Source organism: Ruegeria sp. G12 (genome assembly GCF_056533565.1).
The window spans coordinates 57,672-170,163 of record NZ_JBQFOO010000006.1 but is presented as its reverse complement, the minus strand read 5'-3'; the positions used below and the strand labels follow the sequence as shown (position 1 = coordinate 170,163).

At 59.1% G+C, this 112,492-nt stretch carries 114 protein-coding genes, 3 tRNA genes and 1 other RNA gene (2 of these 118 only partly in view); 49 read left to right on the top strand and 69 right to left on the bottom strand.

Going from position 1 to position 112,492, the window contains the following annotated elements:
- The 16 genes from ACR0JN_RS14925 to ACR0JN_RS14850 all read right to left on the bottom strand — a co-directional run.
- Positions 1–264, bottom strand: partial view of an LpxI family protein gene (locus ACR0JN_RS14925; RefSeq protein WP_480886669.1) — the 5' portion only. It extends 531 nt beyond the left edge of the window; only the first 264 of its 795 coding nucleotides appear in the window; the start codon lies at positions 262–264; its stop codon lies beyond the left edge, outside the window.
- A 4-nt stretch (positions 265–268) separates the two neighbouring features.
- Positions 269–1,054 carry an acyl-ACP--UDP-N-acetylglucosamine O-acyltransferase gene (gene lpxA / locus ACR0JN_RS14920; RefSeq protein ID WP_480816922.1) on the bottom strand — a complete coding sequence of 262 codons (786 nt, stop codon included), beginning with the start codon at positions 1,052–1,054 and terminating at the stop codon, positions 269–271.
- A complete protein-coding gene (gene fabZ / locus ACR0JN_RS14915) occupies positions 1,051–1,524 on the bottom strand; it encodes a 3-hydroxyacyl-ACP dehydratase FabZ (RefSeq protein WP_480816923.1) in 474 nt (157 codons plus the stop codon). Before fabZ ends, lpxA begins: the two co-directional genes overlap by 4 nt.
- Before the next feature lie 73 nt (positions 1,525–1,597).
- On the bottom strand, positions 1,598–2,167 hold the full coding sequence (locus tag ACR0JN_RS14910; protein ID WP_480886666.1) for an OmpH/Skp family outer membrane protein: 570 nt from the start codon (positions 2,165–2,167) through the stop codon (positions 1,598–1,600).
- A gap of 21 nt (positions 2,168–2,188) precedes the next feature.
- Entirely contained in the window at positions 2,189–4,549 is a 2,361-nt protein-coding gene (gene bamA / locus ACR0JN_RS14905) for an outer membrane protein assembly factor BamA (protein ID WP_480886662.1), read from the bottom strand.
- A gap of 127 nt (positions 4,550–4,676) precedes the next feature.
- Complete coding sequence (locus ACR0JN_RS14900; RefSeq protein ID WP_480610787.1) at positions 4,677–4,805, bottom strand: hypothetical protein; 129 nt, start codon at positions 4,803–4,805, stop codon at positions 4,677–4,679.
- 80 nt (positions 4,806–4,885) lie between these two features.
- Positions 4,886–6,238, bottom strand: a complete 1,353-nt coding sequence (rseP, locus tag ACR0JN_RS14895) for an RIP metalloprotease RseP (RefSeq protein WP_480886660.1) — start codon at positions 6,236–6,238, stop codon at positions 4,886–4,888.
- 4 nt (positions 6,239–6,242) lie between these two features.
- A complete protein-coding gene (dxr, locus tag ACR0JN_RS14890; protein WP_480886658.1) occupies positions 6,243–7,415 on the bottom strand; it encodes a 1-deoxy-D-xylulose-5-phosphate reductoisomerase in 1,173 nt (390 codons plus the stop codon).
- Positions 7,415–8,197, bottom strand: coding sequence for a phosphatidate cytidylyltransferase (locus ACR0JN_RS14885; protein ID WP_480886655.1), 783 nt, complete (start codon positions 8,195–8,197; stop codon positions 7,415–7,417). Before ACR0JN_RS14885 ends, dxr begins: the two co-directional genes overlap by 1 nt.
- Complete coding sequence (locus tag ACR0JN_RS14880) at positions 8,194–8,925, bottom strand: isoprenyl transferase (protein WP_480816929.1); 732 nt, start codon at positions 8,923–8,925, stop codon at positions 8,194–8,196. The genes ACR0JN_RS14885 and ACR0JN_RS14880 overlap by 4 nt, the downstream gene beginning before the upstream one ends.
- Positions 8,926–8,934: 9 nt before the next feature.
- Positions 8,935–9,498 carry a ribosome recycling factor gene (gene frr / locus ACR0JN_RS14875; protein WP_480816930.1) on the bottom strand — a complete coding sequence of 188 codons (564 nt, stop codon included), beginning with the start codon at positions 9,496–9,498 and terminating at the stop codon, positions 8,935–8,937.
- Between the two features lie 185 nt (positions 9,499–9,683).
- Entirely contained in the window at positions 9,684–10,679 is a 996-nt protein-coding gene (gene acuI / locus ACR0JN_RS14870) for an acryloyl-CoA reductase (protein ID WP_480886653.1), read from the bottom strand.
- A gap of 102 nt (positions 10,680–10,781) precedes the next feature.
- Positions 10,782–11,885 (bottom strand): dimethylsulfoniopropionate demethylase, encoded by a 1,104-nt coding sequence (locus tag ACR0JN_RS14865; RefSeq protein ID WP_480886651.1) that lies wholly within the window; start codon positions 11,883–11,885, stop codon positions 10,782–10,784.
- Complete coding sequence (locus tag ACR0JN_RS14860; RefSeq protein ID WP_480886649.1) at positions 11,886–12,413, bottom strand: DinB family protein; 528 nt, start codon at positions 12,411–12,413, stop codon at positions 11,886–11,888.
- Positions 12,413–13,117, bottom strand: coding sequence for a DUF1326 domain-containing protein (locus ACR0JN_RS14855; RefSeq protein ID WP_480886647.1), 705 nt, complete (start codon positions 13,115–13,117; stop codon positions 12,413–12,415). The genes ACR0JN_RS14860 and ACR0JN_RS14855 overlap by 1 nt, the downstream gene beginning before the upstream one ends.
- Positions 13,118–13,121: 4 nt before the next feature.
- Positions 13,122–13,913, bottom strand: coding sequence for a DUF2182 domain-containing protein (locus ACR0JN_RS14850; RefSeq protein WP_480886645.1), 792 nt, complete (start codon positions 13,911–13,913; stop codon positions 13,122–13,124).
- Positions 13,914–14,000: 87 nt separating this feature from the next.
- On the opposite strand from ACR0JN_RS14850, the gene ACR0JN_RS14845 reads away from it, so the two are divergent.
- From ACR0JN_RS14845 to ACR0JN_RS14805, 9 genes are all read left to right on the top strand, one after another.
- Positions 14,001–14,732 (top strand): FadR/GntR family transcriptional regulator, encoded by a 732-nt coding sequence (locus tag ACR0JN_RS14845; protein WP_480886643.1) that lies wholly within the window; start codon positions 14,001–14,003, stop codon positions 14,730–14,732.
- A 129-nt stretch (positions 14,733–14,861) separates the two neighbouring features.
- Positions 14,862–16,262 (top strand): selenium-binding protein SBP56-related protein, encoded by a 1,401-nt coding sequence (locus ACR0JN_RS14840; protein WP_480886642.1) that lies wholly within the window; start codon positions 14,862–14,864, stop codon positions 16,260–16,262.
- A 13-nt stretch (positions 16,263–16,275) separates the two neighbouring features.
- The gene (locus ACR0JN_RS14835; protein ID WP_480886639.1) at positions 16,276–16,926 is read left to right on the top strand and encodes a hypothetical protein; all 651 of its coding nucleotides are present in this window, start codon (positions 16,276–16,278) and stop codon (positions 16,924–16,926) included.
- Positions 16,927–16,988: 62 nt separating this feature from the next.
- Positions 16,989–17,351, top strand: a complete 363-nt coding sequence (locus ACR0JN_RS14830; RefSeq protein WP_480886637.1) for a DUF4345 family protein — start codon at positions 16,989–16,991, stop codon at positions 17,349–17,351.
- 36 nt (positions 17,352–17,387) lie between these two features.
- Positions 17,388–17,734, top strand: a transfer-messenger RNA (tmRNA) gene (ssrA, locus tag ACR0JN_RS14825).
- A gap of 100 nt (positions 17,735–17,834) precedes the next feature.
- The gene (locus ACR0JN_RS14820) at positions 17,835–18,266 is read left to right on the top strand and encodes an ester cyclase (RefSeq protein ID WP_480816940.1); all 432 of its coding nucleotides are present in this window, start codon (positions 17,835–17,837) and stop codon (positions 18,264–18,266) included.
- A 123-nt stretch (positions 18,267–18,389) separates the two neighbouring features.
- Positions 18,390–19,205: a chromate resistance protein ChrB domain-containing protein gene (locus ACR0JN_RS14815; RefSeq protein WP_480886634.1), complete on the top strand. Its 816-nt coding sequence runs from the start codon at positions 18,390–18,392 to the stop codon at positions 19,203–19,205.
- Complete coding sequence (gene chrA, locus ACR0JN_RS14810; RefSeq protein ID WP_480886632.1) at positions 19,202–20,455, top strand: chromate efflux transporter; 1,254 nt, start codon at positions 19,202–19,204, stop codon at positions 20,453–20,455. Before ACR0JN_RS14815 ends, chrA begins: the two co-directional genes overlap by 4 nt.
- A gap of 75 nt (positions 20,456–20,530) precedes the next feature.
- Positions 20,531–20,989 carry an SspB family protein gene (locus ACR0JN_RS14805; protein ID WP_480816943.1) on the top strand — a complete coding sequence of 153 codons (459 nt, stop codon included), beginning with the start codon at positions 20,531–20,533 and terminating at the stop codon, positions 20,987–20,989.
- Between the two features lie 27 nt (positions 20,990–21,016).
- On the opposite strand, the gene ACR0JN_RS14800 is transcribed toward ACR0JN_RS14805, so the two are convergent.
- A complete protein-coding gene (locus ACR0JN_RS14800; protein WP_480817079.1) occupies positions 21,017–21,508 on the bottom strand; it encodes a hypothetical protein in 492 nt (163 codons plus the stop codon).
- A 279-nt stretch (positions 21,509–21,787) separates the two neighbouring features.
- Here ACR0JN_RS14800 and fumC point away from each other — a divergent pair, with 279 nt between their 5' ends.
- Genes fumC through ACR0JN_RS14775 form a run of 5 tightly spaced genes read left to right on the top strand, consistent with a single transcriptional unit; the run spans position 21,788 to position 24,494 of the window.
- Entirely contained in the window at positions 21,788–23,185 is a 1,398-nt protein-coding gene (fumC, locus tag ACR0JN_RS14795; RefSeq protein ID WP_480816944.1) for a class II fumarate hydratase, read from the top strand.
- Positions 23,182–23,358, top strand: coding sequence for a DUF4169 family protein (locus ACR0JN_RS14790; protein WP_480816945.1), 177 nt, complete (start codon positions 23,182–23,184; stop codon positions 23,356–23,358). Before fumC ends, ACR0JN_RS14790 begins: the two co-directional genes overlap by 4 nt.
- Positions 23,355–23,582: a ribbon-helix-helix domain-containing protein gene (locus ACR0JN_RS14785; protein WP_480816946.1), complete on the top strand. Its 228-nt coding sequence runs from the start codon at positions 23,355–23,357 to the stop codon at positions 23,580–23,582. The genes ACR0JN_RS14790 and ACR0JN_RS14785 overlap by 4 nt, the downstream gene beginning before the upstream one ends.
- 14 nt (positions 23,583–23,596) lie before the next feature.
- Complete coding sequence (locus ACR0JN_RS14780) at positions 23,597–23,884, top strand: YciI family protein (protein ID WP_480886627.1); 288 nt, start codon at positions 23,597–23,599, stop codon at positions 23,882–23,884.
- Positions 23,885–23,891: 7 nt separating this feature from the next.
- Positions 23,892–24,494, top strand: a complete 603-nt coding sequence (locus ACR0JN_RS14775) for a DNA-3-methyladenine glycosylase I (protein WP_480886626.1) — start codon at positions 23,892–23,894, stop codon at positions 24,492–24,494.
- Between the two features lie 26 nt (positions 24,495–24,520).
- On the opposite strand, the gene ACR0JN_RS14770 is transcribed toward ACR0JN_RS14775, so the two are convergent.
- From ACR0JN_RS14770 to ACR0JN_RS14755, 4 genes are all read right to left on the bottom strand, one after another.
- Positions 24,521–25,402, bottom strand: a complete 882-nt coding sequence (locus tag ACR0JN_RS14770; RefSeq protein WP_480886624.1) for a fructose bisphosphate aldolase — start codon at positions 25,400–25,402, stop codon at positions 24,521–24,523.
- Between the two features lie 73 nt (positions 25,403–25,475).
- Positions 25,476–26,825, bottom strand: a complete 1,350-nt coding sequence (locus tag ACR0JN_RS14765) for a cytochrome P450 (RefSeq protein ID WP_480886622.1) — start codon at positions 26,823–26,825, stop codon at positions 25,476–25,478.
- Positions 26,822–28,036 (bottom strand): hypothetical protein, encoded by a 1,215-nt coding sequence (locus tag ACR0JN_RS14760; RefSeq protein ID WP_480886620.1) that lies wholly within the window; start codon positions 28,034–28,036, stop codon positions 26,822–26,824. Before ACR0JN_RS14760 ends, ACR0JN_RS14765 begins: the two co-directional genes overlap by 4 nt.
- Positions 28,037–28,091: 55 nt before the next feature.
- On the bottom strand, positions 28,092–28,844 hold the full coding sequence (locus ACR0JN_RS14755) for a cytochrome c biogenesis CcdA family protein (RefSeq protein WP_480816952.1): 753 nt from the start codon (positions 28,842–28,844) through the stop codon (positions 28,092–28,094).
- 105 nt (positions 28,845–28,949) lie between these two features.
- On the opposite strand from ACR0JN_RS14755, the gene ACR0JN_RS14750 reads away from it, so the two are divergent.
- The gene (locus ACR0JN_RS14750) at positions 28,950–29,183 is read left to right on the top strand and encodes a sulfurtransferase TusA family protein (protein ID WP_480886618.1); all 234 of its coding nucleotides are present in this window, start codon (positions 28,950–28,952) and stop codon (positions 29,181–29,183) included.
- A gap of 48 nt (positions 29,184–29,231) precedes the next feature.
- On the opposite strand, the gene ACR0JN_RS14745 is transcribed toward ACR0JN_RS14750, so the two are convergent.
- The 6 genes from ACR0JN_RS14745 to purC form a co-directional block, all read right to left on the bottom strand.
- The gene (locus tag ACR0JN_RS14745; RefSeq protein ID WP_480886617.1) at positions 29,232–32,057 is read right to left on the bottom strand and encodes an Rne/Rng family ribonuclease; all 2,826 of its coding nucleotides are present in this window, start codon (positions 32,055–32,057) and stop codon (positions 29,232–29,234) included.
- Positions 32,058–32,558: 501 nt separating this feature from the next.
- A complete protein-coding gene (locus tag ACR0JN_RS14740; protein ID WP_480610699.1) occupies positions 32,559–33,893 on the bottom strand; it encodes a sigma-54-dependent transcriptional regulator in 1,335 nt (444 codons plus the stop codon).
- Between the two features lie 12 nt (positions 33,894–33,905).
- Complete coding sequence (locus ACR0JN_RS14735; RefSeq protein ID WP_480886614.1) at positions 33,906–35,684, bottom strand: sensor histidine kinase; 1,779 nt, start codon at positions 35,682–35,684, stop codon at positions 33,906–33,908.
- A gap of 36 nt (positions 35,685–35,720) precedes the next feature.
- Positions 35,721–36,389: a phosphoribosylformylglycinamidine synthase subunit PurQ gene (purQ, locus tag ACR0JN_RS14730; protein ID WP_480886612.1), complete on the bottom strand. Its 669-nt coding sequence runs from the start codon at positions 36,387–36,389 to the stop codon at positions 35,721–35,723.
- A gap of 26 nt (positions 36,390–36,415) precedes the next feature.
- The gene (gene purS / locus ACR0JN_RS14725) at positions 36,416–36,646 is read right to left on the bottom strand and encodes a phosphoribosylformylglycinamidine synthase subunit PurS (protein ID WP_480610692.1); all 231 of its coding nucleotides are present in this window, start codon (positions 36,644–36,646) and stop codon (positions 36,416–36,418) included.
- Between the two features lie 180 nt (positions 36,647–36,826).
- Positions 36,827–37,582 (bottom strand): phosphoribosylaminoimidazolesuccinocarboxamide synthase, encoded by a 756-nt coding sequence (purC, locus tag ACR0JN_RS14720; protein WP_480816957.1) that lies wholly within the window; start codon positions 37,580–37,582, stop codon positions 36,827–36,829.
- A gap of 187 nt (positions 37,583–37,769) precedes the next feature.
- On the opposite strand from purC, the gene ACR0JN_RS14715 reads away from it, so the two are divergent.
- Positions 37,770–38,090 carry a DUF1476 domain-containing protein gene (locus ACR0JN_RS14715; protein WP_480816958.1) on the top strand — a complete coding sequence of 107 codons (321 nt, stop codon included), beginning with the start codon at positions 37,770–37,772 and terminating at the stop codon, positions 38,088–38,090.
- Positions 38,091–38,214: 124 nt separating this feature from the next.
- Entirely contained in the window at positions 38,215–39,228 is a 1,014-nt protein-coding gene (gene bmt / locus ACR0JN_RS14710) for a betaine--homocysteine S-methyltransferase (protein WP_480886610.1), read from the top strand.
- A gap of 6 nt (positions 39,229–39,234) precedes the next feature.
- Here bmt and ACR0JN_RS14705 read toward each other — a convergent pair whose 3' ends face one another.
- The 10 genes from ACR0JN_RS14705 to ACR0JN_RS14660 all read right to left on the bottom strand — a co-directional run bounded on the left by ACR0JN_RS14705 (position 39,235) and on the right by ACR0JN_RS14660 (position 50,676).
- Positions 39,235–40,011, bottom strand: coding sequence for an enoyl-CoA hydratase-related protein (locus ACR0JN_RS14705; RefSeq protein WP_480886608.1), 777 nt, complete (start codon positions 40,009–40,011; stop codon positions 39,235–39,237).
- A gap of 73 nt (positions 40,012–40,084) precedes the next feature.
- Complete coding sequence (locus ACR0JN_RS14700; RefSeq protein WP_480816961.1) at positions 40,085–40,540, bottom strand: cytochrome c-type biogenesis protein; 456 nt, start codon at positions 40,538–40,540, stop codon at positions 40,085–40,087.
- Positions 40,537–42,501 (bottom strand): heme lyase CcmF/NrfE family subunit, encoded by a 1,965-nt coding sequence (locus tag ACR0JN_RS14695; protein WP_480886605.1) that lies wholly within the window; start codon positions 42,499–42,501, stop codon positions 40,537–40,539. The genes ACR0JN_RS14700 and ACR0JN_RS14695 overlap by 4 nt, the downstream gene beginning before the upstream one ends.
- A gap of 75 nt (positions 42,502–42,576) precedes the next feature.
- Positions 42,577–43,155, bottom strand: a complete 579-nt coding sequence (locus ACR0JN_RS14690) for a holin family protein (protein WP_480816963.1) — start codon at positions 43,153–43,155, stop codon at positions 42,577–42,579.
- Positions 43,146–43,757 carry a holin-associated N-acetylmuramidase gene (locus tag ACR0JN_RS14685; protein WP_480886604.1) on the bottom strand — a complete coding sequence of 204 codons (612 nt, stop codon included), beginning with the start codon at positions 43,755–43,757 and terminating at the stop codon, positions 43,146–43,148. Before ACR0JN_RS14685 ends, ACR0JN_RS14690 begins: the two co-directional genes overlap by 10 nt.
- A gap of 146 nt (positions 43,758–43,903) precedes the next feature.
- On the bottom strand, positions 43,904–44,350 hold the full coding sequence (gene ccmE, locus ACR0JN_RS14680) for a cytochrome c maturation protein CcmE (protein WP_480886601.1): 447 nt from the start codon (positions 44,348–44,350) through the stop codon (positions 43,904–43,906).
- A 7-nt stretch (positions 44,351–44,357) separates the two neighbouring features.
- Positions 44,358–45,386 (bottom strand): N-acetyl-gamma-glutamyl-phosphate reductase, encoded by a 1,029-nt coding sequence (gene argC / locus ACR0JN_RS14675; protein ID WP_480886599.1) that lies wholly within the window; start codon positions 45,384–45,386, stop codon positions 44,358–44,360.
- A gap of 94 nt (positions 45,387–45,480) precedes the next feature.
- Positions 45,481–46,290, bottom strand: a complete 810-nt coding sequence (locus ACR0JN_RS14670) for a glutamate racemase (RefSeq protein ID WP_480886598.1) — start codon at positions 46,288–46,290, stop codon at positions 45,481–45,483.
- Positions 46,291–46,298: 8 nt separating this feature from the next.
- The gene (locus ACR0JN_RS14665) at positions 46,299–47,177 is read right to left on the bottom strand and encodes a lysophospholipid acyltransferase family protein (RefSeq protein WP_480886597.1); all 879 of its coding nucleotides are present in this window, start codon (positions 47,175–47,177) and stop codon (positions 46,299–46,301) included.
- A 79-nt stretch (positions 47,178–47,256) separates the two neighbouring features.
- Positions 47,257–50,676: an indolepyruvate ferredoxin oxidoreductase family protein gene (locus ACR0JN_RS14660; RefSeq protein ID WP_480886595.1), complete on the bottom strand. Its 3,420-nt coding sequence runs from the start codon at positions 50,674–50,676 to the stop codon at positions 47,257–47,259.
- A 169-nt stretch (positions 50,677–50,845) separates the two neighbouring features.
- Here ACR0JN_RS14660 and ACR0JN_RS14655 point away from each other — a divergent pair, with 169 nt between their 5' ends.
- From ACR0JN_RS14655 to grxD, 5 genes are all read left to right on the top strand, one after another.
- Complete coding sequence (locus tag ACR0JN_RS14655; protein ID WP_480886593.1) at positions 50,846–51,754, top strand: LysR family transcriptional regulator; 909 nt, start codon at positions 50,846–50,848, stop codon at positions 51,752–51,754.
- Positions 51,755–52,026: 272 nt separating this feature from the next.
- Positions 52,027–54,279, top strand: coding sequence for a mechanosensitive ion channel family protein (locus tag ACR0JN_RS14650; RefSeq protein ID WP_480886591.1), 2,253 nt, complete (start codon positions 52,027–52,029; stop codon positions 54,277–54,279).
- Positions 54,280–54,431: 152 nt separating this feature from the next.
- Entirely contained in the window at positions 54,432–56,591 is a 2,160-nt protein-coding gene (purL, locus tag ACR0JN_RS14645) for a phosphoribosylformylglycinamidine synthase subunit PurL (protein ID WP_480886589.1), read from the top strand.
- Positions 56,592–56,736: 145 nt separating this feature from the next.
- Positions 56,737–56,973: a BolA/IbaG family iron-sulfur metabolism protein gene (locus tag ACR0JN_RS14640; protein ID WP_480816973.1), complete on the top strand. Its 237-nt coding sequence runs from the start codon at positions 56,737–56,739 to the stop codon at positions 56,971–56,973.
- Between the two features lie 249 nt (positions 56,974–57,222).
- Positions 57,223–57,585, top strand: coding sequence for a Grx4 family monothiol glutaredoxin (grxD, locus tag ACR0JN_RS14635; RefSeq protein WP_480816974.1), 363 nt, complete (start codon positions 57,223–57,225; stop codon positions 57,583–57,585).
- A gap of 7 nt (positions 57,586–57,592) precedes the next feature.
- Here the strand turns inward: grxD and ACR0JN_RS14630 are convergent, their stop codons facing one another.
- From ACR0JN_RS14630 to ACR0JN_RS14620, 3 genes are read right to left on the bottom strand one after another with little or no spacing between them, the layout of a single operon-like run.
- Positions 57,593–57,943 carry an MliC family protein gene (locus ACR0JN_RS14630; protein ID WP_480886586.1) on the bottom strand — a complete coding sequence of 117 codons (351 nt, stop codon included), beginning with the start codon at positions 57,941–57,943 and terminating at the stop codon, positions 57,593–57,595.
- On the bottom strand, positions 57,940–58,335 hold the full coding sequence (locus ACR0JN_RS14625; RefSeq protein ID WP_480886584.1) for a cell division protein ZapA: 396 nt from the start codon (positions 58,333–58,335) through the stop codon (positions 57,940–57,942). Before ACR0JN_RS14625 ends, ACR0JN_RS14630 begins: the two co-directional genes overlap by 4 nt.
- Positions 58,335–59,192 carry a hypothetical protein gene (locus tag ACR0JN_RS14620; RefSeq protein ID WP_480886581.1) on the bottom strand — a complete coding sequence of 286 codons (858 nt, stop codon included), beginning with the start codon at positions 59,190–59,192 and terminating at the stop codon, positions 58,335–58,337. The genes ACR0JN_RS14625 and ACR0JN_RS14620 overlap by 1 nt, the downstream gene beginning before the upstream one ends.
- Before the next feature lie 236 nt (positions 59,193–59,428).
- Here ACR0JN_RS14620 and tkt point away from each other — a divergent pair, with 236 nt between their 5' ends.
- Entirely contained in the window at positions 59,429–61,450 is a 2,022-nt protein-coding gene (tkt, locus tag ACR0JN_RS14615) for a transketolase (protein WP_480886579.1), read from the top strand.
- A 162-nt stretch (positions 61,451–61,612) separates the two neighbouring features.
- Positions 61,613–61,963 carry a hypothetical protein gene (locus tag ACR0JN_RS14610; protein WP_480816979.1) on the top strand — a complete coding sequence of 117 codons (351 nt, stop codon included), beginning with the start codon at positions 61,613–61,615 and terminating at the stop codon, positions 61,961–61,963.
- An 18-nt stretch (positions 61,964–61,981) separates the two neighbouring features.
- On the opposite strand, the gene ACR0JN_RS14605 is transcribed toward ACR0JN_RS14610, so the two are convergent.
- Positions 61,982–62,392: a hypothetical protein gene (locus tag ACR0JN_RS14605; protein ID WP_480886577.1), complete on the bottom strand. Its 411-nt coding sequence runs from the start codon at positions 62,390–62,392 to the stop codon at positions 61,982–61,984.
- An 11-nt stretch (positions 62,393–62,403) separates the two neighbouring features.
- Positions 62,404–63,375, bottom strand: a complete 972-nt coding sequence (locus ACR0JN_RS14600; protein WP_480816981.1) for a DUF808 domain-containing protein — start codon at positions 63,373–63,375, stop codon at positions 62,404–62,406.
- 181 nt (positions 63,376–63,556) lie between these two features.
- Here ACR0JN_RS14600 and gap (ACR0JN_RS14595) point away from each other — a divergent pair, with 181 nt between their 5' ends.
- The 3 genes from gap (ACR0JN_RS14595) to gap (ACR0JN_RS14585) all read left to right on the top strand — a co-directional run bounded on the left by gap (ACR0JN_RS14595) (position 63,557) and on the right by gap (ACR0JN_RS14585) (position 65,859).
- Entirely contained in the window at positions 63,557–64,558 is a 1,002-nt protein-coding gene (gap, locus tag ACR0JN_RS14595) for a type I glyceraldehyde-3-phosphate dehydrogenase (protein ID WP_480816982.1), read from the top strand.
- A 71-nt stretch (positions 64,559–64,629) separates the two neighbouring features.
- Positions 64,630–64,773 (top strand): hypothetical protein, encoded by a 144-nt coding sequence (locus tag ACR0JN_RS14590; RefSeq protein ID WP_480886576.1) that lies wholly within the window; start codon positions 64,630–64,632, stop codon positions 64,771–64,773.
- 81 nt (positions 64,774–64,854) lie between these two features.
- Positions 64,855–65,859, top strand: a complete 1,005-nt coding sequence (gene gap, locus ACR0JN_RS14585) for a type I glyceraldehyde-3-phosphate dehydrogenase (RefSeq protein ID WP_480886574.1) — start codon at positions 64,855–64,857, stop codon at positions 65,857–65,859.
- Here gap (ACR0JN_RS14585) and coaD read toward each other — a convergent pair.
- From coaD to ACR0JN_RS14570, 3 genes are all read right to left on the bottom strand, one after another.
- Positions 65,851–66,342 (bottom strand): pantetheine-phosphate adenylyltransferase, encoded by a 492-nt coding sequence (gene coaD / locus ACR0JN_RS14580; RefSeq protein ID WP_480816985.1) that lies wholly within the window; start codon positions 66,340–66,342, stop codon positions 65,851–65,853. The two genes, gap (ACR0JN_RS14585) and coaD, sit on opposite strands and share 9 nt — an antisense overlap.
- An 85-nt stretch (positions 66,343–66,427) precedes the next feature.
- The gene (locus tag ACR0JN_RS14575; protein WP_480816986.1) at positions 66,428–66,865 is read right to left on the bottom strand and encodes a CBS domain-containing protein; all 438 of its coding nucleotides are present in this window, start codon (positions 66,863–66,865) and stop codon (positions 66,428–66,430) included.
- Between the two features lie 64 nt (positions 66,866–66,929).
- On the bottom strand, positions 66,930–67,832 hold the full coding sequence (locus ACR0JN_RS14570; protein WP_480886573.1) for a LysR family transcriptional regulator: 903 nt from the start codon (positions 67,830–67,832) through the stop codon (positions 66,930–66,932).
- Between the two features lie 101 nt (positions 67,833–67,933).
- On the opposite strand from ACR0JN_RS14570, the gene ACR0JN_RS14565 reads away from it, so the two are divergent.
- Positions 67,934–69,433 (top strand): CoA-acylating methylmalonate-semialdehyde dehydrogenase, encoded by a 1,500-nt coding sequence (locus ACR0JN_RS14565; protein ID WP_480886571.1) that lies wholly within the window; start codon positions 67,934–67,936, stop codon positions 69,431–69,433.
- Positions 69,434–69,623: 190 nt separating this feature from the next.
- Positions 69,624–70,208 (top strand): L,D-transpeptidase, encoded by a 585-nt coding sequence (locus tag ACR0JN_RS14560; protein WP_480817080.1) that lies wholly within the window; start codon positions 69,624–69,626, stop codon positions 70,206–70,208.
- A 56-nt stretch (positions 70,209–70,264) separates the two neighbouring features.
- On the opposite strand, the gene ACR0JN_RS14555 is transcribed toward ACR0JN_RS14560, so the two are convergent.
- A complete protein-coding gene (locus ACR0JN_RS14555) occupies positions 70,265–70,741 on the bottom strand; it encodes a fasciclin domain-containing protein (protein ID WP_480817081.1) in 477 nt (158 codons plus the stop codon).
- A 71-nt stretch (positions 70,742–70,812) separates the two neighbouring features.
- Positions 70,813–71,664 (bottom strand): class I SAM-dependent methyltransferase, encoded by an 852-nt coding sequence (locus ACR0JN_RS14550; protein ID WP_480886569.1) that lies wholly within the window; start codon positions 71,662–71,664, stop codon positions 70,813–70,815.
- Positions 71,665–71,807: 143 nt separating this feature from the next.
- Between ACR0JN_RS14550 and ACR0JN_RS14545 the strand changes: the two genes are divergently transcribed.
- From ACR0JN_RS14545 to ACR0JN_RS14525, 5 genes are all read left to right on the top strand, one after another.
- Entirely contained in the window at positions 71,808–72,923 is a 1,116-nt protein-coding gene (locus tag ACR0JN_RS14545) for a carboxylate-amine ligase (protein WP_480886567.1), read from the top strand.
- Between the two features lie 121 nt (positions 72,924–73,044).
- The gene (locus ACR0JN_RS14540) at positions 73,045–74,187 is read left to right on the top strand and encodes an acyl-CoA dehydrogenase family protein (protein ID WP_480886565.1); all 1,143 of its coding nucleotides are present in this window, start codon (positions 73,045–73,047) and stop codon (positions 74,185–74,187) included.
- 7 nt (positions 74,188–74,194) lie between these two features.
- On the top strand, positions 74,195–75,235 hold the full coding sequence (locus ACR0JN_RS14535) for an enoyl-CoA hydratase/isomerase family protein (protein WP_480886563.1): 1,041 nt from the start codon (positions 74,195–74,197) through the stop codon (positions 75,233–75,235).
- Between the two features lie 3 nt (positions 75,236–75,238).
- Positions 75,239–76,111 (top strand): 3-hydroxyisobutyrate dehydrogenase, encoded by an 873-nt coding sequence (gene mmsB / locus ACR0JN_RS14530; RefSeq protein WP_480886562.1) that lies wholly within the window; start codon positions 75,239–75,241, stop codon positions 76,109–76,111.
- Between the two features lie 101 nt (positions 76,112–76,212).
- Positions 76,213–76,599 carry a hypothetical protein gene (locus tag ACR0JN_RS14525; protein ID WP_480886560.1) on the top strand — a complete coding sequence of 129 codons (387 nt, stop codon included), beginning with the start codon at positions 76,213–76,215 and terminating at the stop codon, positions 76,597–76,599.
- A 15-nt stretch (positions 76,600–76,614) separates the two neighbouring features.
- Here ACR0JN_RS14525 and uvrA read toward each other — a convergent pair whose 3' ends face one another.
- From uvrA to ACR0JN_RS14510, 3 genes are all read right to left on the bottom strand, one after another.
- Positions 76,615–79,473: an excinuclease ABC subunit UvrA gene (gene uvrA / locus ACR0JN_RS14520; protein WP_480886557.1), complete on the bottom strand. Its 2,859-nt coding sequence runs from the start codon at positions 79,471–79,473 to the stop codon at positions 76,615–76,617.
- A 166-nt stretch (positions 79,474–79,639) separates the two neighbouring features.
- A tRNA-Asp gene (locus ACR0JN_RS14515) sits at positions 79,640–79,716 on the bottom strand.
- A gap of 45 nt (positions 79,717–79,761) precedes the next feature.
- A tRNA-Asp gene (locus ACR0JN_RS14510) sits at positions 79,762–79,838 on the bottom strand.
- Between the two features lie 212 nt (positions 79,839–80,050).
- Between ACR0JN_RS14510 and ACR0JN_RS14505 the strand changes: the two genes are divergently transcribed.
- Together ACR0JN_RS14505 and ACR0JN_RS14500 are read left to right on the top strand one after the other, a co-directional pair.
- Positions 80,051–80,125: transfer RNA gene (locus ACR0JN_RS14505), tRNA-Val, on the top strand.
- 120 nt (positions 80,126–80,245) lie between these two features.
- A complete protein-coding gene (locus tag ACR0JN_RS14500) occupies positions 80,246–81,832 on the top strand; it encodes an APC family permease (protein WP_480816996.1) in 1,587 nt (528 codons plus the stop codon).
- A gap of 50 nt (positions 81,833–81,882) precedes the next feature.
- Here ACR0JN_RS14500 and lon read toward each other — a convergent pair whose 3' ends face one another.
- The 4 genes from lon to ACR0JN_RS14480 all read right to left on the bottom strand — a co-directional run bounded on the left by lon (position 81,883) and on the right by ACR0JN_RS14480 (position 87,107).
- Complete coding sequence (gene lon, locus ACR0JN_RS14495; RefSeq protein ID WP_480886555.1) at positions 81,883–84,291, bottom strand: endopeptidase La; 2,409 nt, start codon at positions 84,289–84,291, stop codon at positions 81,883–81,885.
- A gap of 212 nt (positions 84,292–84,503) precedes the next feature.
- A complete protein-coding gene (locus ACR0JN_RS14490; protein ID WP_480886553.1) occupies positions 84,504–84,911 on the bottom strand; it encodes a DUF6636 domain-containing protein in 408 nt (135 codons plus the stop codon).
- A gap of 90 nt (positions 84,912–85,001) precedes the next feature.
- A complete protein-coding gene (gene tgt, locus ACR0JN_RS14485) occupies positions 85,002–86,132 on the bottom strand; it encodes a tRNA guanosine(34) transglycosylase Tgt (protein WP_480886550.1) in 1,131 nt (376 codons plus the stop codon).
- 63 nt (positions 86,133–86,195) lie between these two features.
- The gene (locus tag ACR0JN_RS14480; RefSeq protein WP_480886547.1) at positions 86,196–87,107 is read right to left on the bottom strand and encodes a nucleoside hydrolase; all 912 of its coding nucleotides are present in this window, start codon (positions 87,105–87,107) and stop codon (positions 86,196–86,198) included.
- Between the two features lie 175 nt (positions 87,108–87,282).
- On the opposite strand from ACR0JN_RS14480, the gene ACR0JN_RS14475 reads away from it, so the two are divergent.
- The 3 genes from ACR0JN_RS14475 to ACR0JN_RS14465 all read left to right on the top strand — a co-directional run bounded on the left by ACR0JN_RS14475 (position 87,283) and on the right by ACR0JN_RS14465 (position 88,908).
- Entirely contained in the window at positions 87,283–88,173 is an 891-nt protein-coding gene (locus ACR0JN_RS14475) for an SPFH domain-containing protein (protein WP_480886545.1), read from the top strand.
- The gene (locus ACR0JN_RS14470; protein WP_480886543.1) at positions 88,173–88,451 is read left to right on the top strand and encodes an NfeD family protein; all 279 of its coding nucleotides are present in this window, start codon (positions 88,173–88,175) and stop codon (positions 88,449–88,451) included. Before ACR0JN_RS14475 ends, ACR0JN_RS14470 begins: the two co-directional genes overlap by 1 nt.
- Before the next feature lie 94 nt (positions 88,452–88,545).
- Positions 88,546–88,908, top strand: coding sequence for an SUF system Fe-S cluster assembly protein (locus ACR0JN_RS14465; RefSeq protein ID WP_480886541.1), 363 nt, complete (start codon positions 88,546–88,548; stop codon positions 88,906–88,908).
- A 157-nt stretch (positions 88,909–89,065) separates the two neighbouring features.
- Here ACR0JN_RS14465 and ACR0JN_RS14460 read toward each other — a convergent pair whose 3' ends face one another.
- Positions 89,066–89,407, bottom strand: coding sequence for a hypothetical protein (locus tag ACR0JN_RS14460; protein WP_480886540.1), 342 nt, complete (start codon positions 89,405–89,407; stop codon positions 89,066–89,068).
- 219 nt (positions 89,408–89,626) lie between these two features.
- On the opposite strand from ACR0JN_RS14460, the gene ACR0JN_RS14455 reads away from it, so the two are divergent.
- Positions 89,627–89,992, top strand: a complete 366-nt coding sequence (locus ACR0JN_RS14455) for a HesB/IscA family protein (protein ID WP_480886538.1) — start codon at positions 89,627–89,629, stop codon at positions 89,990–89,992.
- 107 nt (positions 89,993–90,099) lie between these two features.
- Entirely contained in the window at positions 90,100–90,849 is a 750-nt protein-coding gene (tpiA, locus tag ACR0JN_RS14450) for a triose-phosphate isomerase (protein WP_480886537.1), read from the top strand.
- A gap of 2 nt (positions 90,850–90,851) precedes the next feature.
- Here tpiA and ACR0JN_RS14445 read toward each other — a convergent pair whose 3' ends face one another.
- The 7 genes from ACR0JN_RS14445 to ACR0JN_RS14415 all read right to left on the bottom strand — a co-directional run bounded on the left by ACR0JN_RS14445 (position 90,852) and on the right by ACR0JN_RS14415 (position 98,320).
- On the bottom strand, positions 90,852–91,298 hold the full coding sequence (locus tag ACR0JN_RS14445; protein WP_480886535.1) for a nucleoside deaminase: 447 nt from the start codon (positions 91,296–91,298) through the stop codon (positions 90,852–90,854).
- Between the two features lie 68 nt (positions 91,299–91,366).
- Complete coding sequence (locus ACR0JN_RS14440; RefSeq protein WP_480817008.1) at positions 91,367–91,678, bottom strand: DMT family transporter; 312 nt, start codon at positions 91,676–91,678, stop codon at positions 91,367–91,369.
- Positions 91,679–91,825: 147 nt separating this feature from the next.
- Positions 91,826–93,202 (bottom strand): TRAP transporter large permease, encoded by a 1,377-nt coding sequence (locus tag ACR0JN_RS14435; RefSeq protein ID WP_480817009.1) that lies wholly within the window; start codon positions 93,200–93,202, stop codon positions 91,826–91,828.
- The gene (locus tag ACR0JN_RS14430; protein WP_480886533.1) at positions 93,202–93,879 is read right to left on the bottom strand and encodes a TRAP transporter small permease; all 678 of its coding nucleotides are present in this window, start codon (positions 93,877–93,879) and stop codon (positions 93,202–93,204) included. Before ACR0JN_RS14430 ends, ACR0JN_RS14435 begins: the two co-directional genes overlap by 1 nt.
- Before the next feature lie 115 nt (positions 93,880–93,994).
- Positions 93,995–94,996, bottom strand: a complete 1,002-nt coding sequence (locus ACR0JN_RS14425; RefSeq protein WP_480886531.1) for a DctP family TRAP transporter solute-binding subunit — start codon at positions 94,994–94,996, stop codon at positions 93,995–93,997.
- 364 nt (positions 94,997–95,360) lie between these two features.
- The gene (locus ACR0JN_RS14420; RefSeq protein ID WP_480886529.1) at positions 95,361–96,590 is read right to left on the bottom strand and encodes a sigma-54-dependent transcriptional regulator; all 1,230 of its coding nucleotides are present in this window, start codon (positions 96,588–96,590) and stop codon (positions 95,361–95,363) included.
- Positions 96,587–98,320 (bottom strand): sensor histidine kinase, encoded by a 1,734-nt coding sequence (locus ACR0JN_RS14415; protein WP_480817013.1) that lies wholly within the window; start codon positions 98,318–98,320, stop codon positions 96,587–96,589. Before ACR0JN_RS14415 ends, ACR0JN_RS14420 begins: the two co-directional genes overlap by 4 nt.
- Positions 98,321–98,367: 47 nt before the next feature.
- Between ACR0JN_RS14415 and ACR0JN_RS14410 the strand changes: the two genes are divergently transcribed.
- Complete coding sequence (locus ACR0JN_RS14410) at positions 98,368–99,549, top strand: cytochrome P450 (RefSeq protein WP_480886923.1); 1,182 nt, start codon at positions 98,368–98,370, stop codon at positions 99,547–99,549.
- 6 nt (positions 99,550–99,555) lie between these two features.
- Here the strand turns inward: ACR0JN_RS14410 and ACR0JN_RS14405 are convergent, their stop codons facing one another.
- Positions 99,556–100,035 carry an Lrp/AsnC family transcriptional regulator gene (locus ACR0JN_RS14405; RefSeq protein ID WP_480817014.1) on the bottom strand — a complete coding sequence of 160 codons (480 nt, stop codon included), beginning with the start codon at positions 100,033–100,035 and terminating at the stop codon, positions 99,556–99,558.
- Between the two features lie 176 nt (positions 100,036–100,211).
- Between ACR0JN_RS14405 and ACR0JN_RS14400 the strand changes: the two genes are divergently transcribed.
- The 6 genes from ACR0JN_RS14400 (at position 100,212) to infC (ending at position 105,057) form a co-directional block, all read left to right on the top strand.
- Positions 100,212–100,526: a DUF2849 domain-containing protein gene (locus ACR0JN_RS14400; protein ID WP_480886528.1), complete on the top strand. Its 315-nt coding sequence runs from the start codon at positions 100,212–100,214 to the stop codon at positions 100,524–100,526.
- 65 nt (positions 100,527–100,591) lie between these two features.
- The gene (locus ACR0JN_RS14395) at positions 100,592–102,256 is read left to right on the top strand and encodes a nitrite/sulfite reductase (protein WP_480886527.1); all 1,665 of its coding nucleotides are present in this window, start codon (positions 100,592–100,594) and stop codon (positions 102,254–102,256) included.
- Positions 102,246–103,007, top strand: coding sequence for a phosphoadenylyl-sulfate reductase (locus ACR0JN_RS14390; protein ID WP_480886526.1), 762 nt, complete (start codon positions 102,246–102,248; stop codon positions 103,005–103,007). Before ACR0JN_RS14395 ends, ACR0JN_RS14390 begins: the two co-directional genes overlap by 11 nt.
- A complete protein-coding gene (locus ACR0JN_RS14385) occupies positions 103,004–103,411 on the top strand; it encodes a DUF934 domain-containing protein (protein WP_480886525.1) in 408 nt (135 codons plus the stop codon). The genes ACR0JN_RS14390 and ACR0JN_RS14385 overlap by 4 nt, the downstream gene beginning before the upstream one ends.
- A 107-nt stretch (positions 103,412–103,518) precedes the next feature.
- Positions 103,519–104,352 (top strand): ferredoxin--NADP reductase, encoded by an 834-nt coding sequence (locus ACR0JN_RS14380; RefSeq protein ID WP_480817019.1) that lies wholly within the window; start codon positions 103,519–103,521, stop codon positions 104,350–104,352.
- A gap of 114 nt (positions 104,353–104,466) precedes the next feature.
- Positions 104,467–105,057 carry a translation initiation factor IF-3 gene (gene infC, locus ACR0JN_RS14375; RefSeq protein WP_480886921.1) on the top strand — a complete coding sequence of 197 codons (591 nt, stop codon included), beginning with the start codon at positions 104,467–104,469 and terminating at the stop codon, positions 105,055–105,057.
- A 51-nt stretch (positions 105,058–105,108) separates the two neighbouring features.
- On the opposite strand, the gene ACR0JN_RS14370 is transcribed toward infC, so the two are convergent.
- The 3 genes from ACR0JN_RS14370 to ACR0JN_RS14360 form a co-directional block, all read right to left on the bottom strand.
- A complete protein-coding gene (locus ACR0JN_RS14370; protein ID WP_480886524.1) occupies positions 105,109–105,495 on the bottom strand; it encodes a hypothetical protein in 387 nt (128 codons plus the stop codon).
- Positions 105,496–105,572: 77 nt separating this feature from the next.
- Positions 105,573–106,889 (bottom strand): aspartate aminotransferase family protein, encoded by a 1,317-nt coding sequence (locus tag ACR0JN_RS14365; protein WP_480886523.1) that lies wholly within the window; start codon positions 106,887–106,889, stop codon positions 105,573–105,575.
- Entirely contained in the window at positions 106,886–107,668 is a 783-nt protein-coding gene (locus ACR0JN_RS14360; RefSeq protein WP_480886520.1) for a beta-keto acid cleavage family enzyme, read from the bottom strand. Before ACR0JN_RS14360 ends, ACR0JN_RS14365 begins: the two co-directional genes overlap by 4 nt.
- Positions 107,669–107,756: 88 nt before the next feature.
- Here ACR0JN_RS14360 and ACR0JN_RS14355 point away from each other — a divergent pair, with 88 nt between their 5' ends.
- Positions 107,757–108,656: a MurR/RpiR family transcriptional regulator gene (locus ACR0JN_RS14355; RefSeq protein ID WP_480886518.1), complete on the top strand. Its 900-nt coding sequence runs from the start codon at positions 107,757–107,759 to the stop codon at positions 108,654–108,656.
- A 45-nt stretch (positions 108,657–108,701) separates the two neighbouring features.
- Here the strand turns inward: ACR0JN_RS14355 and ACR0JN_RS14350 are convergent, their stop codons facing one another.
- The 3 genes from ACR0JN_RS14350 to ACR0JN_RS14340 all read right to left on the bottom strand — a co-directional run.
- Entirely contained in the window at positions 108,702–109,493 is a 792-nt protein-coding gene (locus ACR0JN_RS14350; protein WP_480886515.1) for an FAD binding domain-containing protein, read from the bottom strand.
- 96 nt (positions 109,494–109,589) lie between these two features.
- Positions 109,590–111,950: a xanthine dehydrogenase family protein molybdopterin-binding subunit gene (locus tag ACR0JN_RS14345; protein ID WP_480886513.1), complete on the bottom strand. Its 2,361-nt coding sequence runs from the start codon at positions 111,948–111,950 to the stop codon at positions 109,590–109,592.
- Positions 111,951–112,027: 77 nt separating this feature from the next.
- Positions 112,028–112,492 carry the 3' portion of a (2Fe-2S)-binding protein gene (locus ACR0JN_RS14340; RefSeq protein ID WP_480817026.1) on the bottom strand. 21 nt of this gene lie beyond the right edge of the window, so 465 of the gene's 486 nt are visible here — the last part of the coding sequence; the start codon falls outside the window, past its right edge; it ends in the stop codon at positions 112,028–112,030.

Here is a 112,492-nt window from a genome sequence, read left to right as displayed (position 1 = left end):
GATCGGGACCAGAGGCATCGTGGCCGCGTCGATACGCGAGGGATCAATGGTCGGGCGCTGGACGGCACCGGCCATGCAAATCTCGGTCACGCCTTTGGCGCGCAGGTCAGCAATGAAACTCCCCAAATGCTCCAGCGGGAACACGATATCCGGGTTCAGGCTGTCGGGCAGAAACCCCTCCATCGCGCAGATCACGGGGCGCTCGGCCAGTTCGGCAACCACTTCGTTCGGCAAAGCGCCGGTTCCCGCAATCAGCGCAAGCATCGCGTTATTTCCCCGGTGTCAGGAAAGACCGGTCGCTATGCCCGGTCACGAAGTCGACGATCCGCCGTACATATTCGCTTTCGGTCTGATCCCCGACCCTGTGGGCGCGGTCCATGAAAGTGCCCTCGCCCTTGGACAACTCGCGGAACGCCGCGCGCAGGGCCGAGATATCCTCGCGCGAGACGCCTTTACGCTTGAGTCCAACCAGATTGAGCCCGTCCAACTCACCGCGCGGAGCCTGAACAAGGCCGTAGGGAATAACATCGTTGGGCACCATGGTCAGCGCACCGATGATGGCGCCGCGCCCGACGCGTACCCATTGATGCAAGCCGGATATACCACCGATGATCACGTCATCCTCGATAATGCAATGCCCTGCGGCCCCGGCATGGTTCACCATGATCACCCGGTTCCCGATCTGCACGTCATGCGCCACATGAACCCCGGCCATCAGCAGGCAGTCATCGCCGATCCGGGTCACGCCGCCGCCGCCATCGGTGCCGGTGTTGACCGTTACGTGTTCCCGTATCCGGTTGCGCTTGCCGATCTCAAGCCGGGTATCTTCGCCGCCGAATTTAAGATCCTGCGGGATTTCACCGATCACCGAAAAGTTGAAAATGACCGTCTCATCGCCGACCGAGGTTTCACCGGTCACGACAACATGCGATTTCAGCTCAACCCGGTCACCCAATGTGACCTGAGCGCCTACATAGCAGAACGGACCAATCACGCAGTCCTGACCGATCTGCGCTCCGTCTTCGATGATTGCGCTGGGGTGAATGCCGCTCATGCCGTCTTTTCCATCTCCCAGTCGACATAGGCCGAGAATTCGGCTTCGGCGGCAACATCCCCGTCGACCGTTGCGCGACCGCTGAACTTGAACAGCTTGCCGCCCTTTTTGCCGCGCAGGGTCTCCACGTGCATCTCCAGCACGTCACCGGGCACGACTTTGCGACGGAACTTACACTTGTCGATGCTCATGAAATAGATCAGCAACTCGGTATCGATCACATCCATGCCAACGCCCAACATCACGCCAGCGGTCTGGGCCATCGCCTCGACAATCGTGACGCCCGGCATGATCGGCGTTCCGGGGAAGTGACCCTGAAAGTGCGGCTCGTTCATCGTGACGTTTTTGATGCCCCGGGCCGAGTGGTAGTCGGTGATGTCCACAACCTTATCGACCAGCAGAAACGGATAGCGATGCGGCAATATCCGCTGGATCAGCTGAATGTCGGCGCTTTTGGGTTCCGTGGTCATAATAAAGTTGTCCCGTTTTGGATGTCTCAGTTCCCGCGTGGTTAGCAATACCGGAACGTAAGGGCAAGCAAACCTATTCGCTGTTGCCGTCCGGCAATTCGCTTCCGTCACCGATGGTGGCGTCGATCCGGGCAATCGCCGCGTCGGTCATGTCAGAGGTGTCCGAGCTGAGGAAGACATTGGATCGTTCCAGAATCATCGAGGCACCAGTTTCCCGCAACAGGTCGATCAGAATCGGGCGCGCAAGGGCGAAAAAGGTCTGGCGATCCTCCTCGCTGCGCCGGGTCAGCGCGTCCAGTTTCGCGCGCTGACTTTCCCTATGGGTCTGGACCTTCTGGTCAAAGGCCTCGGCCAAGGGCCGGAATTCTTCGGGCTGCAGTTCGGCGCGCTTTTCGGTCAGGTCTTTTTCTTCCCGGCTTAGCTCGGCGACGATGCGTTCATTCTCTTCCGCGAGCAGCGCGCCTTCCAGTTCAAAGTCCCGAAGCACCCGCTGCCCAAAGGCAGAGTCGGTAAACAGCCGGTCGCTGGAAATCGTCAGAACACCGTGCGAGGCCGCGCCCAGTTGTTGCGCGACGACCGGGGCCGCAAACCACAGGGCCAGAAATGCGCACAGGGCCCAAAGCGGGCCCTGTTTTTGTGTCAAAAACTTCGTCAGCATCGCGGATCAGAACCGGGCCTGAACAGTCAGGTCAAAGTTCTGTTCCTTGTCAAAGCTCTCTTTCTTCAACGGCTGCGAGAAGTTGAATCGCAGCGGGCCAAAGGGCGTTTCCCACAAGACCGAAATTCCGATCACGTGGCGAATAGAGCCATCGGCACCGACGATTGTGGCCCCCGTCGTATCAACATCGTCAATGTTGTAAAGGTTGCCGACGTCATAGAACAGACCGCCGCGCAGGCCCAGTTCTTCCGGCAGCCCCAACGGGAAATCCGTTTCAAACCGGGCGACCCAGTAGTAGTTGCCACCGATGGCATCGTCCTGCCCGTTTGACAGGTCGCGCGGGCCAATACCGGCCGGTTCGAAACCGCGGAAAGTGTTTGGACCCAGAACAAATCGATCAAGGGTACGGCTGAAGTCGTTTCCACGCCAATGCAGGGCACCCAGTTCCAGCGTTGCCCGAAGCACAACCTCTTCGTTCCATACACGTGTCTGTGCTATACCCCGCGCGGTGGATTTGATGAATTCGTTGTCGCCGCCCAAACCTGCAGCGTCGACACCGATTTCGAACAAAACGCCCGCATTCGGGTTCAGGCCACCGAGACGGCTGTCATAAACATAAGAAACACCCAGCGAACTGCTGACCCGTTCGCCCTGCGCAATTTCTGACGCAATAACGGCACCGTTGATCTCGTCGTCCTGCTGAGTCATCTCGCTGCGCTCCCACCCGTAGCGCAGGCGGAGTGTCGATAATTCGCCGATGGCATAGCTCAGTTGAGGACGGAAAAACAGGCTCTCGGTGTCGTAGCTTGCAAAGCTCGAGTTGGTGGTGGCCAGACCCAAGCCAAGATCAAACTGCAGCCTGCGACCCAGCAAGAAGGGTTCGGTGAAGTTCAGCGTGTATTGTTCGGAATCCTGCGCGGTCGACAGGTTCACGCCAATGGTCTGACCACGGCCCAGGAAATTTCGTTCCTGCAGACCAATTGCAATACCGAAACCATCCGTGGCCGAAAAGCTACCGCCAAGGCTCAGCGATCCGGTCGGTTGCTCTTCTACGTCCACGTCCACGATTACCTGGCTGGGCGATGATCCTTCGCGGGGTTCGACATCCGCGGTCGCAAAAAAGCCAAGGGCATTGATACGCTCGGCCGCGTTACGGATTTCACGTGGGTTGAACGGGTCACCTTCAACCGTGTCAAACTGCCGACGGATAACCCGGTCGAGCGTCGTCGTATTCCCCTCAATGTCGATCCGCTCAACGAAAATGCGCGGACCGCGCGACAGGACAAACTGCACATCCAGGGTCAGGTCGCGCGCGTTGCGGGTAACACGTGGCTCGACACGCAGGAAGTCAACGCCTTCTTTCAGGCCCAGACGTTCCATCCGCGCGATGGAGTTTTCCACCAAGGAAGGCGTATAAGTCACGCCCGGTTTGATCTTCAGTGCCGCTTGATAAGGGGCCGGATCGACACCGGGGATTTCACTGACAGTGGTGATCTGACCGAACGAGAATTTCTGGCCCTCGGTAATGTTCATCACCAGAAAGAACGCATCGCGTTCGCGGGTGAATTCGACATTGGCGCTGTTCACGCGGAAATCGACATAGCCACGCGACAGGTAGAAATCGCGGATGACCTGTTTGTCGAACTCAATGCGATCGCCGATGAACGTGTCGCTTCTGAAAAACGTCCGCAGGAAGGTCGCCTGCTTTGTCTCCAAAACGCGGCGCAGACGACGATCGGAAAAGGCGCGGTTGCCGACGAAGCTGACCCGTTCGACCTCGATGGTCGTGCCCTCGGCAACCTCAAACACCAGATCCACCCGGTTATCGCTGCGGCGAATGATGCGTGGGATGACGGTGGCGGATACGCGGCCCTGTGCCGAATAAACTTGGGCGATCAGGTCAGCGTCGGCTTCTGCGATTTGCGGCGTGAACACGCGGCGCGGTTCGGATGAGATCACATCCAGAAGCACATCGTCCTTGATACGCGCGTTCCCTTCGATGCTGATCTGGTTGATTGTCGGGTATTCCTGCACTTCGATGACCAGCGTAGTGCCACGCGGAGTCAACTCGACTGTTTCAAAAACACCACTGTCAAGCAAACGCTGATAGGCGTCATTCAATTGGCCGGAAGTGACCGTCTGCCCCGGTTCGATTCCCGTGCGTGCGATGATCGTGCCGGTTTCGATGCGCCGGTTACCCTCGACATCAAAGGAATTGATCGTGAAGCTCTGCGCCTGCGCCGCATGAGGCAAAGCCAGTAAACTCACTGCTACAAAAAGGAAAAGGAAGGTTAGTGGCTGCCACAAAATCTTGTTTGCCGGCTTTTGCCCCCCGCAGGATGTGCCTGCGCCTTGCCTGTAAGTCATTTTATGCTCTACCCAGAATTTTAGGACTTTAAAGCTGAGTAGCGGGAATAAATCCACTTGTCAAAAGGCCAAAAAACGCACCCTTATACAGGGTGCGCCGTCTGCTTTCACCGGAAGAGTGTTAGAATCACAGACCCGCGAGGTAAGCGCCGCCAGCCAAGGCCAGAGCAGTCGCGCCGAAATACAAAAGCGAGTCCCAGTTCAGGATGAACAGGAAGCTGACACTCTGATAAGATTTCCGCAGTGCTTTTGACATGACCGCCTCATTGGTAGCAAAAAGACCGTACCCCAAGATTACGGCGACAATGCGGCGTCAATAAGTGATGGGCGTCATAATCAGCAGAACAGATCGTTACTGACCGAGAACAGCATCAGCGCCAGGATTAGGCTCAGACCGACGCCCATAAAGACCCGCAGCGCCTTTTCGCTGGGCGGTCTGCCGGTGACGGCCTCATAGGCGTAGAACACCAAGTGTCCGCCATCCAATACCGGGATCGGGAACAAATTCAGCAATCCCACTGCGGTCGACAGAACGGCGATAAAAAAGATGAAATTCTGCGCGCCCTGGCTGGCCATCGCGCCCGAAGTCTCGGCGATGCCAATCGGACCCGAGATGTTGCAGGTGCTGATCGCGCCGGTCACCATATGCCACATGCCAGACAGAGACCCATCGATGATGCGCATGGTCTGACGCACGCCGCCGGACAGGGAATCCAGCAGACCTGCCGGGACGGTCGCGGGTTCAAGCATCATGCCTCCGACGATACCGATCCGCCAATGAGTGACAAAGCCACCATCCGGTTGCGGCTCATCCGTGCGACGCGGGGCCAGCGCAAACTCAAGATCGGCCCCGTCCCGCCAGACGTTCAGCAACAGAACTCGGCCGTCAGAGCTTTCGACAAACTCCTTGAGTTGTTCGAAGGCAAAGATGGGTTCGCCATTAACGGCGGTAATAACATCCCCCTGCTCAAGCTGAATGTCCATCGCGGCACTGCGCGGCGCGACCTGCCGGATCAACGGCGGGAACAGCCAAGGGGCCTGCACATCCATTGTCTCTCCGTCGCGGATGACCGTGTAGTCCAGAACCGGTTCTACAGGCAGCGCCTCGGTGAACTCGCCCCAGGTGCTTTCTTCATCAAACTCCGGCGTCGGGATGCCCGCAATCGCGATGATCTCATCCCCCACCTGCAGGCCCTGAACCGTGCCGGGCAAAGGCTGCAGCGCCCCGATTGTCAGCGGTTCCCGAGACACGCCCTGCGACCAGAAAATCAGGCCGAAGACTATAATCGACATGATAAAATTGAATATTGGCCCGGCGGCAACGGTTGCCGTGCGCGCCCACAACGGCGCGCCGTGCATTGTGCGGCGCAGCTCTTCCGGGCTTTGTTCGGCAATGTCTTCCATCGCCTCGGAATCCTTGCCCGACGCTGCGTTCGCATCGCCAAGAAACTTCACATATCCGCCAAAGGGCAACAACGCCACTTGCCATCTGGTGCCACGTTTGTCGATTCGGCTCCACAACACAGGGCCGAACCCGATCGAAAACACCTCGGCATGGATGCCGGACCAGCGTCCGACGATGTAATGGCCATATTCATGCACCGCCACGATGGCGGACAGCGCGACCACAAAGGCCACAATCGTGTACAGCAAATTGCCGAACTGGGGGATCAGTGAGAGTGCGTCCAAAATTCTATCCTGCTCTTACGATCACGGCTTCATCGACCCATTGACGTGCCAGATGGTCCGTTTGCTGCACGTTATCAAGTGTCAAAGGGGCATCAATAAGGCCATCTTTGGCATCAAACCGGTCCAGAACCTCGGCCACCGTGTCGGCCATGCTCAGAAAACCGATCCGGCGCGCGATGAAATGGTCCAGCGCCCGCTCCTTGGCCGCATTAAACACCGCCCCAGCCAGCCCGCCGCGGGCCATGACCTCGCGCGCCAGTTTCAATGCGGGATACCGCGCCTCGTCTGGATTGTGAAAGCGCAGCTGCCCCAGTTTCGCCAGATCCAGTCGTTCCACCGGCAGATCACGCCGTTCGGGCCAATGCAAAGCATAGCCAATGGCGTGGCGCATATCAGGCGCGCCCATATGAGACATCACTGCACCATCGCGGAACCCGACCATCGCATGCACGATGGATTCCGGGTGAACCAGAACCTCGATCTGATCGGGTTCGATTCCGAAATACTCTCGGGTCTCAATCACTTCCAGCGCTTTGTTAAACATCGAGGCGCTGTCAATGGTGATGCGCTGCCCCATGTTCCAGTTGGGGTGGCTTGAGGCCTGCTCGACCGTTGCCTTTGCCAAGTCGGCCAGAGGCCAATCGCGGAACGCGCCGCCGCTGGCAGTGATAATCACGCGTTCGACCGCCTGCATATCCTCGCCAACCAGCGCCTGAAACACGGCGGAATGCTCGCTGTCGACCGGCAGCAGACGCGCGCCATGCTCTCGTGCAGTTTCCAGAACCAGCGCCCCGGCACAGACCAGCGTTTCCTTGTTCGCCAGCGCCAGCGTTGCACCCTGTTTCAGCGCCTCAATCCCCGGCGCAAGGCCCGCCGCGCCAACAATGGCCGACATGACCCAATCCGCAGGCCGCGCCGCAGCCTCAACAATAGCGCGCTGCCCAGCGGCCACTTCGATTCCACTGCCCTGCAGTGCATCCTGCAGGTCCTGCAGGCGATTTTCATGCGCCGTCACGGCCAGATCCGCCCCCAAACGCCGGGCATCGGCTGCGAGTTGTTCGATATTCGCCCCGCCGGTCAGGGCCACAACATCATAAGCTGCGGGGTCGCGGGCAATCAGATCGATTGTGTTCTGACCAATCGACCCGGTCGCCCCAAAAATCGAAACTTTGCGCATTACATAGCCTCGGGCGTGTAGATCAGACCTGCAATCAGAACGAACAGCGCCGCTCCCATCATTCCGTCGAACCGGTCCAGGAACCCGCCATGTCCGGGAATCAGGTTCGAGCTGTCCTTGACCCCAAACTTCCGTTTCACGGCGCTTTCGACGATGTCTCCGGCCTGACTGGCCATGGATGCAAGCACCGACACAAGCACGAAGGCAACGCCAAACCCGCTGTAAACAGCAAACCCTGCCCCAACAACCGCTGCCGCAGCCCAACCGCCGGCAGTTCCGGACCAGGTCTTTTTCGGGCTCACTTTTGGCCAGAACTTAGGGCCACCGAAGGTTTTGCCCACAAAATACCCGGCAACATCCGTTGCCACCACAACGGCAATCAGCCAGACCATGAGGTCAAATCCCATAGTCTCGCGGATCGAGATGAACCCAAGCCCCGCCGCCGCGATCCACAACGCAAACAATGCGTAAAGCACCCGAGATCGACCGATCTGCCCGGCCCCACCCAAAGCCGGAACCAGAAGAATGAGCAGATTAAAAACCGGCGGTAAATGATAGCTCAGGATCACCGCAATGGCCGTGAGAACGCCCAATTGTGCCGCAACGCCCGACCGCTGTGGGTCGATCATCCGGACCAGTTCCCACGTCATCAGACCGCAGGCTGCCGCAATGAAGGTTTCGAACCAGAGACCTCCTAGCCAGACCTCGACCGCGCCAATGACCACCAGAACCGCTGCAGAAAGAACCCGCGCTGTCAGATCAGACCATCGGCCGTCACTCATGCCAGGACCGCTCCGAACCGCCTCTCGCGCGAGCCGAAATTGCGGCACAGTTTTTCCAACTCGGAGGCTGTAAAATCCGGCCATAGCGTGTCGATGAATTCGTATTCCGAATAGGCCGACTGCCAGAGAAGGAAATTCGAAATACGCGCCTCACCACTGGTGCGAATGACCAGATCGGGATCAGGTAAAACCCTTGTGTCCAGATATTTAGGCAGGGTTTCCTCATCCACTTCATCAGGCCGCAAACGCCCCTCGGCCACATCGCGAGCAAGCCGCTTGGTCGCGCGGGCAACCTCGTCCCGGCCGCCGTAGTTCAGCGCAACTGTCAAGTGGACAAGGTCGTTATCCTTGGTTTCCTCTTCCAGCGTGTCCATCAACTCGGTCAGCTTCGAATCCAGCCGGACGCGATCCCCGATAAACCGAACGCGAATACCGTTATCGGCCAGCGTCCGTGTTTCCTTGATGATGTAGCGGCGGAACAGATTCATCAGCCCGGCCACTTCGACCTGCGTGCGTTTCCAGTTCTCGGTCGAGAAAGCAAAGATCGTCAGGTATTTGATCCCCAGTCCCGGACAGGCCTCGACAACTTCGCGCACGCGGCGCGCGCCTGCATGGTGGCCGAATAGCCGAGGTCGGCCCCGGGCCTGGGCCCAGCGGCCATTGCCGTCCATGATGATGGCCACGTGGCGCGGGCCAACGGGTAGTTCAATGTGGGGATCTTTGGGCATTCTACCTGCTCAGACCTGCATAATCTCGGCCTGCTTGGTCTCAAGCGCGGCGTCGACGGCCTTGATCAACTCGTCGGTCAAATCCTGAACTTCGCTTTCCCAGAACTTCTGATCGTCCTCGGACATACCATCGGCCTTGGCCTTCTTGATCTGATCCATCCCGTCCCGACGGACATTGCGGATCGAAACCCGGGCGCTTTCGGCATATTGCCCGGCAACCTTGCCAAGCTCGCGGCGGCGTTCTTCGTTCAACTCAGGGATCGGCAGCATGATGATGGTACCGTTGAGCTGAGGGTTAATCCCCAACCCGCTTTCGCGGATCGCCTTCTCCACCTTACCGACCAATGACTTATCCCAGACATTCACCGTAACCATCCGCGGTTCGGGAACGTTGACGGTCCCAACCTGATTGATAGGGGTCATCGACCCGTACGCATCAACCATCACCGGCTCAAGCATCGAAGCCGAGGCGCGCCCGGTGCGCAGCGAAGCAAATTCGGTCCTGAGGTTTGCCATTGCGCCTTCCATGCGGCGTTTAAGGTCATCGGTATCCAATTCGAAGTCATCAGACATGCTGCTCACTCCCCGTATTCAAATCTGTTTGGATGGGTCTTAAGCCATCGTAAAAGGGATGTATAGCAATCATGCTGAGGAATTGTGGCAATGACCAGAGTTGTTTCGGGCATTTTTTGCGCCACGTGTTAAAAGCGAAAGCCGACCGGTTTGCGAACCCGGTCGGCTTTTTTAATTTTGACGCGTCAGGCGTTGACGTCAACAACCACGCGGCCCTTGACCTGACCTTTCAGTATATCCGCGCCCAGCTGCGGCAAATCAGACAGGTTCGCGGGGTGAACCATCGCCTCAAGCTTGTCCATCGGCAGATCGGTCGCCACACGCTGCCAGGCACGGACCCGGTTTTCATATGGCTGCATCACACTGTCGATGCCCAGAAGGTTCACGCCACGCAACAGAAACGGAATCACTGTCGCCGGCAATCCGGCACCCCCAGCAAGACCGACGGCGGAGACCGAACCGCCATACTTCATCTGACCCAGAACCCGCGCCAGCATTGCGCCACCAACGGCATCCACGCACCCGGCCCAGGTTTCGCTTTCCAGAGGACGCTTGGTGGTCTCGTTCAACTCATCCCGTGGGACAATCGTCGTCGCGCCCAGTGATTTCAGGTAGTCTCCGGTTTCCGGTCGGCCCGTGACTGCAGCCACCTCATAGCCCAGATGGCCCAGAATAGCAGTAGCGACAGAGCCAACGCCGCCAGCGGCCCCTGTAACCAGAACTGGCCCGCGATCCGGCGTCAGCCCGTGATCTTCCAACGCCATGACGGCCAGCATCGCAGTAAATCCGGCGGTCCCAACGGCCATTGCCTGACGCGCATCCAGCCCTTCGGGCAAGGGCACCAGCCAATCCGCCTTCGCGTTTGCCTTCTGCGAATAGCCGCCCCAATGCGCTTCACCCACGCGCCAGCCCGTCAAAACAACCTTGTCGCCGGGCTTATAGCGATCGTCCGAGGATGTCTCGACCGTTCCCGCATAGTCGATGCCTGGAACATGAGGATAAGACCGAACCAGCCCGCCGCCCTTGGGCGACATACACAGCCCGTCCTTGTAGTTCACGGTCGAATACTCGACCGCCACGGTGACATCACCTTGCGGAAGATCATCTGTTGAAAGCTGTTTAACCGATGGGCTCGCCAATCCGCTTTCTTCGTCTTTATCCATTACCAAAGCATTGAACATAAAAACTTCCTTTCCTCGCTTTGCGACCAGATCCGTACTTCATCTGGCCAAAAATATCCCGGGGGAGTTGCGCAGCAACGGGGGCAGAGCCCCCATCCGCCCTCACACCCAGAAACTCGCCTGCACTTTTGCCCAGCGCATCCCGTCGGGCGTTTCAACCTCGATACTCGTACCCGGGTCCCAATGGCTAAGCCGCAGCATTCCAATCGAGACGTTGGTTTCGAAATCCGGCGACCAGGCGGCTGACGTCACCTGCCCTACACGCTTTCCATCCGCGTAAACCTGCCAGGGCCTGTCGCAGGGCGGCACGGCATCGCCATCAATCGCAATCGGTCGAATCTGCTGAACCGGGCCTTCTTTCGCGACCCGCAGCAACGCATCTCTGCCAATGCAGCCTATCGCGGTATGGGTGTTGCAGAACTTGCCCAGACCACATTCATGTGGTGTGTTGTCATCGGTCATGTCGTTGCCATAAGACAGCAAGCCACCTTCAATCCGTTCGATCAGGTTTGGACATCCCGCCCGCACTTCAAGGTCTTCACCCGCCGCAAACAGGGCGTTCCAAAGGGGCATTCCGATATCGCTACCTTCCACGTAGATCTCAAACCCGCCCTGCTTCGAATAGCCCGAGCGTGCCACTGCCAGGTCCCGGCCTTCGAACTGGAACATGTCAAACTTGAAGAAACGGATATCGCGGACGCGGTCACCAAAAACGCGCGACATCAATTCGTCGGCCTTGGGACCCTGTACTGCCAAGGGCGATACGTCAGGTTCATCAACCAGAACATCCAGGCGATACCCATTAGCCAAGCCTTTGACCCAAAGCAATAAATCGCTGTCAGCAATTGAAACCCACCAGCGATCTTCGGACAGTTTCACCGCAACGGGGTCATTCAGCATTCCGCCGGTTTCATCAACAATCGGCACATAGAAACACTGTCCCGGCAGCATCCCTCGCAGATCGCGGGGCGTCAGCATTTGCATCAGACGTGTCGCATCGGGTCCGCGCAATTCAACCTGCCGTTCGCAGGCGACGTCCCAAACCTGAACGTGGCTCTTGAGGTGGCGGTAGTCCGCCTCGGCGCTTTCAAATAACGTGGGCAGCAACATCCGGTTATAAACCGTGAAAGCTTTGACGCCTGCGGCCTCAACCCCATCTGTGAACGGAGTACGGCGCAGTCGGCGGGACAGGGAAATCTGCGGCATTCAATCCTCCTGCGGCATGAAGACCAGATCACTCACTGGCGCGGCTGAGCCGGTTTCTGTCAGCATCTTATGCAATTGGCCCCGGTGGTGCGTCTGGTGGTTGAAAACATGGATCACGCATTGCGCGTAAGGCAAAGTCACATCTGCCTCCTTCGCTGCCGAGTACCATGTGAACGGACCCGACAGGATATCGTCACCCAGACCGCTTGCCCAATCCTCGATACGGGCGTCTACGGTTTCCCGAAGCGGCAGCCACTCATCAAGATTGGCGCACAGAGAGACACTTTCGTGAATACCTCCTCCGGCCTTGTGTATGTCGACGACCGGACCGGGGCCTTTGTCAAACCGGGACATCCAGATCCAGTCACCCCACAGCAAGTGGTTTGCCGTTCCCAGGATCGATCTGAAAAACGCACCGCGGTCGCGGGTCAGTTCCTCAGAAGTCAGTTCCTTCAGGAAATCGGCCAACTGAGCATTCTGCCAGCGGTTATAGCGCGCCATCTCGCGTGCATAGGCTCCGGTAATCATTACTTTGGCCCGTGCCACTCGATTGGACAAATCTCGGCCGACTTGCCGCCAAAGTCCCAAACACGACCGTAGTCACGCACTTTCGATTTGGTGCCTCGTGCAACGATAATGTCTGGCCCCATCCAGTATTTCGAGTTTGAGACCATCACGGGATGCTCAGCGTCTTTTCCCGCCACCATCTCAATCTCGCCCTGAATCTTGCGGCCAATCGAGATGCGGCGTTTGTTGCCGTCGCGCTCGATCATGACAGGTGCGCGTTCGGCACCGATGATTTCACTGACGAGCATGGTAAACAGCCCGGTGGTACCGCCCGCCTGCCCGCTGAAAATCTGGAGCAATCCGTTATAGGCCTTACCGCTGGCGCGTTCGTCCACATAGGCGGCAACCTTCCATTGCCCCTCGCCCATACGGCCAGGGATATCAACCAGCAGGCCTACATTCAGCCCCGAAAGGTCTTCGCCTTCGAAATGTCCTTCGTCGATGATGACGCCCATCCAGGCGTGGCAGTGACCCTCGGTCGGGGGGTGTGCACCCAGGGAAACCACACAGGGGCAGAACACGTCGCACGAGCAATTCAGGATCAGTTCACCCTTGATGGACCATTCGGTCGGGCTCATCTCGCGCCGCTTGGGATTGGGCATACGGCTGTCGATACGTTGACTGATCGGCAACCTGTCGGCTTCCGGTTTTCTATTCTTAGCCATAGACTTATCCTCCGTATGCAAAGTGATAGACGAACAGCGCCAGTCCGCCTGCAATCAACAGAAACCCCATTGGCCGGGTTATGACATGGCCAATCTGGGGAAGCTTTTCCAAAACCATTAACAGGGTCGCCAGACCCATCCACAACAGGCTCATGACACCGCCTACAAAACCAAGCGCCATGAATCCCCAGCAGCAGCCAACGCAAAACGCGCCGAGACCAAGGCCCATGCGCAAACCACCGGTGAAGCCGGTTTTCCAGCGACCCAGGAAATAGGTCATCGGGGCGTGACACACGCCATGGCAGACTTCTTTCGCGCGGGTGAATTGGAACGCGCCCACCGCAATCAGCAGCGTGCCTGCAAACAGAGGGGACTTAGCGATCCCCAACATGTCAACCACGCCACCGAACAAAAGCACGAGCTGGGTACCTGTGATCAAAGCAGCGAAGCCGACCCAAACCACAAAGTACCCTGCCAGAACGCCCAGCCACCCTGCCCGGGTTCCGTTGGCGCTGCGGATGAGATCGTCGTAACTGCGCAAAGTGGGCACCAGCGTCGGCAGCATCATCGCCGCCATCATGATCGCCCACATCCAGAAAAGCGGCCCGAATTCTGCCATGGGCATATACATGTCCATGCGCGGGTCCATGACCCGCATCGCCTCGCCCATGGGCCCGGGCCGACCGATCCAGTCAAGGTCCATGTCCCGGCTCATCGAGAACATGACCCACCAGGCCCACAGGATCAGGGCATAGAAACCCAGCCATAAACCGCTGCGTAGCATTGCGCGACTCATGTGATCCTCCCGACTCACCCCTTGCTTTTTCAAATGTCAGACTTTTAAATGTCAGACAAATAAAATCGTACTGGTGGTTCCAATAAGATGAAAATCGACCCGCAGAAGCCGTCTGACTTATCCGCCCAGATTGCGCAGGCCATCAGAAGCGCCATCGTGTCCGGTGAGTTGATCGTTGACGAGCGTCTGCCGTCCGAGGCCGAACTATCCGATCAGTTCCAGGTGTCACGCCCCACGGTCCGAGAAGCCCTGAAACGGCTCGCGGCACAGTCGCTGATCCGCACCCAGCGCGGGGCCACAGGCGGCGCCTTTGTGAACCGCCTCAGTTTTGAGGACGCTTATTCCCAGCAGATTACAACCTCGACCCTGTTGGTGTCCATGAACGCGGTCAGCTTCGACACCGCGTGCGAGGCGCGGTACGCGCTTGAACGCGCCTGTGCGCCATTGTCGGCGCAGCGACGGACTGCGGACCAACTGGCCACCATGCGGGCCGAGATTTTCCGGCAAGCGCAACCCGGCCTGACGGATGAAGCCTTTTGCGCGTCAGACGTCACCTTTCACCGTGCACTGGTCGATGGCGCGGGCAACCCGGTTCTGTCCTACCAGTTGGCGGGCGCTGTCGAGGCGATGCAGCCCCTGATGAACATGATCACATTCACCGCCCGCTCACGCGAGGAAATCATCGCATTTCACACAAGGATTGCCGATGCCCTTGAAGCGCAAGACGCCGAGGCGGTCGATTCAGCCCTGATCGAATTGGAAGTTTACACACGAAAACTGGCGCTGGACGTGGCGGAACAAAAACGCAGACCAGCCTGATCCCAGATCAAGATGCCACTGGCGAAAGGACGACAGAACCGAGGAAGTACGAGCGGACAGAATGACATCCGGCGGTAAGACCGGAACTCTCAAAACAGATTGAATTTCAATTACTAACGGGAGGATGTTATGAACCAAAGACCGGACCCAACCTTTTACCCATCGGCCAAGCTGGCGATGGAGGGCCCGACTGAGACGCTGGCTTTCACGCTGATGCTCAGCCCTGACTTCTCGCAGCCCGACGGGCTGGCAGTGGTGAATGTCGATCCAACTTCGGATGACTTCGGCAAGATCGTGCATCAGGTTATCATGCCCAACAAAGGAGACGAGTTTCATCATTTCGGCTGGAATGCCTGTTCGTCGGCCCTTTCCCCGCTGACCGGCCATGCATTTCTTGAGCGTCGGTATCTGATCATTCCGGGCATCCGGTCCAGCCGCATTTACGTCATCGATGTGAAAAATCCTCTGGAAGCGAAGATTCACAAGATCATCGAACCCGAGGAAGTCTTTGCGAAAACAGGATATTCCCGCCCTCACACCATCCATTGCGGGCCTGAAGGTATCTATGTCAGCACCCTTGGTGGTGGCGGAAAGGACGGAACCGACGGTCCTCCGGGCATCTTCATCATGGATTGCGAAACATTCGACATCATTGGTCGCTACGAAATCGAACGCGGTGTGCAGGACAAGCATTACGATTTCTGGTGGAACCTGCCGCGCGATTACATGGTCAGTTCCGAATGGGGGCTGCCGCCTCAGTTCGAAAACGGGATCGTGGCCGAGGATCTGCTGTCGAACAAATACGGCCATTCGATCCATTTCTGGAACCTGCGCAACCGGACCAACATCCAGACCATCGATCTGGGCGAGAACCACCAGATGGCGCTTGAAATCCGCCCAGCCCATGATCCGGTCAAGCAGTACGGGTTCTGTGGTGTTGTCGTGGATACAACAAATCTGCAGGGCGCGATCTTTACGTGGTGGCGCAATGATGACGGCACGTTCGAGGCCAAGAAAACCATCACCATTGATCCACACCCGGCTGACCCGGACGACCTGCCCGATCTGTTGAAGGGCTTCTCTGCCGTTCCACCTTTGGTCACGGATATCGATCTGAGCCTCGACGACAAATACCTCTACGTTGCGTGCTGGGGTACCGGTGAAATGCATCAATACGATGTGTCCGATCCGATGAATCCAACGTTGGCCGGTAAGGTCGAGATCGGCGGGATTGTCAAAAAGACCAAACATCCCAATGGCAAAGACTTTGGCTATGGGCCGCAGATGGTTGAGATCAGCCGGGACGGCAAGCGCGTTTATTGGACTAACTCGCTCTATTCCACATGGGACGATCAGTTCTATCCCGGCGAAGGCGGTGCCGCCATGGTCAAGGCGGATGTCGGAGAGAATGGTGGCCTGACGCTGGACCCGAAATTCTGGGTCGATTTCCCTGATGGCTACCGCAGCCACCAGATCCGGCTAGAGGGCGGCGACTGTTCCACCGACAGTTTCTGCTACCCCTCGGTCTGATTTGGAATTCTTGATGACATCGACGGCCGGCCTTTGGCTGGCCGTTATTCTCAGCGGTGCCTATCACGGGCTAAACCCCGGTATGGGCTGGCCACTGGCCGTGTCTTCCGCACTTATGGAACAGCGCCCATCGGCGCTCTGGCGCGCACTCGCGGCACTGGCCGGTGGGCATTTCGTCGCCATGCTCGGCGTTCTGTTACCCTTCGCGCTGATGGCTGTTCTGGTCGACTACCAAAGTGAAATCCGCATCGGAGCCGCGATAATTGTCATCGCGATGGGCCTTTACATCGCCGTAACGCGACGCCACCCGCGAATTTTGTCCCGCATTCCCCCAAGCAAACTGGCCCTCTGGTCGTTTCTGGTTGCACTGGCGCACGGTGCGGCACTGATGCTGGTTCCGATCTATCTGGGCCTGTGTAGCCTAGATGAGCTCGACGCCGGGCACCGCGCCGTTTCCCAGATCATGACAACCAATGCCCTGCTTGTGCTTGCTGTCGCCGCGATACACACAGCCGCGATGATCCTGGGCGGGGGTATCCTCGCCTACGCCGTCTATCATTGGCTTGGGTTGCAGTTTTTGTCGCGCAGTTGGTTCAACCTGGAACTTGTTTGGGCGATCAGCTTGATTTTCGTCGGTGTTTTGGGTTTGTGGTCGGCGATTTAAGCACTTTTCTTCCCCTGCCATTGCATTAGGTTCAACCAAACCGCCCGAGATGTGAGGACAGGATGACAACGACCCTGAATGTGATTGCCGCAGTGCTGACCATAGGTTTTGGCCTGTTCGGCTTCCTCGCCCCGGCCTGGACTGCGGCATCGCTAGACCTTGCGCCTACCAACAGCAATATGGGTTTGAGTGAAATGCGCGCCTCGGTCGGTGGTTTGTTCGTCGTAACAGGCATCGCGGTGTTGTGGCTGAACAACCCGATGGCCTACGCGATGCTGGGTGTCATATATGCAGGTGCAGCGCTGGGCCGCTTTGTATCGGTGGTTTTGGATAACCCGCCGATGGTCAAGGCCCTGACATTCGGTGGAATCGAGCTTGCTCTGGCCGTCTGGCTGATCGCGGCGAACCTAAATAAATCGTCATAACGCGTTGTTATTGCTAATGCAGGATCGGATTATTCCGAGTTTGCATCCACTCTGATCCTCACCTATATAGGATATGTCCTTCGGGACTATGGACATAAACGCGCTCGTAATAAGCGGATCGGACCCGGGGGCGGTACCCGGCGGCTCCACCAACATCCTTCGTTTGAGGATCATGGGGCCGAAATAGGATCGACGAACGTCTAAAGGGGTTAGCTTTGTCTCGGCTATCTGCCACCGTTACCGGCGAAAACAGTACAATTGCAAACGACAATCGTGCTCCGGTTGCAGTTGCTGCGTAAGCAGTAACAAGACCGAAATCTAAGCCCTTGCGCCTAGCCGCGTAAGGCGGGGTTCGCAGGTACCTGGCAACAGAAACCTGCATTTTCCACATTATGTCTGACGAATAGCCGCAAAACTCAGTTCGCGTTCAGAGTTTATTCACCTGTTTCACTCATCGTCACTCGGGACAGACAGGAGGCCGGGATGACGAATTCAGAGATACTCAGAGAGTGGTATTCCGAGATTTGGGAAAAAGGAAACACCGACGCGATCGAGGATTACTTTGCACCGGAAACCATGGCCGAGGGGCTGATCCCCGAGATGCAGGTCGGGGCTGATGATTTTCGCGATCTAGTCACGGCGTTTCGGCACGTTCTGGGCGACATTACCGTGGATATGCCCAAGATTATCGAAAATGGGGATTGGGTGTCGGCGATTCTGAATGTCAAAACCTTCCGGGCCGATAATGGTGCCCCGATTGAAGTGACGGGACAGGTCATGGCCCGTTTCAAGAATAACAAGATGGTCGAGGCGTATAACCACTTCGACTTCATCTCGTTTTTCGAAGAACTGGGCCAGTTTCCGTCTGACACTCTGCCAGTCTGCATGACCGGGCAAAGGCTGGATTGGGTTTGACGCCATGAAATCTTGACCCTTGGGGCCTTCGCGCGCTAGCAAGGATCATGGGGTAAAATTGCGAACGCCCCGTGAGGCGACAGCCCAAGTTTCGCGTGTATCCGTTTTGACAGGAGACATGCCATGGCATCGCCTAACTCTATTTCCCCAAAGCAGTTGATGCGTTTGATCGGAACGCCCCAGTCGCCAACGCTTGTGGATGTGTGTCTGGACCCGGACTTTGACGCCGACCCGTTCCTGATCCCCGGATCGGTTCGGCATCCTGCTGCAGACATTCCGGGGCTTGTCCAACGTGTGGCCGGTGGCCCCTCGGTGATTGTTTGCCAGAAGGGCAAGAAGCTGGGTCAGGGTTTGGTGTCCTGGTTACGCAGCGAAGGGCATAAGGCGGAATATCTTGAGGGCGGCATGTTCGCATGGCGGGACCTTCCCGGCGCTTTGCGGGTCCCGGCCTCTGCTCTGCCCGACCCTGTTGATGGCCAAACACTGTGGGTTACGCGCCACCGGCCCAAGATCGACCGAATCGCCTGCCCCTGGCTGATCCGGCGCTTTGTTGACCCCAACGCCCGGTTTCTATTTGTCGCTCCGACCGAGGTCAAAAACGTCGCGGACAAATTCGGCGCGACGCCTTTTGACGTCGAAAACGCCTTCTGGAGCCACCGGGGCGAAGCCTGCACTTTCGACACCATGCTGGATGAGTTCCATCTACGGTCCGAGCCTTTGGACCGGTTGGCCAAGGTGATCCGAGCGGCGGATACGAACCGCCATGACCTCGCGCCCGAAGCGGCGGGGCTACTGGCCGTATCCGTCGGGTTGTCGCGCCAGTATCGTGACGATCACGAAAACCTTGAGGCCGGGATGCACCTCTACGATGCCCTCTACCGCTGGGCGCGTGACGGGTTCAACGAAAATCACGACTGGCCGACGGGCCATCGGTCATGAAACCAACATTTTCCGAGATGCTCCGCGTTTTTGGCCGCATTGGGCTGCTGTCCTTTGGCGGGCCCGCCGCTCAAATCTCGCTAATGCATCAGGAACTGGTCGAGCGCCGCCCCTGGCTGGACGAGCAGACATACCTGCGCGCCCTATCGTTGTGCATGTTGCTGCCGGGACCCGAGGCGATGCAACTGGCCACCTATGCCGGGTGGCGTCTGCGTGGAGTGCCCGGTGGTTTGATCGCAGGCAGCCTGTTTGTCCTGCCCGGCGCTGTCATCATCGCCGCGCTCGTCGCCCTGTATGCCTCGTTCGGAGAACTGCCGCTGGTGCAGGCGGCCTTTCTGGGGGTCAAGGCAACGGTGATTGTCATCGTGCTGCAAGCCTTGCGAAATCTGTCACGCAAGGCGCTGACCGGCCCCGAACATCGCATAGTCGCCGGGCTGGCTTTCCTTGCAATTTTCCTATTGAACCTGTCCTTCCCCTTGATCATCCTGACCGCCGCCCTGTGGGGTTATGCAACCTTCAGGGGCTCTGCTCCGGTGGCCACGGTCTCGTCCACTCCAAGCCTGACTCGCCCGCTGCGCACTATCGCGATCTGGCTGCCACTTTGGTTGGGGCCCCTGTTTGTCCTCAGCATGACCGGACAGCAACTGCTCTCTGATCTGGGTTGGTTTTTCGCCCGCCTCGCCGTCGTCATCTTTGGCGGGGCTTATGCGGTGCTGGCCTATATGACGCAGACGGTTGTGGACCAGTACAACTGGATTAGCACCGATCAGATGATCGACGCGCTTGGACTGGCGGAAACAACGCCCGGCCCACTCATTTTGGTCACGCAATTCGTTGCCATGCTGACCGGGCAGATGAGCGGAGGGCCCCTGCTGGCGCTGGCTGCCGGAGCAGTTGCACTTTGGGCGACATTCGTGCCCTGTTTCCTCTGGATTTTTCTCGCGGCTCCGTTTCTGGACCATTTGGCAGCCCGCCCACGCCTGTCAGCAGCTTTGCAAAGGATCACCGCTGCCGTTGTCGGCGTGATTCTCAACCTGTCCGTGTGGTTCGCGCTGAATGTTCTTTTCGATTCGGTGTCCCAAAAAGCATGGGGGCCGATCGCTGTGCCCGTGCCGGATTTCAGGTCGCTCGACTACATCGCCCTGATCCTGACAATTGTCGCCGGGGTCTTGATATTTCGACTAAAATTCGGAATGGCAGTCACGTTGTTGCTGATGGCCTGCGCGGGAATGGCCGTGCACTTTTTCTGATCAATCCGATCACAGGTGCTCTTTCGTTTCCCAACAAAAGCCCTATGCTAAACCCACCACTTTTGAGGATGACATATGTCGCAGGACATCGATTATGGGAATCTGATGCACACCGCGATGCGCGGTTTGATCAAGACTGTTCTGAGGGGCGTTTCCGAAACCGGTCTGCCCGGCGCACATCATTTTTTCATCACCTTTGATACACGCGAACATGGGGTCGAAATCGCCGATTGGTTGCGCGAGCGCTATCCGGAAGAGATGACGATCGTCATGCAGCACTGGTTCGAAAACCTTGAGGTCGGAGAGAACGGGTTCGCAATCACGCTGAATTTCGGCGACGCGCCCGAGCCGCTGTATATTCCCTACGTGGCCATCAAGACATTCGTGGATCCGTCGGTCGAGTTTGGTTTGCGCTTCGAAAGTCCAGAAGATGAGATGGACGAAGAACCCATCGTCGAAGAACCGATTGAGGTCGTGGAAGAAGAAGAGCACCACGACGCGGACGTGGTTTCGCTGGACAGTTTCCGAAAGTAAGACCCGGAAAATCCGCCCTTTGCGTGTTTATTCCTTTTTGAGGAAAGTTTTAACGGATCGGGACTTTTCTCCGTCTATGAACCTTGAGAAGGACAGATTCAGCCCTCCTTCCGCAATGGTCCGGTCGAATTGCTGCAATTCGTAACCGCCGTATTCGTCAATGAACAAGGAAAACACTGTCAGAGTTTGGCCGTCAATGCGCCCCCAGACAAAGGGTTCGCCTTTCATGGGGTCTAAAGGAACCTCATGCCCGAAGACATTCCGCTTCATGGCCGCCGAAAACACATCCGGACGATCCGAAGGCAGAAAATCGACCGAGAACGCCTGTTCTTTCACCCGTCCGTCCAGTTTATAGGTCGTCGTTTTCCAACTGACATTGAAACCGCGATTGGTCTCGTGGATCGAAACGCTCATGTCCCTTGGGGTCGCAGTTCCGTCGGCATCAACAACCTCGGCTGAGCCGACATAGTCGCCAACAAATGGCGTGATTTCTGCGGCCCGAACCGCCGCGCTTTGCATCGTGAGCCAGAGCACGACTCCGGCGGAAATTACGAAAACTTTCCAAAGGGCTATCCGTTCAGATACTGGCATTTCGTCCTCCGCGCCGGCTGCAGTTCCATTGTAGCCAAGCGCGTTCAGGGCACAATGGCGCAATCCCGCTCGGTAACAACAAAATTGACACGCCCGTGCGCCTATACCTTTGCCAACAGTGAGTTTAAGGTGCGCGCAACTGGCCGATTGCGCCACAGCCTTGCTGCGGGTAAACGGCATACAACTGCATACCAGACGGAGTACTCGATGTCTCAGACCCGCACCGAAACCGACAGCTTTGGCCCGCTGGACGTTCCCGCCGACAAGTATTGGGGCGCGCAAACGCAGCGTTCGATCATGAATTTCCCCATCGGCTGGGAAAAACAGCCTGTCGCCATCGTGCGTGCGCTGGGCGTGATCAAAAAGGCTTGCGCGATGGAAAACAAGTCCATCGGCAAGCTAGACGCACGGATCGCGGACGCCATCATTCAGGCCGCTGGTGAGGTGATCGAAGGCAAATTCGACGACAATTTCCCTCTGGTCGTCTGGCAAACCGGATCGGGTACGCAGTCGAACATGAACTCGAACGAGGTCATCGCCAACCGCGCGATCGAGATTCTGGGCGGCGTGATCGGCTCAAAAGACCCGGTGCATCCGAACGATCACTGCAATATGGGGCAGTCGTCGAATGACACCTTCCCCACCGCGATGCATATCGCCACGGCGACAAGTGTGCGGGACGTTCTGCTGCCCGGCCTGATCAAACTGGCCGAGGGACTGGAGCAGAAGGCGGCTGAGTTTGCCGGGATCATCAAGATCGGGCGGACTCATACGCAGGACGCGACGCCCCTGACGCTGGAGCAGGAATTTGGCGCCTATGCGCATCAGATCCGCCAGGGGATTGCCCGCGTCGAAGCTGCGATGCCGGGAATTTACGAACTGGCGCAGGGTGGTACCGCTGTTGGTACGGGGCTGAACACGCATCACGGTTGGGACGAGGCGGTTGCGGCGAACATGGCCGAAATCACCGGCCTGCCCTTCGTCACCGCCCCCAATAAGTTCGAAGCTCTGGCCGCTCATGACGCGATGGTCTTCCTGTCGGGCGCTTTGGCGACCATCGCTGGCTCCTGCTACAAGATCGCCAACGATATTCGCCTGCTAGGCTCGGGCCCGCGTTCGGGTCTGGGTGAACTGATCCTGCCCGAGAATGAACCCGGCTCGTCGATCATGCCCGGCAAGGTTAACCCGACCCAGGCCGAGGCGCTGACGCAGGTTGCCGCCCATGTCATGGGCAACGACGCGGCGATCAAGTTTGCGGGCTCGCAGGGGCACTTCCAGTTGAACGTCTACAACCCGATGATGTCCTATAACCTGTTGCAATCCATCCAACTTCTGGGCGATGCAACCGACAGCTTCACCGAGCGGATGCTGCTAGGCATTCAGGCCAACGAGCCGCGCATCGACAAGCTGATGAAGGAGTCGCTGATGCTGGTCACGGCGCTGGCCCCGACCATCGGTTACGACAACGCGACCACCGTTGCCAAAACCGCGCATAAGAACGGCACGACCCTCAAGGAAGAAGCCATCGCTCTGGGTTTTGTCGACGAAGAGACCTTTGACGCCGTTGTGCGCCCCGAGCAGATGATCGGGCCGAAGGACAAATGAGCAAGCCGGTCAATCTGAACCGGTATAGAAAAGAAAGAGCGCGGGCCGAGAAAAAGGCCCGTGCGGACCAGAATGCGGTCAAGTTCGGGCAAAGCAAGGCTGAAAAGCAGGTCGTAAAGCTTCGGCAGGACAAACAGCGCCACGATCTGGACGGGCATGAGATTGACGAATGAGCGGTCGCCCCATCAAACGTTCTCTGACTCTCAAAGGTCATCGCACCTCGGTCTCGCTTGAGGATGAGTTCTGGCACGCTTTTCGCGAGATTGCGCGGGAAAAAGAAATTCCAATCAATGTCCTTGCCGCCGAAATTGATGTTGAACGTGATCCAGAAACCGGTCTTGCCTCAGCCATTCGCGTGTTTATTCTGGACTGGTATCGCGAAAGGCGCGACGCCTGACAGAGGTCTGATCCATGCACATCATCCTGCTTCGCTTTTCGACTAACAAAGACAAGGTCTCGGACCATGTCGAGGCACATCGAAAATGGCTACAGGCGGGGTTTGACAAAGGTTTCTTCCTGCTTGCAGGCACCTTGAAAGACGGTGTGGGCGGCGGAATTCTGGCCTCGTCTGACGACCCCGAGGCGTTGATCGAATTCGTCAATCAGGATCCGTTTGTTGTGGCCGAAGTGGTGGCGGCAGAAATCCTGGAAATGGAACCTGCCCGCGCCGATGATCGCCTGAATTTCCTTTTGCAATGAGGTTTAAGTGAACAAGACCATTCCCGGCCCCGACGGCAAACCTCGCTGCGCCTGGTGCCAGTCGGCGCCGGAGTTCTTTGAATATCACGACACCGAATGGGGCTATCCGGTGGCCGACGACCAGCGGCTGTTCGAAAAACTATGCCTCGAAAGCTTTCAGTCCGGTTTGAGCTGGCGCACGATTCTTGCCAAGCGCGAGAACTTTCGTAAGGCGTTTTCTGGGTTTGATTTTAATGTGATGGCTGGTTTTTCTGAGGCGGATGTTGAACGTCTGCTGCAGGACAAAGGCATCATCCGTCATCGCGGCAAGATCGAAGCTGTGACCAACAACGCCCGCCGCGCGCAGGAACTGGTCGCGCAAGAAGGCTCTTTGGCGGCCTTTGTCTGGCGGTATGAGGCCGACAGTCCGCCCGAGCCGCAAACCGCATCAACCTCGCCCGAGTCGATTGCGATGTCCAAGGATCTGAAAAAGCGGGGCTGGAAGTTCGTTGGTCCCACCACGGTTTTTGCGTTCATGCAGGCGATGGGTCTGGTCAATGACCATGCAGAGGGTTGTGTGATGCGCGAAAAAGCGGCGCAACTGCGCCGCGATTTCGTAAAGCCACAGTAAATCGGTGCCCCGAAGGGCACCCAGAATTAAACCGACGCGCGGAAAATCTTGTCGATATTGCCGCCGAGGGCTGCGTTGAATTCCGCCTCGGACTGCTGCTTGGCCAGCCCTTCAGTCAAAGCGCGCGAGAAAGAGGCGATCATTTTGCCGTTCTGCCCCAGTAGATCACAGGCCTCATCAGTCGAATAGCCGCCCGACAGCGCAACAACACGCACCACGCGCGGGTGGTCGGCGACCTCATCATACAGGTTCGCTTGCGTGGGCAAGGTCAGTTTCAGCATGACATCTTGCCCCTCACCCATCTGATCGAGGTTTTTTAGCAGTTCGGCCTTCAGAATGTTCTCGGCCTCGACCTTGGTGTCCGAATGAATGTTCACTTCCGGTTCGACAATCGGGATCATGCCCGCCGCCACAACCTCGCGCGCGACATCGAACTGCTGGGCGACCACAGCGGCGATGCCTTCGGCGTTGGCCTCATGAATCACCGAGCGTTCCTTGGTGCCGAACACGCCATCCGCCTTGGCCAAGGTCTCGGCCAGCCCTGGGATCGGCTTCATCATCTGAACGCCATTGGCCTGCTCTTCCAGGCCTTTGTCGATTTTCAGGAACGGCACGATACCTTTGACTGACCACAGGTAGTCGGCGACCTTGCGGCCTTCGATCTCTTCACCCAGCGTGCGATCGAACAGGATTGCGCCGATAACTTTGTCCTTGGTGAAATCGTCTGCCAGAATGATCCGCGCGCGCATCTTCTGGATTTCGTCGAACATCTCGGCGTCCGAGCCGTAATCCGAGGCTTCAACACCATAAAGCGCCAGCGCCTTGGGGGTCGATCCGCCGCTTTGATCCAGTGCTGCAATGAACCCTGCACCATCGGACATCTGCGCGCGCTGTTCTGCTTTGGACATAATTTATTCCCATTCAATAATGATTCCGGTTTCCTTCCCCGCATACCGCACGTCGTTCGGCGATGGTAGTTTGTTAGCGCTCAACCAGCCGTAACCATATGCCATCTTTTGATCGCACCGTCAGATGTGCGACCGGAACCGGAGTTTTGCCCTGGATTGTTTCGAACCTGTAGTGGCGTAGGAGCATCGACAGGATCAGGGGCCCTTCGACCATGGCGAAACCAGCGCCCGTGCATACGCGGGGACCTGCTGAGAAAGGAATATATGCTTCTCGCTGGCAGGTCTTGCCGTTTTCCGTCGACCACCGGGATGGGTCGAACGCGTCGGGGTTGTTCCAAAGCCGTTCGTGCCGGTGCAGATGCCATGGGCTGATCACGATCTGAGACCCCTTTGGCACGTCGCGGTTGCGGAATCGCTCCGGGCACGACGCCTCGCGCACCATCATCGGCACCGGGGGGTAGAGCCGCAGCGCCTCGCGAAATACATCGCGGCTGATGCGGAGTTTTGACATCACCGCGAAGGACGGATCGTTCAGCGCCTGCGCCTCTTTCGCGACCTGTTCCTGCCAATCGGGGTAAAGCGCCATCAGATACAAGGTCCAGGCCAGAGCCGACGCGCTGGTCTCATGACCAGCCAGAAAGAAGATCGCGACCTGATCGACCATCTCGGGCGTGTCAAAACACTGGCCCGAGACCGGATCGGGCGGGGTCATGATTTTGGTCGCCAGATCGTCCGGGGCTGTACCCGCTGTGATGGCGGCTGCGCGGTCTTTGGTCAGGTGTCCAATCAGGTCCCGAATGTCTCGGGCATTGCGGCGCGTGGCGCGAGAATGGAACCGGGGTAGCCAACGAGGCAAAGGGACAAAAGCCGCGAGGTTCAACAGGGGTTGTTCTCGTTGATAGGCGCGGAATTTCTGAAACACCTGCGCGGCGATTTCGTGTTCAATGGGCACGGAAAACAGCGTCCGGAAAATGACATCGGCGGCGGCGTGAGAGGTCACTTCCTCACACTCAATCTCACTTCCTGCCTGCGGCCTCAATCGGTCTACGCAGGCCTGCGAGGCCGCCAGCATCGCCGGGAAGGTATCTTTCAGCCGCCCACCCTCGAACGCCGGGTCGATAATGCGCCGCTGGCGCTTCCACGTCTCGCCATTTGTCAGAAACACCGACTCGCCCAGCAAAGGGCGCAGGCCTTCGCTGATCCGGGCTGATTTCGGGAAATCATCCGGGCGGTGTTTCAAAACCGTGTCGATTAGATCGGGTTGATTGATCAGAAAAGAGCGGAAGAACGGGGTCCGAAACTCGGCCATCCACGCGCGGTACAGGCGTTGGGGCTGCGCAGAGAGCAAATCTTGCCGGAACAGCTTTAGGTAACGCCAGAGCGAAACCTTGTCGGGGCGCGGTTCGGGTTTCGGCGGCCTCATGCGCGGACCGAAGTGTATTTGGAGACGGCTTTTTCGATGCGTGACCGGGATGGAGTGCTGTCCGCAAAGCGTTCGCGCAAGGTTCGGGGGCCAGCGGTGATGCGGAAATAGTCGTACTGGCCCGGCTGGTCGAAGGCGCACAGGTACTGAAAATGCAGCCGAAAAAACCGCCAGCGCAAGGCCTGCCACCGTGAGGGCGACAGGGTTTGGGTAAAGGCCGCCGACAGGACCAACGGCCAGCGCTTCTCCGGCCCGGCAACGCCGCTGACCGCCACCGGATCGCACAGCGCAAAAGCACAGCCATCCCCCGGTGCAGATACATCGACCCATGTCAAATCCGATTGCGTGGACAGAATGCGCAGATCTTCGCGCAGGCGGTCGGCCTTGGGCAGGAATGACACCATGGGCACCACCTGCCCCAGCGTCAGAAACGACAGAGACGGGCCACCGTTCCCGGGCCCGCCAGCCCGCATGACATCGGCCAGCACCGAGACCCCAAGATGCGCGCCGGAACTGTGGCCGACGATCAGAATCTCATCTGCATCTTCACTCATCGTCTCTACGATCAGGTCCCGGAACCTGTTCAGACGGGTCTGCAATTCATCGGAAATATCGCCCTGAAATCGCGCGGAATAGGCGTAGTCGTGCATTAGGTAATAGGCGAACAACCGGTTGTCGATCTTCCGAAACCAATGCAGCAACCCATAGGCGGCCGCCAGAGCCGGAAGCACTCCGACCCATCCCGTAAACGGCAACAGAACAGCGACCATTCCGATCGTGACCGCAAAAGCGACCAGAAGCTGCAGCACAAGCATCCCAACGGGGTAAAGCGCTGCGATCACCGGGCCCTTGCGCAATTGCATCAACCGCCACAGCGTACCGGTTGAGAGGTAAATCCAAGCCGTGCGCGCCAGTTGTAGATACGTCGCAGGGATCGACCCGGACATGCTGTCGCGCACGATGTCCGACCAGACAAGGACCTCGACATCCGTCTGCACTTCAACCCCGTCCTGGCAAGACACCACATGCCAGCCATAAGGCCCCTCACCCTGCATGGCTGAGACGGTGATCTGGTAGCCGGAAATCGCTGCCTGAGCCTGCGATTCCGTGCGGTACAACTCACGATACCGGCGGGGATGAATCGGGTCATACCCCGGAATGTAGAACACCCGGCGTCGGCGCACCTGAGGCTGATTTGTCTGACTGCTCATTGCCTTACCTTCTGCTGCGCAGGTTAACGCAGCATTGAGGTCAAGGTAAGATGGATCAGCCCAGAACCGCCAACGCGGGGAATGTTTCCAGCAGCCACCAGCTGAATTCGGTGAACAGGCCCGTGATCAGCATGATGCCAACAAACAGCAGCAGACCGCCCATCACTTTCTCGATGGTACCCATGTACGGCTTGATTTTGTTCATCACAGCCATCGAGCGGTTCAGAAACATCGCGGCCAGAAGGAATGGAATCCCCAGACCAGCGGCATAGATCCCCAGCAGGAAAGTTCCGCGCGCCACCGACGCCTCGGACGCCGCCAGAGACAGGATCGCACCTAGCTGAGGACCGATGCACGGCGTCCAGCCAAAGGCGAAGGCGAGGCCAAGGATATAGGCACCAAAAACCGAGCCACCGGAGTCGCCGGTTTCAACCCGTGCTTCGCGGTCCAGCAGCGAAATGCGGAAGACACCCAGAAAATGCAGGCCGAAAACGATTACCACTGCGCCTGAAATCTTGGCGAAAAGCACCTGATTTTTCAGCACAAATGCCCCAAAGGCAGACGCCGTGAAGCCTAACAGCAGGAACACGGTCGACAGACCCAGAACGAAGAACAACGCCGACAGGGTGGCCTTGCGCCGGGCTTGCGCCTCGTCCTGCATCTCGTTGATCGTCACGCCACTCATGTAAGCCAGATAGGGCGGTACGATGGGCAGAACGCAGGGCGACAGGAAGCTGATCAACCCGCCGATCATGGCGATGAACATGGCAGGCAACAGGCCTGCGTCGATGATATCAATTCCGAACATAAATCAGCACATATGGTATCAAAGGCCCGGCGTCACGGGGCCATTCGGTCACATCCTCGTGGTTGCACGCTGGACACCACGACAAAGTGGAAATATCTGAGCCCTATGTCAAATCCCACTGAAACACTTGATGCACTAGGGCTTCTGTGCCCTCTGCCCGTCCTGAAAGCGCGAAAACGCCTGAAATCCATGCCTGCGGGCGCAGTGCTGCGGGTACTGGCGGATGATCCCGCCGCGATCATCGACGTTCCGCATTTCTGTACTGAGAGTGGCCATCGCCTTCTGTCGCAGGAAGAAACGGAGGGCCATCAAATCTATCTGATCCAGAAATCAGGCTGACCCGGACAGCAAAGAAAAAGGCGAGCACCTGGCTCGCCTCTCTTTTTCTTACTTACCAAGTGACCACCACCCGCGCCGCTTCGGCTTGGGCGGTTCGCTGGGTTGTTCAGGTTCGGTCGCTACGGTTTCCAGAACCGGTTCCGCAGGTTCTTCCTGAGCGGTCTCTTCGGGTGCAACCTCGACTTCGTCCTTGGCGACAATCGGTTCCGCCAGAACTTCAGGTTCCGGAGCGCCCTCTGCCTGCGCATCCAACGCCACTGTTTCTTCTGCGGCTTCGGAGGCTTCGGTCGCGGGTGCTGCTTCCACCGCTTCGGCGGACTGTTCACCTTCAGGGGCGTCTTCGCCCTCGCTCGTTGCCTCTGCCTGTTCAGGTTGGGCTTCTTCAGCAACAGGCTCTGCGTCTTTCTTCCTGCGGCGAGGCGCGCGCTTCTTCTTCGGTTTAGCGGGCTTTTCTTCCGCCGCCTCAGCCTCGTCAGTCGTATCGGTCGAAGCGTCTGGCGCAGTTTCAGCCGCCGCAGCTTTTTCCTCATCCGCAGAGGCCTCAGCCTCGTCGGTTGCCGCTTCGTTGGCTTCACCAGACCCGCCACCTTTCTTCCGGCGACGGCGGCGACGCTTGCGCTTTGGCTTAACCTCTTCTTCGGCCTGAACGGTTTCTTCTTCGGCTTCCTCCTCGTCCGAGGCATCGACCAAATCCATCAAAGACGCATCCACAGACACAACCGGAGCCGTCGCTTCGGGCACGATCCGGCTGGCCGTCTTGAACTTCTCCATCGAGAAATCGGGGCTCACCAGATGAATATCGCCTTCGACACGCACCGACAGGCCATATCGCGCTTCGATCTGAGCGATATGTTCGCGCTTCTGGTTCATCAGGAAGTTCGCGATGCTCACAGGGCATCGTACCAGCACCTCGCGCGAGCGGCGGCGGGTCCCTTCCTCTTCGATCTGACGCAGGATCGACAGCGCCATGTTGTCGTCCGAGCGGATCAACCCGGTGCCATGGCAGGCCGGGCAAGGCTGCGTCGTCGCCTCAAGCATGCCAGGGCGCAGACGCTGACGGCTCATCTCGAGCAGGCCAAAACCGGAAATCCGGCCAACCTGAATGCGCGCCCGGTCGGTTTTCAGCTTTTCTTTCAGGCGCTTCTCGACGGCCGCGTTGTTCTTACGCTCGTCCATATCGATGAAGTCGATGACGATCAGACCGGCCAGGTCACGCAGGCGCAACTGGCGCGCAACCTCTTCGGCCGCCTCAAGGTTCGTTTTGAGCGCGGTTTCTTCGATCGAGCCTTCCTTGGTCGCCCGGCCCGAGTTCACGTCAATCGCCACCAGTGCCTCGGTCACGCCAATCACGATGTAGCCACCGGATTTCAGCTGAACGGTCGGGTTGAACATGCCGCCCAGATAGCTTTCCACCTGATAGCGTGCGAACAGGGGCAGCGCGTCCTCATACCGTTTCACGTTCTTGGCGTGAGACGGCATGATCATCTTCATGAAGTCCTTGGCGATGCGGTAGCCGCCCTCGCCTTCGACCAGAACCTCGTCGATATCGCGGTTATACAGATCGCGGATCGAGCGTTTGATCAGATCGCCTTCTTCATAGATTTTCGCAGGCGCAATGGATTGCAGCGTCAGTTCGCGGATCTGCTCCCACAGGCGTTGCAGATACTCATAGTCGCGCTTGATTTCGGACTTTGTACGTTTCGCCCCCGCCGTGCGGATGATCAAACCAGCGCCGGTTGGCACGTCAATCTCCGAGGCAATCTCTTTCAACTTCTTGCGGTCGGGCGCGTTGGTGATCTTGCGGCTGATCCCGCCGCCGCGTGCGGTATTTGGCATCAACACGCAGTACCGGCCTGCCAGCGACAGGTATGTCGTCAGTGCCGCGCCCTTGTTGCCGCGTTCTTCCTTGACAACCTGCACCAGAAGGACCTGACGGACCTTGATCACTTCCTGAATCTTGTACCGACGCGCGCGTGGTTTGCGCGGCGGGCGAATATCCTCGCTGTCATCCTCATCCGCGACCGATTCAATCGTGTCATCCTTCGCGGTGGCGTCCGAGCGCGCTTCACCTTCGTCTGCGTCCTCTGCGTCCGCTTTTTCAGCTTCAACCTCGGTTTCTGCCGCATCTGCGTCAGCGGCTTCTGCCTGCGCATCATCCACAGCCGATTCCGCCTCGGCAGCTTCCTGTGCTTCGGTTTCATCCACGTCCTGAGGTTCCGCGGTGCCCTGATCCTCAGCGTCAACAGTATCCGACTGATCTTGCGCCACGACCTCATCTGCCGGGTCTTCGGCGGTTACCTCGTCAGGCTCTGCGACGACAGTCTCATCGGTTGCTTCTTCCGCTGGCTCTTCGACCGGCGTATCTGCAACCAACTCTACCGGAGAGGTCCCTTCGGGCACGTCCAGATCGCTGGTTTCTTCGCCATCCTCCAGGTCGATGGTCTCCATCCCCGACGGTTCCGAGGATACCTCAATCGACTCGACGGCATCATCCGATTTCACATCCGCCGCTTTGGTCCGTGACCGCGACCGACGCTTCTTGGGCTTGGATTCCTCGGCCTCATCCCGCGCCTTCATGGCCTCGGCATAGGCACGTTCTTCCTCCATCAGCGCCTCGCGGTCGGCGACGGGGATCTGGTAGTAATCCGGATGAATCTCGGAAAACGCCAGGAAACCATGCCGGTTCCCGCCGTAATCGACAAAGGCCGCCTGCAGCGACGGCTCGACCCGGGTTACTTTTGCAAGATAGATGTTGCCGGCAAGCTGGCGTTTGTTTTCGGATTCAAAATCGAACTCCTCGACCTTGTTTCCGTCGACCACCACGACGCGGGTTTCCTCCGCGTGGGTGGCATCGATAAGCATTTTCTTAGCCATGTGTCCTTGATGCACCGCGCCAAACGCGTTGTCCTGACCCGTCCGGGCGGACAGGCACATTTGGGGAGGTGTCTTGTACGGGCGATTTCAGACGGCGCGCGGCAGGGTCTGGCGCTGTGGCCCCCTGCCCGTATGTTCAATCGTTGCGCGCGCGTCATCGCGGTTCTTCTCCGACAGGCGCGGTGTGCCGCTGCCTGCCCATTTATTCCTTTCGCCCGATTTACGGGCTCAGGCATTCAATTGCCTCTTTCGAGGCACAATCGGCCTGTTTTGCCGCGTGGGATGTGTCACCATCATCAGCAAAACAGCGAAACTCAAAATCGGGACTTGTGGGCGCAAAAAGCCCGGCCCGTTCGCATACAATAAAAGCAGTCCTGTGGAAAAGACAATGGGCAAACTGCAGCACACCGCAATCAAGCGGCACAGGATCCCTTCATCTGGCCATAAATATCCCGGGGGTGAATTGAGCCGGAGGCTCAAGAGGGGGCTGGCCCCCTCCCCTTACAAATAGTCCGACCGTTGCAACCCATATTTGGCCATCTTCTCATTCAACGTCCTGCGCGGCAGGCAGAGCTCATCCATCACCGACGCGATCGACCCCTTGTGGCGGCGCATCGTGTTGTCGATCAGCATCCGTTCAAACGCCTCGACGTATTCTTTCAAAGGCTTGCCCTCGGTCGTCATCACCGGCTGCATTTCCTCATGATCCGACATCAGTAGCGACGCAATCGTGCCCGACCCGCGCCGCGATTGCAGCACCGCACGTTCCGCAATGTTGATCAGTTGACGCACATTGCCCGGCCACGGGGCCTGCAACAGTTGCGCCGCTTCCTGCGCGCTGACCTGCGGCGCGTCGCAGCCGTATTCCTCGGCAAATTGCTCGCTCAGGCGGGTGAACAGGCTCAGAATATCCTCTCCGCGCTGACGCAGCGGCGGCATGGTGATGCGCAAAGCGGCCAGACGGTAGAACAGGTCGGGGCGCAGTACGTCTTCGCTGGTCTTGCCGGCTTCCTGAAGGTTTGAGATCGCGACGATCCGGGTTTCCGCAGGGGTACCCTGTTCATTCATCACGCTCAGCAGACGGGCTTGCAACGTGTCGCTCAGCGCCTCGACATCTTCCAGAACCAAGGTGCCGCCACGCGCCTCTTCAACGGCGGGCAGTTGCGTGTCTTCGGGCATCATCGGGCCGAACAGGCGTTTCGACAGAGCCTCTTCTTCCAGCGCCGCGCAAGAGACCAGAACGAATTTCTTGCCTGCCCTACTGCCCACCGCATGCAGCGCGTGGGCTACCAATGTCTTGCCGGTACCCGTCTCGCCGTCGATCAGCACATGGCCATCGGCTTGTCCGAGGTCCAGAATGTCTTCGCGCAGACGCTCCATGACGGGGCTGGCCCCGATCAGCTTGTTCATGATCTGCGTACCGCCCGACAGCTCACGCCGCAGCGCGCGGTTGTCCAGGGTCAGCCGCCGCGCGTTGCTGGCACGTTTAGCCAGTTCCGACATGCGGTCCGGATTGAACGGCTTTTCAAGGAAATCGAATGCGCCGACCCGCATCGCCTCGACCGCCATCGGCACGTCGCCATGGCCGGTGATCATGATGACCGGCAGAGTGCTGTCCGCCCCCATCAGCTTTTTCAGCAGTTGGATACCATCCATCCCCGGCATCTTGATGTCCGAGATCACGATGCCCGGATAATCCGGCCCCAAAACTTTCAGCGCATCTTCAGCGCTGGAGAAGGTTTCCGTGTCGTACCCGGACAATGCCAGCCATTGGCTGATCGACTGGCGCATGTCCTGTTCGTCATCCACAATGGCGATCTTCATGGCCTGTGCCATAATCATTCCTCGTTATTCCGCAGCCTGAAGGCCGTCGCTTCCCAATATCGGCAGTTGCATCTCGAACACCGCGCCGCCGTGTTGGCCGTTGCGCGCGGTCAGCCGTCCGCCATGGTCGTTCACGATCCCGGACGAGATGGCAAGCCCCAGTCCAACGCCATCGCCGGGCTGTTTGGTAGTGTAGAACGGCTCGAACAGGTTTTCGATGTCTTCAATACCATACCCGTTGTCACGCACGGTCAGCACTGCCATGTCGCCTGCGGCCAGAATAATCTCAACATCCGGCTCTGCCACTGATTTGGTGGCATCCAGCGCGTTTCGCAAGAGGTTGACCATCACCTGCTCGATCCGCATCCGGTCGCCCATCACCATGACCGGTTCCTCGGGCAGGATCTGAGTGATCTTCACATGCCGTTGCCGCAATTGCGGTTCCATCATCGACAGGGATGAGGCCAGCGCTTCCCCAAGGTTTACAGGTGAAAACGCATCCGCACCCTTGCGCGCGTAGGACTTTAGTTGCCGCGTGATCGCCCCCATTCGCTCGATCAACCCGTCGATCCGGCCAAAGCTGGCCAGCGCCTCTTCAGGGCGGTTTCGGCGCAGCAACAGTCGGGCCCCGGCCAGATAGGTTTTCATTGCAGCCAGCGGTTGATTCAGCTCGTGACTGACGGCGGCAGACATCTCGCCCAACGCGGCAAGTTTCGAGCTTTGGGCAAGGGTCTGTTCGGCCAAATCCAGCGTCTTTTCAACCCGTTCCCGCTCAGCGATTTCCCGCTGCAGCCTTGCGTTCAATGCGCGAAGCTCTGCCGATTCACGCTGGAAAAGGGTCATCCTAAGCGTCGCCCGACGGCTGAGCGCATAGAAGGCCAGCGCCAGAAGAATCGCAAAGCCCATAATCTCGAGCGCGATAACGCTGTTCACCTTCTCACGGATCGAGGCATAGGTCGTGAACGAGGTCATCTGCCAGCCCCGGAACGGGATGCGCGTTTCCATCCGCATCACGGCTTCGCCCTGCAGGTAGGCGTCGGGGGGCAGCGCCGTCCAGTCCGTCGTAGCCCGGATTGCTCTTTGAATCGCCCCCTCTGGCGGTTGACGCAGCAACGCGGCCGTTTCCTCGAGTCCGCGCCATTGCGGTTCGGTCGACAGGATGATGGTGCCAGTGCTGTCGGTTACAAAAACCGCGTCCGAAATCCCCGCCCAGGTGCGTTCGAATTTCTGCAGGTCGACCTCGACAACAATGACGCCCAATGTATCCGGCCCGGATTCGATCCGACGGGAATAGGCAAAGCTGTACCCGCCTGCTTCTCTCGGAATAACGGAAAAAATCGTGGCGTTCGACCGAATTGCATCCACGAAATAGGGCGTGTTGCGGTGCGTTTCCTGAATTCTGTTTCGGTCTGTGGCGGCCCGCGTTGTCCCATCAATGTCCAACAACATCAGCGAGGCCGCGCCAATTTCTTCCACGAAGGAAATCAACCGCTGAGACGACAGCGTGTAATCGCTCGATTGCAAGGCGGAAATCAGCGTCGGGTCACGCGCCAGCAATTGTGGGACGATCGCATTTCGGCGCAGCTCGCTCAGCAGGTTGCCGGAATACAGGGCAAGCCGGACCTCGGCCCGGTTTCGGGTGGATTCGGTGAACCGATCTGTCAGCAGGCTATTTGTGACCCAGACCGTCGCAACCGCCGCAAGCAAAAGCACAAGAACGGCCACGCGCAAGCGCCACCCAAGGGGCGCACCGCGAAAAGGTCTGAGCAATTTGGACCGGCCTGAACGAACTTCGGAATTCATCCCCGGAAGTTACGCGGGCGCGGTGATGACCTCAAGTCACGCCGGCGCCAGTACGCCTGACAATGCGCGGAACAATGCCGCCCCGTCGGTGCCGCCATGGCCCTGATCCGCCGCCCGCTCGGGGTGCGGCATCATCCCAAGAACACGCCGGTTTTCGGACAGAATGCCAGCGATATCACCCACCGAGCCATTGGGATTCTCGCTATAGGTGAACGCGATCCGGTCCTGATCTTTCAGCGCGGACAATGTTCCGTCATCGGCGAAATAGTTTCCGTCGTGATGCGCAATCGGAATGCCGATCACATCTCCGGCATTGTAGCCTTCGGTGAAGGCACTGTCGCTTGTTTCGACCTTCAGCCCCACGGTCTTGCAGATATATTTCAGCCCCGCATTGCGCAGCAGCGCGCCGGGTAAGATTCCGGTTTCGGTAAGGATCTGGAACCCGTTACAGATGCCGACCGCATAGCCTCCGCGCTCAGTATGGTCCACAACCGCCTTGCAGATCGGCGACTGCGCCGCAATCGCGCCGCATCGCAGATAATCCCCATACGAGAAGCCCCCCGGTACGCCGACAATGTCGACCCCCTCGGGCAGCGCGGCATCCTTGTGCCACACCATATCGACCTGAAAACCTGCTTGTTCAAACGCAACCGCAAGATCGCGGTCGCAGTTGGAGCCGGGGAATACGATGACGGCAGCGCGCATTGTGGACCCTCCTTGGTGGGTGAAACTCAGATCAGTTCGATCTCAAAGCGCTCGATGACCGTGTTGGCCAGCAGCTTTTCGCACATTTCGGTCACGTCCGCCTCGGTCGCGCCATCGGCCAGTTCCAGGTCGATGACCTTGCCCTGCCGCACGCCTTCGACCTGATCGAAGCCCATCGCGCCCAGTGCGTGCCGAACTGCCTCACCCTGCGGGTCAAGCACCCCGTTTTTGAGCATCACATGCACCCGTGCCTTCATATTCGCAACTCCACCTGCGGGCCGCGCCCCGGACCCATTTCGTTGCGCGGGGGATAGCGCGGTTGCGGGGATTGGACAACCCTGTTTACGAACCGGCGAACCGGGTAGAGAGTGCGCGGCAAAGAAAAAGCGCCACCTGCTGCGGGCGGCGCTTTTCCTTTTATCTCGACGTGAAGCGGATCAGTTGATCAGTGTCGGCTTGGTCACGTTGCTTTTCGGCAGAACGCCCAGACGACGCGCAACTTCGGAATATGCGTCGGTCAAGTTGCCCAGATCGCGGCGGAACACATCCTTGTCCAGCTTCTGCCCGGTCTCGATGTCCCACAGACGGCAACTGTCGGGGCTGATCTCATCCGCCACAAGCAGGCGCTGGAAATCGCCTTCGAACACGCGGCCGATTTCGATTTTGAAGTCGATCAACCGGATGCCCACGGCCAGCATCACACCGCTCATGAAGTCATTCACACGCAGGGCAAGGCTCAGGATATCGTCCATGTCCTGTTGGCTGGCCCAACCAAAGGCGGCAATGTGTTCTTCCGAGACCAGCGGATCACCCAGAGCATCGTCCTTGTAGCAATATTCAATGATCGGACGCGGCAGCTGAGTCCCTTCGGCAATGCCCAGACGCTTGCACAAAGACCCGGCTGCATAGTTGCGCACGATTACTTCCAGCGGCACGATTTCGCAGTTGCGGACCAGTTGTTCGCGCATGTTCAGTCGGCGGATGAAATGGGTCGGAACACCGATCTGGTTCAGGCCGTCCATGAAGAACTCGCTCAGGCGGTTGTTCAGAACGCCCTTGCCGTCGATCACGTCTTTTTTCTCGGCGTTGAAGGCGGTGGCATCGTCCTTGAAATACTGAACGATGGTGCCCGGTTCGGGGCCTTCGTACAGGATCTTGGCCTTGCCTTCGTAGATTTTCTTGCGACGCGCCATAAGCGACCCTTCCGATCTGGTGCGAGGGAATGAGTCCCTCGACGTTGGCGCCCTCATAGTCCAAGCCCCCCTTTCCCGCAAGTTCAGCAGGCAGAGAAGCTTTGACGCAGCGCAAATACCTTGCGCACGCGACCGGCTATAGTCATATCATCAGATAAGAAGATGTAACCCAAGGGGTCCCCAACCAATGACCACATTTGACGAACGTGAAGCGGCGTTTGAAAACAAGTTTGCCCATGATGAAAAGATGCAGTTCATTGCTCGGATGCGCCGGAACCGGTTCCTGGCTGTCTGGGCCTCGACCCTGAAAGGCGAACCCGTTGAAAAAGCGCGCGCCTATGGTCGGAAACTGGTCAAAACCGATCTGCAAAGCGTCAGCGAGGACGACGTGGTCGAGGCCGTAATGGGCTATCTCGGGGATCTGGCTGATGAAGCCAAGATCCGCGAAAAGATGGCGGAGTTGCTAGTCGAAGCCAAAGAACAGGTGATGGCCGAAGACGAAATCTGACACCCGGAATGTGAAACTCATGATCTTCATGAGTTTTATGAATTTGATTTGATGCCCCGGTCATGAGACACGGGGCGTCTCTTTTTTCTAATGGCGTATTGCGCCTATTTTTTGGACTGCTCCAATGACAAACGCACTGAGCAAACTGCTGGAAACCAAAGACGCCATTCTGGCCGACGGGGCAACCGGAACCAATCTGTTCAACATGGGTCTGCAGTCCGGAGACGCGCCCGAACTGTGGAACGTGGATGCGCCGGATAAGATTCGCGCCCTGTACAAAGGATCTGTCGATGCGGGCAGTGATTTGTTCCTGACCAACACCTTTGGCGGCACGGCAGCACGGCTGAAACTGCACGATGCGCAGAATCGGGTTGGTGAATTGAACCGTATTGGTGCCGAGCTTGGCCGCGAGATTGCCGATGCCGCCGGACGCCCCGTGATCGTGGCTGGGTCGGTCGGCCCAACCGGCGAAATCATGGAACCCATCGGAAGCCTTTCTCACACGGAAGCGGTCGAGATGTTCCATGAACAGGCCGAGGCGCTGAAAGACGGCGGTGCCGATGTCCTGTGGCTCGAAACCATCAGCGCCCCAGAAGAGTTCCGCGCCGCGGCCGAGGCCTTTGCCCTTGCCGACATGCCCTGGTGCGGCACGATGAGCTTCGACACCGCCGGGCGCACGATGATGGGCGTAACCTCAGCCGATCTGGCGCTGCTGGTTGAAACCTTGCCCAATCCGCCGATTGCCTTCGGGGCGAACTGCGGCACCGGCGCGTCGGACATTCTGCGCACGGTGCTGGGCTTTGTGGCGCAGGGGACCGAGCGGCCTTTGATCTCGAAAGGCAATGCGGGCATTCCGAAATATGTGGACGGCCACATTCACTATGACGGAACACCTGACCTGATGGCGGACTACGCGGTTATGGCGCGGGATTCCGGTGCGACGATCATCGGCGGCTGCTGCGGCACCATGCCCGCCCATATCCGGAAAATGCGCGAGGCGCTGGATACCACACCAGGTTCGGATCGCCCCACGTTGGATCAGATCACAGATGCGCTTGGCCCGTTCTCATCCGCCTCGGACGGCACCGAGGAAGACGCGATGCCGGAACGGCGTACACGTCGCCGCCGCCGCGCCTGAGCGATTTCAGCGCCCCTCGAACTTCGGGGGGCGTTTTTCCATGAAGGCCACGACGCCCTCGGCAAAATCGCGCGAACGCCCGCATTCACCCTGCAAATGCGCCTCGGTCGCCAGTTGCTGGTGCAAGGTGCTTTCATACGTCCCACGCAACGCCTGCTTGATCGCGCCGAATGCTGCGGTCGGGCCGTTTGCCAGATACTCGGCCCGCTTGCGCCAATGGGTTGTAAAATCCTCATCCGCAACCGCTTCCCAGATCAGGCCCCATTCATCTGCTTGTTTTGCGGTGATCTTGTCAGCGAAAAGCGCGGCGCCCATCGCCTTGGCCAATCCAATCTGACGCGGCATAAACCATGTGCCGCCCGCATCCGGCAGCAGGCCAATCCGGGCAAAGGCCTGCAGGAAATAGGCGCTTTCGGTTGCGATCACCACATCCGCGCACAGCGCAAGATTGGCCCCTGCCCCCGCCGCCGGTCCGTTGACGGCGGCGATGGTCGGCACCGGGCTGTCATGGATGGTTTCCAGCATCGGCTCGTATTCGTCGCGCAAAGACCGCTCAAGGTCGATCTTCCCGGTCGAGGACGCATCGCCCAGATCCTGCCCGGAACAGAACGCAGGCCCCGCCCCGGTCAGCACGATGCACCGAGCGTGACGGGCGGCGTGTTTCATCCCGTGCGTAATCTCGGCCCGCATCTGCGTGGTAAGCGCGTTCATCTTGTCAGGGCGATTGAGCGTCAGAACGGCCAACCCGTCCGTGATCTCCAGCAGGATCGTCTCATAGTCCATTCCGGGCGTCCCTTGCGGTCAGTTTTGACAAATCCTGACCGATAAACCCGCAAAGGGAAAGGCGAACCCGGCGTCAGTCTTCGAGAATTTGGCGAAGGCGCTCTTTCTCTTCGTCGTTCAGCTTGTCCGCGTCACCGGCTTCATGAACTTTCGCGCGCCCGCGCAGAAAGTTCCAGCCCAGCCCCGCCGCGATCAGCAACATGATCGGACCGGCCAGCCAGAGAAGCAGGTTCGATCCAGTGGTCTTGGGTTTCAGCAGCACATACTCGCCGTAGCGGTCGACGATGAAGGCAATCGCCTCTTGATCCGTATCGCCCGCCACCAAACGTTCCCGCAGCAACAGGCGAAGATCGCGCGCCAAACCGGCATTGCTTTCGTCAATACTTTCGTTCCGGCAGACGAGACAACGCAACCCAGTGGACAGGTCCCGCGCCCGTTGTTCAAGGACCGGATCGTCCAGCACTTCGTCAGGCTGCACCGCCAAAACAGGTGTGGCGAGAAGCATCAGCAACAGGATCAAGCGCTTCATTCCGCAGGTACTCCGCCAGACGGGGCCTTGCGGGCCCCAGCCGCAACGCGAAAGCGTCTGTCGCACAAGCTTAGAATACCGCCAAGCGCCATCATCAGACAGCCTGCCCAGATCCAGTTCGCAAAGGGTTTGATATAGGTTCGCATCACCCAACCGCCATCAGCCTGTTGATCTCCGATGACCACGTAGAGATCGCGCATGAACCGATAGTCGATTGCGGCTTCGGTCGTGGGCATGCGCGCAACCGGGTAGTCCCGTTTCTCAGGATGCAGAGTACCGATAGGACGCCCGGACTTCTCGACAAGAACATCTGCGGTCGTCGAGAAATAGTTCGGCCCCTGAACCCGTCGCACATCCTGCAGGGTCAGCGTGAACTGCCCAACCTCAAAAGGCTGGCCGGGTTGCGCGACGCGGATATCCTCGACCTCCCAAGCCGTTAGGCCAGCGATGGCGAAGATCGTCACGCCGAGCCCCGTATGAGCAACGGCCTTGCCCCAATCCGCACCGGGCAGCCGGAACAGACGTTTCAGACTGCCTTTGCGGCCCGTGCGGCTCCACAGATCGATAAGCGCACCGAACGTGATCCACGCGCCAAGAAACAGGCCCACCGGCCCCAAGGCGCTGCGCCCGGACTGCATGGCCCAGACCAGCAACGCCAGTGCCAGCGCCAACCCAAAAGCATACCGCAGCGACCAAGCGGTTTTTCCCAGCCTGCCCCGTTTCCACGGCAGCATGGCACCGATCGGCAAGACGATGCCCAACAAAACCATGAAAGGCGTAAAGGCTGCGTTAAAGAACGGAGCCCCAACCGAAAGTTTCCGGTCGAACATCATCTCGGCCACCATCGGCCACATCGTTCCGACAAATACGACAAAGCAACTGACGGCCAGCAAAACGTTGTTCACCACCAGCGCGCTTTCCCGGCTAACCATGCCAAAGACGCCCTTTGCCTCCATCGCCTGCGCTCGGGCTGCAAACAGACTCAGTGCGCCACCAATGAAGAAAACAAGGATAAACAGGATAAACACCCCACGCTCAGGATCATTCGCGAAGGCGTGGACCGAGGTCAGAAGGCCCGAGCGCACAATGAATGTACCAATCAAGGAGAACCCGAATGCGATAATGGCCAGCAGAATGGTCCAGCTTTTCAGCGCCTCGCGCTTTTCGACCACAATGGCCGAATGCAACAGCGCCGCCGCCAGCAGCCACGGCATGAACGAGGCGTTCTCGACCGGGTCCCAGAACCAGAAGCCACCCCAGCCCAGCTCGTAATAGGCCCACCAGGACCCAAGTGCGATGCCGATGGTCAGAAACACCCAGGCAGCCAAAGTCCAAGGCCTGACCCACCGGCCCCAGGCCGCATCAATGCGCCCTTCGATCAACGCAGCCACGGCAAAGCTGAACGCCATGCTCAGACCGACATAGCCCAGATACAGGAACGGCGGATGGAACGCCAAACCCGGGTCCTGCAGCAACGGGTTCAGGTCGCGCCCGTCAAACGGCGCAACAGCCAGCCGGTCAAACGGGTTCGAGGTGAACAAAATGAATGCAAAGAACGCCACAGCAACCGCCGATTGCACCGCCAGAACCCGCGCCTTTAGCGTGGGCGGCAATCCACCACCGAAAAACGCAGCCATGCCGCCAAACAGGGTCACAATCAGTACCCAAAGCAGCATCGACCCTTCATGGTTCCCCCATGTGCCGCTGATCTTGTACAGCATCGGCTTGGCGGAGTGGCTGTTCTCGACCACGATCCGCAGCGAGAAATCCGAGGACATGAACGCCCAGACCAGCGCCCCAAAGGAAAAGGCCGTCAGCAGAAACTGCAAAATCGCCGCCGGCTCGGCAAAGGCCATCCATCCCGCCCAGCGTTTCGCCGCCCCGATCAGAGGCACCACGCTTTGCGCAATCGCTACAAAAAACGCGAGGATAAGGGCGAAGTGACCGAGCTCTGTAATCATGCCCAAGGATATACTCCGGGGGCGGCAGAAACGCCATTAACTTTCACCCGATTCAGAGACACATAGTGTCGCGGATTATGCCCTGTGCAGGCGACGCCAGTCTTCCAATGCCGGGTTCGCGTCAGGCCCCGTTACATCCATCGCAAGCTGCGCATCAGTGCCTGCGGACGCCGCACCGAGGCTATCGCTGCGCATCCGTTCCAATGCTTCCAGATTAGCGACAACCTGCGGCGTCCTCTGCAGCGTCGTCGTGATTTCCTTTTGAAAATCCTGCGATTTTGCCTGATGTCGTGCGCCGAAATAGAACGAGACAATCACGCCCAACAACCACCAAAGCGGTTCGGGCACCAGCGCAATGCCCTGCATTCTGGCGGAAAACCAGATGGGGTCGATCATTGCTGCGGCGAACAATCCCAGCGTTCCCAGCGCCAGCGCGGGCCGGGGCAGCCGGTTGACCCCGTCCATGAAACGATCAAAACCACCTTTGTTGGCAATCCGAAACTCTGCTCCGAATTGGTTCATTGCACGGCTTTGCAAAACCGCGCCCCGTTCTGCATCCGCCTCGGAATTTTCACGAAAGATTTCAGCGGTTTCCCGCACGACATTGCGCCCGCCACCGAACAACAACGCCAACACGCCCGAGATCAGTCCCATCCCGCAACCCTTCTTTGAAACTGTGTGTCATCAAGATGGTAACGAGGCGACAGAAACTCCTCGGCCCGCTTGATCCAGCCCCCTTTGCCACCCGCACGAGATCGCGCAAATTTGCGCGCAGCGGGCCGGTTGTCGGCCAGCCGGAAGTAATAATTCCGTCGCGCCACGCCATAAGCGTCCCGCAAGGCTACAGCGTCCGGGTGTGCAGCCCTGTCGCATGCCGCAGCGGTCTGCGGCCCGATGACGCCATCGACTGACACATCGAACCGCATGTCGCGCAACAACCGCTGCAGAATCTTAACGGCCTGCCCGCCTGCATTAACATACATGTCGAAAACCGAAGGCTGCAGCGCGTCGGGCAACGTGGCAATACGCGGCCGTTCGAAATAATGCCGGACAAATATGGCGACTGCCTGCCGCTGGCTCAGCGCCCGAACGTCGGCATGGTCCACAACTCCGTCTTTGGTCAAATCCAGCCCAAGCCTGCGCATCGTATGAATGGTGACGCCAAACTTGGTTGCCCCGCCCGGATCGTCGGGATCATCCACAAACCCGCCTTCACGGGCCACAATCTCTCTCGCAATTTGCCGAACCGTCTGCATGTCACCCCCGATGTTGGTGCTGCAAACCGTTCCGCAAAATCCTTAACGACCGGAAACGAAACAGGGCGCTGCCTGCCTTTCGCACGCAACGCCCCTCTTCTTCTGTTCATAAATACCTCCGCCGGAGGCACGCGGCGCAGCTGCGTTCAGCCCTCGCCGGGTTCCTGATAGATGCCCTGTTCCTTCAGCGCATCCACGACCTCTTTCGGCATGTATGTTTCATCATGTTTCGCAAGAATTTCAGTAGCTTCAAACACGCCGTTCACGTAGCTGCCAGTGCCAACCATACCCTGATTTTCAGAAAACAGATCAGGCAACACACCGGTGAAAGCCACGGGTACGCTTTCTCCGCCATCCGTGACCACAAAACGCACGGTTTCACCCTGACCGCGCACGATCGAACCCTCTTCGACCAGCCCGCCAATGCGGAACACCTCGGTCGGTTTGGGCGGCTCGGCGATGACCTCGCTGGGCGAGCGGAAGAAGTTAATTCCGTCCTGCAAAGCCCACCCAATCAACGCCGTCGAGGCCACCAGGGCAACGACAGCCACTAGAATGACCTGTACACGACGACGTTTCTTGAGCGTTTTCATCTCATCCTCACGGGAACAGCGGGGCCATCATCAGGCCCAGAGTTTCATCTTCACCTAACATCAGGTTGGCGTTCTGCAAGGCTTGCCCGCTGCTACCTTTTGTCAGGTTATCCAATGCCGCAATTACGATAGCGCGGCGTTCAATCCGGTCTGCCACCACTCCGATATGACAGAAATTCGATCCGCGCACGTGGTGGGTCGAGGGCGCTTCGCCCATCGGCAGCATCTCAATGAACGACTCGGCCTCATAGGCCCGGCATAGGGTTTCATAGATGCTTTGCGGATCACCCTTCACATACGTCGTGGCCAGAATCCCCCGGTTTGCGGGGATCAGATGCGGTGTGAACTGCACATGAACCGTCCGCCCGGCCAGCGCTGAGAATTCCTGATCGAATTCCCCTAGATGCCGGTGGGTGCCACCAATGGCATAGGCGTTGGCCCCCTCGCTCAGTTCCGCATGCAGCAGGTTTTCCTTGAGAGACCGCCCCGCCCCGGACACGGCGCATTTCAGGTCCAGCACGATGTCATCCAGATCAATCACGCCTGCGGTGATCAGTGGGCGTAGCACATATTGGCCGGTCGCCGCGTTGCAGCCTGTTCCCGCCACCAGACGCGCGCTACGGATCTCGTCCCGATAGAACTCGGTCAGGCCATAGACGGCCTCTTCCTGCTGCTCCAAGGCAGTATGCGGGTTGCCGTACCACTTTTCGTATTCCTCGGCGTCGCGTAGCCGGAAGTCTGCGGACAGGTCGATAATCTTCAGGTTCTTCGGTAGGTCCCGGATCACCTCCTGACTGGTCTTGTGCGGTAAGGCGCAGAAACAAAGGTCGATTGTTGAGAAATCGATCTCAGAGATTTTGCACAGATCAGGCAGGTCCATGTGCCGCAAATGCGGGAAGACCTGTGCCATCGACTGGCCCGCCTTCCTCTCGGCCGCCAACGCCACGATGTCCATGTTCGGGTGCTCGGCGATCAGCCGCACCAGTTCGGCGCCGGTATAGCCGGAAGCGCCCAGAATTGCGATTTTATGGGTCATGTCAGACCTCTTTATTCCATGTGTCACATATCACGACCGCCGATGCGACGGTCTACGAAATAAGGAAAGAGTAATGGCCCGTCCTTGATCGAAGTCAGGCAGCCGCGAACGTGATTTGTCGTCGGAGGAACTGAGTCGCCCGGTCGCTGACAAAGCCCGGCTTACCGGTTGTCAGGAACCCGCCCTGGCCCTCACCCATCATGTCCGGGTGCCGCCCGAGGTAGTCGGCCAGGCTTTCCGCCACCAGATCGCCCTGACTGAACACCTGAACGTCCGGTCCCAAAGCGGCCTGAAACGTCTCGGCCATCAACGGGTAGTGCGTGCAGCCTAATATGGCGGCCTGGGGTTCGGGCATTTTCCGCTTCAACGCATCCACATGGCTGCGTACCATCGCCTCGGCCAGGATCATATCGCCATCCTCGATAGCATCCACCACGCCGCCGCAGGATTGCGCCTCGACATCGACGCCAATGGCCCGGAATGCCAGTTCGCGCTGAAACGCACGACTGGACACTGTCGCAGGCGTGGCAAACAAAGCGACATGCTTCACGGCCACTTCCCGTGGTGGAGAGTTGTCGCCCCATTCCCGCTCAGTCAACGCCTCGATCAGAGGGACAAATACGCCCAGCACCCGCTTGCCCTTTGGCACGCCCTCTTCCTGCATCCGGCGCAGGGCTGCTGCGCTTGCGGTGTTGCAGGCCAGAATCACCAGATTGCAGCCCCGGTCCCACAGTTCCTGCACGGCTTTGCGGGTCAGTTGATAGATATCCTCGGCATCGCGCACGCCGTACGGCGCATGCGCGCTGTCTGCGAAATACAGAAAATCAACGTCCGGCAGACGGTTCTGCGCAGCGTTCAAGACGGTCAACCCGCCCAAACCGGAATCAAAAATACCTACTGCCATTTGCCCCTTCAGGCGCGATGCCGTTCCTCAAATTCATAGCCATAGTCATACGACTTCAAAGGCTTCGGAGACAGCTCATACGTGGCTTTGCGCAGGAAATCCATCATCTTGCGCGTATCCTTGCTGAGTGGGTCCAGAACGTCACGCCCGATGGGTTCGCCGATGACCACTTTCACTGGCGTATCGACGCGCTTTTTGAACTCTTTGATCAGCAGGCCCATGCGCAGCGTGTTGTGCAGATGGCTGGCAATTTGAAACAGGCGCGAGGTGTGGCCGTCGAAGAATACCGGCACCACGGTCGCGTTGGATTTCGCAACCATCCGCGCGGTAAAGCCGCGCCAGCCCGGGTCCATCGGATGCGCAAACGGTTTGACCGCCGTGCTGACGGTGCCGCCGGGGAAGATGCCGATGGCCCCGCCCTCACTCAGATAGTTCAGCGCGGTTTTTCTTGTTTCCAGATTCAACTTCATCGCCTCGCGCGTCTCATCGAACGAGATCGGCAGGATGATCTTGTTGATGTCCTCGGCCTTGCGGAACACGTGATTTGCAAGGATGCGGAAGTCGCCTCGGGTCTGGGACAGCATGTGCCCCATCATCAACCCGTCCAGAATGCCGTAGGGATGGTTCGCGATCAGGATCAGAGGGCCATCCTTCGGGATATTCGACAACGCGCCCCCCGCCACATCCAGCGTCAGGCCATAGCGTTCTACCATGACCGACCAGAAATCCCGCCCGTTGGCTACGTCCTTCTCGTACCCGTCCGCGCGTTTGATCAAGCGCATACGGCCCGTCGTGTTCTCCATCAGCTTGATCACCATCCGCCCGCCCTTGGTTTCGGCGGAATAGGCATAGGAAATGTCACGGACGGCATGACGGCGCGAGGGCATTTTGGTCTCCGGTTGGCTGCCTGCAATATAGTTTTAGGTGACAATTTTGCCTAGATACCGTGACAGACTTGTGACGATTTTACTCTGCCGCCGCGCGTAATTCGGGCCCTCCGCTGTGGATGATCGCCAGCAATTCCTCGCGCCGTTTAGCAGCCTTTGCCTCGTTTTCCCGCAGAACCGGGCCGAAGCCGCGAATGTCCAGCGGCAAGCGGGCCAAAGCCGCAATCGCGTCGCGTGTGGTGTCGGACAACAAAGGCAGAACCTGCTGCATGTCCTTTTCATACTGCCGAATCAATGCGCGTTCCATCTTGCGTTCCGCCGAATAGCTGAAGATATCCAGCGGAGTGCCGCGCAAGGTTTTCAGCTTTGCCAGCACTTTCAACGGGCCGAGCATCCATTCGCCAAACGCCCGTTTGCGGGGCCTGCCGTTACCGCCGGTTCCGCCCAGAAACGGCGGCGCAAGGTGGAAGGTCATTTTGAAGTCGCCGTCGAACTCGGCTGCTGCCTTCTCGCGGCTGCTGAGCAGCAGGCGCGCGACCTCGTATTCGTCCTTGTATGACAGCAACTTGTGATAGCCCTTGGCCAAGGCCTCACTCACTTCGGTATCCTGAACCGACTCCACCAGTTTGCGGTATCGCTTTGCCAGCCGGGCGCTTTGATACCCGGTCAGATGCTGCGCGCGGAAGTCGATCACTTGCTCCAGAGTTTTGGGCATATCCGTCACTGACGGTGCCAGAATGGCTTGCGCCTGATCCGGGTGCAGCACGGCCCAGCGACCAATATCAAAGGCACGTTTGTTGCGCTCGACCGCTGTGCCGTTCAGTTCAAGCGCCTGCATGATGGCGTCATGGCTGACTGGCAGGAAGCCCCGCTGCCACGCCGCGCCGAAGACCATCATGTTCGAATAGATCGAATCGCCCATCACGGCGCGCGCCAGATCGGTGGCGTCAAACAGGGACAGTCCGTCTTTCAGCCGCGCCTGTAGCGCCAGTTCCAACTGATCCTTGGGAATGCGGAATTCGGTATCCCGAGTGAAATCACCGGTTACAGTCTCGTGGCTGTTGACCACGGCACCGGTCTGTCCAGTCCGGGTCAAGCCCAGAGTTTTCGCCCCTGCAGACACAACAAGATCACCACCGATCAGAGCATGGGCCTCGCCTGTCGCAACCCTGATGGCGCTGATATCGTCAGGGTGGTTGGCCAACCGGCAATGGATATGCACCGCGCCGCCCTTCTGGGCCAGCCCGGCCATCTCCATCATACCTGCGCCTTTGCCGTCGATCTGCGCCGCCTGCGCCAGAACCGCGCCCAGCGTCACAACGCCAGTGCCTCCGACCCCGGTGATCACCACGTTATGCGTGCCCTTGATTTCAGGTAGCACGGGCATCGGCAGGTCCGGCAGGTCAATCTCGGTCGTCGCTTCCTTGCGGATTTTCGCGCCTTCCAGGGTTACGAAGGACGGGCAAAAACCGCTCAGGCACGAGAAATCCTTGTTGCAGCTAGATTGATCAATGGCACGTTTACGGCCCAACTCGGTCTGTTTCGGCACAATCGACACGCAGTTCGATTGCACACCGCAATCGCCGCAGCCCTCGCAGACGTCGGTATTGATGAACACCCGCTTGTCCGGATCAGGAAACTCTCCCCGTTTGCGACGGCGGCGTTTCTCGGCGGCGCAGGTCTGGATGTAAACGATGACCGAGACACCCTCGATTTCGCGGAACTTCTCCTGCACCTGCATCAATTCGGCGCGTTCGAAGGTTTCGACACTGGGAGGCAGCGCCTTGAAGTTCACGTCTTCCTTTTCGTCGTAAACCACAGCGACATGTTGCACGCCCATCGCCTTGACCTCGGCCACGATGCGTTCGGCGGTCAGATCGCCCTCGTTGTCCTGTCCGCCGGTCATGGCGACCGCATCGTTGAACAGGATTTTGAAGGTGATGTTCGTACCCGCCGACAACGCCGCCCGGATCGCCTGCACACCCGAGTGGTTGTACGTGCCATCGCCCAGGTTCTGGAACACATGCTTGGTGGTCGAAAACGGAGCCTCACCAACCCAGTTCACCCCTTCGCCGCCCATCTGGGTGAAACCGGTGGTCTCGCGGTCCATCCACTGCACCATGTAGTGACAGCCGATCCCGGCATAGGCGCGGCTTCCATCCGGCACTTTGGTCGAGCTGTTATGCGGACAGCCCGAGCAGAAGAACGGCAGGCGCGTCGCGATTTCCTGCGCGTTGTCGGCCCGGCGCGCTTCTTTCAGCTTCTCCAGACCGGCGCGCACGCCGTCGGTGTCGCGGCCTTCCTCGATCAGAATCTCACCCAGCTTCTCGGCAATCATGATGGGATCCAAAGCACCGCGGGTCGGGAACAGTTCCTCGCGATGCAGAGCCCCGGCCCCGCCTTTGTACCAGCCGTATACGCGGCGGCCCCGGCGGTCGTCAAAGATCGCCTCTTTGACCTGCACCTCGATCAGCTTGCGCTTTTCTTCGACGATAACGATCAGGTCCAGCCCTTCGGCCCAATCGTGGAAACCTGCCATATCCAGCGGGAAGGTCTGGCCGATCTTATAGGTGGTGATGCCCAGACGTTCGGCCTCATCCGCATCAATGTTCAGCAACGACATGGCATGGGTCAGGTCCAGCCAGTTTTTGCCTGCAGCAACGAAACCGATCTTTGCGCCGGACTTGCCCCAGACCCGCTTGTCCAGCTTGTTGGCATGAGAAAACGTTTCAGCCGCGAAGCGCTTGTAATCGATGATCCGCCCTTCCTGCAGATGGGGCGTATCGCCGAGACGAATGTTCAGCCCGCCCTCGGGCATTTCGAACTTGGGCGTCACCAGCTTCATCCGGTCCGGGCTGCCATCCACGACCGAGGTGACCTCGATCGTGTCCTTCATCGTCTTCAGGCCGACCCAAAGCCCCGCGAACCGGCTGAGCGCAAAGCCATAAATGCCGAAATCCAGAATCTCCTGCACGCCGGCCGGGCTGACCACGGGCATATACATATCGACCAGTGACCATTCGGACTGATGCAACACGGTCGAGCTTTCGCCCGTGTGGTCATCTCCCATCGCCATCAGCACACCGCCGTGTTGCGCTGTACCCGCCATATTGGCGTGCCGCATCACGTCGCCAGACCGGTCCACGCCGGGGCCCTTGCCGTACCACAGGCCAAAAACCCCGTCGAACTTGCCGTCATTCCTTAGCCCGGCCTGCTGGCTGCCCCACAACGCGGTGGCGGCCAGATCCTCGTTCAGCCCGTACTGAAAGGTCACATCGCTTTCGGTCAGTTGCTTTTGCGCGCGTGTCATCTGCTGGTCCACCGCGCCAAGGGGCGAACCGCGATAGCCGGTCACAAGACCGGCGGTGTTCAACCCGGCCTTCACATCCCGTGCCTTCTGCATCAGCATCAAGCGGACCAGCGCCTGCGTTCCGTTCAGAAGAATGGGGTTTTTCGACAAATCGAACCGGTCGTTCAACGTTATCTTTGGCTGGCTCATCAGACGCCTCCCCTCGTCAGATCAGTGTGCTACATTTCTGCTCATTTTAGGTCATAAAAGCTGACCTGTATAGCCATTGCCCTCTGAATCGTAACGATTTCATCCTTTGAATGTAGAACTTGTTACCTATTTCATATAGGCGTTCCCGGGGATAACGAAAGTTGCGGCGATGGATTGGGACAAGCTTAGAATATTTCACGCGGTTGCCGATGCGGGCAGCCTGACCCACGCGGGCGACAAGCTCAATTTGTCTCAATCCGCCGTGAGCCGTCAGATCCGCGCGCTGGAAGAATCACTCGACGCGACCCTGTTTCACCGTCATGCGCGCGGGTTGATTCTGACCGAACAGGGCGAGTTACTGTTCGATGCGACCTCGGCCATGTCCAAACGACTGGACGCCGCCGCCGCCCGCATCCGTGACAGCGAAGAAAAGGTATTCGGCGTTCTGCGCGTCACAACCACGTTTGGCTTTGGCACCCTGTGGCTGGCCCCGCGCCTACCCAAGCTCTACGAGCAATACCCAGACCTCAACATCGACCTGATGCTCGAAGAACGCGTTCTGGACCTGCCGATGCGCGAGGCCGACGTGGCGATCCGTATGAAAGAGCCGAGCCAGGCGGATCTGGTCCGCAAACGCCTGATGACAGTCCAGATGCAGTTATACGCAACGCAGGAATACCTTGAAACACGTGGCGGACCGCTGAAAACGCCGGAAGAGATCAAGGATCACAGGCTGATCTGCCAGACACCCGCAGCGCCGCAGGTCGGGGCCAGCGCGGCGATGGTCCGGCACCTGATGACGTTCAACCCCGTCTCGCTGCTGACGGTAAACAACTATTTCGGCGTTCTGCAGGGCGTACTGCACAATCTGGGCATCGGTGTTTTGCCAAATTATGTCACGCAGGATTTCCCGCAGCTTGTTCCGATCCTGCCAGAGGCGGAACGATCGGACGTGCCCGTTTACCTGGCTTATCCCGAAGAACTGCGCCATTCGCAGCGCGTTGCGGCCTTCCGCGACTTCGTTCAGGCGGAAATTATTGAACAACGCAAGCAGTTTAAGCAGATGGGAAAGCTATAGCTATGCACAGAAAGCATAGCGGACATGCCTGAAGTTCAGTCTAATAAATCTTGAACGTTCACAAACTGCACCCTAAATGAGCACTCGAAGACGATGATGCTGAAACGCTTATCTTCTTCATACCTCCCTGTTGGACTACGGCCGAGCTTAGTGCTCGGCCTTTTTTTTGGTATTTGCCTGCCTGCCATGCGTTGAAAACTCTGGGAAAGCCTCGCGCTTCCCTCTATGATCCCGAAAAACAATCAAATTTTTCGTGATCGAGGGCAAACTCAATGTTCCATCCATTTCGCCTGTTGATGGCTGTGCTGTCTTTGGTGGTTTTCACGGGAACTCTGCACGCGCAAGTCGGTGCAACTTCGGGTTCCGGCGCACCAGCGACCATTAGCATCCCCGAAGATCTGACGCCCGAGCAGGTTGACGATCTGGTCGCCAGAATGTCTGACGATCAGGTTCGATCCATCCTGTTGGAACGTCTGGACGCCGTTGCCGAGAAAAACGCGGCAGAGGCTGAGGAACGCGAGGACCCAATCACCGAGATCAACGAGATTTGGGCTGAAATGGTGGCATCATGGACCCAGGTCATTGTTACCATCCCCAATATCTTCAGCGCGCAAGCCCGTGCGGTCGAGAATTTTACCGGAGCCTTTGGCACCAACCAAGTGTTTGCCCTGATGGGTCTGGTTCTAAGTGTTCTGGTTGTCGGCTTCGTCGCGGAAAAGCTGTTTGAATTGCTGACACGCCGCTGGCACGTCCAGACCGAAGTCGATGACGAGAACGACCTTTGGGGCGCAGTCCGCTATCTGTTTGGCCGCTTCTGCCGTGAAATTGCCGGGCTGATCGTGTTTTATGTGGTCATCCGGGCGGTCGGGCGCGGCCTTTTGACAACGGAACAGATCACCTATGCTGCGCCGTTCGTCTTCTATCTGATCTGGGTTCCGCGACTTGGGGCCGCCGCCTCACGTTTTGTTCTGGCCCCCAGCAAACCGCATTACCGGCTGGTCAATATTGATGATCACTGGGCGAAATACCTGCACCGGAACCTGATTGGCCTGCTGATCCTGATCGGTTTCACCCTGTTCCTGCTTCACTTCAACAGGCTGAATGGCATAACGTCCGGCGAGACCCGGATCGGGTTCTGGCTGAACGCTGCGATCCACATCTATATCGGTGTGATCGCGTGGAAGGCGCGCGAAGGCTTGTCACAGATGATGCTGGGCACCGACCCCGATCACACCAAGTTCGACGAGGAGGTCGCGCACTACTACCCTTACTTTGCCATTGGCGTGTCAGCCGTGATCTGGCTGCTGGTCGAGTTTATTGTGGCGCAGCGCAACCCCTGGTCCCTGGCGTTGCTGGTCCAGGGGGCACATTTCACTACCATGTTCTGGCTGCTGATCGCCCCGGCCCTGGATACGCTGATCCGCGGTCTGGTCCGCCATCTTCAGCCGCCCATGTTGGGCGAAGGTTCGGTGGCGGAGCGCGCCTATAAATCCACCAAACGCAGCTATATCCGCATTGGCCGGGTTCTGGCGGGCATTCTGGTGATCCTGATGATCGCCAGGGCCTGGAACCTGGACCTGCAGGAGATTGCAGGCGGTAGGGAAGAAGACGGCAGCCGACTGATCCAGTTCTTCATCATCATTGCCGTCGGCTACATCCTGAACGAGATCGTTTCGCTCTGGATCAACCGTCGTCTGGCCAAAGAGCATACGGCGGCCCAAAGCCCTGATGAAGAAGCTGGCGAAGGCGGCGGGTCCGGTGGATCGCGTCTGGCGACGGTGCTGCCACTGCTGCGGGTGACCGCTCAGGTGGCCATTGCGGTGATCTTCGTGTTGCTGGCGCTTGGGGCCCTGGGTCTGGACATTACGCCACTTTTGGCCGGTGCCGGTATCCTTGGCCTTGCTATCGGTTTCGGTGCGCAAAAGCTGGTCTCGGATATCGTCGGGGGCATTTTCTTCCTGATCGACGATGCGTTCCGTGTGGGTGAATATGTCGATGTTGGAGGCACCACCGGGACGGTCGAGAAAATCTCGATCCGTTCGATGCAACTGCGCCACCACCGTGGGCCGGTGCACACCATTCCTTACGGTGAGATTCAGAAGCTGACGAACTACAGCCGCGACTGGGTCATCATGAAGCTGAAATTCACCGTGCCTTTCGATACTGACCCAAACAAGGTCAAGAAGATCTTCAAGAAGATCGGTGCTGAAATGATGGAGGACGAGACCCACAAAGAAGGCTTCCTGCAGCCCTTCAAGTCGCAAGGTGTGTTCGACTTTGACGATGTCGGTATGATCATTCGCGGCAAGTTCATGGCCAAACCGGGCAAGCAGTTCACGCTGCGCAAGGAAATCTTCAACCGGGTCAAGGCCGCGTTCAAGGAAAACGGCATCGACTTCGCCCGACGCGAGGTGCGTGTGGCCATTCCGGGACTGGAGGATGCCGATCATCTGACCGACGAACAGAAAGCCGCAGCTGGTGCGGCGGCAGCCGACGCCGTCAACAAAGGTCAGGCACCAGCCTGATCCCCTTTGTTGCGCTCATTCAACGGGCCCCGACTTTGCGCCGGGGCCCGTTTTTCTTTGCCCAAGTCACTCTGCGGTCACTTGCCCCTTTCCACAGGCGGCCCCTTCCCCTAAAAGGCGCCAACCATTGCCATCTCGGGGATTGAAACAGGATGCAAGAGCCAGCCATCACACCGGATCTGATCGCCGCCCACGGGTTGAAACCCGAAGAATACGACATGATCCTAGGGATCATCGGGCGCGAGCCGACCTTCACCGAGCTTGGCATATTCTCGGCCATGTGGAACGAGCATTGTTCCTACAAATCTTCGAAGAAATGGCTGCGCACCCTGCCCACTTCGGGTCCTCAGGTGATCTGCGGCCCCGGTGAGAATGCGGGCGTTGTAGATATCGGCGATGGTCAGGCGGTGGTCTTCAAGATGGAAAGCCACAACCATCCCTCCTACATCGAACCCTATCAGGGCGCGGCAACCGGCGTGGGCGGCATCCTGCGCGACGTCTTTACCATGGGTGCGCGCCCCATCGCCTCGATGAACGCGCTGTCCTTCGGCGAGCCCGGTCACCACAAGACCCGTCAGCTGGTGAACGGGGTGGTCGAAGGCATCGGCGGGTACGGCAACTGCTTCGGCGTCCCATGCGTGGGCGGCGAGGTGCGCTTTCACCCCGCCTATAACGGCAACTGCCTTGTGAACGCCTTTGCCGCCGGTCTGGCCGACAGCGACAAGATTTTCTACTCGGCTGCCTCGGGCGTTGGTATGCCTGTCGTCTATCTGGGCGCTAAGACGGGCCGCGACGGCGTTGGCGGCGCAACAATGGCCTCGGCGGAATTCGACGACACCATCGAAGAAAAACGCCCCACCGTTCAGGTCGGCGACCCCTTCACCGAAAAGCGCCTTATGGAGGCAACGCTGGAGTTGATGCAGACCGGCGCGGTGATTTCGATCCAGGACATGGGCGCGGCGGGCCTGACCTGCTCCGCCGTGGAAATGGGCGACAAGGGCGGTCTGGGCGTACGTCTGGACTTGGAAACCGTTCCCCAACGCGAAGAGAACATGACGGCCTACGAGATGATGCTGTCCGAGTCTCAAGAACGCATGCTGATGGTCCTCAAGCCCGAGCTTGAGGCGGAAGCCCGCGCTGTGTTCGAGAAATGGGACCTCGATTTCGCTATCGTCGGCGAAACCATCGCTGAAGACCGCTTCCTTATTATGCATAACGGCGAGATCAAAGCCGACCTGCCTCTGTCGAAACTGTCCTCGACCGCGCCCGAATACGACCGCCCATGGGAGCCCACCCCGCAGGCCGAAGACCTGTCCGACGTGCCGCAGATCGACCCGATCGACGGGCTGCGCGCCCTGCTCGCCTCGCCCAATTATGCAGGCAAACAATGGGTTTATGAGCAATACGACAGCATGGTGATGGCCGACAGCGCCCGCACGCCGGGTCTGGGCGCGGGCATGGTGCGCGTCCACGGCACTGACAAAGTGCTGGCCTTCACCAGTGATGTGACGCCCCGCTACGTGCGCGCCAACCCGGAAGAAGGCGGCAAGCAGGCGGTGGCCGAAGCCTATCGCAACCTGACGGCTGTTGGTGCAAAACCGCTTGCCACGACCGACAATCTGAACTTCGGCAACCCCGAAAAGCCCGAGATCATGGGCCAGTTCGTCGGCGCTATAAAAGGCATCGGCGCGGCCGTTGCCGCGCTGGATATGCCAATCGTGTCGGGGAACGTCTCGCTGTACAACGAGACTGACGGTCAGGCGATCCTGCCCACCCCCACCATCGGCGCGGTCGGCCTGCTGGCCCGCACCGACGAAATCATCGGCAACGAGGTGCGCGAGGGCCACGTCGCGCTGGTCATCGGCGAAACAACCGGCCATCTGGGACAATCCGCCCTGTTGGCCGAGGTGTTCAACCGCGAAGACGGCGACGCCCCCCATGTCGATCTGGATGCGGAAAAGCGTAACGGCGACTTCATCCGCGCCAACCGCGAGATGATCAAGGCCTGCACCGATTTGGGCGATGGAGGCCTCGCGCTCGCCGCTTTCGAACTGGCCGAGGCTACTGGCGTGGGCGTCTGCCTCGACGACGCCTCGACCGGCTTCCTGTTTGGCGAGGATCAGGCCCGTTATCTGGTCGCCTGCAACTTCGATCAGGCCGAGGCGCTGATGATCGCCGCCGGACAGGCGGGCGTTCCACTGGTCTCGGTGGGCCGGTTCACCGGCGAAAACGTCAAGATCGGCGCCTCCGAAGCCGCGCTGGCTGACCTGACCGAGACCTTCCGGAACAGTTTCGCCGCAGCGGTTGCCTGATCCCACGGGCTTCTTCTCGTTCCAAATACGGAAATCCTGCGCGCGTCACCGGGCGCGGGAATTCCCGGTTCAGCGCCCCAGAGCCATCTTGCACGCCTCGATGCATCGCTCTACATCTTGGGAAAGACTTTCAGGAGTAACCTACATGCCGATGAGCGCCCACGAAATCGAAACCCTGCTGCGCGAAGCCTTCCCTGATGCCGAAATTCAGGTGGGCGGGCAGGATGGCGTGCATATGTCCGCCATGGTCGTGGACGAAAGCTTTCGCGGCAAAAACCGGGTTCAGCAGCAGCGCGCGGTCTACGCGGCCTTGAAAGGCAAGATGGACGGCCCAAATGGCGAGTTGCACGCCTTGGCGCTGACCACCAAAGCCCCGGAGTAATATGGAACATGTGATCATAGTTCTAATTGCAGTTTCCGTCTTTGTACTACTGATTGCGCTAATAGCATGGAACCATTCAAAGACTGGACGCAAATCTAAACGAGGGTCCCAGCCCGGACGTGAAAAACATCTTCTCCATTCTTTCTACAATTCACATGACGGCGCTATCAGCTCGGCGCAGACCCATATTCCAAGAGACCCACAAGACTACGCCAAAGCAATGATGCCGAAGAGCAAAGGAAACGCGAAATGACCGACGTGAAAACCCAGATCGACGAAACCGTCAAAGCCAACGATGTGGTGCTCTATATGAAAGGCACCAAGGATATGCCGCAATGCGGGTTCTCGTCGCGTGTGGCTGGTGTTCTGAACTATATGGGCGTGGATTACGCAGACGTGAACGTTTTGGCGGATGAGGACGTGCGCCAAGGCATCAAGGATTATTCGGACTGGCCGACCGTTCCTCAGCTTTACGTCAAAGGCGAATTTGTCGGCGGCTGCGACATCATCACCGAGATGACCCTGTCGGGCGAGTTGGACACTTTGTTCGACGAGAACGGCGTCGGCTACAACAAGGAAGCGGCGGACAAAATCCGCGAAGCCAACGCGTGATCCGGCCTTATTGGCTGGAACACTCCTTAAAGATGAACTGTTCGGTGGCGGCGCTGTCCGCCCCGACGAAGCTGATCGACGCGTCCCAACCTTTCGAGCGCAGGATATACGTACCCTGGCCGCCGACGGATTCATACCGGATACCAGACCCGCTACGCACCTGACGCATGGCGACAAGATTGTTGTCGACCATAGTCGCCGCAGCACTAGAGCCATCCGCCGCATTAAAGTAGGTGACCGGCAACGGAACCCCGTTCTCACACGTGAACGTCACCGACAGGATGTCGATCTCAGCCAGCGCTGCCGTGGCAGACGCCACTGCCAACACGCCGCAGGCTGATGCAAGCGCCCGTCTCATTGCGTAGACTTTTCTTCAATAACCGACGCCAGCGCCTCGGCCCGCGCAGCCAGTTCCGCCAGCGTATCCGTCACAGACGGCGGAACCACGGCCACTTCGACCCGCTCGGGTTCTGGTGCCGGAGCGCTGCGTAGCGTTTGCAATTCCGCTTCAACTTCGGCCAGTTTCGCCTCAAGCGCCGTGACCTTGTCCTCGGTCGCCGCGGTCTTGTCGGCCAGCATCAGGCCCGCCATGAGCAGCATCCGCGATTCCGGCATGCGCCCGATCTGGTCTGACAAGACCTGCGCCTCGTCATCCAGCATTTTGGCTGCGGCCTGCAGAAAGGTTTCTTCCCCGTCCTGGCACGACACGTCAAAGCCGCGACCGCCGATGTGAATGGTTACTTCGGGCATTACTCTACCTCACCTTCTGCCAGTTTCGCATGCAACAGCAGCGGTTCCAGCCGGGCCAGCACCGCCTGCGCCTCGGCCGCATCAGTGGCCTGAGCCGCACGTGTCGCTTCCAGTTCGGCCACGGTGGCGCGGTTCAGCAACTCGGCATCCGCCATGCCGTCCTCTGCCGCCGCGCGCAGTTCTTCGACCGAGTCGCGCAGTTGATCATTGGCTTTGCGCATGCGCTGCAGATCATCATCCAACCGGGACATTGCTGCCCCATGGCTCGCCCTTTCGGCGCGCAACATGTCAAGCTCGGCGGTCAGGTCGCCCACGCGTTCAGTATCGGCCAGTTCCAGCTTGAGGCGCTTGTTCTCGGCTTCAATGTTCTGGGCTTGCTCCAGCAATCCTTTGACTTCCAGCAACTCGGCCCGCAATGGGGCTGCATCTTCCCGGCCCTCAAGATCGCCGCGCAGCTTCGCATTCTCAGCCCGCAACGCATCCAGTTCTTCCGAGTTATCCAGCGCCGCCTTCGCCTCGGCCAGTTCCGCCCGTGCAGCCTCGACCGAGGCCAGCTTCGCCGTCGCCTCAGACAATTGCTCGCGTAGCGCGTCGGCTTCCGCGCCGGGGCCCGATGCCGCCCGCAATTGCTCCATATCGACGCGCATGGCGTCAACTTCCTGCTGATGCCGTTCCTTCAGAGATTTCAAGCGCTCTTCCAGCTGGGCATTGGCAAGCCGCTCGTCCTCTAGTGCCACCTGCAGGCCCGTATCCTGACCGCCGTCGCCGGGTGCCGCCTTGCGCAGCGCTTCGACACCCGTTCCGATCCGATCCATCGCGGCCATGATGCGGTGTTGTAAGTCTTCTATCTGGCTCATGCCCCTGTCACCTCTTTACCAAGGTTCGTTCTGTCGCACGGCCGTCCGAATCAAGCGCGGCCACGTTCGACCCCAATTCTAACGGAATGTTCCGGAAAATACCCACTCTTTGCTTTCAATCACTTGGGCAACAGAGTTGAAGCGGTCCGGACCCATACCACCCGGTTCCGCTTGCACTTTGAGGGCTGGATGGTATTGAGCCCGCATTCTGCCTGTAATCCAAAGGAATAACGCCCGTGGACCTGACTGCGCTGCGCAATGCAAACCCCGAACACTGGGACAAAGCGGCGGCCATCCGCACGCTGACCCTCGACGCCGTCGCCGCCGCCAATTCCGGCCATTCCGGTATGCCGATGGGCATGGCCGACGTTGCGACCGTACTGTTCGAAAAGCACCTGAAATTTGACGCCTCAGCCCCCAACTGGCCCGACCGCGACCGGTTTATCCTGTCGGCAGGCCATGGATCGATGCTGATCTACTCGCTGCTCTATCTGACAGGCCACGCGGATGTCACTCTGGATGAAGTTAAGAATTTCCGCCAACTGGGCGCGAAAACCGCAGGCCACCCGGAAAACTTCCTGATCGAAGGGGTTGAGACCACGACCGGCCCGCTGGGTCAGGGCATCTCGAACGCTGTGGGCTTTGCCATGGCCGAAGAAATCCAGCGCGCGCATTACGGCAAGAAGGTCGTCGATCACTACACCTACGTCATCGCGGGCGATGGCTGCCTGATGGAAGGCGTCAGCCAGGAGGCGATTACCCTGGCCGGTCGCCACGAGTTGGGCAAGCTGATCGTGTTCTGGGACAACAACAACATCACCATCGACGGCACTGTCGATATGGCCGACCGCACGGATCAGGTGCGCCGCTTTGCGGCCTCGGGCTGGCAGGTGATCGAGATTGACGGGCACGACCCGGTCGCCGTCGACACGGCCATCACCCGTGCCAAATCGTCTAACAAACCGACGATGATTGCCTGCGAAAGCCATATCGCTCTGGGTCACGCGGCGCAGGACACCTCGAAAGGTCACGGCGCGTTGACGGATCAGGACCAGTTGAAAGCCGCCAAGGAAGGCTACGGCTGGCCGCATGACGCGTTCGAAATCCCGACAGGTGTGAAATCCGAGTGGGAGGCCATCGGTACTCGCGGTGCCGCCGAACGCACTGCATGGGAGGAGCGATTTGCACAACTGTCCGAGCGTAAGCAGGCAGAATTCAACCGCGCCTATGCATTTGAAGCGCCCAAGAAGCTGGCCGGTGCCATCCGTTCGTTCAAGAAACAGATGGCCGAGGATCAGCCCAAGCTGGCCACCCGCGCCTCGTCCGAGAAGGTGCTGAACGTCGTCAACCCGATCATGCCCGAGACGATTGGTGGTTCTGCCGACCTCACCGGGTCGAACAACACCAAATCGGCGGATATGGGTGTGTTCCTGCCCGAAAACCGCAAGGGTCGGTATATTCACTACGGCATCCGCGAACACGGCATGGCCGCTGCGATGAACGGCATGGCGCTGCATGGCGGTATCCGCCCCTACGGCGGCACGTTCATGGCCTTCACCGACTATGCCCGCCCGTCCATGCGTCTGGCAGCGCTGATGAAAATCCCGTCGGTCTTTGTGATGACCCACGACTCGATCGGTCTGGGCGAAGACGGTCCGACCCACCAGCCGGTCGAGCATCTGGCGATCTCGCGCGCGACGCCCAACACCTATGTGTTCCGCCCCGCCGACACCATTGAGACCGCCGAGGCATGGGAACTGGCGCTGACCTTCAAGGACAGCCCCTCGGTCCTGTCGCTGACCCGTCAGGGCGTGCCGACCGTGCGAACCCAACACAAAGCCAAGAACCTGAGCGCCCAAGGCGCTTATGTTCTGGCCGACGCCGAGGCGAAACGTCAGGCTATCCTGATCGCCACCGGGTCCGAAGTCTCGCTGGCGATGGAAGCGAAGGCGATGCTTGAGGCCGAGGGCATCGGCACCCGCGTCGTCTCGATGCCTTGCATGGAACTGTTCGCCGAGCAGGACGAAGCCTACCGCAAGCGCGTCCTGCCCGCCGGTGCAGTCCGCGTTGGCATCGAGGCCGCCGTGCGCGCTGGAGGCTGGGACCGCTGGCTGCTGGGTGAGCGTGGCCGCGAAGCAAAAGCCGGGTTCATCGGCATGTCGAGCTTTGGTGCATCCGCCCCGGCGGGTGAACTGTACAAGCATTTCGGCATCACCGCCGAAGCCACCGTCGCCAAGGTCAAGGAATTGCTGGGTTAACAACCTGAGAGTTTTGGTGAAAAGGCGGCCTAATCGGTCGCCTTTTTTGCTGTTTGGTGCGGGGTTCACAGACAGGTGAGTAGCTGTGAGAAAACAGACCCTATTCCGCGCCTCATATCGCCTTACCTGCTGTCGAATTACACAGACACAGGGAAAAGAAATATGAATCTCCGCGCCGCACTTACACTCTTGGCAATCGGTTTCGCCACGACCGCTACGGCCGGTGGTTTCGCCAGTAAAGAAGAAATCAAGACGGCCATGTCCGATCACACCTATCAGGGCGGGATGCTCTCGGGGGCTTTCACCGAGTATTACGCCGCAGATGGTACGATCAAGGGCGATGGCTACACCGGAAACTGGAAAGCCACAGACAACGGGATGTGCTTTCAGTATGGCACCGACCCAGAAATCTGCTGGAACCTGAAAATCGAAGGGGCTGCCGTGACGCTGTTCAAGGACGGCGCAGTTGATGGGGCGGGCGTGGTCGTCAAAGGCAACCCCAACAATTTCTGAGCCGTGCCTTCTGCCGGGCTAAGAATGCGGTTCAAGCTGATCCCTTAGTGCGGCCGCGGCCCGTTTTGCGTAATCCAGACGCAGTTCGTACTCGCCAGCCGGTTCAATGCCTTCCGGTATCTCGCCAAGTACAGCCTGCAAGGACTGTCGCAGATGCGTGCCGTACAGCGGCACATATTGCCCCGATTGGCCGGTCAGGGCGTTATACAAACGTCCTCCGATCCAATGAGCACGTGTCGCCGCTGCTTCGGCGGTGTGGATGCGAAACTGCAAAGAATTGAATAGATCGCGCGGGGCGTAGGGAATCGCATCCGCACCGAGGTTTAGGGCTGACATTGCGCTGGCCTTGCGCGCATTTGCTCGTCCTCTCGGTTCAATCCTGAAACGTTTTGAAACCGGGCGGTAAACCGGCAAATCCGGGTAAATCACACTCTGCCCCTTCAATGCGCCGGTGTCTTACCTGTGAGTTGCGCCAACAAAGGCCCGATCACCTTGGTCGCTACAGGAATCAGCACCAGCCCCCAGGCCAGACCAAACACACCGTCCATGGTTGCCTTCGCGATCCACTCGATGGCCCCCTCCCACTGCGCCGATACCGCATGTCCCGCGGCATAGGCCCAGTCGTGAATGTGATGACCCAGCCAGCCAAAGCCCAGAACCTCCATCCCGTGGATCATGATCGACCCGCCGACCCAAAGCATCGCGGCGGTTCCCACAATGGAGAGCACCTTCATGACCATCGGCATCGCCTTGACCAACCCTCGGCCCAGACCGCGCCCAACCGGTGTCGGAGCGTTGCCTGCAAGGAACAGCCCGACGTCGTCCATTTTGACGATCAAAGCGACCGCCCCGTAGACTGCGACGGTCACGCCGATGCCGACAACGGCCAGAGTCGCGGCTTGCATCCAGACGTTCGGGGCCTCGATGGCTGCAAGCGCGATCGTCATGATCTCAGCGGAAAGGATGAAATCCGTCTTGATCGCCCCTTTGACCTTCTGCTCTTCCAGATGTCCCGGATCGCGGTTCTTCATGTCTTCGTCGATGGCATGGCTTCCATGCGGAAAGAGGACATGAAAGATTTTCTCGGCCCCCTCGAAACACAAGTAAGAGCCCCCGATCATCAGCAGCGGCGTGATCAGCCAGGGCGCGAAATTGGCCAGCAGTAGTGCCACAGGCAGCAGCAAAACGATCTTGTTGAAAATCGACCCGCGCGCGATGCGCCAGATGATCGGCAGTTCCCGCGCAGGCGCAAAACCCTGAACGTATTTTGGCGTCACAGCCGCGTCGTCGATGATCACGCCTGCGGTTTTTGCTCCGGCCTTGCCTGCCGCCGCGACCACATCATCCACCGAGGCCGCCGCGACCTTGGCAATGCCCGCCACATCGTCCAACAAGGCCAACAGACCACTCATCTCGTTTCCTTTCCTGCCACCTGCCGCATTCGGACCCTACCCGATCCAACGGCTAGCGCAAGCGTTAGCGCAACCGCACAAGGTTTGCGCTAACACCTTAAAAATATGCCACTTTTGCCCTTTTGAGATTCCCTATTCACCGCTATATGGCCCTCAACGCAAGCGCATTCGGAGGCATCACATGACCATCAAGGTCGGCATTAATGGTTTTGGCCGCATTGGCCGTTGTACCCTGTCGCACATCGCGGCCTCGGGCCGTAACGACATCGAAGTGATCAAAGTCAACGCCACCGGCCCGTTGGAAACCTCGGCGCATCTGTTGAAGTACGATAGCATCCATGGCCGCTTCCCGCGCGATATCGCGATCAACGGCAACACCATGGATCTGGGCCGCGGGCCGATGGAGATGTTCTCGACCTACGATATGAGCGAGCTGGACTGGGACGGTTGCGATGTCGTTCTGGAATGCACCGGCAAGTTCAATGACGGGCTGAAAGCCAAGACGCATCTGGATCGTGGCGCGCGCAAGGTGCTTCTGTCCGCTCCGGGCAAGAATGTCGACAAGACGATTGTGTTCGGCGTGAACCACAACACGCTGACTGCGAACGATAATATGGTTTCGAACGGATCGTGCACAACCAACTGCCTTGCCCCGCTTGCCAAGGTTTTGGACGAAGGTGTCGGCATCGAACACGGCATCATGACAACGATCCACGCCTATACCGGTGATCAGCCGACGCTGGACCGCCGCCACAGCGACCTGTACCGCGCGCGTGCCGCCGCGATGTCGATGATTCCGACCTCGACCGGTGCCGCAGCGGCTCTGGGTGAAGTTCTGCCCAACTTGAAAGGCCGTCTGGACGGCTCGGCCATCCGCGTGCCGACCCCGAACGTCTCGGCCGTCGACCTGTCGTTCCGCGCCTCGCGCGATGTGACCGTCGAAGAGGTCAACGCCATCGTCGAAGAAGCGGCCAAAGGTCCGATGCAGCGCGTTCTGGGCTATGAGCCTGCGCCGCTGGTCTCGACTGATTTCAACCACACCGAAGAAAGCTCGATTTTCGCGCCGGACCAGACCCGTGTGGTTGATGGCCGCATGGTGCGTGTGCTGGCCTGGTATGACAACGAATGGGGTTTCTCGGTGCGTATGGCTGACGTGGCCGTCGCGATGGGCCGTCTTAACTGACCCTTCGCACATCGCTTGTACACTGGTGCCCGCTCAGGTTATCTGGGCGGGCATTTTCGTTCGGGGACAGGATGACAAATCAACTCGCCATCTGGCTCGGCATCCTCATTCTGGGCGGGTTCATGCTGGATTACGCGGTCTTCGGCACCGAGCATTTGTTGTTCCTCGGCAAGAAACTCTACGACTTTCTGGACTGGCTCGCCTTCTGGCGCTGACCGAGGTTTTGCTTGACTTTCGGCGTAATCTGGCTTTGTTAGCGCTAACCACATGCAGGCGATATTCGGACGGAGCGTAAAATGACACTCAAACTGGCAATCAACGGATTTGGACGGATCGGGCGCGGCGTTTTGCGCGCCGTTGTGGAATCGGGCAGGACCGACGTGGAAATCGTCGCGATCAATGACCTCGGCAAGCCCGAGATGAACGCGCATCTGTTCGAGTTTGACAGCGTGCATGGGCGCTATCCCAATCCGGTAACTCTGACCGACGCCGGTCTGGATATCGGCACAGGCCCAATCCGGTTAAGCAGCGAACGCGAGCCCGAGGCGCTGAACTGGTCTGATGTGGACGTTGTTCTGGAATGCACCGGTGTCTTCCGCACCCGCGAGGCTGCCGAGCGTCACCTGAAGAACGGCTCGCGGAAAGTCCTGATCTCGGCCCCGGCCCGTGGTGGTGGCGCTGTGAAGACGGTTGTGTTCGGCGTGAACGATCATGAACTGACGGCGGAAGATACGGTTGTCTCGAACGCATCCTGCACCACCAACTGCCTGTCTCCGGTCGCCGCTGCGCTTGATGCCGGGCTGGGCATCGTTCATGGCAACATGACAACGGTGCACGCGTATACGGCCAGCCAACCGGTGCACGACACGGCGGGCAAAGACCCCTATCTGTCGCGCGCAGCGGCACTTTCGATGATCCCAACCACAACCGGTGCCGCAGCTGCTGTTGGTCTGGTCCTGCCGCAACTGGCGGGCAAACTGACCGGTCAGGCCATCCGGGTTCCGACTCCGAACGTATCGGTCGTCGATCTTGTGGCCGAGGTGTCGCGTCCCACGACCGAGGAAGAGGTCAACGCGCTGTTCGTCGAAGCCGCGGCCAAAATCCCCGGTGTGCTTGCAGCTGAAAACCGCCCTCTGGTTTCGATTGATTTTAACCACGACCCGCACAGTTCGACCGTTTCGCTGGCTGAAACCAAGGTCACGGACGGTACTCTGGTCCGGGTGCTGGCCTGGTATGATAACGAATGGGGCTTCTCGAACCGTATGCTAGACACAGCCGCCGCGATGGGTGCCCTAGCCTAACCTCTCGCGTAGCGCGGTATTGACGGCGGGTGTGACGAATTTGGACACATCCCCGTTCAGCCGCGCGATCTCTTTCACCAGTTTCGAGGCGATGGCCTGATGCCGCGCCTCGGCCATCAGGAAGACGGTTTCAATCGAGTCGTTCAGTGCCCGGTTCATGCCGACCATTTGGAATTCGTACTCGAAATCAGCAACAGCACGCAGCCCGCGCACGATGATCTGCGCGCCGACGTCGCGGGCGCAATCGATCAGCAGATTTTCAAAGGGATGCGCAACGATCTCAGTGCCGGTCTGTTCGGACAGATGGGTGCATTCTGCTTCAATCATCGCCACGCGCTCTTCCAGGGAAAACAGTGGTCCCTTGTCTCGGTTGATCGCAACGCCAATGACGAGCTTGTCCACCAAAGCCGCAGCACGGCGAATGATGTCGATGTGACCCAGGGTGATCGGATCAAAGGTTCCGGGATATAATCCAACCCGCATCATGGCCTCCTGCGCAATAAAATTTCTGCGCCAGCAATCACATCTTTGCTGCAGGTGCAAGATATTTCGTCAGTGAGGCCTGACGTCAGTGGCCCATGATCATGCCTTGAAGCGCGTCTTTTTCCATCGCCAGTTCGGAAAGCTGGGCCTTCACCACGTCACCCAAGGTGACAATGCCAACCAGTTTTCCGTCTTCCAGCACCGGCATGTGGCGAAAACGGCCTTCGGTCATGCGCGACATGATGTCCTGAACGGTATCCTGCCGGGTGGCCGTCACCAGATCACGCGTCATGTAGGCATCAACGGGTTTTCCCAGGCAGCCACTGCCCGAGGCGGCAAGTTCGCGTACAATGTCACGCTCGGACAGGATGCCCATCGCGGTGCTGCCGCCATCCTCGGAAACGATGACCGTTCCGATCCGTTTTTCCGCAAGTATCTTTGCCGCGTCGGAAACCGTTGACGTCGGTTCGACCGTGACGACCCCATCCGTTGCCTTGGAGTTCAAAATGGCCTGAACGAGCATATGCGAAAACCTCCGGAATAATAACGTACTGTTTTCCAAAGCGTTGCCGGAATGTCTGTACCTGTCAAGGTAGCGCATCGGCTTCCAGCCGCGCTATTTCGCCCCGTATTTCCTGTGTCAGCGCATCGGCGAAGCGATTCAACCGTTCGTTGCGCTGATCGCCCCGGTGCCGGACCAAAAAGAAACTACGGCTCAGACTCACTTGATCAGTCAGTATTTTCCGCAAGTCAGGATGGAAAGGCAGCGTGAAATCGTGGGCCACGCCCACGCCAGTGCTAAACGAGACCTGGCGCAATTGGACCGAGACCGAGTTCGATGCAAGCGCGACACGGTCAACGCCGATATCGTTCAGATAATCCAGCTCCCGGTCAAAGATCATATCCGGGATGTACCCAATCAGACGATGCCCGGCCAGGTCTGCAACTGAACTGATGGGGCCGCGATGCTGCAGATAGCTTTTCGTTGCGACCATATGCAGCTTGTAGTCGCTTATCTTTTTGACCAGCAGCTTGTCAGCCGTAGGGGCGCTGACCGTGATCGCCATGTCCGCCTCGCGCCGGGACAGGTTGATAATGCGCGGCAGCGCGAGGATCTGAATATCGAGATCCGGATTGGCATCGCTAATTTTGGCACAGATTTGGGGCAGCAGGTAATTTGCACAGCCATCCGGTGCGCCGATCCTGATCTGTCCGCTCAGCGATTTGGTTGACCCAGCTACCGCACCTGCCGCGGCCCGCATTGCCTCTTCGGCCTGTAGCCCATGATCCAGCAAACGCTCGCCCGCAGTCGTCAGTGTGTAGCCTTGCTGCGATTTCGTGAACAGCAGCGAATCCAACGCCGCCTCTAACCGGGCAACACGACGCCCAACTGTGGCCGGATCGATCTTTAAGATTCGCCCCGCAGAAGACAGGCTTTCCTCGCGCGCGACCGCCAAAAAAACCCTCATATCGTCCCAGTTCGGATTCATCCCCGCCCTTTGCATTTTTGCAAAACTCTTTTGAGAGATTGCCTCTGTTCGAGGAATTTCTGCAAGCCTATTCTACGCGCAAATGTTCGGAGGAGAATTTCATGCAAGAACTGACCCACTTTCTGAATGGTGAGCAAGTTGCCGGTACATCCGGCCGGTTTGACGACGTCTTCAATCCCGCAACCGGTGAAGTCCAGTACAAGTGCCCAATGGCCAGCGCGGCAGAGACAACCGCCGCAATTGAGCAGGCCGCCATAGCGCAACCGGCCTGGGGTGCGACCAACCCGCAGAAGCGCGCGCGGGTCATGATGGCCATGGTGGGCCTGATGAACCGCGACATGGACAAGCTGGCCGAGGCGCTAAGCCGCGAGCATGGCAAGACCATACCTGACGCTAAGGGCGATCTGCAGCGTGGTTTGGAAGTGATCGAGTATTGCATCGGTGCCCCGCAGATGCTGAAGGGCGAATACACTGACAGCGCAGGCCCCGGCATCGACATGTACTCAATGCGCCAGCCGCTTGGCGTCGTGGCCTCGATCATGCCGTTCAACTTCCCGGCCATGATGCCCCTGTGGCACGTTGGCCCGGCGCTGGCGTGCGGTAATGCGGTGGTCCTGAAACCGTCAGAACGCGACCCGTCGGTGCCGCTGATGCTGGCCGAACTGTTCGTCGAGGCTGGTCTGCCCAAGGGCGTGTTCCAGGTCGTGAATGGCGACAAAGAGGCCGTAGATACCCTGCTGGACAGCGACATCATTCAAGGCGTCAGCTTTGTGGGCTCGACCCCAATCGCGCAATACATCTATTCCCGCGCAACAGCGAACGGCAAACGCGCGCAGTGCTTTGGCGGTGCAAAGAACCACATGATCGTCATGCCGGACGCCGACATGGATCAGGCCGCCGACGCGCTGGTCGGGGCCGGGTTCGGTGCGGCGGGCGAACGCTGCATGGCTGTCTCGGTTGCGGTTCCGGTCGGCGAGGAAACTGCCGACGCGCTGATCGAAAAACTGATCCCGCGCGTCGAAAAGCTGAAAGTCGGCCCGTACACCGCAGGCGACGATGTGGATATGGGTCCGGTTGTGACCGGTGCCGCAAAGCAGCGCATTCTGGGCCTGATCAACTCGGGTGTGGAACAGGGCGCGACGCTGGTCGTGGATAATCGCGATTTCAGTCTGCAAGGTTATGAGGACGGCTTCTTTGTCGGCCCGCACCTGTTCGACCACGTGACCCCGGAAATGGATATCTACAAGCAGGAAATTTTTGGCCCGGTTCTGTCGACTGTCCGCGCGGGATCGTACGAAGAAGCACTGAAACTGGCGATGGACCACGAATACGGCAACGGCACCGCGATCTTCACCCGCGACGGCGACACTGCCCGCGACTTTGCCAGCCGCGTGAACATCGGCATGGTCGGTGTCAACGTTCCGATCCCGGTCCCGCTGGCCTATCACACTTTCGGCGGCTGGAAGAAATCCATGTTCGGCGACCTGAATCAGCACGGACCGGACAGCTTCAAGTTCTACACCCGCACCAAGACGGTCACGGCGCGCTGGCCCTCGGGCATCAAGGAAGGTGGCGAGTTCAACTTCAAAGCGATGGACTGATCCGACGCCTCAAACAATCCGTCCGGCCCGTTTTGGGCCGGGCTTTTCCGGCAAATACCCGCCACGAACGCGCAGCCTCACGATAAATTCACAGCCGCGCTACTGGAAATTCGGCCTGTTCGGCAATATTTTGTCGTCAAAATGTTGACCGAGCAGTTCAATTCCGGAGGCCGCATTGTCCAACTCTCGCATGACACGCCGCTCTGCCCTTTTGGGGGCAGCGTCCGTTCTGGCTACGCCCGCTCTGGTGCGGGCCCAAAGCACTGACGCGTTCCCGCAAACCGAAGAGGCGATCAGCACGCAATTGCCGGTACGGCGCAATGTGTCGTCCTTCTCGCAGCAGAACTGGCAGGATCACTTTGATGAGTTGGGTGTCGGCGCACTGTTGGCCGATATCACCAGCCGCGCGGTGCACTATTGGGGTGCGGATGGCACCTATAAGCTGTATCCAAGCTCGGTTCCGATGAGCGAGGAACTGACCAAGCGTGGCTATACCGAAGTGGTGCGCAAGGCGGAAAACCCAAGCTGGACCCCGACCGCATCCATGCGCGAGCGTGACCCGACCCTGCCCGTAAGGATGGAGGGTGGTGACCCCGGCAACCCGCTGGGCACCCGCGCGATGTATCTGGGCTGGCCCGCCTATCTGGTCCACGGCACCCACGATACCCGCAAGATCGGTCGCCAAAGCTCGTCCGGCTGCATTGGCCTGTACAATCAGCATGTCGAAGAGTTGTACCCTCTGGTCCAGGTCGGAACTCAGGTTCGACTGGTTTAAATTGAAAAGCCCCGGTCAAATCGACCGGGGCTTTCTGATTTGAGGGTGGTGGGAAGTTACTCAGGCAGAATGACCGTATCGACCACGTGAATCACGCCATTGCTGGCCTCGATGTCAGCCTGAACGACCTTGGCTTTATTCACCTTGACGCCGTTGCGGGCATTGACGCTCAGCCGATCGCCCTGCACGGTCAGAACTTTGGCGCGCTTGCCTGCAATGTCACCGGACATCACCTTGGCCGGAACCACGTGGTAGGTCAGGATCGACACCAGTTGGTCTTTGTTCTCGGGCAGCAGCAGGGTCTCGACCGTACCCTCGGGCAGCGCGGCAAATGCCTCGTCAGTCGGTGCAAAAACCGTGAACGGCCCATCCCCTTTCAGCGTGTCCACCAGACCGGCGGCCTGAACCGCGGCGACCAGTGTGTTGAACGACCCGGCGGATACCGCGGTGTCCACAATGTCAGCGGCCTGAGCCTTCAACGGCAGGGCAAATGCGAGTGCGGCGGCGGCGCCCATAAACGTGCGGCGAAACATGGCTGTCATCTCCTCTCCAGCTTGTTATGGAAAGGGGTACGCGGGCTTTCCCGCACCGGATCACTTTGGGATCAAACTTCCTTGATCTGCACCCAGATACTTTGGGCGCGACCATCTTTCAGAAACGGCAAAGCCTCAATCGCGTCGGGGCGGTCCTGCTGCAGGTAGTATCCCGGCCAAAGCATTGAAAACGCGTCAGATTGCAGCAAGGTGTGCAGCACATACTGCTCGCCCCAACCCGGACAGTCATAGAAGAAACGCTTGGGGTATTCGTAGGGCAGAAAAACATCATGGACGTGGATCACGACACCCGGTTTCAACGCAGGGATGATCCGACAGAACAGATGCGCGACGTCATTGCTCATGCGCACCACGTGGCTGGAGTCGATGAACAGAACATCCCCGGCTTCAAGCTGGTCGAACAGCGCCGGGTCGACCTCTTCCAGTCGCTTTTGTTCAAACTCATCGACGACATGGGCAATATCCGCGCGCGGGTAAGGGTCAATCGCCGTGATCTGTGTCTCGAGCCCGCCATCGATGATGGCCTGCCGGGTCACGCGGGTCGAGTTGCCGCAGCCAACCTCGATCACGCGTTTGGGCTGAAACCGGCGGATCATCAGATACAGGGCATCGGCGTCGGGGCTGTCATAGTATCCATTGCCAGCGCGATATCCGGTCTGATTGCGGCTGGAGTCTTTCAGGGCGGCCAGAGCCTGAGAATGTTGCTCGTACTCCTCTACCAGCGGGCCGATATCGAATCCCTCCATACCCGGAGACAAAGCGTAGGCGGGGCGGGACAGCCCCCCTGCCCGTTCAAACGCCTCGAGCCTTGCCCGCTCATCGCGCTCGGGCGCTTTGTCGGTCAATTTCACACCGAAGCGATCCAAAGTAGCGTTGATCCGGGGGAATTTTCTGGGTTTCACGCGAATGGCTCCGATTAGGCATAGGGCTTGCAGCGCTGCATACCTTTGGTTGCAAGGTCTCTGCAAGCCGCAGAACCGCAAACCCTTGGCAAAACGCCGAATTCCGTATTCACTGGTCCGATAAAGGATTGGGAGGCCCGCCAATGCAGAAGGAATTCACGCTTGGCATCGAAGAAGAGTATCTGCTGGTCGACCGCGACAGCCTGCATCTGACACAGGCACCGGACGCGCTGATGGAGGCCTGTCAGGCCGATTTCGAAGGACAAGTCAGTCCCGAATTCCTGCAGTGCCAGATCGAAGTCGGTACCCGCCCCCACACCACAATCAAAAGCGCGCGCGAAGATTTGAAACGCCTGCGGTCCTGCGTCTCAAAACGGGCAGCGGAATACAACCTGAGCCCCATTGCAGTGTCCTGCCACCCGTTCGCCAACTGGAAGGATCAGCACCACACCCGCAAGGAACGCTATGACGCGCTGCAACACGCGCTGGGTGGCGTCGCACGGCGGATGCTGATTTGCGGGATGCATGTCCATGTGGGTGTCGAAGACCAAGCATTGCGGGCGGACCTGATGCCGCAGCTTTGCTACTTCCTTCCGCATCTTTTGGCTTTGTCCACATCCTCGCCTTATTGGAACGGCGAAGATACCGGGCTGTCCTCGTACCGCCTGACCGTGTTCGACAATTTGCCGCGCACCGGATTGCCTCCGGATTTCAACAGTTGGACTGAATATGAGCGCACCACCGGCATTCTGGTCGAACTTGGGGTCATCGAGGATACGTCAAAAATCTGGTGGGACCTGCGCCCCTCGCACCGGTTCCCGACGCTTGAGACGCGGATCATGGATGTGCAGCCCCGTCTGGAACACACCCTGTCGCTGGCCGCTTTGGCGCAGGCGCTGACCCGCATGCTGTGCCGCCTGAAAGACCGCAACCTGCGCTGGCGTCAGTATGACCGCTTCCTGATCGGCGAAAACCGCTGGCGCGCGCAGCGCTATGGCGTGGGCGAAGGGCTGATCGATTTTGGCGACCGGTCCATCAAGCCTATGCCCGAGTTGATGGGTGAGTTGATGGGCCTGCTGGCCGAAGATACCGAGGCCCTGGGAACCATGACCGAAATCGCCCGCTTGCGTCAGATCGCCGAGACCGGAACCTCGGCCACGCGCCAGCGCCGCGTCCACGCCGAAGCAGTCGCCAAGGGCGAAGACCCCGGTCAGGCCGTCGTACGCCATCTGATTGAGGAATTTCACGCAGACCTTTGACCCCTCGTGCCTGACAAAGCGACACTGCAACCGTATTCCTACGATTGCAGCGCCTGCAAAATTTCTGTAACGATTGGGAATTAAACGACCGTTCAATTCGATCTCAGCGGGAGGGAGCGCCATGGATTTCGCACTGAGCGAGGAACAGACAGCCATTTTCGACATGGCCTATTCGTTTGGGCAGGAAAACATCGCCCCATTCGCACGTCAGTGGGAGGCCGAGGGCACGATCCCCAAAGACCTATGGCCCCGCGTTGGAGAACTGGGATTCGGCGGCCTCTATGTCTCGGAAGACGGCGGCGGATCGGGTCTGGGCCGTTTGGACGCCACACTGGTGTTCGAGGCGTTGTCGATGGCCTGCCCCTCGGTCGCGGCGTTTCTCTCGATCCACAACATGTGCGCCAAGATGCTGGACAGCTTTGGCAGCGCCGACCTGAAATCCCGTGTCATGCCGGATATTCTGTCACTGAACACGGTGCTGAGCTATTGCCTGACCGAACCCGCCTCGGGCTCGGACGCGGCGGCACTTAAAACCCGCGCAGAACGTACCAACGAAGGATATACGCTGAACGGGACCAAGGCCTTTATATCGGGCGGCGGGTACTCAGATGCCTATGTCTGCATGGTACGCACCGGTCAGGACGGACCAAAGGGCATCTCAACGGTTTATGTCGAGGATGGCGCGCCGGGCCTGAGTTTCGGCGCCTTGGAAAAGAAGATGGGCTGGCAAAGCCAGCCGACCGCGCAGGTACAGTTCGACGATTGCAAAATCCCCGCGGGCAATCTGGTCGGGACCGAGGGCGACGGTTTCAAATACGCCATGATGGGGTTGGACGGCGGGCGGCTGAACATCGCCTCGTGCTCGTTGGGAGCCGCGCAGGCGGGATTGGATATGACGTTGCAGTATATGTCCGAGCGCAAAGCCTTTGGGCAATCCATCGACCAGTTTCAGGCGCTGCAGTTCCGGCTGGCGGATATGGAGATCGAGTTGCAGGCCGCCCGCACGTTCTTACGTCAGGCCGCGTGGAAGTTGGACCAAGGCGCGCCGGACGCCACCAAGTTTTGCGCCATGGCCAAGAAATTCGTGACCGAGACAGGGTCGAAAGTCGTCGACCAATGCCTGCAACTGCATGGCGGTTACGGCTATCTGGCGGATTATGGGATCGAAAAGCTTGTGAGGGATTTGCGTGTGCATCAGATATTGGAAGGCACGAACGAAATCATGCGCGTGATCGTCGCCCGCCAGATGGTCGCCCGGAACTGAGGATACCATGCCCGACATCGAAATCCGCACCACCGGCCGCGCCGGGCGCATCACCCTGACCCGCCCCAAGGCGCTGAACGCGCTGACCTATGATATGTGTCTTGCTATAGAGACCGCGCTGCGGAACTGGCGCGATGACGATGCGGTGGATCTGATCATCCTCGATGCCGAGGGCGAAAAGGCATTTTGCGCCGGTGGGGATATTGCCGAGTTGTACGACACGGGCACAAAGGGCGATTTCACCTATGGCCGGACCTTCTGGCGCGATGAATACCGACTGAACGCGCTGATCTATGAATACCCCAAACCGGTGGTCAGTTTCCTGCAGGGGTTCACCATGGGCGGCGGCGTGGGCATCGGGTGCCACGGGTCGCACCGCATCGTGGGCGAAACCTCAAAAATCGCGATGCCGGAATGCGGGATCGGGCTGGTGCCAGATGTTGGCGGTACGCTGATACTGGCTCAGGCCCCAGGACGTCTGGGCGAGTTTCTGGGCACAACCGGGCACCGGATGGGACCGGCGGATGCGATTTACGCGGGCTTTGCCGATCACTTCATCCCACAAGCACAATGGCCAGACTTGATTGCGATGCTTGAAGCCTCGAGCGATGCGAACCTTTTGCCGTCCCACGCCCGGACCCCGCCCGACGGAGAGTTAGAGACCGTGCAGCAGGACATCGACGTATTCTTCGATGGAGAGACGCTGGGCGATATCTTGACCAGTCTGGGCGATGCGTCCGGAGCGTTTTCCGAAAGAACACTCGGGACTTTGGGGAAAAACTCGCCCCTGTCGATGGCCTGCACAATCGAAATGTTGCACCGCTTACGCGGCCCGTCCCTGACAATGCAAAAGGCGCTTGGGATGGAATACAGATACACCTTTCGCGCGATGGAACATGGGGACATTCTGGAAGGCATCCGGGCGCAGATCATCGACAAAGATCGCAACCCGAACTGGCATTTCCCCGATATGACCGTACCGGCGGAAGCTGTCACCAAAATGCTTGACCCGCTGGGCGCAGACGCACTGACATTCGAGGAGGATTAACGCATGCAAATCGGTTTCATCGGACTGGGAAACATGGGCGCGCCGATGGCGGCCAACCTTGCGAAGGCGGGCCATCAGGTGACTGGGTTCGATACAGCCGACGTGGCGGTTGAGGGGTTATCGAATGCTGCAACCGCGACCGAGGCGGTTTCGGGTGCTGACATCGTTATCACCATGCTGCCCAACGGTGCCATCCTGCGCGCAGTCGCCGACCAGATCATCCCGCACATGCAACAGGGCGCGACGCTCGTGGACTGCTCGACCGTGGATGTCGACAGTGCACGCGCCGTGGCCGAACAGGCCGGGGCTGCCGGTTTACTGTCCGTGGACGCTCCGGTCTCGGGCGGCATTGGCGGCGCGTCTGCAGGCACGCTGACCTTCATGGCAGGCGGGTCACAGGACGCCTTTGCCAAGGCCGCGCCCCTGTTCGACATCATGGGCCAAAAGGCTGTGCACTGTGGCGAGGCTGGAGCGGGTCAGGCTGCGAAGATTTGCAACAACATGATCCTCGGCGTCACCATGATCGCTACATGCGAGGCGTTTGCGCTGGCCGACAAGCTGGGACTGGACCGGCAAAAGATGTTCGATGTGGTCAGCACCTCCTCGGGCTATAGCTGGACCATGAACGCTTATTGCCCCGCCCCCGGTGTGGGTCCCAGCAGCCCGGCGGACAATGACTATCAGCCCGGCTTTGCGGCAGAACTGATGCTGAAAGACCTGCGCCTTAGCCAGCAGGCCGCCGACAGCGCCGATGCGGATACGCCTCTGGGTCAGGCCGCGACCGATCTTTATGAGCAGTTCGTTGAGGCCGAAGGTGGCATGGGCAAAGATTTCTCGGCCATGCTGCCGCGCTTTGAACAACGCGGGCGCGGGTAGCCAAAGGCGGGAACCCGCGCAAGCGTAACCTTGAAGTCGTTGCCCCCTTTCTTAGGTAAGGAGGGCATGGCACATGTCTTACGACGCAGATGGGGGCCCCTATGAAACACCTGATCCATTGCAGCTTGATCGCGCTTCTGGCGCTGAGCCCGCTTGCGGCTAACGCTGGAAACGGGAATGGCAAAGGCAAGAACAAGAACGGGTTCAAGGTCGAACGCGTCTCGCCCAACAATTCCGCTGCGGTTGGTCACTGCCCGCCCGGACTTGCAAAAAAGGCCGTCCCCTGCGTGCCGCCGGGACAGGTCAAGAATCTGTATCGCGTCGGTGACCGGATCAGTCGGGACTACTACTGGATCAACGACCCCTATCGCTATGGCCTGAACCGGGGCGGAAATTACGTGCGCGCCGGGGACTATGTGTATCGAATTGACCCCGAGACGCGAAAAGTCCTTAACCTGATCGGTGCAGTTGCCGATATCCTGTACTAAGACAGACCCGGGCCGCTATTCCGCAGCGACCCGTTCGGGATTGAGCATTGGCTTCAGGTAATGCCCTGTATGGCTGCCGGCGCTCTCGGCCACTTTTTCCGGAGTGCCCTCGGCCACGATCCGACCACCGCCATCGCCGCCCTCTGGCCCGATATCAATGATCCAATCGGCGGTTTTGACCACGTCCAGATTGTGTTCAATCACAACGACCGTGTTGCCCTGATCGACCAGTTCATGCAGCACTTCCAACAGCTTACGGACGTCTTCGAAATGCAAGCCGGTGGTCGGTTCATCCAGAATGTAAAGCGTCCGCCCGGTTGAGCGTTTGCTTAGTTCCTTCGACAGCTTCACCCGCTGCGCCTCACCCCCAGAAAGGGTCGTCGCCTGCTGACCCACCTTGATATAGCCCAGACCCACCCGCGCCAGCGCATCCATCTTGTCACGGATCGAGGGCACGGCTTTGAAGAACTCCTGCGCGTCTTCCACTGTCATATCAAGAACATCCGCGATGGACTTACCCTTGAACTTGATCTCAAGCGTCTCGCGGTTATATCGCGCGCCCTTGCAGGTCTCGCAGGTCACGTAGACATCGGGCAGGAAGTGCATCTCGATCTTGATGACACCGTCGCCCTGACAAGCCTCGCACCGACCTCCCTTGACGTTGAAGCTGAAGCGGCCGGGTTTGTAGCCGCGTGCCTTGGCCTCGGGTAGACCGGCGAACCAATCTCGAATCGGGGTGAAGGCCCCAGTGTAAGTTGCTGGATTCGAACGCGGAGTCCGCCCGATAGGCCGCTGGTCAATGTCGATGACCTTGTCCAGATGCTCCAGTCCCTTGATGGTCTCGCAGGGCGCGGGCGTCTGGCGGGCACCGTTCAACCGCATCGAGGCCGTCTTGAACAGCGTCTCAATCGTCAGGGTCGACTTCCCGCCGCCGGAGACGCCGGTCACACACACAAATCTCCCTAACGGGAAGTCCACAGTGACATTCTTTAGGTTGTTGCCGGTCGCCTTGACCACTGTCACCTTCTTTTTGTTCCCCTTGCGCCGATCCGATGGCACCGCAATCTCGCGCGTACCGGACAGGTATTGCCCGGTGATCGAGGCCGCATCCGCCGCGATATCCGCAGGCGTGCCCTTGCTGACAACCTGCCCGCCATGCACGCCCGCACCGGGGCCGATATCGAAGACATAATCCGCCTCGCGGATCGCTTCTTCGTCATGCTCTACGACGATTACGGTATTGCCCTGATCCCGCAGGTTCTTGAGCGTGCCCAGCAACCGGTCATTATCCCGCTGGTGCAAACCGATTGAGGGTTCGTCAAGCACGTAAAGAACACCGGTCAGGCCCGAGCCGATCTGGCTGGCCAAACGAATGCGCTGGCTTTCGCCGCCGGAAAGCGTTCCACTTGAACGTGAAAGCGTAAGGTATTCCAAACCCACATTATTCAGGAATCCAAGCCGCTCGCGAATTTCCTTGAGGATGGCCCGGGCGATCTCGTTCTTCTGCGCGCTCAGTTGGTTCGGCGCGTCTTCGATCCAGGCCAGCGCCTCGCGTATCGACATCTCGACCACCTGCCCAACATGCAGACCTGCGATTTTAACCGCCAAAGCCTCGGGCCGCAGACGATACCCCTCACAGGTACCGCAGGGGCGATTGTTCTGATAGCGCTCGAATTCTTCGCGAATCCAGGCGCTGTCCGTCTCGCGGTAACGGCGCTCCATGTTGGGAATGACGCCCTCAAAGCTGCGGGTGACCTGATAGACCCGCCCGCCTTCGTCATAGCGAAACTGGATTTCCTCATCGCCCGAGCCCCGCAGGAACACCTGTTGCACCTTTGCTGGCAGGTCTTTCCACGGCGTGTTCTTGTCGAACTCATAGTGCCGCGCGATGGCCTCGATGGTCTGCAGGAAATACGGAGACTTCCCTTTTCGCCAAGGCGCCAGAGCACCATCGTAGAGTTTTAACGTCTGGTCGGGTACCACAAGACGTTCGTCAAAGAACAGCTCGACCCCCAGACCATCACAATCCGGGCAGGCCCCGAATGGTGCGTTGAACGAGAACAGGCGCGGCTCGATCTCGGGGATGGTGAAGCCGCTGACCGGGCAGGCAAAATTTTCGCTGAATGTGATACGCTCGGGGTCGCCTTCGCGTGGGGCGGTTTCCAGAATGGCGATGCCATCGGCCAAGTCCAACGCGGTGCGCAGGCTGTCAGCCAGCCGCGTCTCCATCCCTTCGCGCACGACGAGGCGATCCACGACTACGTCAATGTCATGGCGGAACTTCTTGTCCAGCGTCGGCGGTTCATCCAACTCGTAGAATGCGCCATCGACCTTCACACGCTGAAACCCCTGTTTGCGCAGTTCCAGAAACTCTTTTTTGTACTCACCCTTCCGGTCGCGCACGATGGGGGCCAGAAGATAACCGCGCGTGCCGTCCTCCATTCCCATGATCCGGTCGACCATGTCCTGCACCTGTTGCGCCTCAATCGGCAGGCCGGTCGCCGGACTATAAGGCGTGCCCGCGCGCGCAAATAGCAAACGCAAGTAGTCGTAAATCTCGGTGACAGTGCCGACCGTCGAGCGTGGGTTCTTCGAGGTCGTCTTCTGCTCAATCGAAATTGCCGGGCTTAGACCGCTGATGTGGTCCACATCCGGCTTTTCCATCATGTCCAGAAACTGCCGCGCATAGGCCGACAGGCTTTCAACATAGCGCCGCTGCCCTTCCGCATAGATCGTGTCGAAGGCCAGCGAGGACTTGCCCGAACCGGACAACCCGGTGATCACCACCAACTGATCGCGCGGAATATCCACGTCGATGCTTTTGAGGTTATGCTCGCGCGCGCCGCGCACCTCGATATTCTTCAGCTCAGCCATTCTGGCCCCCAACCAACACGTCTCTCAGAAATAGGCGAGCGGCGCTGAGTCTCCAACAGAAAAGTTAGAACAAAGTGTGAACTAACGGATTATTGCCGACATCTCCTGACACAACGGCGCACCGCCCGGCCTAAGGCCCCAAACACTGACTATTTAAGGAAGAAAGTGGCGCGGTTGACGGGGCTCGAACCCGCGACCCCCGGCGTGACAGGCCGGTACTCTAACCAACTGAGCTACAACCGCGCATCTATATTCGTGGCCTTTGCCCTGGACCAAGGAATGCAGCGATGGCGCGGTTGACGGGGCTCGAACCCGCGACCCCCGGCGTGACAGGCCGGTACTCTAACCAACTGAGCTACAACCGCCCGCTGCACGTTCATTGCTGAACGTTTGGGTGTATTATGGCTACGCCCTGACATCGTCAAGCGGCGTTTTGAAGTTTTTTCGACGAACCTGATTTTTTCCTGATGCCGTCGGACCCAAGCCACGGTCAACCCGAAAAACTGCGGGTAGAGAAACCTTCCGGAACTTTGCAGGCTTGCGCACCAAACTCAGACGCTGTAAGACGCCGCCTCACGGGTGATTAGCTCAGTGGTAGAGCGCTTCGTTCACATCGAAGATGTCAGCGGTTCAAATCCGTTATCACCCACCATTCCCATTCTTTCGTTCGACGGACAGAGTTGACGCTAAGCGCTTGTCAGAAAACGATTAGCCTGCGTATCCTTTTCTGACTGCCGTGTGATCAATCGGCGATGGCAGACGGGGTGACGGCGTGGCCGGTTTGAAGCGGGATATTGGCCTTGTCGGACTGACCTTTATCTCGGTCGGTGGAATCATCGGGTCCGGCTGGCTTTTTGGGCCGCTTCTGGCGGTGCAACACGCAGGTCCTGCCGCAATTCTGTCCTGGATCATGGGTGCTTCAGCCATGTTCATCCTGGCCATCACTTTTGCCGAGATTTCGGCCATGTTGCCGATTCCCGGAGGCATCGCGCGGGTTCCGCAGTTTTCGCACGGCAACATCGTCTCTTTGGCGATGGGTTGGACGGCTTGGATCGGGTACAACACCACCGCCCCGATCGAGGTTGAGGCGATGCTGAAATACCTCGCGCCCTATGCCCCATGGTTACACACTGCAGACACAGGCGATTTGACCGGTGCGGGCATTGCGGTCGCCTTGTTCTTCATGTTGCTGTTCGTCGCGGTCAATGCGCTGGGGGTCAAGTTCTTCACCCATGTGAATGCGGCTCTGACATGGGCGAAGATCGCGATTCCGGTCGTTTTGTCAGTCTTGCTGATTGCCAACCGGTTCGAGGTTCAGAACTTCACACAACCCGACGGTTTCGCGCCCCACGGGCTGCAAGGCATCATGGCTGCCGTCTCGACCGGAGGAGTAATCTTCTCGTTCATAGGCTTCCGCCATGTGGTCGATATGGCCGGAGAGGTGCGGAACCCGAAATTCGCCATCCCCGCTGCGCTGGTTTTGTCCATCGTGCTTTGCGCAGCCATCTACCTTGGCCTTCAAATCGCGTTCATCGGCGCGCTTGAACCGGGCATGCTGAAAGACGGCTGGGCCAACCTCAGCTTCGGCGGGCAAGGCCCGCTGGACGGCGTGATCATGTCCGTTGGCTTTGTCTGGTTCCTGAGCGTTCTGAATATCGGCTCGGTGGTCGGGCCCTTCGGGAACGGGCTGGTTGCCACCGGTTCGAACGCCCGGATCGCCATGGCGTTGTCGAAAAACGGTTTCCTGCCGAAACGCCTTATGATGCTGTCTTCATTCGGCGTTCCTTTGTGGGCTTTGGCGCTCAATTTCCTGATCGGCATCCTGTTCCTTTTGACGGTTCCGTTCACGACCGTCATCGCTCTGAACGGCGCGGCGATTGTGCTGTCCTTTGCGGTTGGCCCTATCGCCGTCGTGTGCCTGCGCCGGTTGATGCCGGACCACCCCCGCTCCATTCGCATTCCTGCTGTCAGGTTAGTCGCCGTGTCCGCCTTCGCCATCGCAACGCTGGTCGTTTACTGGAGCGGCTGGGACACGGTCTGGCGCCTTGGCATCGCGCTGATCGTCGGTTTGGTTCTGCTGCTGGCCCGCTTCCACAACCGGCTGGACGAGATGGACGTGACCGAGGCGCTCTGGCTGGTCCCGTATCTGGCAGGGATCGGCTTGATATCCTACCTGGGGCAATTCGGGGACGGTTCTTTAAAACAAATCCCGTTCGGTTGGGATATCCTTCTGTGCGTCTTGTTTTCGGTGGTGATTTTCAGTTTGGCCGTGCGGTCCGCGCTGCGGGACGAGAAATTTCAGGAATACATCGCCGAGGAAGAAATTTTGGACGCCAAGAAACCAGTCATCGGCTTCTGAATACAAAAAAGGCGGGGATGTCCCCGCCTTTTCCGTTCTTAACCACAAGTTCAGTGGGCTGTCGCCGAAGGGCCTGAGCTTTCGGTCGCCTTGGCCGCAGCCGCCGCAGCCTCTTCCGCGGCTTCGTCCCATTCGACAGGTTCAGGCTCGCGGACCAAGGCTTGTTTCAGAACTTCCGAGACGTGGGTGACTGGAATGATCTCCAGCCCTTCCTTCACGTTGTCCGGAATCTCGGCCAGATCCTTTTCGTTTTCTTCCGGGATCAGCACCGTCTTGATGCCGCCACGCAGGGCCGCCAGCAGTTTTTCCTTCAACCCGCCAATCGGCATCGCGTTACCGCGCAGGGACACCTCACCCGTCATGGCGATATCCTTGCGCACCGGAATACCGGTCAGAACCGAGACAATCGAGGTCACCATCGCCAGGCCCGCCGAGGGACCGTCCTTGGGCGTTGCGCCATCGGGCACGTGCACGTGGATGTCCAGCGAGTCGAACTTCGGCGGCTTCACCCCGATCTGGGGCGAGATCGACCGCACATAAGACGAGGCCGCGTCGATGGATTCCTTCATCACATCGCCCAGCTTGCCAGTGGTCTTCATCCGACCCTTGCCCGGCAGCTTCAGCGCCTCGATATGCAGCAGGTCGCCACCGACCGAGGTCCAAGCCAAACCGGTCACAACACCGATCTGATCGTCCTGTTCAGCCAGACCATAGCGGAATTTCGGCACCCCAAGGAAATCATCCAGATTGTCAGGCGTCACCGTGACGGCTTCGGCCTCTTTCTTGATGATCTTGGTCAGCGATTTCCGCGCCACTTTGGCGATCTCACGCTCGAGGTTCCGCACACCCGCTTCACGCGTGTAAGTGCGGATGATCTTCTGCAGCGCCTCATCGGTCAGTTCGAACTCTTTGTCTTTCAGACCGTGGTTCTTGACCTGCTTGCTGATCAGGTGCTGCTTGGCGATCTCGCTCTTTTCCTCTTCGGTGTAACCGGCCAGCGGGATGATTTCCATCCGGTCCAGCAGAGGGCCAGGCATGTTGTAGCTGTTCGACGTGGTCAGGAACATCACATTGGACAGGTCATATTCGACCTCAAGATAGTGATCCATGAACGTGTTGTTCTGTTCCGGGTCGAGCACTTCCAACATCGCCGACGCCGGGTCGCCTCGGAAATCCTGCCCCATCTTGTCGATTTCATCGAGCAAGATGAGCGGGTTCGTGGTCTTCGCCTTTTTCAGCGCCTGAATGATCTTACCGGGCATCGAGCCAATGTAAGTCCGGCGGTGGCCGCGGATTTCGGATTCGTCACGCACACCACCAAGCGAGATGCGAATGAACTCGCGCCCCGTGGCTTTGGCAACGGATTTACCCAAACTGGTCTTACCCACGCCCGGAGGGCCAACAAGGCACAAGATCGGGCCTTTCAGTTTTTTTGAACGCTGCTGAACCGCCAGATATTCAACGATCCGCTCTTTGACCTTCTCAAGCCCATAGTGATCGGCGTCCAGAATGTCCTGCGCGCGGCCCAAGTCCTTTTTGACGCGGGACTTGGTGCCCCACGGCAATGCCAGAATCCAGTCCAGATAGTTGCGAACCACCGTGGCCTCAGCCGACATCGGGCTCATATTGCGCAGCTTTTTCAGCTCGCCCTCAGCCTTTTCGCGCGCTTCTTTCGACAGCCTGGTCTCGTTGATCTTGGCTTCCAACTCGGCGACTTCGTTCGAGCCGTCCTCGCCATCGCCGAGTTCCTTCTGAATGGCCTTCATCTGTTCATTCAGATAATATTCGCGCTGCGTCTTCTCCATCTGGGATTTGACGCGGGTCTTGATCTTTTTCTCGACCTGCAGAACCGACATTTCGCCCTGCATCAGGCCATAGACCTTTTCAAGCCGCTCGCTAACCGAAAGCGTCTCAAGCAGTTCCTGCTTTTGCTCAACCTCAATGCCCAGATGACCCGAGACCAGATCGGCCAGCTTCGCAGGCTCGGTGGTTTCACCTACGGCGGTCAAGGCTTCTTCGGGGATGTTCTTGCGCACTTTGGCATAGCGTTCGAACTCATCCGCGACGGTGCGCAGCAGTGCCTCGGTCGTGGTCACGTCGCCGGGGATCTCGGTCAGATACTCCGCCCGCGCTTCAAAGAAGTCTTCGTTTTCAAGGAATTCAGTGATCTGCACCCGCGCTTGACCTTCGACTAGCACCTTGACGGTGCCATCGGGCAGTTTCAGCAGTTGCAGAACGTTGGCCAGCACGCCGGACCGGTAAATACCGTCCTCATCCGGGTCATCGACGCCGGGGTCAATCTGGCTGGACAACAGAATTTGCTTGTCATCCTGCATCACCTCTTCCAGTGCACGGACCGATTTATCGCGGCCCACAAACAGCGGCACGATCATATGTGGAAACACCACGATGTCGCGCAGCGGCAGGACGGGGTATGAGGAATTCAGAGGCTCTTGCATGCTCAATCCTTATCGTTGGCAAGACGGCACCGGTCCCTGATTCAGGCAACCTTTGGCCATCTCCTGTCTTGGACGATAAAGGTGGGGCTCCTGTTTGCCCGTTTCAACCTTACCGCCATGTCTCGTGAATCAGCATGACCCGAGGTTTTCCGGACTGCAAGGCGTCCGCCAGACATATCCACCGAAATTAGTCGAGGCGGCCCAGAAAGCGCTCAGAATACCCTCTGAACCGCGCGGGACAGGAAGAATCCGTGGCCATCCTGGTTCCGGCATTCCAGTCCCTTGGTCGAAGAATGGCAGGTGAACCCGCCGAACTGCCCTGTGACGCCATATTCGGCGCGATCGAACCCGCCTTGATTGCGGTTCAGGGGTTGGCAGAGCATTTGAACCCCGCCCGTGTTGAACATCAGGAAATCATGCCCCCAATCCGACTGACAATTTGCCGGGCGCGGCAGTGCCGGCGGGCCGTATCGTTCGATAATGGTACACTGGATATCCGAATTCACCGGGCCTTCCCCGACCGAGCATTGAATGTTCTCGGACGGCGTTTCGAAGGTCCAGATGTCTGAAATTGCAGGCGTGGCGCAGAAAATGATGGCGCAAAGGATGAAACGGAACATAAAACCCCCAAAGGCTTATGAAACAATCGGTACGTTCTGAAAGTGGCTGAAGTGTAGCTTCAACCGGCCCGATTGTCACTGCGCTGGGGTTTAGTACGGCTCGATATCGCCCTGCGCCCGTTGCGCATGGAACTTCGCCTGCCAGTCCTCGAACTTGCCCGCCGCAATCGCGTCGCGCATGCCTTGCATGATCTCTTGAAAGTAATGCAGATTGTGCCAGGTCAGCAGCATGCCCGAGATCATCTCATTGGCGCGGAACACGTGGTGCAGATAGGCACGGGAATAGTTCGAGCACGCCGGGCACGAGCACGCCTCGTCCAGCGGACGCGGATCATCGGCGTGGCGGGCGTTCTTGATGTTTACCACCCCGAACCGCGTAAAGACCTGTCCGGTGCGTCCCGAGCGTGAAGGAAGCACGCAGTCCATCATGTCCGCGCCGCGCGCAACCGCCCCAACTATGTCGTCCGGCTTGCCGACCCCCATCAGGTAGCGCGGTCTGTCGGTCGGCAGGAAATCGGGCGCGTAGTCGAGGCAATCGAACATGGCCTCCTGCCCCTCGCCCACGGCCAGACCGCCGATTGCGTAGCCTTCGAAACCTATGTCTTTCAGCGCCTCGGCGCTTTCTTCGCGCAGGTCGCGCTCCAGCCCGCCCTGCATGATGCCGAACAAGGCATGACCGGGTCGATCCCCGAACGCCTCACGCGAGCGACCAGCCCACCGCATCGACAGGCGCATAGAATCGGCAATGCGGTCCCGGTCAGCGGGCAAGGCCGGGCATTCGTCGAAACACATGACAATGTCGGAGCCCAGCAACCGCTGGATTTCCATCGACCGTTCCGGCGTCAATTCGTGCTTGGACCCGTCGATATGGGATTTGAACGTTACGCCTTTTTCGGTGAGCTTTCGCAACCCTGCCAGCGACATGACCTGAAAACCGCCTGAATCGGTCAGGATGGGCCGGTCCCAGTTCATGAACTTGTGCAAACCGCCCAGACGATCAATCCGCTCGGCTGTGGGCCGCAGCATCAGGTGATATGTGTTGCCCAACAGGATATCCGCCCCGGTTGCGCGCACGCTTTCCGGCATCATCGCTTTGACCGTCGCCGCCGTTCCAACCGGCATGAAGGCGGGCGTGCGCACCCCACCCCTTGGTGTCCGGATCACGCCGGTCCGGGCCTTGCCGTCGGTGGCTTTCAGGTCAAAGGAAAACTGCTGGGTCATGTCATCGTCTCAGATCGCGGAACCGGGCAGCATTTGCCCGATCCCACCCGCCATTGCAACCCGTCAGGGCAGAGAGGCGACACGCTCAGTAAACAGACGCACCACCCCTGCCCCATCCACGTCCCGGCAAACGGTCACCGGCGGGCGCGAGGTGTCCGCGCGGGTCGCGCCGGTTTCATCGCCGCTGGAGACAACCCTCAGACCTGTGCGAACCGTATCGAACATGTGTGCATGCGTACAGGCGATCACGGCGGTCGAATCGTGCAACCCGCACCCTTCCAAGCCGCCTATGTCTTTGTAGAACTTCAGATAAAATCGAGAGATATCGCGCAGGAACGCCCCCATATCGGGCGAGCGTTCGGCAAGCGCCTCAAAATCCGCCGTCTCGTAGAGGGTTTTTAACGTGACATCCAACCCGACCAAAACCGTCTCCGGTGGGGCTGCGAAGACCTCATCAGCGGCCTGCACGTCGTGATAGATATTCGCCTCGGCGTGATCGGTAATGTTGCCCCGGCTGAAAACCGCCCCGCCCATAATGACCAGCCGTTTCAGGTTTTGCCTGAACTCCGGATCAAGCCGCATCGCATCCGCGATATTGGTCAGCGGCCCGATGGCACAGACCACCAGTTCTCCTTTGTGCCTGCGCGCCATCTCGACCAGAAAGGCGGCGGCCGGCAGCGCGTGGTTCTCACCAATCTCGGGAATGTCAGTGAAATCCCCAAACCCCTCTGGCCCGTGAACATGATCCGAGGGCGAGTGACACTCCGCATCCCGCGCGGCTGAAACGCCTTCCGCCACCGGCACGTTCAGGCCCAGTTTGTGCAACAAAAACCGGGCGTTGCGGCTGGATTGGTGGACATGGGTATTGCCAAAAACGGTGGTCAGCCCGATAAGGTTGATTTCAGGCGCTGCGGCGGCATAGGCAATAGCCATCGCATCGTCTATGCCAGGATCCGTGTCGATAATCAGTTTCATCCCGCCCCGATACCGCAATCATCCCGGGATGCAAAGCGGTCACAGCGCCGGATTACCACCCCGGCCAACCCCCTTTTCACACTTGAATCGCGCCTGTTTCCATCCATACCAGAGTTGAAATCGGGCGACTCAACCCACATATGTATACTATAGTACACAATAAAAGAGGGCAGATATGAACGAAGAGATGATTATCGGACTACTTTCGTCAAACATCATTTACCTACTGGCCGCCGCGCTGGTTATCATCGTTATTTTCAAAGGGATCAAGATCGTCCCGCAATCCGAGAAATACGTGGTCGAACGGTTTGGTCGCCTGCACTCGGTCCTTGGCCCGGGCATCAATTTTATCGTTCCGTTTCTGGATGTTGCGCGTCACAAGATATCTATTCTTGAACGCCAGCTGCCGAATGCGACGCAGGATGCGATCACCAAGGACAACGTACTGGTGCAAATCGACACCTCGGTCTTTTACCGCATTCTGGAACCGGAAAAGACGGTCTATCGTATCCGCGACGTGGACGGCGCGATTGCCACGACCGTTGCCGGGATCGTCCGGGCCGAGATCGGTAAAATGGATCTGGATGAGGTGCAATCGAACCGCGCTCAACTGATCGAACGCATTCAGGAAAGCGTCGAAACCGCCGTGGATGACTGGGGCATCGAAGTAACCCGGGCCGAAATTCTGGACGTGAACCTTGATCAGGCCACCCGCGATGCGATGCTGCAGCAGCTGAACGCCGAACGCGCCCGCCGCGCGCAGGTGACCGAGGCCGAGGGCCAGAAACGCTCGGTCGAATTGCAGGCCGATGCTGAACTGTACGCTGCCGAGCAAACCGCCAAAGCCCGCCGTATCCAGGCCGAGGCCGAAGCTTATGCCACCGGCGTTGTCGCCAAGGCCATTCAGGACAACGGCATCGAAGCCGCGCAGTATCAAGTTGCGCTGAAACAGGTCGAAGCGCTGAACGCGTTGGGCAACGGCACCGGCAGCCAGACCATCGTTGTGCCCGCAAATGCCCTTGAAGCCTTCGGCGATGCGTTCAAAATGCTGAAAGGAGGTAAATGATGGCAGACCCCTTCTGGCTCACCTGGTGGATCTGGCTGGCCGCCGCGCTGGCGCTGGGGATACTCGAGGTCGTGCTGCCGGGCTTTATCTTTCTTGGCTTCGCCATCGGCGCGGCGATCACCGGCCTGATACTGGTTGTCCCCGGTGTTGCGCCCTCTCTGCCGATCCTGCTGCTGATATTCGCAGTATTATCGCTGGCCGCGTGGCTAATTTTACGCCGGATGTTCGCCCTGCCGCATGGTCAGGTAAAAACCTTCGAACATGATATCAACGATTGATCTGGTTGGTGCCCTGTCTGGGCACCACCGCACCTCTGGACGCTGTCGCGGGTATTCCCTATATAATCACTCAGGCAACTGACCAGAGGCACCAATGACTCATCCGAGTGAACAGTTTGAAGGCACACCGCTTATCGCGCCCTCAACAATTGAACATCCCCTGTACGAACCGGTGGTCGAGGCATGCCGAACGGTCTATGACCCTGAAATTCCTGTAAATATCTATGATTTGGGCCTGATCTACACGATCGACATTGCCAAGGATAATGCGGTCAAGGTGATCATGACCCTGACAGCACCCGGCTGCCCCGTCGCAGGCGACATGCCGGGATGGATCATGGAGGCCATCGAACCTGTCGCAGGTGTCAAAGAGGTGGACGTGGAACTGACGTGGGAGCCGCCCTGGGGCATGGAGATGATGTCTGACGAAGCCCGACTAGAGCTTGGCTTTATGTAATCGCTCCCTGCAGCGTCGTGCAGTGTCACAAAACGGCAATTGACCTGCTATGGAACCAAGCATTCCTTGTCACGGTTCTGCCGGACATACATGGCGGCCCAGATTGCACCGGGCCGACCACGCAACAGCCGGGCCCCAATACCGATGGTCCGCCGGGCTATTCGACCCCGCAGGTCGCTTTGATCTCGGCCGCGCGCTCATCAAGCTTTTTCACGTAATCCCCTGACAACATTTGCAATCTCTTGTTCTCAGTGCCCGTAATCAAACCTAACAACGCACCTGCTGGCGTGATTGCGGCGACACTTTCCACCTGCTGATCCTGAGCATGCTTCTTCTCTGCCGCAATGGCGCGCAGGTCGCCCTCGGCTGTTGCGCAGTTGACCGGGTGTGTTTTCTCGTCGGTCGCCGCGGAAACTGCTCCGGCCAGCGTTACCGCAGCGGCAAAGACCGCCAAACCAGTACTGCGAAGAACTTTAGATTTACGTTCTACTGCGTTCATTTTATTTGACCTTTCGCGGAAATTAGTTGGCAATTCGCGGGTCCAAACACCCGCCTTGCAGTCAGGCTAAGTCCATCCCTGCCTGAAAGGCAAGGAAAGGTTCAGCGGACATATCCAACACCATGCAAAGCCTAAATTTGGCGCCATGACAACGCGCAGGCTTGAGCCTGCGGTTCAGCAACCTTAAATTAGTAGCAACGCGCGACAACGGAGACCACAATGTTCGGAATTCCCGGCAAACAAGCCGTGACAATGACGCCCAAGGCGGCTGAGCAGATTACCCGGCTGATGAACTCTGGCAGCCATGCCGGGCTGCGCATCGGCGTCAAAAAAGGCGGCTGCGCGGGTATGGAATATACGATGGAATACGTTGATGAGGCTGATCCCCATGACGAAGTGGTCGAACAGGACGGCGCGCGCGTGATGATTGCCCCAATGGCCCAGATGTTCCTGTTCGGGACCGAGATCGACTATGAGGTGTCGCTGCTCGAGTCCGGGTTCAAGTTCAAGAACCCCAACGTGGTCGATGCCTGCGGCTGCGGCGAATCCATCAAGTTCGACGAAAGCATCGCGCAGCAAGGCTGACGCTTACCCAAGTACGGCAACCGTAATTGTAACCCGTGACCGGGGGTGTTATCCGAGTCCCAATAGCGTTTCGGTTTAAGCGACCGAACAGTCAGGGAGAAACGGATATGCGGCGCAAGCTGGCGGCTGGAAACTGGAAGATGAACGGAACCGGCGCAGCGCTGACCGAGCTTGAGGCGCTGGCGCAGATGCATCCCTCGCCTTCCGTGGATATCCTGATATGCCCTCCGGCCACTCTGCTGCACCGCGCGGCCTCGGCTGCGGAGGGCACAGGGATAGATATCGGCGGGCAGGATTGCCACGCCGAGGCCTCGGGTGCCCATACCGGGGATGTCAGCGCCGCGATGCTTTTGGATGCAGGGGCCAGTGCCGTCATCCTTGGGCACTCTGAACGGCGTGTGGATCATGGCGAACAGAACGAAGACGTCCGCACCAAGGCCCGCGCGGCCATGGATGCGGGGCTAAAGGCCATTATCTGCGTCGGCGAAAGTTTGGAACAGCGTGAGGCAGCAAACACTCTGGACATCATCGGCGGTCAGATGTCCGGCTCGATCCTGGATCAGTCGACCGGAGCGAACCTGATTGTGGCTTATGAGCCGATCTGGGCCATCGGCACCGGCAAGGTTCCCACGCTGGAGGAAATCGGAGAGGTTCACGATTTTATTCGCGCCCGTCTGGAACGCCGCTTTGGCGAGGGCGTGGGCCGATCAGTTCGCCTGTTGTATGGCGGATCGGTCAAACCCAGCAATGCCAACGATATTTTCCGGGTGTCAAACGTGGACGGTGCGCTGGTCGGCGGCGCCAGCCTGAAAGCAGAGGATTTCTCGGGCATCATTGGGGCGCTGGAAAGCGTCTGAGCCTATTCTGCTATGTCTTCAGCCCACAGCTCGGGCTTTTCTTCGATAAAACGCTTCATCAGCGCAATACAATCGGGGTCTTCCGCAAGGATGACTTCGACCCCGCGCTCGCGCAGAAAATCTTCGTTGCCGCCAAAGTTCTGCGTATCGCCGATGACCACGCGTGGGATGCCGAACTGCACAATCGTGCCAGCGCACATCATGCAGGGCGACAACGAGGTATAGAGCACTGTGTCGCGATAGGTCTTTTGCCTCCCTGCCTTGCGCAAAGCGTCCATTTCCCCATGCGCAATCGGGTCGCCGCGCTGAACGCGCTGATTGCGACCCTGCGCAACCACCTTACCACCACGCGCCAGAACCGAGCCGATGGGGCAGCCGCCCTCATCAAACCCGGCCTTCGCTTCTTCATAGGCGATGCGCAGCAGGCGGCTATCGGTTTCGGTCAGCATAATCGGGGCCTCGGGTGCTGTTTTCGGCGCAAGCCTGCCCAAACGCCGAGGCCCCGTCAATTACCCGCTCAGGCCAGTTTCATGGCGATCATCCCGGAAATGATCAGGGTCGCAGCCACCATGCGCATGGGCGTCAGCGCCTCACCCAGCAGCATCACACCCACAAGGAACGCACCAACCGCGCCAATGCCGGTCCAGATCACATAGGCCGTGCCCAGCGGCAATGTCCGCATCGCCAGCGCCAGCAAGCCGAACGAGCCCACCATGGACACGCCCATGATCGCAGTAGGCCAGAGCCGTGTGAACCCGGCCGATTGCTTCATCGCAACCGCCCAGACGATTTCAAGCAAGCCAGCAAAAAGAAGAAAAATCCAAGCCATGACAGACCCCCCGACAGTTCGGGTCGTCCCGAAATCGCTTTCCATGACGGAGAGGTCGTCCTCGGCCCTCTACCTAAGAACGCCAGCCGGCGTTTCAAGGGCCCTAGAAAAAACCGGGCGGAGTTCTCCGCCCGGTTTCAAACGTATCTAGTTCGTTATAATTTCCGGCCCCATGAAGGTGTTGGGCAGGAAGGTCGATATCCACGGGATATAAGTGACCATGATCAGGAAGACGAACAGCACCGCCAAGAAAGGCAAAGCCGCTTTCACGACACTCATCATCGGCATCCCGGCCACGCCCGAAGTCACGAACAGGTTCAGACCCACCGGAGGGGTGATCATCCCAATCTCCATGTTTACCACCATAATGATGCCCAGATGGATCGGGTCGATGCCCAGCTCGATGGCAATCGGGAACACCAGAGGCGCGACGATCACCAGCAGGCCCGAGGGTTCCATGAACTGACCGCCAATCAGCAGGATCACGTTGACCACGATCAGGAAGGTCACAGGACCCAGACCTGCAGACAGCATCGCCTCGGCAATGTGCTGCGGCACCTGCTCGTCGGTCAGCACATGCTTCAGGATCAGCGCGTTGGCGATGACGAACAGCAGGGTCACGGTCAGCTTGCCAGCCTCGAACAGGGTGTGCTTGGTGTCCGGGTGGAAGAACGCCGTGACCAGAGCATAAGGCTTCTTGATCAGCGGCAGGTTCTGCTGCCCGTCTTCCGTGCTGAGCGGCCCCATGTCTTTGTAGACAAAGCTGGCAATGAGGAAGGCGTAGACGGCGGCCACCGCAGCGGCCTCGGTCGGGGTGAAGATACCGCCGTAGATACCGCCCAGAATGATCACGATCAGGAACAGCCCCCACGCGGCTTCGCGCGCCGAGGTGAAGACCTCACCCCACCCCAGCCAGTCGCCCTTGGGCAGGTTCTTGACCTTGGCCATGACATAGATGGTGATCATCAGCATCAGACCCGCCATCAGTCCCGGAATGACGCCCGCCAGGAACATGCGCCCGACCGAAACCTCAACCGCCGCCGCGTAGACGACCATCACGATTGAGGGCGGGATCAGGATGCCCAGCGTGCCCGCGTTACAGATCACACCGGCGGCGAATTCCTTGGAATAGCCGACCTGCCGCATCCCGGCGATGACGATGGAACCGATGGCAACCACCGTGGCCGGAGACGACCCGGAAAGCGCAGCGAACAGCATACAGGCAAACACACCCGCAATCGCCAGACCGCCCGGCAGATGCCCTACACAGGCAATCGAGAACCGGATGATCCGCCGCGCCACGCCGCCCGTCGTCATGAAGGATGAGGCCAGAATAAAGAACGGGATCGCCAGCAGGGTAAAGTGCCCCTCGAACGCCTCGAACAGGGTGCCCGCCACCGAGGCCAGCGAACTGTCGGAATAGATCAGCAGGAACAGCGTCGAGCTGAGGCCAAGCGCCACCGCAATCGGAACACCGATCAGCAGCAGGCCAATGACCATCGAGAAAAGAAGAACAACATCCATCACTTATGCTCCCCTTGCAGAGCGCGCACTTCTTCGATCTCGTCCTCAACCTCATGGCTGGCGACGATACGGTCGGTTTGGCCACGCCAGATCTGCACCGCAGCCTGCGCGAAACGGATCACCAGAAGCAGCATCGACACCGGGAGGACAAAGTACGGCACAACCTTGGGCAGCTTTTCGTAACCCTCTCCGTAGTTGATCATCTCTTCGAGGAACCTCAGCGGAGCAACCATGGGGATGTCGTCAACTTCGTAGAAACTCTGACTGCGCGCATCGAAATTGAACCCGGTCGGGAACCAGCGGCCCGAGGTCGGCGGCAGATCGGCAAAAACGGCCCAGTAGTCATATGCGCCCTTCAGCATCAGCAGCGAGAACACCAGACAACAGGCAACCGCGATCAGCGCCAGTATCCGGCGCGGTGCCGGTGCAAGCATGTTCAGGATCGCGTCCACCCCGAGATGGGCGTGCTTCTTGACCGCATAAGACGCGCCCAGCAACACCAGCCAGCCAAAGGTGAACACTGTCAGTTCAAGCGCCCACAAAATATTGGAATTAAAGACAAACCGCGCGATCACGTTGGCAAAGGTGACGACCGTCATCAGGCCTAGAAGTAACGCGATAAGGGTCTCTTCGACATGGTCGATCAGCCCGCTATGGCCGGGATTCGTACCAGACATCTTTCTGTCCCCGCATTTTTGGTGATGAGAGTAAGTTGTGGCGGGCCTTTAAACGGCCCGCCCGGCCTGCGCGTCCATAACTCCCCAGTCCCCGGACGCGCGGCCTCTGCTCGAGTTAGAACCCGGCGTTTATGGCCTGCGCGGCGTCGATCTTGTCCTGACCCACGTCACCGGCGAACTTGTCCCAAACCGGCTTCATCGCATCGACCCAGGCCTGACGCTGTTCAGGGTTCAGCTCACGGATGATGCCGCCCGCGTCGGTGATCGAGGCTTTGGCCGCTTCGTTCACAGCAAAGGCTTCCTTGTTCCGGGTCTCGCTCACTTCGGACAGAATGGTCATGAACTGATCGCGCACGTCCGGCTCCAGGCTGTCCAGCCAGTCGACCGAGGTCACGACCAGATAGTCGATGATGCCGTGGTTCGTCTCGGTGATACCATCCTGAACTTCGAAGAACTTCTTGCCGTAGATGTTCGACCAGGTGTTTTCCTGCCCGTCCACAACGCCTTGCTGCAGCGCGCCGTACACTTCCGAAAACGCCATCTTCTGCGGGCTGCCACCGATGGCTTCCATCTGCGCCACCAGCACGTCCGAGGACTGAACGCGGAACTTCAGACCATCCGCATCGTTAGGATCGACCAGAGGCTTGTTGGCCGACATTTGCTTCATGCCATTGTGCCAGAAGGCCAGCCCCTGCAGGCCACGGCGCTGCATGCTGTCCATCATCGCCTGACCGTCGGCCGAGGCCTGGAAAGCATCGACCGCTTCGATGTTCTTGAACATGAACGGCAGGTCGAACAGGCGGAATTGCTTGGTGAATTTCTCGAACTTCGACAGCGATGGCGCGGCCAGTTGCACGTCGCCCTGCAGCATCGCCTCAAGCACCTTGTCATCGTTGTAAAGCGTGGAGTTCGGATAGACCTCCATGCACATCACGCCCTGCATCTCATCGTTGACGCGCTGCTCAAGCAGCGACGCTGCGATGCCTTTGGGGTGTTTGTCGGTGTTCGTCACGTGCGCGAACTTGACGACGATCTCACCTTCTTCACAGGCGGCAAAACCTGCGGTTGCGGTGACGGTCAGCGCCAGAGCGGTCGCGGCTGTTGTCAGGATTTTCATCTGTTCTCCTCCCAGACTTCTAAACTCATCCCATCGGCGCGGGTTTCACGCCGGATGCGCGCAGTGAAGCGAATCGAATCCTTTCACACAACATTTTGCAGACTCCGGGAGGGAGATCTATTTTTCTGTTTATTATCTGCAAGTTAAGACAAACCCGCGATTCGCTGAATTTCACCGCGGTCCAAACTGTGCGGAATCCCGCACAGCCCGAAAATCGTTTGTGCGGATTTCCGCACTGATTTCGATTCGGCTCAACCAACACGTACCTCAACCGCCCCACGCCAACCGCAGCCCGCGTCAGCGGTCTGCTGGGCCCAACGCCTTTAACCGCATGATAATGCGGCTTAAGGCGGCGGGAGGGCACCTATCGTCGGTAATCCTCTGGTCTGATCTGATAGCGCGCCAGCTTGTCGTAGAATGTCTTTCGCGGCAGCTTCAGCGCCTTTGCCGCATCCGAGGCCTTGCCGTTGTGCCGCCCCAGCGCCGCAATCAGCAAAGACCGCTCTACCCGCGCCATCTGCTCACTCAGCCCCAGATCGGCGGCCTCAGCCACCTCTTCCGGCATGCCAAGAACGAACCGCATGGCCGCCGACATCAGGGACCGGGCATTGCCCGGCCAATCGCTGGCCATGAGCGCCGCCAGATAGTCAGATGAGATTTCGGGCTCGGCGATACCAGCCTGTTCGGCGGCCTGAGCGACATAGTGACGGAAGATCACAGGGATATCCTCGGGCCGCTCTGACAAGGACGGAATGCGCACGCGCATCACGTCCAGCCGGTAGAACAGATCAGCGTTGAACTGCCCTTGCGCCGACAATTCAGACAGGTCTGCCGTAGTCCCCGCGATGATCCGCGCCTCAGTCCCTTGCTCGATCAGTTCCAGCGCCGCGTATTGCGTGGCCTGCGGCATGGCCGAAACCTCATCCAGAAACAGCGAGCCTCCGCCCGCGTCCTCGCACCCCTGCGCAAGACCCTCGGCGCTCAGGCTGGATGCGGGGCGCTTGACAAACGGCCCCTGCCCGACCGGAGACATCAGGTGCACAACCTCGGCCACTTTCGAGATGCCGCTGCCCGCCGGGCCGGTCACAAGCACCTCAGCCCCGGTTGGGGCCACGGTACGAACACGTTCGCGCAAGGCCTCGGCCTGATCGGACAGACCAAACAGCAGACGCGCCGCAGGATCGCCGCGCTCAAGCTCGGATTTATGCGCGCGCTGTTCGATCACCAGAGACCGCGCGGCAAAGGCCCGCTCCAGCACGTCCAGCAGATCAGAGGCCGCACAGGGTTTTTCCAGAAAATCAAACGCACCCTGCCCCATGGCTTGCACGGCCATCGGGATATCACCCTCACCGGTGAGAAGGATCACCGGCAGTTCGGGGTCGACATCACGCGCGTAGGACAGCAGATGGAACCCGTCGCGGCCTGGCATCCGAATGTCCGACACGATCACGCCCGGGAAATCCGCCCGGATTTGATCCTTGGCGGCGACAAAGGACCCTGCGGTGACCGGCAGATAGTCGGCCAGTTCAAGCGTCTGCGCCAAGGCCTCGCGCACGGCGGCGTCGTCATCGACCAGAAGAACCTTGCGCATCATGCGGCGGCCTCCTTCTCGGATGGCTCAAGTTCGACCGTGAATTCCGCCCCTTCAGGCGTGTTGCTGCCGCGAATATCACCTCCGAAGCTTTGCACCAGACCGTAAGAGATCGACAGGCCCAGCCCCATCCCCTCGGACGTGCCAACGCTTTTGGTCGTGTAGAACGGCTCGAACACCCGATCAGGGTCTTCAATCCCCGGACCGGTGTCGCGGACCGAGACACGAGGCCGAGGGGCTTTGGTCAATTCAATCGAGACCTCACGGCGCGGCAAGCCCACCATCGCATCGGTTGCGTTGTTGATCAGGTTCACGAAGACCTGCACCAGCCGCACTTCACCACCCCAGACGAAAACCGGAGCGTTCGGAGGGACCCAGTTCAATGCGACGCCTTCATCCCGCAGTCGCGTTTCAGTCAATTCCACAGCCGAGTTCAGCACCTGAACCAGATCGACCTTGCCCATCGGTTCGCTTTCGTTGCGCGCAAAGGCTCGCAGGTTGCGGATGATCCGCGCCATGCGGGCCGCCATGTCCGAGATGCGGCCTAAGTTCTCACCCGCTTTGGCCTCATTTCCCCGGCTCAAAAACGCCGTTCCGTTATCGGCAAACTGACGGATCGCCATCAACGGCTGGTTCAGTTCGTGGCTGATACCGGCAGACATCTGGCCCAAAGCGCTCAGCTTGCCCGCCTGCACAAGATCCGCCTGCGCCCGCTTTAGCGCGGCTTCGGCTTCCTGCCGCTCGGCCACTTCCCTGCGCAGGGCAGTGTTGGCGACCGTCAGGTCCTGCGTGCGCTTGGCCACCCGGCTTTCCAGAACCGCGTTTGCCTGCGCCAGCGTCCGCCTGCGCTCGGTCGCCAGAAACAGAAGCGCACCAAAGGCCAGACATATCGCAGCCACCGTTGCCGCCTGCAGCCCCGCCAGACGCCGGGCCGGGGCCACATCCACCAGAACCTCGGCGGTCATGTCGATGACCGGCAGATCAAGCGTCAGGTGCAGCGCGTGGCGCGGCAGATACCGGCCCCAGTTCAGGGTCCACAACTCATGCCCGCCGACCCAATCCGAGGCGAACTCGACCGGCTCGCCCTCGGGCGGCGTCAGCCCGCGCTGGCCCTCGGCCCGGTGCCAGAACAGCAGATCAGACCGGTTCGAGATAAAGACGATCCCGTCTGCATCGATAAAGAACACCGCCTCGGTACTGCCGCGCCAGGTCTGTTCCACATCCTGCACATCGGCCACAACCATCAAAGCGCCCTCGACCTGCCCCGAGGGGCCAAAGGCAGGGGCCGCGTAGGAATAGGTACGGTCGCCGCTGCCCGGCTCGACTCCATGCGCGCTGCCCATTGCGCCCTGCAAGGCGCGCTGAAACGCGGGGTGCTCGGCCATGCTGCGATGCGTCACCGGCTGCGCCGCGACCAGAACTTGACCGTTCCGACCCAAATACATCATGTTCGCCGCCGCCGTCTTGTCAGCCACGTCTAGCAGCATCGCCCGCGCCGCTTGTTGCTGGGCCGGAGTTTCCAGATCGCGCAGCGCCGGATGATTGGCCATCAACACCGCCAGTTCCTGATAGACCTGCATCTGCGTGCTCAGCCGGTCCGCAGCCAATTCCAGATCGGCTTCCGCCTTTTCGCTGAGTTGGAACAGCGCTTGCCGATACCCGTAAGACCAGACCGAGGCCGACAACAGCCCGACGGCAAACAGAAAACCGGCTATGATCCAAATCCTGTGCATATCCTAGGGTCTTGCATTCAGCGCGCCATATGGCAAGTCTGCGCCGCATGAAGACACTGTCGCAATCCCCGACCGAGCCGGGTTTCGTGCAAAACCCCTACCCGTTTTACGACACGGCACGGGGCTTTGGCGATCTGGTGTATTGGAGCGATTACGACCTGATCGCCGCCGTTTCCCACCGGGCGGTCAGTGCGTTCTTTCGAGACCGACGCTTTGGCCGCGAAGTCCCGCCCGAGCTTGCCCGCCCCGGCCCGGACCATCTGGCCCCATGGCTTGAGGTCGAAAACCTGTCGCTGCTTGAGATCGAACCACCCCGCCATACCCGCCTGCGCGCGTTGGTCATGCGGGCCTTCACCTCGCGCGCCATCTCGGACCTTGCGCCTTCGATTGAAGGGCTTTGTCACGACCTGATCAACCGATTCCCGGCTGAACCCTTCGACCTGTTGGATGCCTATTGCACGCAGGTGCCCGTCATCACCATCTGCCGTCTTTTGGGAGTGCCCGAGGACATGGCCCCTCAACTTCTGCGCTGGTCCCACGACATGGTCGCGATGTATCAGGCGCGGCGCACGCGGGACATTGAAGACCGCGCCGCGCAATCCTCGCAAGAATTCACGGATTTCCTCGGCGACTATATCGAGCTGCGCCGAACCGAACCCCGAGATGACTTGATCACCCGCTTGATCGCCGCCGAGGAAGAAGGCGAAAAGCTGTCCTATGACGAGTTGATCGCCACCTGCATATTGCTTCTGAATGCGGGGCACGAGGCGACGGTGCATTCTCTGGGGAATGGCGTGAAAGCCCTGCAGGACTCTGGCGAGGGTGCGCAGGCTCTGACCACTGAGACCATCGACAACACTGTCGAGGAGATCTTGCGACAGGACCCTCCGCTTCACATGTTCACACGCTACGCGTATGAGGATGTCGAAATCTTCGGGCATGAATTCAAGCGTGGGGATGAGGTTGCACTGCTTCTGGGGGCTGCGAACCGCGACCCCGCAGTCTGGCCCGATCCGCACAGATTCGATCCCACGCGTCCGATCCAGACCAATAGCAGCTTTGGCGGTGGCCTGCATTTCTGCGTCGGCGCGCCTTTGGCACGGCTTGAGATGCGCATTGCCCTGCCCATGCTGTTTGAAAGATGCCCTGACCTGCGGCTGGCTGAGTCGCCCGAGTATTCAGACACCTACCATTTTCATGGGCTCACACGGCTGATGGTCGAAATCTGACTCTGCTTACCCCTCGACCAACGCGTTCAGGGGCAGCATTGTCGTGGATTTGATCTCTTCCATCGACAGCAGGGCCGTCACGTTGTGCACCCGCACCTCTGAGATTAGCGATTGGTAGAACTGGTCATAGGCCCGCGCGTTCTTGACCCGGACTTTCAGAATATAGTCGATGTCACCGGCCAGGCGGTGCGCCTCTTGCACTTCGGGGTGGTCGCGCAGGGCTTTTAGGAATCTTCGCTGCCAGTCCGCCTCATGCTCAGAGGTCCGGATTAGGACGAAAAATGTAGCCTCGAACCCCAGCGCCTCGGCGTCCAGCAAAACGGTCTGCTGGCCGATGATTCCGGCCCCTTTCAGCTTGCGGATACGATTCCAGACAGGTGTCTTGGAACTACCCACCCGAGCGGCTATTTCGTCCAGCGACTGACTGGCGTCACGCTGCAGTTCGGCCAGAATTTTCCGATCTGTGTCATCTATCCGCACCGCCATTCCAATTTCCTTTCCGTTTTGAAACCAACGTTCCATAAGGCGGATTATTTAGAACATATGTTCTTATTTATCCGTGTATATGGCGTGATACCGGGAATATTTCCTATATTGCAAGTCAAATAACACCACGTCTGCAACAAACATACTGCTGACGTATTCAATAAGGAGCTCGCCTGATGGCCCGCGCATTCACACCCAAAGTCGTGACGGCAAATGACCTGCTGGAAGGTGACGTGATCTACCAGACCGAGGATGATCGCTGGTCGCGCGACCTGTCGGACGCGGAATTGATCACGGACGAGGCCCATGCGCAGGTGCGTCTGCTGGATGCCGCGCGTCAGGCGAACAAGATCGTGGGGGCCTATCTGGCCGACGCCATCGCAGGCAAAAACGGCCCCGAGCCGACCCATTTCCGCGAGGATTTTCGCCGCACCGGGCCATCGAACTATGCCCACGGCAAGCAGGAAACAGTAACGCAGCCCCGGGCCTGACCTCTGGTCCTCTCTCTCCCCTTCAAGGCCCCATAGTTCGGGGCTGCAACTAAGGACAGCTAATCATGTATCGCTACTCCGAGTTCGACACAGCATTTTTGGCAGAACGCAACGCACAGTTCCGCTCGCAGGTTGAGCGTCGTATTGACGGCTCGCTGACCGAGGACGAATTCAAACCCCTGCGCCTGATGAACGGCCTGTATCTGCAGCTGCACGCTTACATGCTGCGGGTCGCGATCCCTTATGGCACGCTGTCCAGCGCGCAGATGCGTCAACTGGCTCTGCTGGCTGAAAAGTGGGACAAGGGCTACGGCCATTTCACCACCCGTCAGAACATTCAGTATAACTGGCCCAAGCTGAAAGACGTGCCGGATATGCTGGACGCGCTGGCCGAGGTTGGCATGCACGCCATCCAGACCTCGGGCAACACCATTCGCAACGTGACCGCCGACCATTTCGCCGGTGCCGCCGCCGATGAAGTCGCCGACCCTCGCCCCTATGCAGAACTGCTGCGCCAGTGGTCGACTGATCATCCGGAATTCCAGTTCATGCCACGTAAGTTCAAGATCGCCATCACCGGCTCGGGAAACGACCGTGCTGTGATCAAAGCACATGACATCGGCCTGCAACTGGTTGAGCGTGACGGCGTTCTGGGCGCCCGCGTGATCGTGGGCGGCGGTCTGGGTCGCACGCCGATGATCGGCAAGGAACTGTCCGAGTTCGTCGCCTTTGACGACCTGCTGGCTTACCTGGAAGCCACCGTTTCCGTATGGAACCAGATCGGCCGCCGCGACAACAAGTACAAGGCGCGCATCAAGATCACCGTGCACGAGCATGGCATCGACGCCATCCGCGCCAAGGTCAACGAGCGTTTCCTGCAGGTTCGCCCGCAGTTCAAAGGCGCTGACATGGCCCTGTTGGACGAGATCAAGACGCACTTTGCTGCGCCTGATTTCCGCAAGGGTTCGGTTGCCTCGTTCGAAAGCGCCTATACCAACGATCCGGTTTTCCGTTCGTGGGTCGACACCAACATCGCACCGCACAAGAACGCGGACCACGCGATTGTCACGATCTCGATCAAGAAACACGGTGCAACGCCGGGTGATGCGACCGCTGAGCAGATGCGCGTCATGGCTGATCTGGCCGAAGAATTCGCCTATGACGAACTGCGCATCAGCCACGAACAGAACGTGATCCTGCCGCATGTCCACAAATCGGACCTGCCCGCTATCCACGCGAAGCTGAAAGAGTACGAGTTGGCGACCGCCAATATCGGCCTGATCAGCGACATCATCGCCTGCCCCGGCATGGACTATTGCGCGCTGGCCACGGCCCGCTCAATCCCGGTGGCGCAGGAAATCGCGACCCGCTTCGAAGACCTGAAGCTGGAGCACGATATCGGTCACCTGAAGATCAAGATCTCGGGCTGCATCAACGCATGTGGTCACCACCACGTGGGCCATATCGGCATTCTGGGTCTGGATCGCGCGGGCGTCGAGAACTACCAGATCACGCTGGGCGGCGACGGGACGGAAACGGCTGCCATCGGCGACCGCACCGGTCCGGGCTTTGCCTATGATGAGATCGTGCCTGCGGTCGAGCGCATCGTCGACACCTATCTGCAACAGCGCGAAAGCGCCGAGGAAGAATTCCTGCAAACCTACCGCCGCGTCGGCATGGCCCCGTTCAAGGCGGCCCTCTACCCCGAGGCTCAGGCGAATGCCGCTTGACCTGATCCAGACGGAACTGGGCAAGGATCGCAGCGAACTGACCGAAAGGGTCGAGGCGCTGAACGCCCGGTTCCGGCACCACAGCGCGCATGACGTGATGCACGGTGCCATTGAAGAGATTGACGAATTGGCCCTGGTGTCCAGCTTCGGGGCCGAGTCGGTGGTGCTGCTGCATATGGTGGCGGTGGTCGACAAGATGACACCGGTGCTGTTCATCGACACCCAAATGCTGTTCACCGAAACGCTGGAATACCAGCAGGAGGTCAGCGAGCGTCTGGGACTGCGCAACGTCAAAATCATCCGCGCCGATGAAGAAGACGTGCAGCGCGATGACCCCTATGGCGCACTACGCCTGCGGGACATGGATGCGTGCTGCAACCTGCGCAAGACGTTTCCGCTGCAGCAGGCTCTGGCCGGGTACGACGGCTGGATCACCGGGCGTAAACGATTTCAGGCTGGCAGTCGCGCCGCGCTTGATTTCTTTGAGGTCGAGGATGGAACCGGCCGGATCAAGGTCAACCCGCTGGCCCATTGGGCACCCGAGGACGTGCGCGCCTATATGGAGGAAAACAACCTGCCACGGCATCCGCTGGTCGCCAAAGGATACCCTTCGATCGGCTGTGCGCCCTGCACCTCGCCAGTCAAAGAGGGCGAAGACCCCCGCGCCGGGCGCTGGCGCGATCAGAACAAGGAAGAATGCGGCATCCATTTTGTCGACGGCAAGATGGTGCGCGTTGGAGAGAAAACATGAACGTAATCGTATCGGATACCGGGTTCGCGCCCGATGACTGGACCGACGGCTTTGTCACGCTGGACGACGCCGCCAATGACGTGGTCGCGCTGGATGTGGCCTCGGACACGGACCCGGATGAATTGGTTGAACGGCTGGGCAGCGCGCAGATGGTGCGGGTGGACTTCCCGTCCTCGGCAGACGGGCGCGGTTTCACCATCGCCCGTGTTCTGCGCATGAAAGGCTTTACAGGCCGCCTGCGCGCCAAGGGGCACGTTCTGGCTGACCAATACGCGATGGCCCGGCGTAGCGGGTTTGATGAGGTTGAAATCGACGACGATCTGGCGACCCGCCAGCCCGAAGATCAGTGGCTGGCCCGCGCAAACTGGAAAGAAAACAACTATCAGGCCCGCTTGCGCGGCTGAAACCGCAATCGCCAGCTTGTGGAACAAAGGGGGCGATCTGTCCCCTTTTCATGACTTGAATCAAAGCTTAAACGGAGATGTCGGTTTACCAAACCGACAGTGAAACGATGACAGAGATGACACCCGTGACCGAAGCAACCGCCGTTAAGGCCCCCGTTCTGCCGGACGCTCAGACCGTAACCGACGTAAAGCACTGGACCGACAGCCTGTTTTCCTTCAAGGTCTCGCGCCCTGCGTCGCTGCGGTTCCGTTCGGGTGAGTTCGTGATGATCGGCCTGCTGGGCGACAACGGCAAGCCCCTGCTGCGCGCCTATTCGATTGCCTCGCCTTCGTGGGACGAAGAATTGGAGTTCTACTCGATCAAGGTGCAGGACGGCCCTCTGACCTCGAAACTGCAGCACATCAAGCCCGGCGATCAGATCATCCTGCGGCCTAAGCCGGTCGGCACGCTGGTGCATGACGCCCTGCTGCCCGGCAAGCGCCTTTGGTTCTTCGCCACCGGCACCGGCTTTGCGCCCTTCGCCTCGCTGCTGCGCGAACCGCAGACCTATGAGGATTATGACGAGGTCATCATCACCCATACCTGCCGCGAAGTGGCGGAACTGGAATACGGTCGCCAGCTGATCGAAAACATCCGTCAGGATGAATTGCTGGCCGAACTGATTGGCCAAGGCTTTGCCGACAAGATCCGTTACTATCCGACCACCACACGGGAAGAAAGCCCGAAGATGGGCCGCATCACCGACCTGTTGAACGACGGCTCGGTCTTTGCCGAACTGGGCATCGAAGGTGGCATCAAGCCTGAAACCGACCGCGCGATGGTCTGCGGCTCGCTCGCCTTCAACCTGGATATCAAGGAAATCCTCGAAGGGTTTGGCCTGCGCGAAGGTGCCAATTCCGAGCCCAAGGAGTTCGTGATCGAAAAGGCTTTTGTCGGCTGATCCATAAAACTGGCCGGGATTTCACACCCCGGTCAGCGATTTCCCGTCATAAATCAGGCTTTTTCATGTTTCCCTGAGCTTATGCTGCTTGAAACGCTCTGCGCACCGGTCTAAATTCCGGGCTCGAAATTCTGCAATCATCAAAGGAATGAACCCATAGCCCGCAGACCCCACAACGCGCCGCCGCAAAGAGATACCGGACCGCGCGTCAATGACAAAATCCGTGCCCCCGAAATTCGCCTGATCGGCGCTGAAGGTGAAAATGTCGGGGTGGTTCATCCCGCCAAAGCCATGCAACTTGCCGCCGATGCCGGCCTCGATCTGGTCGAGATTTCGCCCAACGCGAACCCGCCGGTCTGCAAGATCATGGATTTTGGCAAGTACAAGTACGAACAGCAGAAACGCGAAAGCGAAGCCCGCAAGAAGCAAAAGGTCATCGAGGTGAAAGAGGTCAAATTCCGGCCCAACACCGACACCCATGACTATGACGTGAAGATGAAGAACGTCTTCAAGTTTCTGGAAAAGGGCGACAAAGTCAAAGTCACCCTGCGCTTCCGTGGTCGTGAAATGGCGCACCAGAATCTGGGCCGCGAGTTGCTGGAACGTGTGGCCGAAGACATCAAAGATCTGGGCAAGGTCGAGAACATGCCCAAGATGGAAGGCCGTCAGATGATCATGATGATCGGCCCGCTACCGCAGAAGTAATCCGTTATCTCAGCGTGTTTGAAGGCTCCGCCGCTTTGGTCGGGGCCTTTTTCATGTGCGATCGTGTTTGTACCAATGGGCCGCATCATGGAAGTCAAACGCCAGCGAGATCAGGTCGACCACAAGCAGGATAGTCAGAGCGGCAGCATAGCCCGGGCTCAACTCTACGCCGCCCCGCAGCAGATAGGTCACCAACACCACCAGAGGCACCCAGAACACCAGATGCGGTAAAGACATCGCACGCGTCATGCCGCGCGCGGCGACCATGATGGGAATATTCGGAACCATTCCCATCACGGACAGGCCGGCTACCCACAAACCTAGGGGCTGACCGACAAAAGCCATCGGCATCAGGTTCACCGGAACCAGAACGAAAGCGACCCAGATTTGCACCCAAACGGGCAACCCCCGGAAACTGCTCCAGATATCCCGCACCATGATCTTGACCTTCTGACCGTTGCTGCGCCCCAACCCTAACGAGGTTGTTTCGCGCCGAAAGGTCAGTCACAGGATTGTCAGACCACGCTGTCAATTGCGCGGCCCAGCTTGGTGATCAGTTCGGCGATCTGCGCATCTTCAATGATGAATGGCGGGGCCAGCAGAATGTGGTCCCCATGTTTGCCGTCCCGCGTGCCGGACATCGGATAACAGATCAGCCCTTCGGCAAAGGCCGCTTTCTTGATCTTGCCTGCAATACCGCGCGCAGGGTCAAACGGTGCCTTGCTATCCCGGTCCGCGACCAGCTCGATGCCTCGAAACAGACCTCGACCCCGAATGTCGCCCACATTCGGATGCTGGCCGAATGCGGATTCCAACGCGGATTGCAGCTCTTCCCCCATCACGCCCGCGCGTGCAGGCAAGCCACGCCCGGTCAGTTCCCGCACTACCGCCAGCGCGGCGGCGGTCGCCACGGGATGACCGATAAAGGTGTGTCCGTGCTGGAAGAACCCCGAGCCGCTTTTGATCGCGTCGTAGATTTTCCCGGTGCACAGCATTGCACCGATCGGTTGATAACCGGCCCCCAACCCCTTGGCGATGCACAGAATATCCGGTGCAACGCCATCATGATCGCAGGCAAACAAATGACCGGTGCGTCCCATGCCGCACATGACTTCGTCCAGAATCAGCAGCACGCCGTACTGATCGCAGATTTCACGAATACGCTTGAAATACCCCTCGACCGCCGGAACAGCGCCCAGAGTTGCACCCACCACCGGCTCCGCCATGAAGGCCATGACTGTGTCGGGGCCCAGCCGCAGAATCTCGGCCTCCAACTCGTTGGCGACGCGTTGACCGTAGTCAAAGCTGCTCTCCCCCTCGGGCTTTTCAGCATACTCGTAGCAAGGCGCGATATGGGTCATCTCGATCAGCATCGGCGCAAACTGCGCCCTGCGCCACGCGTTTCCCCCCGCCGACAAGGCCCCCAATGTATTGCCATGATAGCTCTGCCGTCGTGCGATCACATGCCGCCGCTCGGGCTGGCCGATCTCCAGAAAATACTGCCGCGCCAGCTTGATCGCAGCCTCGGTCGCCTCGGACCCGCCCGAGACGAAGTACACCCGGTCCAATTCGCCGGGCGCATGTTCGATCAGCAAATCGGCTAACGCCTCGGCCGGTTCTGAGGTCATGAATCCGGTATGGGCAAAAGCGATCTGCCCAACCTGTTCCTGCACCGCGCGGATCACGGCAGGGTTGGAATGCCCCAGACAGGACACCGCCGCGTCCCCGCAGTCCAGATAGCGCTTGCCCTGCGCGTCAATCAGGTAACAGCCATCCCCCGCTGCCGCGACAGGCAGTTCAGATTTTGTATGACGCGGAAACACATGACTCATTTCATCGTCCTTTCCAGAAGAGAGACCAAAGCGGCCACCGACGCCGCATTATCCTTCCAAGGCTGACCGTTGGGATCGGTCAAACTGTTTTCAAACCCCACGCGCACGTCCCCACCGCGCAAGGCGGCCTCGGCCAGACACAGATGTTCCTGCGGCCCGAAGGCGCAAACCATCCAGGGTGATGTTGACTGCGGGAACAGGTCAATATCCTGCGGCGCGGACTGCTGATCAGCCGTATATCGCCCCAGAACCAGCAGCCGATCTGTCTGATCGCCGCGCACGATCCCCGCTGTCTGCCAGTCGTCCAACAAAGCGGCATCGCTGGCATCATAGAGGATATGCTGAACCCGCGTCCCCTGCTCGGCGCACAGCCCATAGACCCGATCCGCCATGTCCGGCTGCCGCGCAATCTCGCGCACCGAGATCGACGCCCACTCAGGGCGCACGCCCTGCAGGCACTGGAACTGAGCGGGCACATCAAAAACACCAGCCGCCTCGGTCGTGATCTGCACATCCATCGCGGGGACGGCAGACTTCACCGCCGCGATTGTTTCCAGATACTGCCCAGCGTCCAGCGAATGCCGCCCCTGCTCATCGCGGATATGCAGATGCACCCCATTCGCGCCCGCCTCAGAGCAGCTTTGCGCCGCTTTCACAATTTCATCCAAAGAGATCGGAAGCGCCGCATGATCCGAATGCCCCCGTCGCGCACCATTCGGAGCGACCAGCACATATGGGCGGGTTCCAGTCTTCATTTCGGTCTCGTCAGGGTCCGGCATGTGCCAATCTCCAGTTGCTTACGCCCATCTATCCGCCCCGCCCCTGTTTTCAACTTGCCAAGTTGAAAACATATGTTTTTCTTTAACCATGCCCACGACACCCAACCAGCTCACCGACCAGTTGCGGCGCGACATTGATACCATGCCCGCCCAACTTCAGGCCGCCGCCAAATACATCGTCGACCACCCCGGCGATTTTGGCATGGACCCGATCCGTACCACAGCCAGCAAAATTGGCGTCAGCTCGAACGTCCTCGTCCGCCTGGCCCAGCGATTGGGGTTCGACAGTTTCGACGCGTTTCGCCGTCCGTTCCGAGCCGCCCTTGTCACCGACAGCGAAGACCGTCTTACGCAGGACTGGATAACGCGCCTACGGTCCGAAAGCCCCTTTGGCGCGACACAGGCGGATTTCGCCCAGAACGAACTAAATGTGGTCGCCCGGTCGCTTCGGCAAATTGAACCGGACAAGCTGCAGCAAGCGATTGAGTGCATTCTCAACGCTCGCCGCTGCTTCGTTACTGCCACCCGCGCCAGCTATGCGCTGGCCTATTACTTTCACTACGCCGGCCGCATGGCCCACCCCGGATTGCACCTGATCCCCCGGCATATGGGCTCCGCAATTGACGACCTGCTGCAGGCGGACGAACAGGATTGCGTGCTGGCAGTCACGGTCAGCCCCTACTCTGCCGATACCATCCGGTCCATTCGATTCGCACGGGAGAAAGGTGCACAGATCATCTTGATCTCAGACAGCGACGTCATCGCGCCGGGCACCAAGGCCGACATCTCGTTCCAGATCAGCACACGGTCGCGGCATCACTTTTCAAGCTTCTCGGGCGCAATGGCCGTTCTGGAATGCCTGCTGGGCCATCTCTTCGTTGCCGGGGGCGCAGAGGCGCGCGACCGTGTCGAGGACTACCAGAAAGCGCGTGAAGATACCGGGGCCTATTGGCAGCCGAGCAAGCCACCGCGGGTACGTCGCAAGTAAAAAGCCCCGGCTTGCCGGGGCTTTTCTGACGATTGCCGTTGCGGCTTACAAGCAAGCTTCCACCGCCCGCTTGGTCATGACACTGACCAAATGCGCGCGATAGTCCTTGCTGCCGTGCAGGTCGCCGATCATGTTGGCGGAGTTAATGCTCAGCCCCATCAAAGCGTCAGCGCGGAACTCCGTGTTCAGTGCCTGCTCTGCCTCGGACCAGCGGAACACACCGTCCTCGCTGGCCCCTGTCACGGCCACACGCACGCCATCGGCAAAGCGCGCCACGTAGATACCCACCAATGCAAAGCGCGAAGCAGGCTGCAGGAACTTCTGATAGCTCGCCGCCTGCGGCACCGGGAAGCGGACCCAGGTGATGATCTCGCCCTCATCCAGCGCGGTGGTAAACATGCCCTCAAAGAAATCATCCGCCGCAATCTCGCGCTTGTTGGTCACGATAGTCGCGCCCGAGCCCAACACGCCCGCAGGATAACAGGCCGCCGGATCATTATTGGCCACCGAGCCGCCAATGGTGCCGCGGTTGCGCACCGCCGGATCGCCGATCTGCCCCGCCAAAGCCGCCAGCGCCGGATAAGACCCCGCTGCCTCACGAGCCACCGTTGCATGGGTCGTCGCCCCGCCCACCGAGACCGAGCCGTCATCCTCAACACAGACCCCGATCATCTCGGCAATCCCACTCACGCTGACCAGCACCGACGGGGCCGCCAACCTCTGTTTCAGCGTCGGGATCAGCGTCTGACCGCCCCCCAACGCCTGCGCATCCTCCGACCCCAACGCGGCAACTGCGTCCGCAATGGTCGAGGGCTTCTCAAACTCGAAACTGTACATTTCGCATTTCCTTTCCGAAGAACAAGGATCCGTCCTTCATCTGGCTATAAATATCCCGGGGGTCCGGGGGCTGGCCCCCGGTCCGCCCTATCCAACTCAGCTGTTCATCGCCGCCCAGACGCGCGACGGGCTCACCGGCATGTCGATGTGATCCACCGCCTTGCCGCCCGAATTCAGCGCATCCAGCACCGCATTGACCACCGCAGGCGGAGAGCCAATGGCCCCGGCCTCACCACAGCCCTTCACACCCAAGGGGTTGTGCGTACACGGCGTCTGGCTGGAATGATCGACCCCATAGAAGGGCACATCATCGGCGCGCGGCATGGCGTAATCCATGAAGGACGCGCTCAGCAGCTGGCCATTCTCGTCATAGGCGCAGTTCTCCAGCATTGCTTGACCGATGCCCTGACCGATGCCGCCATGCACCTGACCATCCACGATCATCGGGTTGACGATGTTGCCAAAGTCATCCGCCGCGGTGAACGCCTCAATACTGACCTGACCGGTTTCCGGGTCGACCTCGACCTCGCAGGCATATGCCCCAGCCGGGAAGGTAAAGTTGGCCGGGTCGTAAAACGCGGTCTCCTCCAGCCCCGGCTCCACCTCCAAGGGGTAGTTATGGGGCACATAGGCCGTCAGGGTCACATCGCCCCAGGCCACCGACTTGTCGGTGCCTGCCACGCTGAACTGGCCGTCCTTCAGCTCGATATCGGCCTCGGACGCCTCCAGCAGGTGGGCGGCGATCTTCTTGGCCTTGTCGATCACCTTCTCGGTGGCCTTAACCATGGCCGAGCCGCAAACGGCTAGCGAGCGTGAGCCATAGGTGCCCATCCCAAACGGGATTTTCGAGGTGTCGCCATGCACGATCTCAACCATCGACTCGTCGATGCCGATCATGTCGGCCACAACCTGCGGGAAGGCGGTCTCATGCCCCTGCCCGTGGCTATGCGCGCCAACCATGACGCTGATCGAGCCGGTGGCGTTCACCCGCACGGTCGCCGCGTCATAGAGACCCGCCCGGGCCCCCAGCATGCCAACGATGTTCGACGGCGCGATCCCGCAGGCCTCGATATAGCAGTTGATGCCCAGACCGCGCAGCTTGCCCTTGGCCTCGCTTGCCGCACGGCGCGCGGCAAAGCCTGCCAGATCGGCGGCAGCCTCCAGCTTGTCCATGGTCCCGTTGTAATCCCCGGTGTCATAGGTCAGCGCCACCGGCGTGTCATAGGGAAACTGGGTGACAAAGTTCTGACGGCGCAGAGCAATCGGGTCGACCCCCAGCTCACGTGCGGCCTTGTCCACCACGCGCTCCAGCTGATACGTTGCCTCGGGCCGGCCCGCGCCGCGATAGGCATCCACCGGCACCGTGTTGGTGAACATCGCCTTCACGTTCACCTGGATGACCGGCGTCTTGTAATTGCCCGCCATCAGCGTGCCGTGCAGCCATGTGGGCACCGAACTGGAGAAAGTCGACAGATACGCCCCCAGATTGGCAAAGGTATTGGTGCGCAGACCAATGAAGTTATTTTCCGCATCCAGCGCCAGTTCGATTTTGCTGACATGATCCCGGCCATGGGCGTCCGACATGAACGCCTCGGACCGGCTGGAGGTCCACTTCACCGGCCGGTTGCAGGCCTTGGCGGCGAAGGTACAGAACGCCTCTTCCGCATAGTGGAAGATCTTGGTGCCAAAGCCGCCGCCCACATCCGGAGCCACCACGCGGACCTTGTGCTCGGGCAGGCCCAGCACAAAGGCGCACATCAGCAGGCGGATCACATGCGGGTTCTGCGAGGTGGTGTAAAGCGTGTACTCATCCGTGCCGCGCTTGTATTCCCCCACCGCCACACGCGGTTCCATCGGGTTGGCGACCAGACGGTTGTTCACCAGATCCAGCGTGGTCACATGGGCCGCATTGGCGAAGACTTCGTTGACCTTGGCGTCGTCCGCCTCACCCAACTGCCAGTCGTAGCAGATGTTGTTCTTCAGATCGTCATGCACCAGCGTCGCGCCCTCTTGCGCGGCAGCCTTCATGTCGATCACCGCGGGCAGTTCTTCGATGTCCACATCGATCGCCTCGGCCGCATCCCGCGCCTGTTCCAGGCTGTCGGCCACTACGGCCGCAATCGGATCGCCCACATGGCGCACTTTACCCTGTGCCAGAATGGGGTGCGGAGGCTCCTGCATCGGCGCGCCGTGCTTGTCCGTCACTTCCCAGCCGCAGGGCATGCCCCCCACGCCTTCAAAATCTTTACCGGTGAACACCTTGACCACACCCGGCATGGCTGCCGCCGCAGAGGTGTCGATACTGGTGATCCGGCCATGCGCGATATCCGAGCGCAGAAAATGAACATAGGCCTGTCCGGCCACGTTGATGTCGTCGGTATAATTGCCTGCTCCGGTCAGAAAGCGTACGTCCTCGCGCCGCTTGGAACTGGCTCCGATGCCACTGTCTTTGGGCATTGCTTGTTCTCCTCCCTGTGGATGCGCGTGCATCCTGTATCATCCCACGGGCGTCTCCCCCGACGCCCGCAGCGGCATCATTCGGCAGCGATACTGCCTACGTCCTGACCCGATGCGGCCATGATCGCCTTGACGATATTGTGGTAGCCCGTGCAACGGCACAGGTTGCCTTCCAGATACTTCCGGATTTCCGCTTCCGTCGGGCGCGGGTTATCTTTCAGCAGCGCCGCCGCACTCATCACCATGCCCGGCGTGCAGAACCCGCATTGAAGCCCGTGATGATCCTGAAATGCCTGCTGGATCACATTGAGCGAGCCATCGGCATTCGCTTGTCCTTCAATCGTGCCAACATCGGCCCCGTCGGCCTCGAGCGCCAGCATGTTGCAGGACTTCACTGCTTCGCCGTTCACGTGCACAACGCATGCACCGCATTGCGCCGTGTCACAGCCCACATGCGTCCCTGTCAGCGAAAGGTGGTCGCGCAGAAAGCTGGACAGCAACGTCCGGCCTTCGACATCACCGCTCACGGACTGGCCGTTCAC

Coding starts and splice junctions, on each gene's coding strand:
- ACR0JN_RS14525 (WP_480886560.1), top strand. CDS start 76,213: ATGAAACACCTGATCCATTGCAGCTTGATCGCGCTTCTGGCGCTGAGC.
- ACR0JN_RS14535 (WP_480886563.1), top strand. CDS start 74,195: ATGCCCGACATCGAAATCCGCACCACCGGCCGCGCCGGGCGCATCACC.
- ACR0JN_RS14740 (WP_480610699.1), bottom strand. CDS start 33,893: ATGGCACAGGCCATGAAGATCGCCATTGTGGATGACGAACAGGACATG.
- ACR0JN_RS14475 (WP_480886545.1), top strand. CDS start 87,283: ATGAACGAAGAGATGATTATCGGACTACTTTCGTCAAACATCATTTAC.
- purL (WP_480886589.1), top strand. CDS start 54,432: ATGCAAGAGCCAGCCATCACACCGGATCTGATCGCCGCCCACGGGTTG.
- ACR0JN_RS14370 (WP_480886524.1), bottom strand. CDS start 105,495: ATGGTGCGGGATATCTGGAGCAGTTTCCGGGGGTTGCCCGTTTGGGTG.
- ACR0JN_RS14830 (WP_480886637.1), top strand. CDS start 16,989: ATGACAACGACCCTGAATGTGATTGCCGCAGTGCTGACCATAGGTTTT.
- lon (WP_480886555.1), bottom strand. CDS start 84,291: ATGCAAGAGCCTCTGAATTCCTCATACCCCGTCCTGCCGCTGCGCGAC.
- ACR0JN_RS14630 (WP_480886586.1), bottom strand. CDS start 57,943: ATGAGACGGGCGCTTGCATCAGCCTGCGGCGTGTTGGCAGTGGCGTCT.
- tpiA (WP_480886537.1), top strand. CDS start 90,100: ATGCGGCGCAAGCTGGCGGCTGGAAACTGGAAGATGAACGGAACCGGC.
- ACR0JN_RS14565 (WP_480886571.1), top strand. CDS start 67,934: ATGCAAGAACTGACCCACTTTCTGAATGGTGAGCAAGTTGCCGGTACA.
- ACR0JN_RS14770 (WP_480886624.1), bottom strand. CDS start 25,402: ATGTCCAAAGCAGAACAGCGCGCGCAGATGTCCGATGGTGCAGGGTTC.
- ACR0JN_RS14400 (WP_480886528.1), top strand. CDS start 100,212: ATGGCCCGCGCATTCACACCCAAAGTCGTGACGGCAAATGACCTGCTG.
- ACR0JN_RS14860 (WP_480886649.1), bottom strand. CDS start 12,413: ATGATTACCGGAGCCTATGCACGCGAGATGGCGCGCTATAACCGCTGG.
- ACR0JN_RS14650 (WP_480886591.1), top strand. CDS start 52,027: ATGTTCCATCCATTTCGCCTGTTGATGGCTGTGCTGTCTTTGGTGGTT.
- ACR0JN_RS14395 (WP_480886527.1), top strand. CDS start 100,592: ATGTATCGCTACTCCGAGTTCGACACAGCATTTTTGGCAGAACGCAAC.
- ACR0JN_RS14850 (WP_480886645.1), bottom strand. CDS start 13,913: ATGAGTCGCGCAATGCTACGCAGCGGTTTATGGCTGGGTTTCTATGCC.
- ACR0JN_RS14540 (WP_480886565.1), top strand. CDS start 73,045: ATGGATTTCGCACTGAGCGAGGAACAGACAGCCATTTTCGACATGGCC.
- ACR0JN_RS14555 (WP_480817081.1), bottom strand. CDS start 70,741: ATGTTTCGCCGCACGTTTATGGGCGCCGCCGCCGCACTCGCATTTGCC.
- uvrA (WP_480886557.1), bottom strand. CDS start 79,473: ATGGCTGAGCTGAAGAATATCGAGGTGCGCGGCGCGCGCGAGCATAAC.
- ACR0JN_RS14845 (WP_480886643.1), top strand. CDS start 14,001: ATGAAAATCGACCCGCAGAAGCCGTCTGACTTATCCGCCCAGATTGCG.
- ACR0JN_RS14735 (WP_480886614.1), bottom strand. CDS start 35,684: ATGAATTCCGAAGTTCGTTCAGGCCGGTCCAAATTGCTCAGACCTTTT.
- ACR0JN_RS14840 (WP_480886642.1), top strand. CDS start 14,862: ATGAACCAAAGACCGGACCCAACCTTTTACCCATCGGCCAAGCTGGCG.
- ACR0JN_RS14765 (WP_480886622.1), bottom strand. CDS start 26,825: ATGAGGCCGCCGAAACCCGAACCGCGCCCCGACAAGGTTTCGCTCTGG.
- ACR0JN_RS14885 (WP_480886655.1), bottom strand. CDS start 8,197: ATGAGTGACGGCCGATGGTCTGATCTGACAGCGCGGGTTCTTTCTGCA.
- ACR0JN_RS14855 (WP_480886647.1), bottom strand. CDS start 13,117: ATGGCTAAGAATAGAAAACCGGAAGCCGACAGGTTGCCGATCAGTCAA.
- ACR0JN_RS14455 (WP_480886538.1), top strand. CDS start 89,627: ATGTTCGGAATTCCCGGCAAACAAGCCGTGACAATGACGCCCAAGGCG.
- ACR0JN_RS14655 (WP_480886593.1), top strand. CDS start 50,846: ATGGATTGGGACAAGCTTAGAATATTTCACGCGGTTGCCGATGCGGGC.
- fabZ (WP_480816923.1), bottom strand. CDS start 1,524: ATGACCACGGAACCCAAAAGCGCCGACATTCAGCTGATCCAGCGGATA.
- frr (WP_480816930.1), bottom strand. CDS start 9,498: ATGTCTGATGACTTCGAATTGGATACCGATGACCTTAAACGCCGCATG.
- chrA (WP_480886632.1), top strand. CDS start 19,202: ATGAAACCAACATTTTCCGAGATGCTCCGCGTTTTTGGCCGCATTGGG.
- ACR0JN_RS14365 (WP_480886523.1), bottom strand. CDS start 106,889: ATGAGTCATGTGTTTCCGCGTCATACAAAATCTGAACTGCCTGTCGCG.
- ACR0JN_RS14750 (WP_480886618.1), top strand. CDS start 28,950: ATGTCAAATCCCACTGAAACACTTGATGCACTAGGGCTTCTGTGCCCT.
- ACR0JN_RS14685 (WP_480886604.1), bottom strand. CDS start 43,757: ATGCAGACGGTTCGGCAAATTGCGAGAGAGATTGTGGCCCGTGAAGGC.
- ACR0JN_RS14410 (WP_480886923.1), top strand. CDS start 98,368: ATGAAGACACTGTCGCAATCCCCGACCGAGCCGGGTTTCGTGCAAAAC.
- ACR0JN_RS14760 (WP_480886620.1), bottom strand. CDS start 28,036: ATGAGCAGTCAGACAAATCAGCCTCAGGTGCGCCGACGCCGGGTGTTC.
- ACR0JN_RS14745 (WP_480886617.1), bottom strand. CDS start 32,057: ATGGCTAAGAAAATGCTTATCGATGCCACCCACGCGGAGGAAACCCGC.
- ACR0JN_RS14360 (WP_480886520.1), bottom strand. CDS start 107,668: ATGCCGGACCCTGACGAGACCGAAATGAAGACTGGAACCCGCCCATAT.
- ACR0JN_RS14695 (WP_480886605.1), bottom strand. CDS start 42,501: ATGATTACAGAGCTCGGTCACTTCGCCCTTATCCTCGCGTTTTTTGTA.
- ACR0JN_RS14670 (WP_480886598.1), bottom strand. CDS start 46,290: ATGGCAGTAGGTATTTTTGATTCCGGTTTGGGCGGGTTGACCGTCTTG.
- ACR0JN_RS14600 (WP_480816981.1), bottom strand. CDS start 63,375: ATGAGTGGTCTGTTGGCCTTGTTGGACGATGTGGCGGGCATTGCCAAG.
- ACR0JN_RS14640 (WP_480816973.1), top strand. CDS start 56,737: ATGCCGATGAGCGCCCACGAAATCGAAACCCTGCTGCGCGAAGCCTTC.
- ACR0JN_RS14345 (WP_480886513.1), bottom strand. CDS start 111,950: ATGCCCAAAGACAGTGGCATCGGAGCCAGTTCCAAGCGGCGCGAGGAC.
- ACR0JN_RS14660 (WP_480886595.1), bottom strand. CDS start 50,676: ATGAGCCAGCCAAAGATAACGTTGAACGACCGGTTCGATTTGTCGAAA.
- ACR0JN_RS14590 (WP_480886576.1), top strand. CDS start 64,630: ATGACAAATCAACTCGCCATCTGGCTCGGCATCCTCATTCTGGGCGGG.
- ACR0JN_RS14575 (WP_480816986.1), bottom strand. CDS start 66,865: ATGCTCGTTCAGGCCATTTTGAACTCCAAGGCAACGGATGGGGTCGTC.
- tgt (WP_480886550.1), bottom strand. CDS start 86,132: ATGACCCAGCAGTTTTCCTTTGACCTGAAAGCCACCGACGGCAAGGCC.
- ACR0JN_RS14900 (WP_480610787.1), bottom strand. CDS start 4,805: ATGTCAAAAGCACTGCGGAAATCTTATCAGAGTGTCAGCTTCCTGTTC.
- bmt (WP_480886610.1), top strand. CDS start 38,215: ATGACAAACGCACTGAGCAAACTGCTGGAAACCAAAGACGCCATTCTG.
- dxr (WP_480886658.1), bottom strand. CDS start 7,415: ATGCGCAAAGTTTCGATTTTTGGGGCGACCGGGTCGATTGGTCAGAAC.
- ACR0JN_RS14780 (WP_480886627.1), top strand. CDS start 23,597: ATGCACATCATCCTGCTTCGCTTTTCGACTAACAAAGACAAGGTCTCG.
- ACR0JN_RS14610 (WP_480816979.1), top strand. CDS start 61,613: ATGAATCTCCGCGCCGCACTTACACTCTTGGCAATCGGTTTCGCCACG.
- ACR0JN_RS14790 (WP_480816945.1), top strand. CDS start 23,182: ATGAGCAAGCCGGTCAATCTGAACCGGTATAGAAAAGAAAGAGCGCGG.
- grxD (WP_480816974.1), top strand. CDS start 57,223: ATGACCGACGTGAAAACCCAGATCGACGAAACCGTCAAAGCCAACGAT.
- ACR0JN_RS14570 (WP_480886573.1), bottom strand. CDS start 67,832: ATGAATCCGAACTGGGACGATATGAGGGTTTTTTTGGCGGTCGCGCGC.
- bamA (WP_480886662.1), bottom strand. CDS start 4,549: ATGACTTACAGGCAAGGCGCAGGCACATCCTGCGGGGGGCAAAAGCCG.
- ACR0JN_RS14785 (WP_480816946.1), top strand. CDS start 23,355: ATGAGCGGTCGCCCCATCAAACGTTCTCTGACTCTCAAAGGTCATCGC.
- purS (WP_480610692.1), bottom strand. CDS start 36,646: ATGAAGGCACGGGTGCATGTGATGCTCAAAAACGGGGTGCTTGACCCG.
- ACR0JN_RS14470 (WP_480886543.1), top strand. CDS start 88,173: ATGGCAGACCCCTTCTGGCTCACCTGGTGGATCTGGCTGGCCGCCGCG.
- ACR0JN_RS14865 (WP_480886651.1), bottom strand. CDS start 11,885: ATGCCGCAGATTTCCCTGTCCCGCCGACTGCGCCGTACTCCGTTCACA.
- ACR0JN_RS14405 (WP_480817014.1), bottom strand. CDS start 100,035: ATGGCGGTGCGGATAGATGACACAGATCGGAAAATTCTGGCCGAACTG.
- ACR0JN_RS14460 (WP_480886540.1), bottom strand. CDS start 89,407: ATGAACGCAGTAGAACGTAAATCTAAAGTTCTTCGCAGTACTGGTTTG.
- ACR0JN_RS14880 (WP_480816929.1), bottom strand. CDS start 8,925: ATGCCCAAAGATCCCCACATTGAACTACCCGTTGGCCCGCGCCACGTG.
- ACR0JN_RS14805 (WP_480816943.1), top strand. CDS start 20,531: ATGTCGCAGGACATCGATTATGGGAATCTGATGCACACCGCGATGCGC.
- gap (WP_480816982.1), top strand. CDS start 63,557: ATGACCATCAAGGTCGGCATTAATGGTTTTGGCCGCATTGGCCGTTGT.
- ACR0JN_RS14390 (WP_480886526.1), top strand. CDS start 102,246: ATGCCGCTTGACCTGATCCAGACGGAACTGGGCAAGGATCGCAGCGAA.
- ACR0JN_RS14700 (WP_480816961.1), bottom strand. CDS start 40,540: ATGAAGCGCTTGATCCTGTTGCTGATGCTTCTCGCCACACCTGTTTTG.
- coaD (WP_480816985.1), bottom strand. CDS start 66,342: ATGCGGGTTGGATTATATCCCGGAACCTTTGATCCGATCACCCTGGGT.
- ACR0JN_RS14350 (WP_480886515.1), bottom strand. CDS start 109,493: ATGTACAGTTTCGAGTTTGAGAAGCCCTCGACCATTGCGGACGCAGTT.
- ACR0JN_RS14755 (WP_480816952.1), bottom strand. CDS start 28,844: ATGTTCGGAATTGATATCATCGACGCAGGCCTGTTGCCTGCCATGTTC.
- ACR0JN_RS14625 (WP_480886584.1), bottom strand. CDS start 58,335: ATGCCCGAAGTAACCATTCACATCGGCGGTCGCGGCTTTGACGTGTCG.
- ACR0JN_RS14425 (WP_480886531.1), bottom strand. CDS start 94,996: ATGAAAATCCTGACAACAGCCGCGACCGCTCTGGCGCTGACCGTCACC.
- ACR0JN_RS14815 (WP_480886634.1), top strand. CDS start 18,390: ATGGCATCGCCTAACTCTATTTCCCCAAAGCAGTTGATGCGTTTGATC.
- ACR0JN_RS14820 (WP_480816940.1), top strand. CDS start 17,835: ATGACGAATTCAGAGATACTCAGAGAGTGGTATTCCGAGATTTGGGAA.
- ACR0JN_RS14545 (WP_480886567.1), top strand. CDS start 71,808: ATGCAGAAGGAATTCACGCTTGGCATCGAAGAAGAGTATCTGCTGGTC.
- mmsB (WP_480886562.1), top strand. CDS start 75,239: ATGCAAATCGGTTTCATCGGACTGGGAAACATGGGCGCGCCGATGGCG.
- ACR0JN_RS14380 (WP_480817019.1), top strand. CDS start 103,519: ATGACAGAGATGACACCCGTGACCGAAGCAACCGCCGTTAAGGCCCCC.
- ACR0JN_RS14430 (WP_480886533.1), bottom strand. CDS start 93,879: ATGTCTGGTACGAATCCCGGCCATAGCGGGCTGATCGACCATGTCGAA.
- purC (WP_480816957.1), bottom strand. CDS start 37,582: ATGGCGCGTCGCAAGAAAATCTACGAAGGCAAGGCCAAGATCCTGTAC.
- fumC (WP_480816944.1), top strand. CDS start 21,788: ATGTCTCAGACCCGCACCGAAACCGACAGCTTTGGCCCGCTGGACGTT.
- acuI (WP_480886653.1), bottom strand. CDS start 10,679: ATGTTCAATGCTTTGGTAATGGATAAAGACGAAGAAAGCGGATTGGCG.
- ACR0JN_RS14435 (WP_480817009.1), bottom strand. CDS start 93,202: ATGGATGTTGTTCTTCTTTTCTCGATGGTCATTGGCCTGCTGCTGATC.
- ACR0JN_RS14620 (WP_480886581.1), bottom strand. CDS start 59,192: ATGAGCCAGATAGAAGACTTACAACACCGCATCATGGCCGCGATGGAT.
- ACR0JN_RS14800 (WP_480817079.1), bottom strand. CDS start 21,508: ATGCAAAGCGCGGCGGTTCGGGCCGCAGAAATCACGCCATTTGTTGGC.
- ACR0JN_RS14560 (WP_480817080.1), top strand. CDS start 69,624: ATGACACGCCGCTCTGCCCTTTTGGGGGCAGCGTCCGTTCTGGCTACG.
- purQ (WP_480886612.1), bottom strand. CDS start 36,389: ATGCGCGCTGCCGTCATCGTATTCCCCGGCTCCAACTGCGACCGCGAT.
- ACR0JN_RS14705 (WP_480886608.1), bottom strand. CDS start 40,011: ATGGACTATGAGACGATCCTGCTGGAGATCACGGACGGGTTGGCCGTT.
- ACR0JN_RS14480 (WP_480886547.1), bottom strand. CDS start 87,107: ATGAAACTGATTATCGACACGGATCCTGGCATAGACGATGCGATGGCT.
- ACR0JN_RS14835 (WP_480886639.1), top strand. CDS start 16,276: ATGACATCGACGGCCGGCCTTTGGCTGGCCGTTATTCTCAGCGGTGCC.
- ACR0JN_RS14665 (WP_480886597.1), bottom strand. CDS start 47,177: ATGCCCTCGCGCCGTCATGCCGTCCGTGACATTTCCTATGCCTATTCC.
- ACR0JN_RS14465 (WP_480886541.1), top strand. CDS start 88,546: ATGACTCATCCGAGTGAACAGTTTGAAGGCACACCGCTTATCGCGCCC.
- ACR0JN_RS14690 (WP_480816963.1), bottom strand. CDS start 43,155: ATGGGACTGATCTCGGGCGTGTTGGCGTTGTTGTTCGGTGGCGGGCGC.
- ACR0JN_RS14385 (WP_480886525.1), top strand. CDS start 103,004: ATGAACGTAATCGTATCGGATACCGGGTTCGCGCCCGATGACTGGACC.
- ACR0JN_RS14415 (WP_480817013.1), bottom strand. CDS start 98,320: ATGCACAGGATTTGGATCATAGCCGGTTTTCTGTTTGCCGTCGGGCTG.
- ACR0JN_RS14440 (WP_480817008.1), bottom strand. CDS start 91,678: ATGGCTTGGATTTTTCTTCTTTTTGCTGGCTTGCTTGAAATCGTCTGG.
- lpxA (WP_480816922.1), bottom strand. CDS start 1,054: ATGAGCGGCATTCACCCCAGCGCAATCATCGAAGACGGAGCGCAGATC.
- ACR0JN_RS14420 (WP_480886529.1), bottom strand. CDS start 96,590: ATGATGCGCAAGGTTCTTCTGGTCGATGACGACGCCGCCGTGCGCGAG.
- ACR0JN_RS14355 (WP_480886518.1), top strand. CDS start 107,757: ATGCCCACGACACCCAACCAGCTCACCGACCAGTTGCGGCGCGACATT.
- gap (WP_480886574.1), top strand. CDS start 64,855: ATGACACTCAAACTGGCAATCAACGGATTTGGACGGATCGGGCGCGGC.
- ccmE (WP_480886601.1), bottom strand. CDS start 44,350: ATGAAAACGCTCAAGAAACGTCGTCGTGTACAGGTCATTCTAGTGGCT.
- ACR0JN_RS14490 (WP_480886553.1), bottom strand. CDS start 84,911: ATGTTCCGTTTCATCCTTTGCGCCATCATTTTCTGCGCCACGCCTGCA.
- ACR0JN_RS14715 (WP_480816958.1), top strand. CDS start 37,770: ATGACCACATTTGACGAACGTGAAGCGGCGTTTGAAAACAAGTTTGCC.
- argC (WP_480886599.1), bottom strand. CDS start 45,386: ATGACCCATAAAATCGCAATTCTGGGCGCTTCCGGCTATACCGGCGCC.
- ACR0JN_RS14445 (WP_480886535.1), bottom strand. CDS start 91,298: ATGCTGACCGAAACCGATAGCCGCCTGCTGCGCATCGCCTATGAAGAA.